General features: G+C 65.7%; 103 protein-coding genes and 1 tRNA gene (1 of these 104 cut by a window edge). 57 read left to right on the top strand and 47 right to left on the bottom strand.

Translation table 11 applies throughout. The features are described from left to right. Both EPL01_RS15210 and EPL01_RS15205 read left to right on the top strand, forming a co-directional pair. Positions 1–75 carry the 3' end of an APC family permease gene (locus tag EPL01_RS15210; RefSeq protein WP_135826136.1) on the top strand. It extends 1,368 nt beyond the left edge of the window, so the window shows 75 of its 1,443 coding nt (coding positions 1,369–1,443); its start codon lies off the left edge, out of view; it ends in the stop codon at positions 73–75. After that, positions 72–881, top strand: a complete 810-nt coding sequence (locus EPL01_RS15205; protein WP_168215926.1) for a universal stress protein — start codon at positions 72–74, stop codon at positions 879–881. Before EPL01_RS15210 ends, EPL01_RS15205 begins: the two co-directional genes overlap by 4 nt. Before the next feature lie 39 nt (positions 882–920). Here EPL01_RS15205 and EPL01_RS15200 read toward each other — a convergent pair whose 3' ends face one another. From EPL01_RS15200 to EPL01_RS15170, 7 genes are all read right to left on the bottom strand, one after another. Then, entirely contained in the window at positions 921–1,265 is a 345-nt protein-coding gene (locus EPL01_RS15200; protein ID WP_135826134.1) for a helix-turn-helix transcriptional regulator, read from the bottom strand. 25 nt (positions 1,266–1,290) lie between these two features. Then, positions 1,291–2,004: an NRDE family protein gene (locus tag EPL01_RS15195; protein WP_135826133.1), complete on the bottom strand. Its 714-nt coding sequence runs from the start codon at positions 2,002–2,004 to the stop codon at positions 1,291–1,293. A gap of 551 nt (positions 2,005–2,555) precedes the next feature. Then, positions 2,556–4,109: an o-succinylbenzoate--CoA ligase gene (menE, locus tag EPL01_RS15190; protein WP_368279572.1), complete on the bottom strand. Its 1,554-nt coding sequence runs from the start codon at positions 4,107–4,109 to the stop codon at positions 2,556–2,558. Continuing rightward, positions 4,102–5,139: a mandelate racemase/muconate lactonizing enzyme family protein gene (locus EPL01_RS15185; protein ID WP_135826132.1), complete on the bottom strand. Its 1,038-nt coding sequence runs from the start codon at positions 5,137–5,139 to the stop codon at positions 4,102–4,104. The genes menE and EPL01_RS15185 overlap by 8 nt, the downstream gene beginning before the upstream one ends. Before the next feature lie 30 nt (positions 5,140–5,169). Then, the gene (locus tag EPL01_RS15180; RefSeq protein ID WP_135826131.1) at positions 5,170–6,111 is read right to left on the bottom strand and encodes a 1,4-dihydroxy-2-naphthoate polyprenyltransferase; all 942 of its coding nucleotides are present in this window, start codon (positions 6,109–6,111) and stop codon (positions 5,170–5,172) included. Between the two features lie 198 nt (positions 6,112–6,309). Beyond that, positions 6,310–7,326, bottom strand: a complete 1,017-nt coding sequence (locus EPL01_RS15175; RefSeq protein ID WP_135826130.1) for an NAD(P)/FAD-dependent oxidoreductase — start codon at positions 7,324–7,326, stop codon at positions 6,310–6,312. Positions 7,327–7,824: 498 nt separating this feature from the next. Continuing rightward, on the bottom strand, positions 7,825–8,718 hold the full coding sequence (locus EPL01_RS15170) for a 1,4-dihydroxy-2-naphthoyl-CoA synthase (RefSeq protein ID WP_135826129.1): 894 nt from the start codon (positions 8,716–8,718) through the stop codon (positions 7,825–7,827). A gap of 426 nt (positions 8,719–9,144) precedes the next feature. Here EPL01_RS15170 and EPL01_RS15165 point away from each other — a divergent pair, with 426 nt between their 5' ends. Continuing rightward, positions 9,145–10,347, top strand: coding sequence for a pyridoxal phosphate-dependent aminotransferase (locus tag EPL01_RS15165; RefSeq protein ID WP_135826128.1), 1,203 nt, complete (start codon positions 9,145–9,147; stop codon positions 10,345–10,347). Between the two features lie 11 nt (positions 10,348–10,358). Here the strand turns inward: EPL01_RS15165 and EPL01_RS15160 are convergent, their stop codons facing one another. The 5 genes from EPL01_RS15160 to EPL01_RS15140 form a co-directional block, all read right to left on the bottom strand. Then, complete coding sequence (locus EPL01_RS15160; RefSeq protein ID WP_135826127.1) at positions 10,359–10,733, bottom strand: DUF7522 family protein; 375 nt, start codon at positions 10,731–10,733, stop codon at positions 10,359–10,361. 254 nt (positions 10,734–10,987) lie between these two features. After that, on the bottom strand, positions 10,988–11,950 hold the full coding sequence (locus EPL01_RS15155) for a hypothetical protein (RefSeq protein WP_135826126.1): 963 nt from the start codon (positions 11,948–11,950) through the stop codon (positions 10,988–10,990). 50 nt (positions 11,951–12,000) lie between these two features. Then, the gene (menD, locus tag EPL01_RS15150) at positions 12,001–13,818 is read right to left on the bottom strand and encodes a 2-succinyl-5-enolpyruvyl-6-hydroxy-3-cyclohexene-1-carboxylic-acid synthase (protein WP_135826125.1); all 1,818 of its coding nucleotides are present in this window, start codon (positions 13,816–13,818) and stop codon (positions 12,001–12,003) included. Further along, positions 13,811–15,181, bottom strand: a complete 1,371-nt coding sequence (locus EPL01_RS15145; protein ID WP_135826124.1) for an isochorismate synthase — start codon at positions 15,179–15,181, stop codon at positions 13,811–13,813. Before EPL01_RS15145 ends, menD begins: the two co-directional genes overlap by 8 nt. Positions 15,182–15,669: 488 nt before the next feature. After that, the gene (locus tag EPL01_RS15140; protein ID WP_135826123.1) at positions 15,670–16,266 is read right to left on the bottom strand and encodes a sulfite oxidase-like oxidoreductase; all 597 of its coding nucleotides are present in this window, start codon (positions 16,264–16,266) and stop codon (positions 15,670–15,672) included. Between the two features lie 219 nt (positions 16,267–16,485). Here EPL01_RS15140 and EPL01_RS15135 point away from each other — a divergent pair, with 219 nt between their 5' ends. The 4 genes from EPL01_RS15135 to EPL01_RS15120 all read left to right on the top strand — a co-directional run bounded on the left by EPL01_RS15135 (position 16,486) and on the right by EPL01_RS15120 (position 20,604). Further along, complete coding sequence (locus EPL01_RS15135) at positions 16,486–16,773, top strand: hypothetical protein (RefSeq protein WP_135826122.1); 288 nt, start codon at positions 16,486–16,488, stop codon at positions 16,771–16,773. A gap of 205 nt (positions 16,774–16,978) precedes the next feature. Next, positions 16,979–17,197, top strand: a complete 219-nt coding sequence (locus EPL01_RS15130) for a ribbon-helix-helix domain-containing protein (RefSeq protein WP_115865556.1) — start codon at positions 16,979–16,981, stop codon at positions 17,195–17,197. 69 nt (positions 17,198–17,266) lie between these two features. Next, positions 17,267–17,545: a UPF0058 family protein gene (locus tag EPL01_RS15125; protein WP_135826121.1), complete on the top strand. Its 279-nt coding sequence runs from the start codon at positions 17,267–17,269 to the stop codon at positions 17,543–17,545. A 605-nt stretch (positions 17,546–18,150) separates the two neighbouring features. Further along, positions 18,151–20,604, top strand: coding sequence for a DUF7527 domain-containing protein (locus EPL01_RS15120; protein WP_135826120.1), 2,454 nt, complete (start codon positions 18,151–18,153; stop codon positions 20,602–20,604). 2 nt (positions 20,605–20,606) lie between these two features. Here EPL01_RS15120 and EPL01_RS15115 read toward each other — a convergent pair whose 3' ends face one another. Next, positions 20,607–20,912, bottom strand: a complete 306-nt coding sequence (locus EPL01_RS15115) for a hypothetical protein (RefSeq protein ID WP_135826119.1) — start codon at positions 20,910–20,912, stop codon at positions 20,607–20,609. A gap of 262 nt (positions 20,913–21,174) precedes the next feature. Here EPL01_RS15115 and EPL01_RS15110 point away from each other — a divergent pair, with 262 nt between their 5' ends. The 12 genes from EPL01_RS15110 to EPL01_RS15060 all read left to right on the top strand — a co-directional run bounded on the left by EPL01_RS15110 (position 21,175) and on the right by EPL01_RS15060 (position 30,207). After that, the gene (locus tag EPL01_RS15110; protein ID WP_135826118.1) at positions 21,175–22,539 is read left to right on the top strand and encodes an adenylosuccinate synthase; all 1,365 of its coding nucleotides are present in this window, start codon (positions 21,175–21,177) and stop codon (positions 22,537–22,539) included. Between the two features lie 180 nt (positions 22,540–22,719). Then, positions 22,720–22,953, top strand: coding sequence for a UPF0058 family protein (locus EPL01_RS15105; protein WP_135826117.1), 234 nt, complete (start codon positions 22,720–22,722; stop codon positions 22,951–22,953). A gap of 54 nt (positions 22,954–23,007) precedes the next feature. Further along, on the top strand, positions 23,008–23,652 hold the full coding sequence (locus EPL01_RS15100) for a Pycsar system effector family protein (RefSeq protein ID WP_135826116.1): 645 nt from the start codon (positions 23,008–23,010) through the stop codon (positions 23,650–23,652). After that, a complete protein-coding gene (locus EPL01_RS15095; RefSeq protein ID WP_135826115.1) occupies positions 23,642–23,824 on the top strand; it encodes a hypothetical protein in 183 nt (60 codons plus the stop codon). Before EPL01_RS15100 ends, EPL01_RS15095 begins: the two co-directional genes overlap by 11 nt. Before the next feature lie 63 nt (positions 23,825–23,887). Further along, positions 23,888–24,079: a methytransferase partner Trm112 gene (locus tag EPL01_RS15090; protein WP_135826114.1), complete on the top strand. Its 192-nt coding sequence runs from the start codon at positions 23,888–23,890 to the stop codon at positions 24,077–24,079. Between the two features lie 33 nt (positions 24,080–24,112). Next, entirely contained in the window at positions 24,113–24,709 is a 597-nt protein-coding gene (locus EPL01_RS15085; RefSeq protein WP_135826113.1) for a DUF7524 family protein, read from the top strand. A gap of 270 nt (positions 24,710–24,979) precedes the next feature. Then, positions 24,980–25,489, top strand: a complete 510-nt coding sequence (locus tag EPL01_RS15080) for a DUF7523 family protein (RefSeq protein ID WP_135826112.1) — start codon at positions 24,980–24,982, stop codon at positions 25,487–25,489. Between the two features lie 262 nt (positions 25,490–25,751). After that, on the top strand, positions 25,752–27,200 hold the full coding sequence (cysS, locus tag EPL01_RS15075; RefSeq protein ID WP_135826111.1) for a cysteine--tRNA ligase: 1,449 nt from the start codon (positions 25,752–25,754) through the stop codon (positions 27,198–27,200). An 80-nt stretch (positions 27,201–27,280) separates the two neighbouring features. Continuing rightward, the gene (locus EPL01_RS15070; protein WP_135826110.1) at positions 27,281–27,919 is read left to right on the top strand and encodes a DUF6517 family protein; all 639 of its coding nucleotides are present in this window, start codon (positions 27,281–27,283) and stop codon (positions 27,917–27,919) included. A gap of 79 nt (positions 27,920–27,998) precedes the next feature. Next, entirely contained in the window at positions 27,999–28,175 is a 177-nt protein-coding gene (locus EPL01_RS21755; protein WP_168215924.1) for a hypothetical protein, read from the top strand. A gap of 25 nt (positions 28,176–28,200) precedes the next feature. Next, entirely contained in the window at positions 28,201–29,181 is a 981-nt protein-coding gene (gene corA / locus EPL01_RS15065) for a magnesium/cobalt transporter CorA (protein WP_135826109.1), read from the top strand. 60 nt (positions 29,182–29,241) lie between these two features. Beyond that, a complete protein-coding gene (locus tag EPL01_RS15060; RefSeq protein ID WP_135826108.1) occupies positions 29,242–30,207 on the top strand; it encodes a hypothetical protein in 966 nt (321 codons plus the stop codon). Between the two features lie 281 nt (positions 30,208–30,488). Here EPL01_RS15060 and EPL01_RS15055 read toward each other — a convergent pair whose 3' ends face one another. After that, positions 30,489–31,349: a DMT family transporter gene (locus tag EPL01_RS15055; protein ID WP_135826107.1), complete on the bottom strand. Its 861-nt coding sequence runs from the start codon at positions 31,347–31,349 to the stop codon at positions 30,489–30,491. Between the two features lie 85 nt (positions 31,350–31,434). Between EPL01_RS15055 and EPL01_RS15050 the strand changes: the two genes are divergently transcribed. The 3 genes from EPL01_RS15050 (at position 31,435) to EPL01_RS15040 (ending at position 37,528) form a co-directional block, all read left to right on the top strand. Beyond that, positions 31,435–32,397 carry a DMT family transporter gene (locus EPL01_RS15050; protein ID WP_135826106.1) on the top strand — a complete coding sequence of 321 codons (963 nt, stop codon included), beginning with the start codon at positions 31,435–31,437 and terminating at the stop codon, positions 32,395–32,397. 479 nt (positions 32,398–32,876) lie between these two features. Then, positions 32,877–37,226, top strand: a complete 4,350-nt coding sequence (locus EPL01_RS15045) for a PKD domain-containing protein (RefSeq protein ID WP_135826105.1) — start codon at positions 32,877–32,879, stop codon at positions 37,224–37,226. Between the two features lie 98 nt (positions 37,227–37,324). After that, complete coding sequence (locus EPL01_RS15040) at positions 37,325–37,528, top strand: hypothetical protein (protein WP_135826104.1); 204 nt, start codon at positions 37,325–37,327, stop codon at positions 37,526–37,528. 46 nt (positions 37,529–37,574) lie between these two features. On the opposite strand, the gene EPL01_RS15035 is transcribed toward EPL01_RS15040, so the two are convergent. Continuing rightward, positions 37,575–38,351, bottom strand: a complete 777-nt coding sequence (locus EPL01_RS15035; RefSeq protein WP_135826103.1) for a nucleoside phosphorylase — start codon at positions 38,349–38,351, stop codon at positions 37,575–37,577. Positions 38,352–38,780: 429 nt separating this feature from the next. Here EPL01_RS15035 and EPL01_RS15030 point away from each other — a divergent pair, with 429 nt between their 5' ends. Both EPL01_RS15030 and EPL01_RS15025 read left to right on the top strand, forming a co-directional pair. Next, the gene (locus tag EPL01_RS15030) at positions 38,781–39,269 is read left to right on the top strand and encodes a cupin domain-containing protein (protein WP_135826102.1); all 489 of its coding nucleotides are present in this window, start codon (positions 38,781–38,783) and stop codon (positions 39,267–39,269) included. A gap of 738 nt (positions 39,270–40,007) precedes the next feature. Next, entirely contained in the window at positions 40,008–43,289 is a 3,282-nt protein-coding gene (locus EPL01_RS15025) for a COG1470 family protein (protein WP_135826101.1), read from the top strand. Positions 43,290–43,416: 127 nt separating this feature from the next. On the opposite strand, the gene queC is transcribed toward EPL01_RS15025, so the two are convergent. Beyond that, positions 43,417–44,118 carry a 7-cyano-7-deazaguanine synthase QueC gene (gene queC / locus EPL01_RS15020; RefSeq protein WP_135826100.1) on the bottom strand — a complete coding sequence of 234 codons (702 nt, stop codon included), beginning with the start codon at positions 44,116–44,118 and terminating at the stop codon, positions 43,417–43,419. Positions 44,119–44,209: 91 nt separating this feature from the next. Between queC and EPL01_RS15015 the strand changes: the two genes are divergently transcribed. Then, positions 44,210–45,067 carry a DUF7847 domain-containing protein gene (locus EPL01_RS15015; RefSeq protein WP_135826099.1) on the top strand — a complete coding sequence of 286 codons (858 nt, stop codon included), beginning with the start codon at positions 44,210–44,212 and terminating at the stop codon, positions 45,065–45,067. Positions 45,068–45,085: 18 nt separating this feature from the next. Here EPL01_RS15015 and EPL01_RS15010 read toward each other — a convergent pair whose 3' ends face one another. The 8 genes from EPL01_RS15010 to EPL01_RS14975 form a co-directional block, all read right to left on the bottom strand. Beyond that, a complete protein-coding gene (locus tag EPL01_RS15010) occupies positions 45,086–45,889 on the bottom strand; it encodes a 7-carboxy-7-deazaguanine synthase QueE (RefSeq protein ID WP_135826098.1) in 804 nt (267 codons plus the stop codon). Between the two features lie 2 nt (positions 45,890–45,891). Then, positions 45,892–46,344 carry a 6-pyruvoyl trahydropterin synthase family protein gene (locus tag EPL01_RS15005; RefSeq protein WP_135826097.1) on the bottom strand — a complete coding sequence of 151 codons (453 nt, stop codon included), beginning with the start codon at positions 46,342–46,344 and terminating at the stop codon, positions 45,892–45,894. 431 nt (positions 46,345–46,775) lie between these two features. Then, on the bottom strand, positions 46,776–47,114 hold the full coding sequence (locus EPL01_RS15000) for a DUF3006 domain-containing protein (RefSeq protein ID WP_135826096.1): 339 nt from the start codon (positions 47,112–47,114) through the stop codon (positions 46,776–46,778). Beyond that, entirely contained in the window at positions 47,104–48,630 is a 1,527-nt protein-coding gene (locus tag EPL01_RS14995) for a lamin tail domain-containing protein (protein ID WP_135826095.1), read from the bottom strand. Before EPL01_RS14995 ends, EPL01_RS15000 begins: the two co-directional genes overlap by 11 nt. A 94-nt stretch (positions 48,631–48,724) precedes the next feature. Next, the gene (gene pglX, locus EPL01_RS14990; RefSeq protein WP_135826094.1) at positions 48,725–52,843 is read right to left on the bottom strand and encodes a BREX-5 system adenine-specific DNA-methyltransferase PglX; all 4,119 of its coding nucleotides are present in this window, start codon (positions 52,841–52,843) and stop codon (positions 48,725–48,727) included. Positions 52,844–52,963: 120 nt separating this feature from the next. Beyond that, a tRNA-Glu gene (locus tag EPL01_RS14985) sits at positions 52,964–53,038 on the bottom strand. A 195-nt stretch (positions 53,039–53,233) separates the two neighbouring features. Then, a complete protein-coding gene (locus EPL01_RS14980) occupies positions 53,234–54,523 on the bottom strand; it encodes a helix-turn-helix transcriptional regulator (protein ID WP_135826093.1) in 1,290 nt (429 codons plus the stop codon). A gap of 51 nt (positions 54,524–54,574) precedes the next feature. Then, complete coding sequence (locus EPL01_RS14975; protein WP_135826092.1) at positions 54,575–55,732, bottom strand: metal-dependent hydrolase family protein; 1,158 nt, start codon at positions 55,730–55,732, stop codon at positions 54,575–54,577. A gap of 204 nt (positions 55,733–55,936) precedes the next feature. Here EPL01_RS14975 and EPL01_RS14970 point away from each other — a divergent pair, with 204 nt between their 5' ends. The 3 genes from EPL01_RS14970 to EPL01_RS14960 all read left to right on the top strand — a co-directional run bounded on the left by EPL01_RS14970 (position 55,937) and on the right by EPL01_RS14960 (position 58,668). Next, entirely contained in the window at positions 55,937–56,431 is a 495-nt protein-coding gene (locus EPL01_RS14970; RefSeq protein ID WP_135826091.1) for an alpha/beta fold hydrolase, read from the top strand. Positions 56,432–56,600: 169 nt separating this feature from the next. Beyond that, entirely contained in the window at positions 56,601–57,341 is a 741-nt protein-coding gene (locus tag EPL01_RS14965) for an SDR family oxidoreductase (protein WP_135826090.1), read from the top strand. Between the two features lie 52 nt (positions 57,342–57,393). Then, positions 57,394–58,668 (top strand): outer membrane protein assembly factor BamB family protein, encoded by a 1,275-nt coding sequence (locus EPL01_RS14960; RefSeq protein WP_135826089.1) that lies wholly within the window; start codon positions 57,394–57,396, stop codon positions 58,666–58,668. Here the strand turns inward: EPL01_RS14960 and EPL01_RS14955 are convergent. After that, a complete protein-coding gene (locus EPL01_RS14955; RefSeq protein WP_135826088.1) occupies positions 58,662–61,739 on the bottom strand; it encodes an FAD-binding and (Fe-S)-binding domain-containing protein in 3,078 nt (1,025 codons plus the stop codon). The genes EPL01_RS14960 and EPL01_RS14955 overlap by 7 nt on opposite strands. Positions 61,740–61,864: 125 nt before the next feature. Here EPL01_RS14955 and EPL01_RS14950 point away from each other — a divergent pair, with 125 nt between their 5' ends. Further along, positions 61,865–63,073: an alpha-hydroxy-acid oxidizing protein gene (locus tag EPL01_RS14950; protein WP_135826087.1), complete on the top strand. Its 1,209-nt coding sequence runs from the start codon at positions 61,865–61,867 to the stop codon at positions 63,071–63,073. Between the two features lie 20 nt (positions 63,074–63,093). Here the strand turns inward: EPL01_RS14950 and EPL01_RS14945 are convergent, their stop codons facing one another. Then, a complete protein-coding gene (locus tag EPL01_RS14945) occupies positions 63,094–64,437 on the bottom strand; it encodes a restriction endonuclease (RefSeq protein WP_135826086.1) in 1,344 nt (447 codons plus the stop codon). Positions 64,438–64,555: 118 nt separating this feature from the next. Here EPL01_RS14945 and EPL01_RS14940 point away from each other — a divergent pair, with 118 nt between their 5' ends. Further along, on the top strand, positions 64,556–65,998 hold the full coding sequence (locus EPL01_RS14940) for a cryptochrome/photolyase family protein (protein ID WP_135826085.1): 1,443 nt from the start codon (positions 64,556–64,558) through the stop codon (positions 65,996–65,998). An 83-nt stretch (positions 65,999–66,081) separates the two neighbouring features. On the opposite strand, the gene EPL01_RS14935 is transcribed toward EPL01_RS14940, so the two are convergent. Further along, complete coding sequence (locus tag EPL01_RS14935) at positions 66,082–66,669, bottom strand: DUF6663 family protein (protein WP_135826084.1); 588 nt, start codon at positions 66,667–66,669, stop codon at positions 66,082–66,084. Between the two features lie 209 nt (positions 66,670–66,878). On the opposite strand from EPL01_RS14935, the gene EPL01_RS14930 reads away from it, so the two are divergent. The 5 genes from EPL01_RS14930 to EPL01_RS14910 all read left to right on the top strand — a co-directional run bounded on the left by EPL01_RS14930 (position 66,879) and on the right by EPL01_RS14910 (position 71,056). Further along, entirely contained in the window at positions 66,879–67,637 is a 759-nt protein-coding gene (locus EPL01_RS14930) for a DsbA family protein (RefSeq protein WP_135826083.1), read from the top strand. Positions 67,638–67,656: 19 nt separating this feature from the next. Beyond that, positions 67,657–68,187 carry a hypothetical protein gene (locus EPL01_RS14925; RefSeq protein WP_135826082.1) on the top strand — a complete coding sequence of 177 codons (531 nt, stop codon included), beginning with the start codon at positions 67,657–67,659 and terminating at the stop codon, positions 68,185–68,187. Positions 68,188–68,285: 98 nt separating this feature from the next. Further along, complete coding sequence (locus EPL01_RS14920) at positions 68,286–68,918, top strand: superoxide dismutase (RefSeq protein WP_135826081.1); 633 nt, start codon at positions 68,286–68,288, stop codon at positions 68,916–68,918. Positions 68,919–69,092: 174 nt separating this feature from the next. Next, positions 69,093–69,704, top strand: a complete 612-nt coding sequence (gene sod / locus EPL01_RS14915; protein ID WP_135826080.1) for a superoxide dismutase — start codon at positions 69,093–69,095, stop codon at positions 69,702–69,704. A 239-nt stretch (positions 69,705–69,943) separates the two neighbouring features. Beyond that, positions 69,944–71,056 carry a PstS family phosphate ABC transporter substrate-binding protein gene (locus tag EPL01_RS14910; protein ID WP_135826079.1) on the top strand — a complete coding sequence of 371 codons (1,113 nt, stop codon included), beginning with the start codon at positions 69,944–69,946 and terminating at the stop codon, positions 71,054–71,056. Positions 71,057–71,125: 69 nt separating this feature from the next. On the opposite strand, the gene EPL01_RS14905 is transcribed toward EPL01_RS14910, so the two are convergent. Then, entirely contained in the window at positions 71,126–71,440 is a 315-nt protein-coding gene (locus EPL01_RS14905; RefSeq protein WP_135826078.1) for a DUF167 family protein, read from the bottom strand. A gap of 415 nt (positions 71,441–71,855) precedes the next feature. Then, positions 71,856–72,287 carry a DUF7522 family protein gene (locus tag EPL01_RS14900; protein WP_135826077.1) on the bottom strand — a complete coding sequence of 144 codons (432 nt, stop codon included), beginning with the start codon at positions 72,285–72,287 and terminating at the stop codon, positions 71,856–71,858. A 285-nt stretch (positions 72,288–72,572) separates the two neighbouring features. Between EPL01_RS14900 and EPL01_RS14895 the strand changes: the two genes are divergently transcribed. Both EPL01_RS14895 and EPL01_RS14890 read left to right on the top strand, forming a co-directional pair. Beyond that, positions 72,573–72,848: a DUF5827 family protein gene (locus EPL01_RS14895; RefSeq protein WP_135826076.1), complete on the top strand. Its 276-nt coding sequence runs from the start codon at positions 72,573–72,575 to the stop codon at positions 72,846–72,848. After that, on the top strand, positions 72,845–73,660 hold the full coding sequence (locus EPL01_RS14890; RefSeq protein ID WP_135826075.1) for an ATPase: 816 nt from the start codon (positions 72,845–72,847) through the stop codon (positions 73,658–73,660). Before EPL01_RS14895 ends, EPL01_RS14890 begins: the two co-directional genes overlap by 4 nt. Here EPL01_RS14890 and EPL01_RS14885 read toward each other — a convergent pair. Further along, positions 73,657–74,220: a Rieske (2Fe-2S) protein gene (locus EPL01_RS14885; RefSeq protein ID WP_135826074.1), complete on the bottom strand. Its 564-nt coding sequence runs from the start codon at positions 74,218–74,220 to the stop codon at positions 73,657–73,659. The genes EPL01_RS14890 and EPL01_RS14885 overlap by 4 nt on opposite strands. Positions 74,221–74,262: 42 nt before the next feature. Then, positions 74,263–74,841: an MBL fold metallo-hydrolase gene (locus EPL01_RS14880; protein WP_135826073.1), complete on the bottom strand. Its 579-nt coding sequence runs from the start codon at positions 74,839–74,841 to the stop codon at positions 74,263–74,265. Positions 74,842–74,979: 138 nt separating this feature from the next. Between EPL01_RS14880 and thyX the strand changes: the two genes are divergently transcribed. Then, the gene (gene thyX / locus EPL01_RS14875) at positions 74,980–75,723 is read left to right on the top strand and encodes an FAD-dependent thymidylate synthase (RefSeq protein ID WP_135826314.1); all 744 of its coding nucleotides are present in this window, start codon (positions 74,980–74,982) and stop codon (positions 75,721–75,723) included. A gap of 15 nt (positions 75,724–75,738) precedes the next feature. On the opposite strand, the gene EPL01_RS14870 is transcribed toward thyX, so the two are convergent. Then, the gene (locus tag EPL01_RS14870; RefSeq protein WP_135826072.1) at positions 75,739–76,224 is read right to left on the bottom strand and encodes an Lrp/AsnC family transcriptional regulator; all 486 of its coding nucleotides are present in this window, start codon (positions 76,222–76,224) and stop codon (positions 75,739–75,741) included. Between the two features lie 227 nt (positions 76,225–76,451). On the opposite strand from EPL01_RS14870, the gene EPL01_RS14865 reads away from it, so the two are divergent. Beyond that, positions 76,452–77,438 (top strand): DMT family transporter, encoded by a 987-nt coding sequence (locus tag EPL01_RS14865; RefSeq protein WP_135826071.1) that lies wholly within the window; start codon positions 76,452–76,454, stop codon positions 77,436–77,438. 61 nt (positions 77,439–77,499) lie between these two features. Here the strand turns inward: EPL01_RS14865 and EPL01_RS14860 are convergent, their stop codons facing one another. Beyond that, positions 77,500–78,606: a putative sulfate/molybdate transporter gene (locus EPL01_RS14860; protein ID WP_135826070.1), complete on the bottom strand. Its 1,107-nt coding sequence runs from the start codon at positions 78,604–78,606 to the stop codon at positions 77,500–77,502. Positions 78,607–78,820: 214 nt separating this feature from the next. On the opposite strand from EPL01_RS14860, the gene EPL01_RS14855 reads away from it, so the two are divergent. Beyond that, entirely contained in the window at positions 78,821–79,627 is an 807-nt protein-coding gene (locus tag EPL01_RS14855) for an SDR family NAD(P)-dependent oxidoreductase (protein WP_246045711.1), read from the top strand. A gap of 20 nt (positions 79,628–79,647) precedes the next feature. On the opposite strand, the gene EPL01_RS14850 is transcribed toward EPL01_RS14855, so the two are convergent. After that, positions 79,648–80,283 carry a S26 family signal peptidase gene (locus tag EPL01_RS14850; RefSeq protein WP_135826069.1) on the bottom strand — a complete coding sequence of 212 codons (636 nt, stop codon included), beginning with the start codon at positions 80,281–80,283 and terminating at the stop codon, positions 79,648–79,650. 126 nt (positions 80,284–80,409) lie between these two features. Between EPL01_RS14850 and EPL01_RS14845 the strand changes: the two genes are divergently transcribed. The 4 genes from EPL01_RS14845 to EPL01_RS14830 all read left to right on the top strand — a co-directional run bounded on the left by EPL01_RS14845 (position 80,410) and on the right by EPL01_RS14830 (position 84,467). Next, positions 80,410–81,432, top strand: coding sequence for a TIGR04024 family LLM class F420-dependent oxidoreductase (locus EPL01_RS14845; protein ID WP_135826068.1), 1,023 nt, complete (start codon positions 80,410–80,412; stop codon positions 81,430–81,432). A 529-nt stretch (positions 81,433–81,961) separates the two neighbouring features. Continuing rightward, entirely contained in the window at positions 81,962–82,447 is a 486-nt protein-coding gene (locus tag EPL01_RS14840; RefSeq protein WP_135826067.1) for a VOC family protein, read from the top strand. Positions 82,448–82,850: 403 nt separating this feature from the next. Next, positions 82,851–83,426, top strand: coding sequence for a metal-dependent hydrolase (locus EPL01_RS14835; RefSeq protein ID WP_135826066.1), 576 nt, complete (start codon positions 82,851–82,853; stop codon positions 83,424–83,426). 69 nt (positions 83,427–83,495) lie between these two features. Then, on the top strand, positions 83,496–84,467 hold the full coding sequence (locus tag EPL01_RS14830; RefSeq protein WP_135826065.1) for a quinone oxidoreductase family protein: 972 nt from the start codon (positions 83,496–83,498) through the stop codon (positions 84,465–84,467). A gap of 8 nt (positions 84,468–84,475) precedes the next feature. Here the strand turns inward: EPL01_RS14830 and EPL01_RS14825 are convergent, their stop codons facing one another. Together EPL01_RS14825 and folP are read right to left on the bottom strand one after the other, a co-directional pair. Next, positions 84,476–85,204 carry a 6-hydroxymethylpterin diphosphokinase MptE-like protein gene (locus EPL01_RS14825; protein ID WP_135826064.1) on the bottom strand — a complete coding sequence of 243 codons (729 nt, stop codon included), beginning with the start codon at positions 85,202–85,204 and terminating at the stop codon, positions 84,476–84,478. A gap of 105 nt (positions 85,205–85,309) precedes the next feature. Then, positions 85,310–86,494: a dihydropteroate synthase gene (gene folP / locus EPL01_RS14820; RefSeq protein ID WP_135826063.1), complete on the bottom strand. Its 1,185-nt coding sequence runs from the start codon at positions 86,492–86,494 to the stop codon at positions 85,310–85,312. 94 nt (positions 86,495–86,588) lie between these two features. On the opposite strand from folP, the gene EPL01_RS14815 reads away from it, so the two are divergent. From EPL01_RS14815 to EPL01_RS14795, 5 genes are all read left to right on the top strand, one after another. Continuing rightward, positions 86,589–88,736 (top strand): DEAD/DEAH box helicase, encoded by a 2,148-nt coding sequence (locus EPL01_RS14815; RefSeq protein WP_210424161.1) that lies wholly within the window; start codon positions 86,589–86,591, stop codon positions 88,734–88,736. Between the two features lie 379 nt (positions 88,737–89,115). Continuing rightward, positions 89,116–89,430, top strand: coding sequence for a hypothetical protein (locus EPL01_RS14810; protein WP_135826062.1), 315 nt, complete (start codon positions 89,116–89,118; stop codon positions 89,428–89,430). A 434-nt stretch (positions 89,431–89,864) separates the two neighbouring features. Continuing rightward, on the top strand, positions 89,865–90,485 hold the full coding sequence (locus EPL01_RS14805) for a DUF8114 family protein (RefSeq protein ID WP_135826061.1): 621 nt from the start codon (positions 89,865–89,867) through the stop codon (positions 90,483–90,485). Further along, positions 90,482–91,204, top strand: coding sequence for an RNA methyltransferase (locus tag EPL01_RS14800; protein ID WP_135826060.1), 723 nt, complete (start codon positions 90,482–90,484; stop codon positions 91,202–91,204). The genes EPL01_RS14805 and EPL01_RS14800 overlap by 4 nt, the downstream gene beginning before the upstream one ends. A 199-nt stretch (positions 91,205–91,403) precedes the next feature. After that, on the top strand, positions 91,404–92,225 hold the full coding sequence (locus EPL01_RS14795) for a phosphatase PAP2 family protein (protein WP_135826059.1): 822 nt from the start codon (positions 91,404–91,406) through the stop codon (positions 92,223–92,225). Between the two features lie 300 nt (positions 92,226–92,525). Here EPL01_RS14795 and sugE read toward each other — a convergent pair whose 3' ends face one another. Continuing rightward, on the bottom strand, positions 92,526–92,849 hold the full coding sequence (gene sugE / locus EPL01_RS14790) for a quaternary ammonium compound efflux SMR transporter SugE (protein WP_135826058.1): 324 nt from the start codon (positions 92,847–92,849) through the stop codon (positions 92,526–92,528). Between the two features lie 143 nt (positions 92,850–92,992). Between sugE and EPL01_RS14785 the strand changes: the two genes are divergently transcribed. Beyond that, on the top strand, positions 92,993–94,489 hold the full coding sequence (locus EPL01_RS14785) for a globin-coupled sensor protein (RefSeq protein WP_135826057.1): 1,497 nt from the start codon (positions 92,993–92,995) through the stop codon (positions 94,487–94,489). Positions 94,490–94,886: 397 nt separating this feature from the next. On the opposite strand, the gene gatE is transcribed toward EPL01_RS14785, so the two are convergent. The 5 genes from gatE to EPL01_RS14760 all read right to left on the bottom strand — a co-directional run bounded on the left by gatE (position 94,887) and on the right by EPL01_RS14760 (position 99,824). Beyond that, complete coding sequence (gene gatE / locus EPL01_RS14780) at positions 94,887–96,755, bottom strand: Glu-tRNA(Gln) amidotransferase subunit GatE (protein WP_135826056.1); 1,869 nt, start codon at positions 96,753–96,755, stop codon at positions 94,887–94,889. A 74-nt stretch (positions 96,756–96,829) separates the two neighbouring features. Then, a complete protein-coding gene (locus tag EPL01_RS14775) occupies positions 96,830–97,090 on the bottom strand; it encodes a hypothetical protein (protein ID WP_135826055.1) in 261 nt (86 codons plus the stop codon). A gap of 129 nt (positions 97,091–97,219) precedes the next feature. Next, positions 97,220–98,701 (bottom strand): PH domain-containing protein, encoded by a 1,482-nt coding sequence (locus EPL01_RS14770; RefSeq protein ID WP_135826054.1) that lies wholly within the window; start codon positions 98,699–98,701, stop codon positions 97,220–97,222. Beyond that, complete coding sequence (locus EPL01_RS14765; protein ID WP_135826053.1) at positions 98,698–99,162, bottom strand: PH domain-containing protein; 465 nt, start codon at positions 99,160–99,162, stop codon at positions 98,698–98,700. The genes EPL01_RS14770 and EPL01_RS14765 overlap by 4 nt, the downstream gene beginning before the upstream one ends. A gap of 116 nt (positions 99,163–99,278) precedes the next feature. Then, on the bottom strand, positions 99,279–99,824 hold the full coding sequence (locus tag EPL01_RS14760; RefSeq protein WP_135826052.1) for a hypothetical protein: 546 nt from the start codon (positions 99,822–99,824) through the stop codon (positions 99,279–99,281). 113 nt (positions 99,825–99,937) lie between these two features. Here EPL01_RS14760 and EPL01_RS14755 point away from each other — a divergent pair, with 113 nt between their 5' ends. Together EPL01_RS14755 and EPL01_RS14750 are read left to right on the top strand one after the other, a co-directional pair. Then, the gene (locus tag EPL01_RS14755; RefSeq protein WP_135826051.1) at positions 99,938–100,795 is read left to right on the top strand and encodes a hypothetical protein; all 858 of its coding nucleotides are present in this window, start codon (positions 99,938–99,940) and stop codon (positions 100,793–100,795) included. Between the two features lie 177 nt (positions 100,796–100,972). Further along, on the top strand, positions 100,973–101,674 hold the full coding sequence (locus EPL01_RS14750; protein ID WP_135826050.1) for a TMEM165/GDT1 family protein: 702 nt from the start codon (positions 100,973–100,975) through the stop codon (positions 101,672–101,674). Here the strand turns inward: EPL01_RS14750 and EPL01_RS14745 are convergent. Both EPL01_RS14745 and EPL01_RS14740 read right to left on the bottom strand, forming a co-directional pair. Continuing rightward, the gene (locus tag EPL01_RS14745) at positions 101,671–102,081 is read right to left on the bottom strand and encodes a hypothetical protein (RefSeq protein WP_135826049.1); all 411 of its coding nucleotides are present in this window, start codon (positions 102,079–102,081) and stop codon (positions 101,671–101,673) included. The genes EPL01_RS14750 and EPL01_RS14745 overlap by 4 nt on opposite strands. 567 nt (positions 102,082–102,648) lie before the next feature. Further along, positions 102,649–104,064, bottom strand: coding sequence for a class II fumarate hydratase (locus tag EPL01_RS14740; protein ID WP_135826048.1), 1,416 nt, complete (start codon positions 104,062–104,064; stop codon positions 102,649–102,651). A gap of 614 nt (positions 104,065–104,678) precedes the next feature. Here EPL01_RS14740 and EPL01_RS14735 point away from each other — a divergent pair. The 5 genes from EPL01_RS14735 to EPL01_RS14715 all read left to right on the top strand — a co-directional run bounded on the left by EPL01_RS14735 (position 104,679) and on the right by EPL01_RS14715 (position 110,412). Beyond that, the gene (locus tag EPL01_RS14735; RefSeq protein WP_135826047.1) at positions 104,679–106,061 is read left to right on the top strand and encodes an ABC transporter substrate-binding protein; all 1,383 of its coding nucleotides are present in this window, start codon (positions 104,679–104,681) and stop codon (positions 106,059–106,061) included. A gap of 26 nt (positions 106,062–106,087) precedes the next feature. Then, positions 106,088–107,158 (top strand): carbohydrate ABC transporter permease, encoded by a 1,071-nt coding sequence (locus EPL01_RS14730; RefSeq protein ID WP_135826046.1) that lies wholly within the window; start codon positions 106,088–106,090, stop codon positions 107,156–107,158. Beyond that, positions 107,155–108,096 (top strand): carbohydrate ABC transporter permease, encoded by a 942-nt coding sequence (locus tag EPL01_RS14725; protein ID WP_135826045.1) that lies wholly within the window; start codon positions 107,155–107,157, stop codon positions 108,094–108,096. Before EPL01_RS14730 ends, EPL01_RS14725 begins: the two co-directional genes overlap by 4 nt. Before the next feature lie 46 nt (positions 108,097–108,142). Further along, positions 108,143–109,306, top strand: coding sequence for an ABC transporter ATP-binding protein (locus EPL01_RS14720; RefSeq protein ID WP_135826044.1), 1,164 nt, complete (start codon positions 108,143–108,145; stop codon positions 109,304–109,306). 104 nt (positions 109,307–109,410) lie between these two features. Next, the gene (locus tag EPL01_RS14715; protein ID WP_135826043.1) at positions 109,411–110,412 is read left to right on the top strand and encodes a WD40/YVTN/BNR-like repeat-containing protein; all 1,002 of its coding nucleotides are present in this window, start codon (positions 109,411–109,413) and stop codon (positions 110,410–110,412) included. A gap of 17 nt (positions 110,413–110,429) precedes the next feature. On the opposite strand, the gene EPL01_RS14710 is transcribed toward EPL01_RS14715, so the two are convergent. From EPL01_RS14710 to EPL01_RS14700, 3 genes are all read right to left on the bottom strand, one after another. Next, positions 110,430–110,987, bottom strand: coding sequence for a hypothetical protein (locus EPL01_RS14710; protein ID WP_135826042.1), 558 nt, complete (start codon positions 110,985–110,987; stop codon positions 110,430–110,432). A gap of 29 nt (positions 110,988–111,016) precedes the next feature. After that, positions 111,017–111,271 (bottom strand): BolA family protein, encoded by a 255-nt coding sequence (locus EPL01_RS14705; protein WP_135826041.1) that lies wholly within the window; start codon positions 111,269–111,271, stop codon positions 111,017–111,019. 510 nt (positions 111,272–111,781) lie between these two features. Further along, positions 111,782–112,081: a hypothetical protein gene (locus EPL01_RS14700; RefSeq protein WP_135826040.1), complete on the bottom strand. Its 300-nt coding sequence runs from the start codon at positions 112,079–112,081 to the stop codon at positions 111,782–111,784. Positions 112,082–112,282 lie beyond the last annotated feature (201 nt).

Genomic DNA, 112,282 nt, shown 5'->3' with positions numbered 1-112,282 from the left:
GTCAGTATCATGATAGGCGGGGGCGTATGGTACCGCGTGTACGCCTCCGACGTGGAACTGCGGGGTGCGCTATGAGCGTCCCCGACGAACCCCGAGTGCTGGTCCCGCTGGCGGTCCTCGACGGCGAGAGCCTCGCGCCGCCGTTAGTCGAGGCGCTCTCGGGCGTCCCGGTCGAGTTGGTCGGCTATCACCGGATACCCGAGCAGACCGCGCCGGGGCAGGCCCGGATGCAGTTCGAGGAGCGCATGGAAGGCGAACTGGCCGACCTCGTGACGGTGTTCGAGGAGGCGGGCGGTCGAGTCGAGACCCGGATGGTGTTCACCCACGAACCCAAGCAGACCTTCGAGCGCGTCGCGGTCGAGGCGTCCTGCGACGCCGTCCTGCTGAACAACCCGGCCACGGAGATTTCGGACGTGCTAGTTCCGCTCCGGGGTGAGGTCAACGTCGAGCGCGTGGTTGCGCTGGTCGCCAGCGTCCTCGAAGCGACCGAGGCCGACGCGACCCTCTACCACGTCGCCGACTCGGAGGACGAGCGCGAGGCGGGGCGAGACCTCGTAAATCGGGCCAGAGAGGCGCTCGTCGAGGGTGGAATCGCCGAGGACCGAGTCCGCGAGGAAATCGTGGTCTCGGAGACGCCCATCAAGACGCTCGTGGCGACGGCGAGCGAGTACGACCTCGTCGTGATGGGCGAGAGCAAGCCCTCGGTCCGTGAACTGTTCTTCGGCGAGGTGTCCGAGCAGGTCTCGACCCAGTCGGTGACGCCCGCGCTGGTGGTCCGGCGACTGCCCGCGGTGGAGAAGAAACCGGACGCTGAAGAAGACGAGTCGGCCGCCGAAAACGACGAGTCCGCCGACGAAGAAGCGACCGAAGAATCCGACTGACCGCGAGACTGGTTTATTCGCTGTACGCCAGCGACCGATTCACTCGCTGTACGCGAGGTTCATGATCCACTGCGAGAAGGCGTCGCTCTCGGCGTCGACCTCTTCCTCGCCGATGAACGGCGAGAGCATGTCCCCGGCCATCAGCAGCGAGAAGTCCAAATCGCGGGCCGCGGGGGTGATGAGATAGGTGTTGTGTCCCTCGTAGACGGTCTCCTCGCGCTGGACGAGACCCTTCTCGTACAGCGATTCCACGATACGACTCCCCTTTCGGGAATCGACGCCCAGTTCCTTCCAGAAGTCGCTCTGGTGGATGCCGCCGGACTCGCGGACGAGTTCGAGACCCGCGCGCTCCGCCTCGGTGAGGTCCTCCTCGGATACTGCCATACCCGGAATACGTACCCCGAGGCGTTTAAAACTGACCGTCCGCGTCGTCGCCGTCGGCGACGACTTCGTACTCGGTCTCGCACGGTCTCCCGTCGGCGAACCAGTAGCGACCCCGGCCCTCGGTCTCGACGGTCACCAGCGACGACGAGCGGGTGCCGTAGTCCTCGCCGTGGACGCAGACCGCTAACTCGTGGTCGCGCAGGACCTCCGCGGCGCGGTCGAGCCACTCCTCGACGGTCATCTCGGGCATCACGCTGACGGCCTGCCGGACGCTCGCGGCCTTCGCGGCGTCTCCGTTGTGGCCCTCGTTGACGACGACGTGGACGCCGGGGTCGAAGTGGGTCGTCCGGAGGATGCCGTCCCACTCCAGCAGTCCGGCCTCCTCGTCGTCGGCGATGACGAGGTTGAACCCGGCGTACTCGCGGTCGGCGAGTTCGTTCCGGACGAACGACGCGGCCTCGGCCGCGCTGGGTCTGGCGAGCGCGTCACGGACGAGCAGTCCCCGCGAGCGCTCGCCTTGCACGTCGGCCCGGCGGTTCGTGACGGCGACGAACACGCCCGCGTCGTTGTAGCCGATCCACGTCCCGCCAGCCTCCTCGTCCTGCGGTGCGACCACGGCCGGGTCGCGGTCGAGGAGGCCCGGCGGGCGCGAGGGCCGGTCGGTGGCTTCGTCGCGGTTCGCCGCGGCGGCTATCGGCGCGCCGTCGAAGACCTGCCACGCGAGGATTAGGGTACACACGACCGGAATTACGCACTTCTCGGGCTAAAATCTCGCGGCTACGGCGGTGTGTGTCGGAGGTGTTCGTCACGTGGGGTGGTTCTCCCGATAGCAATTTATTTGATTGTTTAAGGTTCTGAAGTATTTTCTTAACACGTAAATAGTTGTGTCTGCGGATGCGGCGGCGCGCGCTGGCGCGAGTCCATCTCGCGCCATCGTCGCGCGAGGGACGAGTGAGCGACCGGAGGGAGCGAACGAGGAGGTTGAGGAGGTGTGAGGTTCGCGGTCGCGGTTGCGGTGCGGTCCTCCTAGGCTTCGGCACTAGCTAGCTTCATCTCGACTTTCAGAAGAACAGCAACGACTCAGCATACTGGAGAGCGGTCTTCTGAAGCCCCCGGTCGCTCGCGGTCGCTCGTCGGCATATCCGACGGACGTAGTTGCGACGGATAAGGGCCGACGAGCGACTAAACTGTACGCGAGCGACCGGCCCCTTCATCCCACCCGCGGCGACTGGTCTGCCAGCACGCTACTGGCGGAAAGTCCCACCCAGCGCACCCGGCGGGCCGCGTCACTCAGACCTCGCCCGATTCCCGAAGTCGCTCCCGAACCGCCTCGCGCTCGACGGTCCCCGAGGCAGTCCGCGGAAGTTCCTCGGCGAAAGCAACAGTCCGGGGGCGCTTGTAGCCCGCGAGTCGGTCGTCGCAGAAGTCCTCGATGCCCCCGACCGACAAGTCTCCATCCGCACCCTCCTCCGGAACCACCAGCGCCCCGACGCGCTCGCCCCACTCCTCGTCGTCCAACCCCACGACCGCGGCGTCTCGGACCTCGGGATGCTCCCGAAGCGCCTCGACCACCTCGCCGGGGTGGACGTTCTCGCCGCCGGTGATGATACGGTCCGCGCGCCGGTTCAGCACCCAGATGCGGCCCTCCTCGTCGCGGTAGCCCACGTCGCCGGTGTGGAGGCCGTACTCGCCGAAGGCCGACTTCGTGGCTTCCGAATCACCGTAGTACCCCCGCATGACGGTGGGGCCAGCGACCACGATTTCACCCGTCTCGCCCGCCGGAAGGGGTTTCCCGCTCTCCTCGTCATCACCACCTTCACCGACCACCGTCACGTCGGTCCACAGGAGTGGCCGCCCCACGGTCCCGCGATGCTCGAAGGCCTCGCGGGGCCGAGCGGTCGCAATCTGGGACGCCGTCTCGGTCATGCCGTAAGTCGGGTGAACCGGCACGCCGCGCGATTCGCACCGGGAAAGCAGTTCGTCGCGCGCCGGGGCACCCCCCAGCAGGACGAACCGGAGCGAGTTCCCCAGCGACTCCCGCGCGTCGAGCATCCGCCGGAGCATCGTCGGCACGAGCGAGACGCCCGTGACGCCGTACTCCGCGATGGCGTCGGCGTCCCGCTCGGCGTCGAAGCCCTCCTGCAAAATCACGGTCGTCCCGTAGAGCGCCGACCGCAGAACGACCGAGAGGCCGCCCATGTGGTACATCGAGAGGCACAGCAACCACTTGTCGCCGGGCGTCACCCCGAGCCGGAAGGCCGAGGCGGTCGCGCTCGACAGGAAGCTGCCCATCGAGAGCGCCACGGCCTTCGGGTCGCCGGTCGTGCCCGAGGTGAACAGCATCGCCTGCGGGTCCGACCGAGACCACGACGCCCGTTCGAACTCGGCAGGGGTCTGCTCGCGGAGTGGCGCGACCGCATCCGCCTCGGGCGAATCGACCGACGTGACTGGTACTTCGGAAATCGCCACCGCGTCGGCCTCGGTCGCCTCCTCGCAGACTACCAGATTCAGGTCCGCGACTTCGGCCTGCCGGGCCAACTCGGGTCGCGCCAGTCGGGCGTTCAGCGGCACCAGTACCGCCCCGAGTCGCATCGCGGCGTGGACCAGCCGGACGAACGCGACCCGCGTCTCCATCAGCACGCCGAGGTGGTCGCCAGTCTGCGCCCCGAGTGCGGCGAGTCGCCCGGCGGTCTCCTCGACCGCCGAGTCGAGTTCTCGATACGTCCACTCCGTTCCGTCCTCGGCCTCCACGAGCGCCGTCGCCTCCGGCGAGGTCCGCGCTCGCTCGGCCAGCCAATCCTGCATCGTTCGCTCGGCAGGTTGAGTCGGTTGCGTCTCAGTCATCGTACCTCCACGTGTCCGCGGTGCCGTTGCCCTCGCCCTGCGGGACCACCGCCCGACCGTCCGCGACCGGCGCGATGTCCGGGCCGAGGTCCGATTCCAGCATCTTCGCGGTCGCTAACCCGCAGGCCGGAACGTCCGGAATCGCGGCCGCGACGTGGACCGCGGCGGTCCGTGCCACCGCGCCGTCGATGGTGGTGGTCACGACCGGCGAGACTCCCTCCTCGCGGGCCTCCTCGGCGAGCTCGACCGCCTTCCGAGGCCCGCCGAGCGCCATCGGCTTCAGGACGACTGCCTTGGGATTCGCGTCGAGGGCGTCCTCGAACTCGCCCTCGGCGAGCGTCTCGTCCAGCGCGATGGGGCCGGAGAGGGCGGCGAGACCCCCGAGGTCGGTCGCGGGCAGGGGCTGCTCGACGTAGGCCAGTCTGTCCCCGACCGCGTCCAGAAACTGCTGGGCCTGCTGGCGCGACCACGCCCCGTTGGCGTCGGCCCGGAGTTCGACCGCCGAGAGCGCGTCGGCCACCGCCTCGATTCGCTCGATGTCCGCGGCGAGCGGCCGCGCTCCGACCTTGACTTTCAGGCACTCGAAGCCAGCGTCCGCGGCCCGCTCGGCCTCGGCGACGGTCTCCTCGACGCCCGAGTCGCCGACCGTCGCGTTCACCGGGACGCTCTCGACGCGCTCGGTCGCTCCCAGCCAGCGATAGAGGGGGTCGCCTGCACGCGACGCGCGCAGGTCCGCGAGCGCGAGGTCGAGCGCGTGACGCGCGGCCGGGGTGTATTTTAAATTGTGGTTCGAGAGCGCGGACTGGGGGTCCCCGTCGGCGTCGATGGCGTCCGCGGCGTCTTCGAGGGCTTGCAGGCACTCGTCCTGCGATTCGGTCCAGCCCGCGAGCGGGGTGGCCTCGCCCACGCCGACTGCTTCGGGCTCGGATTCGAGTCGGAACAGGAAGCCCTCGCGGCGCTCGATGGTCCCCCGAGCGGTGTCGAGGGGGTCGGCGAGCGGGAGCGAGAAGGGACGAAGTTCGGCGTTCATGGTTTCAGGTGTAGGTGGTTAGGTGAGTGCTCACGCGAGGAGGCCGAGCGCGAACAGCACCGAGTGCCCGGCCAGCAGTTTTCCGGTCTGTTCCAGCGCGGGGTTGAGCGCCTCGCCCGAGGCGTCGGTCAGGACGGTCCGGGCGACGGCGGCCGCGTAGGGAATCGTGAGCAGGGGAAGGAGGACCGCCGGGGAGTACCCTCGCGCCAGCCAGAACCAAATCGGGACGACGTACGAGAGCGCCAGCAGGCCGACGAACTCGGCGCGGCTGGCCCGGTAGCCGACGAGAACTGCGAGGGTCTTCTTGCCCGCCTCGCGGTCGGTTTCGAGGTCCCGGACGTTGTTCACCACGAGGATGTTGGTCGAGATGGCCGCGACCGGGAGGCTGGCGGCGAACGCCGCGAGCGTGACTGTCCCCTCCGGAATCCCCATCGGGAAGGCTCCGGCGAGTACGCTGGCGGCCTGCACGTAGAAGGTGCCCATGACCGCGACGACGCCGAAGAAGACGAAGACGAACAGGTCGCCGAGGCCGTGCGAGCCGAGGGGGTAGGGACCGCCCGCGTAGGCGATGCCGGAAATCACGCTGGCGAGTCCGATGACCAGAATCGGCAGGCCGCCGACGTACACGAGGTAGACGCCGACCAGTATCGCCAGCGCGAAGGTGGCGTACATCGCTCGCTTGACCGACTCCGGTGCGATGAGTCCCGACTGGGTGACGCGGGTGAACCCCTCGCGCTCGTCGGTGTCCACGCCCTTCACGGCGTCGTAGTAGTCGTTGGCGAAGTTTGTGCCGATCTGGATGAGGGCCGCGCCGACGAAGGCCGCCAGCGCCGGAAGCGGCGCGAACAGACCCTCGTGGACGGCGAGACCCACGCCGACGATGACCGGTGCCGCGGCCGCCGGGAGGGTGTGAGGCCGGGCGGCCATCAGCCACGCCTCGCGGCGGGAGTGTTCGGTAGCCGTGTCGCTCATTATCGGAACTTACGGGAACTGGCCAATAGCCCCTGCGGTTTCGCCAGAGCAAAAGCTGTTAGAATTTGAGTCCCCGGAGAACCGCTTTCGCTCGTATCTACTCCTTGTCGCCAGAACAACTTAAAGTCGGGACGGAAAAATCCGTCTCTTTCAGTTGCGCTCTCTCTCGCAGTCTCAGTCGTCCTCTCCCGCGCAGTCTCAGTCGTCGCCTTCCGCGCGGAACTCGTGGGCCGCCTCCCTGAGGTCGTCGGAGACGCTCGGCACCTGCTCGGCCGAGACCTCGCCCTCGGCTTCGAGCTCCTCGACGGACTTGGGGAACTCCCGAAGCCCGTAGTGGATGTCGATGCCAGCGTTCGCGCCCTCGCCCATGGCGACCGGAATCTGCTTGTGGCCGGGGGTGAGGTCGCCGACCGCGTAGACGCCGTCGGTGGTGGTCTCGAAGGCGTCGTCCACGACGACGGTTCCGTCGTCGTTGCGCTCGCAGTCTAACTGCTCGACCAGTTCGGCGTTGTAGTCCGAGCCGTACATCGGGAAGCCGCCGCGGTACTCGCGGAAGCTCCCGTCCTCGAACTCGAAGCCCGCGAGCCAGCCGTCGTCGTCCTTCTCCATGCCGGAAATCTCCTCGTGGACGATATCGACCGGGTGGGCGCGGAGCTGGCGGTCGGTCTCCTCGCTCCACTCGGGGTCGTCGCCGCGGGTCAGCAGGTCCACGTCGTCGGTGAAGTTGAGCAGAATCATGGCGACGTGGGCCGCGGCCTCGCCGGTCCCCATCACGTAGACCGGCTGGTCCACGAACATGTAGGCGTCGCAGTGCAGACAGTAGTGGAGGCCGCGCCCGGTCGGCGGGAGGGGCGGGCCGGGTTGCACGTCGGTGAACCCGGTCGCCAGCACCACGCGGTCGGCGACGAAGTCGCGCTCGCCGCCGTGGAGGTGGAACCGGCCGTCGTCGCGCCGCTCGGCGTCCTCGATGTAGCCCCGGACGTAGTCGGCCCCGTACTCCTGTATCTGCTCGCGGGCGGTCTGGAGGAACTCCACGCCGGAGACCTCCTCGGTCACGCCGATGACGTTGTGGGTGTCGGCCATCATGGCGGCCCGCCCGCCGCCTCGGTTCACGACCACGGTGTCGTGGCCCAGTCGCGTGGTGTACAGCGCGGCCGTCAGTCCGGCGGGACCCCCGCCGACGACGGCAACCTCGTACTCGTGCGTCTCGCTCATCGGTTGCGGCTTTGGGCCTGAACGCCTTAAATAGGCGGGCAGGAGCGATTTCGGCCGGGATAGCTTTGGCCGAGCGTGCCCAGCGACCGCTGGCGAGCCAGCGGTCGCGGACGGAGCTACGTGACGGTTCAAGCTAACTCGGATTCTAAAAGCAATGAAATAGTGTCTATAAGCAATAATAACATTGTCTAAAGAAACAACAACAATTATATAAACGCTTCTCGCGCTCCGCCGACCACCCGACTCGGTTGCGGTGCGGCGCGGTGCCGTGCGGGACGGGCTAGCGACTGTACCGCGAGCGAACGAACGTGAGCGAGCGGACCAAGGAATCCCTCGAAAGCGCGCCTCCGGCGCGCTTGAGGGGGTGACGTCGTCCGAGAGAGCAAAGCTCTCTCGTGATCACGAAAATCTCCGATTTTCGAACGACCGTGTTTTTGGTCGAGCTTTTTATCGAGCGCAGTCGCCCACGGCGACTGCGCTCGCAATAAAAAGGTCGTCTTAGTAGTGCCAGTCGAACTTATCGAACTCGGGGTCTCGACCCTCGACGAAGGCGTCCCGGCCCTCTTGGGCTTCGTCGGTCATGTAGGCGAGACGGGTCGCTTCCCCGGCGAACACCTGCTGGCCGACCATGCCGTCGTCGGTCATGTTGAAGGCGTACTTGAGCATCCGCATCGCGGTCGGACTCTTCTCGTTCATCTCCTCGGCCCATTCGAGCGCGACTTCTTCGAGGTCCTCGTGGGGGACGACCTCGTTGACCATGCCCATGTCGGCGGCCTCCTCGGCGTCGTAGTTCTTCCCGAGGAAGAAGATTTCGCGGGCCTTCTTCTGGCCGACCTGCTTGGCGAGGTAGGCAGAGCCGAACCCGCCGTCGAAGGAGGCGACGTCCGGGTCGGTCTGCTTGAAGACGGCGTGCTCCTCGCTGGCGATGGTCATGTCGCAGACGACGTGGAGGCTGTGGCCGCCGCCGACCGCCCACCCGGGCACGACGCAGAGGACCGGCTTCGGGATGTGGCGAATCAGGCGCTGGACTTCGAGGATGTGGAGGCGGCCGCCCTTCGCGGCCTTGTCCGTCTGGCCGTCCTCGCCGCGGTACTCGTAGCCCTCGTCGCCGCGGACGGTCTGGTCGCCGCCCGAGCAGAACGCCCACCCGCCGTCCTTCGGCGAGGGACCGTTACCGGTCAGCAGGACGCACCCCACGTCGGTCTGGCGCTTGGCGTGGTCGAGCGCGTCGTAGAGTTCGTCAACGGTCTTCGGCCGGAAGGCGTTGCGGACCTCGGGCCGGTCGAACGCGATGCGCACGGTGCCCGACTCGACCGCACGGTGGTAGGTGATGTCGTCGAAGTCGGGTCCCGCTTGCTCCCACTCCTCGGGGTCGAAAATCTCGGATACCATGTGTCGGCGTGGGGCCGGTGCGAGGAAAAAGATTCCTTGTTGGCTTCTAGGAGATTGAAGTGACGATACTGCCGGAGGTGAGACCGTCGTTTCTTCGTCCTCGAAAGCCCTCGCGCGGTTCGCGGTCGCTCCGCCGGATATCCGCGGGCCTCTCCACACCGCCCGGCCCGCGAATAGGGCCGCCGGAGACGACCACGGCCTCCGGCCGCGAACCGCGCTCGCCCTTTCAGTCCGCCAGGGGAAGTGAACGTCCCACCGGCCGAAACTCGTGGATTGATCCACCGAGCACGTTCCGATGGAAGGTGCCACTGGCCGAAACCGCGTGGAAAGTTCCACCGACCGCGACCCGCGGGTCGCGGTCGGCGTTCGCTGGTCTCCATTTCCGAGGAGCGAACTTACTTCACCCGCGGTTCCGTGACGTAGGCCATGACCGACCCGAGCCAGCGCGAGGCCGCCGCGCGCCTCGCCGACCGGACCCGGAGCCTCGAACGCTCGAAGATTCGCGTGATGTTCGGCCTCGCCGAGCGCGAGCGACAGACGGCCGACAGCGACCTCGTGCGCCTCGAAGTCGGCGAACCCGACTTCGGTACGCCCGAACACGTCATCGACGCCGCGGCCGAGGCGGCCCACGAGGGCGCGACCAGCTACACCGAGAACGCGGGCATCCCGCCGCTCCGCGAGGCCATCTCGGAGACGATGGCGCGCGAGAGCGGCGTCGAGTACGACCCCGAGCAGATTACGGTCAAGAACGGCGCGATGGAGGCGCTTTCGCTGTCGATGATGGCGCTGGCCGGGCCGGGCGACGAGGTCGTGGTTCCCACTCCGGCGTGGCCGAACTACGTGAACCAGGTCCAGTTGGCGGGCGCGACGCCGGTCGAGGTCCCGCTGCCCGCCGACTCCGGATTCGACCTCGACGCCGAGCGCGTGGCGGGCGAAATCGGCGAGGAGACCGCCGCCGTAATTTTGACCTCGCCCTCCAATCCGACCGGGCAGGTCTACGACGAGGAGGCGGTCGCCGAAGTCGCGGACGCCGCGGCGGCCAACGACGCCTACGTCGTCGCCGACGAGGTCTACGGCCGCCTGACCTACGACGACGACTTCCGGGGCGCGGCGTCCTACGTCGATTCGCCCGAGAACGTCCTGACCATCGACTCCTGCTCGAAGACCTACTCCATGACTGGCTGGCGACTCGGCTGGCTCGCCGGGCCGGAGGAGGTGGTGGACGCGGTCACCAGCATCGGCGAGAGTACGACCGCCTGCACCTCGGCCGTGAGCCAGCAGGCCGCGCTGGCCGCGCTGACCGGGCCCCAAGAGCCGGTCGCCGAGATGAAGGCCGCCTTCGAGGAGCGCCGGGACTTCGTGGTCGAGCGCGTCGCCGAGATGCCGGTGGTCTCCTGCCCGCGGCCGGACGGGGCCTTCTACGCCTTCCTCGACGTGAGCGACCTGCCCGGCGGGAGCTTCGAGATAGCGAAACGGCTCCTCTCGGAGTACGGCGTCGTGACCGCGCCGGGCGACGGATTCGGCGACGCTGGCGAGGGCTACCTCCGAATCAGCTTCGCCAACAGCCTCGACCGCATCGAGGAGGGACTCGACCGAATCGAGGCGATGGTTCGGGCAGAGACCGAATAGGAAGTGTCGGCCTACTCCTCCATCGCGTCCAGACAGCGCTCGACGAAGGTGTTGTGCATCGGGAACACTTCGCTGTCGAGCGCGACGGCGGTGCCGCAGGTCTCGTCGTGCGGGAAGTGCAACTCCACGGCGTCGCCGAACGACCGGAGCGTGCATTCGAGCGAACCGTGAGTGTAGAGGCTCTCTTGGTGGGGTTTGTCCACGGCCTCCAGTCGCACGTCGCGGACGACCTCGGCCACGTCCTCGTCGGTGTACTGGTCGGCCACGTCGTCGCGGACGTACACCACTTCGCCGCCCTCGTCGTCGTAGAAGATGACGCTCCGCAGGTGGTCGCCGACGCGAGCTTTCAGGAACTCGGCCAGGGCTTCCGAAGAGTTTTCTGACATTTATATTCGGAAATATAGGCTGGATTCATTTCAATCTTGCAGTTGGTAGCCGATATCGACTCTTTTGACGAAACAACGATATATAACCATCTATGATATAGATAAAAATTTAAAGGCAACTAATTATTTCCGAAGCCCGCTACTCGCCGAGTTCGTCGGCGACGTAGGACGATTCTGCTCGCGGTACTGCCGCCTACTCGCTGTTCAACAAACGAGACATCTCGTTCGGTGGTGGCAGTCTCGACCAACTGTAGTCACAGGAGTTCGGCCTTCTTTCCGGAGAGCGACTCCGGAACGTCGAGCCAAAAAACGGTCTTCGCGTCTTCCGCAGTAAGTATAACTATTTTAACGCTGTTACCCGGTCTGAGGATTGCTCCTCGAATCGCGGTGATGTTTAGCGTGAATGTGGCGCTCTCTTGGGGAGACACGATTTTCGAGTCCGCTGACCGAAGCGCGAATACAGGTTCCGTGGACGTATTCACGTCGTCCGTTCTCGATTCGAAGGTTTTCTCGGTTTCATCACCTACGTATTTAATCTCCACGCCATATATGTTTGTACTCTCACCATTCGGCGAAACCGTGAACGTAAGAGAGCTAATTTGCTTTTCGTGGTCGCCTGTCACCTCGCCGATCACGCTTTCGACTGCAAGACGTTCAGTAACTGGACTCGATTCGACTGTCTTCGAAGGCTGATTCCGAGGAGCATCGAGAGCGACGATACCCGTACTCGACACGCTACATACGACTGCGACGAGTGCAACTATTAGGACGGTGGTCCTCGACAGTCGGCCATCCGGTTGTTCTGGCTTCGACCGTTTGGAGACGTGGAGTACGACCGATAGAAAAATCGGGAGAACAACGGTAGAGAGTAGTTGTCCGAGTAAATCACCGACGTACCACTGCCACGCCGCGACGACGCCGACTGCGACCAAGAGGTATTCGAGTAACGCATACCTCCGGGTCGAGACGCTATAAGCGGCGACGACGCTTATGGTAGCCCCGATAAGACCGAGGAAAAAATAGGAGAGCGTTATCCCAGACAAATCCCCGGCAAGGACATCGACTCCTGATACAGTTTCTGTTACTGCGGCATATCCCGGGACGCCAACTTGGAAATCCCAGAGAAAGAAATACACACTTAACACTGCACTCTGTATCGCTCCGAACATCCCGAACCAGACAGCGAAGTGCCGACGTGTCACTCTATTCCAAATCATGTTCCTGCCCCGTATTATTAGATAATAAACGTGTTTGTACAGGAGGAGTATTAGACTTGCGTCCGTATTCGTTCTGCCACTTCCTCGCGGAACCGGTGGCTCTCCTTGGCGTCGGTCGTGACCTCAATTACCTGCGTCCCCTCGCTGGCGACCGATTCGCGGAAGGCCGACCGGAAGTCCGCCAGTTCCCCGACGCGCTCGAAGTCGAGGCCGTAGAGGTCACCGGTCGGTTCGTAGTCGAGGCCGTGGGGCGTCCGGAACTGCTCGGTGAACGGCGGGTCGAACTCCTCGATGGGGAGCATGTGGAAGATGCCGCCGCCGTCGTTGTTGATTTCCACGATGGTCGCGTCCACGCCGCACCGCGCGACGGCGAGCAGGCCGTTCATGTCGTGGTAGTAGGCCAAGTCGCCGGTCACGATGACGAGCGGGTCGTCGGTTGCGCTCCCCGCGCCGAGTCCCGTGCTGGTGATGCCGTCGATGCCGCTCGCGCCCCGGTTGCCCAGCACCGAGATGTCCGCGGACCGCGGCGCACCGAAGCGGTCCAAATCGCGGACCGGCATGCTGTTCGAGACCATCACGGTGGCCGGGTCGGGGGCGTCTTCCGCGACTGCCGAGAGGACGCCGCCCTCGAAGAGGCGCTCGTCGCGCGCCGACTCGACCAGACTCCAGTAGTCGCGCTCGGCCTCGGCGAAGCGTGCGCGCCACGATTCGCTCTCGGCCGATTCGGCCGCGGCCGAATCGGTCGTTTCGGCCAGTTTCCGGGCGAACCGCGTCGGGTCGGCCGCCAGCAGGTCTGTCGCGGTAAACGTCGCCTCGCGCCACCCGCCCGCGGGGTCCACGAGGAACTGCCGGGCGTCGCTCGCTTCCAGATACCGGCGGAGGACCTTCGAGGTCGGCGACGCGCCGAAGCGAACGACGACCTCGGGGTCGGGCCACGAGTCGGCGACTGCGTCGAGGTAGCCGTCGTAGCCCCCGAGTATCGGAACTTCGCTCTCGTGACCGAATCGGTGTCCCGACAGGGGGTCGGCGAGGACGGGGAACCCGGTCGCCTCGGCGAGGTCGGCGAGTGCCCCGCGGTCGAGCGCCGGGGTTCGGTCCGAGTCCGGGGCGTCCGCCGGACCGGCGACGATGAGGCCCCGGTCGGCGTCTTCGAGAACCTGCCCGACGCGCCGAATCTCGGCGTCGTCCAGTTCGGGGCGGCCCTGCGAAGTGCTGACGAAGGCAGAATTGCGCCCCTCGGCCCCGAGCGGAGCCTCGTCGGCGAACTCCTCGGGCACGTCGCCGGGGACCTCGACCGGTTCGAGGGGCTTGCGGAAGGGGACGTTGAGGTGGACCGGCCCCGGCGGGGTGCCGGTGGACTCGCTCACCGCGCGGGCCGCCGTGGTCCGGAGCGAGCGCAACTTTCGTCCGTCGGCCTCTGGTTCGGGCAGGTCCTTGTACCACCGAACCGCGTCGCCGTAGAGCTTCTGCTGGTCGATAGTCTGGTTCGCGCCCGAGTCGCGCAGTTCCGGCGGCCGGTCGGCCGTCAGGACGAGCATCGGGACGCGGGCCTGATTTGCCTCGATGACCGCGGGGTGGAAGTTCGCCGCCGCGGTGCCCGAGGTGCAGACCAGCGGGGTCGGTTTGCCGGTGCGCTTGGCTCGACCCAAGGCGAAGAACGCCGCGGAACGCTCGTCCAAGTGCGAGAAGACCTCGATTTCGGGATGCTGAGCGAACGCGACCGTCAGGGGCGTCGAGCGACTGCCGGGGGCGATGCAGACGGCGTCGATTCCCGCGGCGTCGAGTTCCGAGACCAGCGCCCGCGCCCAGAGGGTGTTGCGGTTCGGGGCGGCCGAGGGGTCAGAGAAGGGGTCGGCTTCGTCACTCATCTTCCAGTTCGTCCAGAATCGGCAGGTACTTGAGCTGTACCTCCTCGTACTCCTCGTCGGGGTCGCTGTCGCCGACGATGCCGTTCCCGGCGAACAGCGTGGCGGATTTTCCGCTCGTGACCGCCGAGCGAATGCCGACCGCGAAGGTGCCGTCGCCCTCGGCGTCGAACCAGCCGACCGGGGCGGCGTACCAGCCGCGGTCGAAGGCCTCGGTCTCGCGGATGGTCTGGAGAGCTTTCTCGGGCGGGAGGCCGCCGACCGCGGGGGTCGGGTGGAGTGCTTCCACGATAGAGAGGACGTGGCCCGACGACTGGAGGTCGGCCTCGATGGGGGTCCAGAGGTGCTGGATGGTGGCGAGTTTCCGAACGCGGCGGTCCTCGACCCGGACCGCCGCGGAGAGAGGAGCCAACTGCTCGCGGATGGTATCGACCACGAGACCGTGTTCGTGGGCCATCTTCTCGCTTTCCTCGATGCTTTTCTCCAGTTCGGCGTCCTCCTCCGGAGTATCACCGCGGCCGACAGAGCCTGCGAGCGCGTCGGTTTCGACGGTCCGACCCCGGAGCGTGGCGAGTCGCTCGGGCGTCGCGCCGAAGAAGGCGGCCTCGGGGGTCGGCTCGAAGCAGAACCGGAAGCAGTCGGGGTACGACTCGCCGAGGCGGGCCAGCACGTCGGGCATCGAGACCTCGTCGGCCAACTCGACCGCGAGGGCTTGGGCCAGCGTGACCTTCTGGAGGTCGCCAGCGTCGATTCGCTCGACCGCGGCCCTGACCTGCTCGGCCCACTCCTCGCGGGTCGTGGTCGGGTTCGTCGCCACGACGCCGGGCGGGTCAGCTCCGGGCGGGCCAGCGCGGGGCGAGTCGGCGCGCTCTCGCTCGGGGACCTCGGCGAGGGCCTCGCGGACCTCGGAAAGTTCGGCCTCGACGGCCTCGCCGGGCGCGTCGCGGGCCGAGACGGTCAGCCACGTCTCGCCGTCGGCGCGAGTCAACTGGGTCCGGGGCAGGATGAACTCGCCGGTCCCGAAGCTCTGCCACGGCGGGGCCGGGTCGTGGTCGGCGTGGAACGAGAAGCCGCCGAACAGTCGGGGCCGGGCCGCGTCCGGCCCGTCGTAGTCCATCCCGTCGAACAACTCGTCTGCGGCCTCGCCGACCGAGTCGAACCTGTCGGCTCCCTCGGCCGTGATTCTGGCCGCGGTGCCGCCGCCTGCGAACTCGGGACCGTACGGGCTGGTCCAGTAGATTCGGGGCGCGTCCCGCCCGGCGAGGAAGGGTCGGGGGTCGCAGTCGGGTAGCTTGCAAGCCCGGCTCACGAGGGCGGAGCCGGTCGGTTCGGCCGACACCTGTCCGTCGCGGGGCGGAGACTCCATTCAGTCGAACTCAGGAGTGGGGAGCCTTTAGTCTAACTGAATTACTCGTGACGCCTGTCGGGTTCGGGCACCGTCGTCGGACTCCTCAAAACGGCGAAAACTCGTCGGTTCGAATCGCTGTCTCGAACTCGTTTGTCGGCGCGTGCTGGCGCGGCCTCCTGTGGCCGCGCCGAACCGCGCGAGGGACGACCGAACGACCGCAGGGAGTGAGAGGAGGCTGGGGAGGCCCGAGGCCGACGCTCGGTGGCTCCTCTCACCGTCAGAAGCCCGGTAATGCACCCGACTGTCTGGGTGGACTGAAAGGGACCGGTCGCTCGCGGCCGAAGGCCGTGGTCGTCTCAGCCGACCTCTATCTGACGCGCGCAGAACTGCGCGCGTCAGATATGTCGCTGAGCGACCGCGAGCGAACCGGGGGCTTTCTAAAAAGATACTGCGATTCTCCTACTCACGACGCTATCTGCTTCGACTCCCCGAAAGACAGAAATTCACTAACTGTATCGCTCCTCGTTCCACGGATTCGCCGTGTTCGAGTAGCCGCGCTTCTCCCAGTAGCCGCGCTCCTCCTCCGTCAGGAACTCCACGCCGTCAACCCACTTCGCTCCTTTATAAGCGTACTTGTGCGGCGTCACGACCCGCAGGGGGCCGCCGTGTTCCTCCGGAAGGGCCTCGCCGTCGAACTCGTAGGTCAAGAGGACCTCCTCGCGCATGCAATCTTCCAGCGGGAGATTCGTCGTGTAGCCGTCGAGCGCCGAGAACATGACGTGAACCGCGTCGTCTTTCACGCCCGCCATCTCCGCGAGGTCGGGGAAGGTGACGCCCGTGAACTCGCAGTCGAACTTGCTCCAGCCCGTCACGCAGTGGAAGTCCTGATTCTGGGTCTCGCTCGGGAGGTCCTGAAACTCCTCCCACGAGAAGGACAGTTCCTCCTCGACCGCGCCCGAGACCGTGAACTCCCACGTCTCGGGGTTCCAGTCCGGCGTGCCGCTCTTCGAGAGGACCGGGAACTTGCTCGTCTTGCGCTGGCCGGGCGGGAGGCGCTCGCCGTCGAACTCCTCGTGAAGGTCCGTCACGTCGGTGACGCTCATAGGTCCGAGTCGGTGTCGGACGCAAGTAGATTTATCGACTGCGCACGGGCACGAGGAGAGTCGCGGGGCGGTGCGCGGGGAATCGCGGGACGGCGCGACGTCGAGAACTCGGCAACGTTCGATTTCGGTTGCGGTAACGCGGAACGTAGCGGGGGCGTCCGGAACGAGTGGGGGTATCGACTCAATAACAAAGGCGTGTCTGTCCCAAGACGAGTTCGCATGGCAACACAAGAACAACGCACGACCGGTCAGGACAAGACCGTAAAGGCCGCCGAGGAGACGGCGACCGACGTGACGGTCCTCGCCGCGGCGACGTCGGTGGCACTCGCACTGCATCAGTTCTTCGTCCGGGGCAACCGGATGCAGGGCATCTTTATCGGACTGTGGCCGCCGACGATTCTCGCGTTCGCAAGCTACTACAACCAGAAGCGAATCGAGAAGGCCGTCACCGCCCTCGGCCCGAACCGCATCATCAACTCTATCGAGCAGATGCTCGGTAGCCGCTGAGACGGACGGAAAACTCCCATTTTTCGGTCAGATACCGAGTAATCCGGCGTTGCGTATCGCTACTAGCAACCTCGGTTGCCGAATCGTAACTCTGAGTTCGATTTCTCGGAACCGTTCTTTTCGATTGGAATCAAATGATTTGTCGTCCCCTGTAGCTATCCCCGTCAGACTTAAGAACACCCCTCCCGAAGCCAGCAATGTTCCAATGCCGAAGGTAGAGATAACTATTCCGGAACATCTCGAAATGCAGATCGCCCAGATGGTCGAACAGGGCGAGTTCGTCAACCGAGAGGAAGCCATCGAGGACCTCCTCTCGACCGGGCTGAAAGCCTACAAAACCAGCGGTCCCATGGACGACGACGACCGCGAACCCGGTCTGGAAGACGAAGGAATGATGGGTCACGAGGACGAGTACGTCTTCTAAACTTCCATTTTCGGTGCGTGGGAAGTAATCTCAGAAACCCTTAAGCCAGACACATCCTTACCCACGGACATGCACAAAGACGAGCTTCTCGAACTCCACGAGGAGATGGTCCTCATCATGGAGTACTTCCAGGACCAAGAGCGCGTCAGAGACGGCCTGTTCGACCCGTACGAAGAACTCGACGTGGACCCCTCGCACGTCCACAAGTCCAAGAGCGAACACAAGCACGCGGTCTTCGTCCTCGGCAACGCGCTCGCCACCGCGATGAGCGACGACGAGTTCAGCGAAGCGGGCCGCATCGGCAAGCGCATGCAGGAACTCGCCGACGACGCCGAGTCCAAAATCTAAAACGACCTTTTTATTGCGAGCGCAGTCGCCGCTGGCGACTGCGCTCGATAAAAAGCTCGACCAAAACCACGGTCGTTCGAAAATCGGAGATTTTCGTGATCACGAGAGAGCTTTGCTCTCTCGGACGACGTCACCCCCTCACGAGCGCCGAAGGCGCTCGTTCGAGGGATTCCTTGGGCCGCTCAGTCGTCGCTTCGCTCCTCCTTCGCGGTAGAGTTGCTGGTGCTGACTTCTGCTGGTGCGCTCGCTCCCTCCCGGTCGCTCGCTGTTCTTACTCTTGATGACCACGCGCGCGCAGGTTAAGAATTAAAAATATGTCTTTATCAATTCAAAAACCACTCTTAGAAACGAATTTCATTGCTTAGAATTCGACCTGTCCCTCGCGTACTCGACTTTCCACGTCAACCACCCGCAGTTGTACCGCGAGCGAACGAACGTGAGCGAGTGGCCCAAGGAACCCGTCGAAGACCCGCGCCGTCGGCGCGGGCCTGAGGCGGTGACGCAGGGTTTTCATCGAAGTTTTGCAAGGGCGCGCCTCTCGTGGCGCGCCCGCAGCAAAAGTTCGGGCCGCAAGATATTTGAGAGGGCTTTGGTTTCGTCGTAATATGGAAACGCGCACGGTCGAGCAGGTCGAAGGTTGGAAAACTCGTCCCTTCAGCGACGGGTTTGCTGGCCTGCGCGAACTCTCAGACGGGGAGTTCTCGGGGGCAGTCGAGGCCGGTGGCGCGTGGCTGTTTATGCTCAACGGGCGGATAATCGGGGTCTACGAGGGGAGTCTCGACGACTTCGAGGACGCCACGGGCACCGCCTACGCCGCGCCCCATCCGTCGCTGCCGCTGGTCTTCAGCATGCAAGAACAGGGCGGCGAGACGCAGGCAAAGTACTACACGAACGACACGCCGCTGTCGGAGGTCGATTCGACGCTCACGGACGGCAAGTTCACGGGCTACATCGAGCTCAGCGAGAACGTCCTGAGCGGCGACTACTACGTGGCTTACTACGGCGGGCGCTCGATGAGCGTCGCGTTCGTCGGCGCGAGCGAGCAGGTCGTGACCGGCGAGGAGGCCTTCGAGCGCGCCGACGACGAGGTCGGCATCTACGAGGTTCGAGACGTGGACATCGACGTCATCGACGTGCCCGAACCCGACGAACCGGACGAACCCGACGCGCCCAACGAGTCGCCGGGCGGCGCGTCAGGGCCGACCGACACGTCCGATGCGTCGGGACTGTCCGGCGCGGGCGGGACTGGCGGTCCATCCCCCGAGTCCGGAACTGGCGGGACTGGCGGCCCGTCCCCCGACTCCGGCGTCGGCGGGGCCGGACAGAGCGCCGCGACCGATTCGGCGGACTCGCCCGGGCCCGCCGGGCAGTCGTCCGCCCCAAACCGCCAGTCAGCGAGCAAGTCCACCGCCGCGGACGCCGAGACGGGTCGGACGGCCGACGCGGGAGTCGAATCGTCCGCCCCGGCCGAATCGCCCACCCCGGCCGAATCGCCCTCCTCGGAGTCGAACTCCGGCGGTCCGGCCGACTCCGGTCGGTCCACGGCGACTGACTCCGGCGTGGCAACCGAAGCGAGCGCGACCGAAAGGGCCGCGGACGTGGCCGGTACGAACGCCGGGACCGCGGTCGAACCCGCCGAGACCGCCGAACCGGAGGAGTCCGCCGACCCCGCTCGCCCCGAGTCCGGGCAGGCCGACGCGAAGTCGGGCGCGTCCGAGTCTGCCACCGACGCGCCGGCCGACTCCGCGGCCGAGTCAGCGACCGACGAGGACGGAAGCGACGCCTTCGAGGAGGAAGAGCAGTGGCGCGAGGCCACCACGATACCCTCCCTCGACCCCGACCGGAGCGAGGGTCCGGCCGACGAGGAGACCGCCGACTCGGACTCGATTGGGACCGATGCAGATTCGGCGGCCGCGACCGGCGGTTCCGCTGCCGGAGTCTCCTCGCAGACGAGTTCGGGAACTGGTTCGTCGTCCGGTTCGTCGCCGACCGGGTCGCAGTCGGGAAGCAGAGCCCAGTCTGGAACCGGCGGCCAGTCCGCTGACGCGCAGTCCGACGCTGGCGCGCAGTCCGGACCCGGTTCGCGCTCGGGGAGCGCGCCGGGCGGCGCGTCCGGCCAGTCGAGCGCGCCAGACGAGAAGGCGCAGGCCCAGATACAGAAGCTTCGCTCGCAACTCCGCCAGCGAAAACAGCAGGTCGAGCAGTTGAAAGAGCGACTCTCGAACGTCGAGTCCGAGCGCAACGAGTACAAGCGAGAGCGCGACGCCCTCCGCCAAGAGGTCGAGCGACTCGAAGCCAAACTCGAAAGCTCGGGGTCGGATGGGTCCGGCGCGAGCGGGCGGCAACTCAGTCGCTCGCAGGCGTTCGACGGGACCAACCTCTTCGTGCGCTACGAGTCGAAGGGCAAGGCCACGCTGGAGGAGGCCGCCGCGAGCGAGGCCAAACCCGAGGACGTGAACGAGAACCTCCGGCTCGAACACCACACTCAGTTCGAGACCGAGGGCGCGACGGTCGAGGGCGAACCGTTCGAGGAGTTCCTGCACGATTCGTTCGAGTACCAGTTCGTCTCGTGGGTCATCGAGGAACTCCTCTACGAGATTCGGGACACCGGCCACCGGAACGGCCTGAAGGACCTCTACGAGTCGATTCCGAAAATCGACCGCGTGGACCTCCACGGCTCTGTCGGCGCGGGCGACGACACCGAGGACACCCGCCAGGAGTCGTTCGACATCATCATGCGCGACCGGATGGGCAACCCCCTCGTGGTCGCTGACCTCAACGACTCGCGGGACCCGACGACCGGCGACATGATGGGGTCGCTCGTGGACGCCTCCTCGGGCGTCGGGAAAGCCCACGACGAGCTATCGGGTGCCTTTCAGGTCACGGAGAGCTTCTTCCAGCCGAAGGCGCTGGAAACCGCCGAGAACGCGACTGCTGGTGGCTTCCTGAGCCGCGAGAAAAGAGAGAGCTTCGTCAAACTCTCCCGCAAACGCGGATATCACCTCTGTCTGGTGGAGTCACGAAGTGGAGGGTTCCACCTGAACGTGCCGGAACTCTAAGTTCAGTTCTCGGCTTCGGCCGCTTCGCTGATCTTCATCTCGTCGAGTTTGTCCGAAATCTCGTCGATCTTGTCGTCGAGTTCGGCGACGAACTCCTCGGTGCGCTCGGTCGTGATGGCACCCTGACTCGACGGCTCGATGAGGTTCTCCTCTTCGAGGACGCGGAGGGAGTACCGAACTTTGTGGTGCGGGTAGCCCGTCTCGTTGGACATCTTCACGATGCCGATGGGTTCGCTCTCGATGACCATCTTCAGGACCTGCAGATGGCGCTCCAACATATCGACTTCCTTCTCAAGTCTATCTATCATGGCATGTGTTAACTTGTCTTAGAGACTTTTAAAAGTTGCTGTCCGTCGAAGCCGTCACGGACCCACTAACCCGACGCTTTGTGGTGCGAGTAGTTAACAGTTCTGCGATGGACTCACAAAGTGTTATCGGTCCGACCTGCTGGCAATATCCTCGATACTGTAGCTTTCCCGCTCGAAACCGTTCGAGATAACCACGAACGTGTATCGATTCGGGAGAGGGACCGTAATCGGTTTACCGAGCGGCCGAGAATCAATCCGCGTAATGACCGTAACCATCGTCGGTTCGCAACTCGGCGACGAAGGAAAGGGTGGCGTCGTGGACCTCTGGGGCGACGCCGCCGACGTGGTCGCCCGCTATCAAGGCGGAGACAACGCGGGCCACACCGTCGTCGAGGACGGCACCGAGTACAAACTATCGCTCGTTCCGAGCGGCGCGGTCCGGGGCAAGGTCGGCGTCCTCGGCAACGGCTGTGTCGTCAACCCCTCGACGCTGTTCGAGGAGATAGACGACCTGCGCGAGCGAGGTCTCGACCCCGACGTCCGAGTAGCGAAGCGCGCACACGTCATCCTCCCGTACCACCGCGTGCTGGACGGCATCGAAGAAGAGGCCAAGAGCGAGTCCGACCAAGAGGTCGGCACCACCGGCCGGGGCATCGGCCCGACCTACGAGGACAAGGCCGGTCGCCGGGGCCTCCGAATCGCCGACCTGCTGGACCCCGAGGTCCTCCGCGAGAAACTGGAGTACGTCGTCCCGCAGAAACAGCGCCTCGCCGAGGAGGTCTTCGGCGTCGAGACCGGCGAGGAGTTCGACATCGCCAGCCTCTACGAGGAGTACCGGCGCTACGGCGAGCGACTCGCCGAGAACGACATGGCCGTGGACGCGGGCGAGTTCCTCGCAAATCGTCTGGACGACGGCGACGAAGTGATGTTCGAGGGCGCGCAGGGCACGCTCATCGACATCGACCACGGCAACTACCCCTACGTGACCTCCTCGAATCCGACCGCGGGCGGGGCCTCGACGGGCACCGGTCTCAGCCCCGGCATCGTCGGCGGCGGCGAGGTCGTCGGCATCGTTAAGGGGTACCTGACGCGAGTCGGAAGTGGCCCGCTCCCGACAGAACTCGGCGGCGTGGTCGGCGACACGCCCGGCTACGACGAGCAGGGCGAGGGCGACAACGAGGAGCTAGCCACCTACATCCGCGAGGAGGGCGGCGAGTACGGCACCGTCACGGGTCGCCCGCGGCGGGTCGGCTGGCTCGACATGCCGATGCTCCGCCACTCGGCGCGCGCCAACGGCTTCACCGGTCTCGCGGTCAACCACATCGACGTGCTGGCCGGACTGGACGAGGTCAAGGTCGGCCACAGCTACGACCTGAACGGCGAGGAGGTCTTCACCATGCCCGCGACCACCGAGCGCTGGCACGACTGCGAACCCAACTTCAAGACCTTCGAGGGCTGGGACGACGTCGACTGGGCCGAAGTCGCCGACGAGGGCTACGACGCGATTCCTGAGAACGCGCGTGCCTACCTCGAATACATCAGCGACGAACTCGACGCCGACATCTACGCGGTCGGTCTCGGACCGGGCCGCGAGGAGACCGTCGTGGTCGAGAACCCGCTCGAATAGCGACTCAGAGGGCTTCTTTCTCCTGCTAGACAGCTCTGGGCGCGTCGGTGGTGAGCGATTGGCGGTCAGGCTTAAGGCCGTGTGCATGCACACTGCTACCGAGGGGTGGTCGGGGAGCGTGGCGCACGGATTCAACAGCCACGACTACGCCGAACTCCCGGCGACGCCCGTCGCGCAACTATGCGCAAAGTCGAACTCATCTACCTTCACGCGCTGCTCGCAAAGACCCACGAATACCTCGCAGTCCGTCACGACCTGCCGGAGACCTTCGAGGAGTACGAGACCGGCGAAATCGGTCCGTACCAGATTCAGCGCCGCAAAGACGAACACGAATCGGCGGCCAAGCTCCTCGCGGAACGCCTCGCTGACGAAGTTGACGAAGAGAGGCGGGAAGTCGAACTTCAGGAAGCGTGACGGACCGCGCCGCGAAGGTTTAAGTCCGAGAGGGAGACGAATTCGGGGCAGTCCATGTCAGAACCGCCGGAAGAGCCGACGCCGCGACTCGACGCCGCGGACCGGTTGGAGCGCGTCATCGACGCGCAAAGTGCCACGTTAGACAGTATCGACGACAAATCCGGACGAATCGCCCGACTGTTGGGGATTTTGCTCGGCGTAGTGCTGTCGTCGGTGTCGCTGAGTGTACAACTGTCAGCAGTGACACTCGAATCGCTCTCGACGCCGACGCGACTGTCGTTTTTGGCCGGTGTTGCATTTCTCCTACTCTCGCTCGCTACCTCGATTCTGACGCTGCTCAGCAGCCGATTTCGAATCGGTCTCACCCATGCGACGGGCGACCTACTGAGCCACGACGAGTTTGATCCGGAACTGGACGAACACTTGCGTCACGTCGTCGGAACCTACGCCTACAACGTTCGTCAAAATCAGCGAATCATCGAGGCCAACGCGCGGTGGTTCAAGCGTTCTCTGGTCTGCTTCTTGGCAGGTGAGAGCTACCTCGGAGTCTCGGTCGGCCTGTTCTTCGGTGGCGTATCGGAGCCGTACGGTTGGGTGGCTCTCGGATTGAGCGTCCCGGCAATCGTCGGACTCGTCAGATACGTTCTCTCAGATAGATATTTAACACTGAACCTACAAAGCGACTACAATGACTACTGAGGCACCGAGTGAACGAGCCGACGGAGAGAGTGCGCGCCGGGAGAACGAACGAGTCACGAGGGACGACGTTATCGTCCAGACGCCGAACGGCGAACGATACAGGTCCCACCTCATCAACGCGACGGGCCTACCGACCGAACTCGTGGAGAAAATAGACGGAAACCGAGAGTAAGTCGGTCGAGTCTCGTTTCGCCAACCCGTCACGCTTTTGGCCCACCCACGCACATCCAGTAGTATGAAGCAGTCGCTGATGGACATCATCTGTTGTCCGCTGGACAAGCAGGAACTCGAACTCGACGCGACCGAAACCGACGGCGAGGAGGTCCTCTCGGGCACGCTGACCTGCACGGAGTGCGGCGAGACCTTCCCCATCGAGGACGGCATCCCCAACCTCCTGCCGCCGGACATGCGCGACGTGGAGGCGTAGTTTTTTCTCCCCTCGGTCGGAGGTGTCGATAGCGTGCCAGAGAGTCTCCCAGTCCGTCTCAACTCCGACCGGCTCCACGACATAGCGACCGCTACGTCGTTCGAGGCGACCGAGTCGTTCCCGGTACTGCTCCACAACGGCGACGCGCCGGTCCACGTCCACCTGCATCTGGACGACGCGCTCTCGCAGGTCGCGTCCATCCCCGCGAACAACCACTTCGTGGACGCCGACTCGACCCGGCAGGTCAGCGTCGAAATCGGCGACGGGCCGCGCCCGGTCGAGGGCCGACTCAAAATCGTCACCGGCCACGGCGCGGAGACCGACTACGTCTCGGTCTCCATCGTGGAACCCGAGGAGCGCGAGGACGCGGTGGACGTGGACGCCACGCTCGCGGCCCCGCCGAACCGCGCCGACGACTCTGACGGGAGCGACGAGGAAGCGGACGAGGCCGCCGGGTTCGACCTGCCGGAGGTCGCCCTCCGCGAGAACGCCCCGATTGCCGCGCTCGGCCTCCTCGCGCTGGTGGTCGCCGCCGGGTCGGCCACGCTCTCGGACAGCGCGGCCGTGCTGGGCGGCGCGCTCGTCGTCATCGCCACCGTCGCGGCGGCGGGATACATGCTCGTCCGGTAACGATTCCGCCCGGGAACGATTCCGCCCGGGAACGATTCCGCCCGGGAACGATTCCGCCCGGGAACGATTCCGCCCGGGAACGATTCCGCCCGGGAACGATTCCGCCCGGGAACGATTCGCTACCGGACGAGTTCGAAATCGCTTCGGGAACTGTGAGCCGGTTGAAGAAATCTCTTTACTCCCTAAAGAAATATAAAACCATTGTAAGAAAATAATTGTATTGCTCCCGTCACCGCATCGCTTTTGCTCGTCGCCTCCGTCGTCCCGAATATGTCACTCTCCGAGGAGACCCGCGAGGCGGTCCGACGGCGGCCCTTCCTGCTGGTCGCGCTCCGGGCGGGCGTGGTCAACTACACCGCGGCGGCTCGGTCGCTGGCCGACGAGGTCGGGGGCGACCCCGACTCGATTGCGACCGCGCTCCGGCGGTTCGCCGAATCGCTCCCCGACTACGAAACCGAGTCGCGGAGCGCCCGCGTCTCGATGCGGAGCGGTCTCGGCGTCGTGGAAAGTTCGGAGTCCGAAGAGCCGCTCCTGCTGGTCGGCGACACCGCGCTCGCGCCCGGCGAGGGGTCGCTGACCGGCGTGGTTGCCGCGGGCGAGGTAGACGCCGACGCGCTGGCGCACCTCCTCGGCCGACTGCGAGCGGAGGGCGTCGAAGTCGAGACCGCGGCGTTCGCGGACGACTCGCTCGTGGTCGCGGTCGAACGCCGCGATGGTCCTGATGCTGTGCGAATTGCGGAGGACGCGCTAGAGGCCGTTCCTTCTACGGGTGAAAAATGATTTTCCGGCCTCGATTCGGCAGTATTCGTACTGGCGAATGAACCCGGAACTGTGGTTTCGAAAGTCCTCGCGCGGTTCGCGGTCGCCCTTTCAGTCCGCCAGGGAGGTGGTTGACTTGCCGGGCGAAACCAGTCGGCTGGTCCACCGAGCGAAGTGGGTGGTTGGCGGCAGTATCGAAACGAGGTCCCTCGACTCGTGGAGTAATCGGCGCGTAGTGCGCCTATCGACGCTTTAAAACCGACCCTCGGGGAACTAGTCCCCAATGACGCTTCAGGTGACGAACACCCTGACCGGTGAGCGGGAACCGTTCGAACCGCAGGACCCCGAGTCGGTACTGCTCTACTACTGCGGGCTGACGGTCTCGGACTTCGCCCACCTCGGACACGCCCGGTCGTGGGTCCACGTCGACGTGATGCATCGCTGGCTCGAACACCTCGGCTACGACGTGCGCCACGTCGAGAACTTCACCGACGTGAACGAGAAAATCGTCGCGCGCGTCGGCGAGGACGACCTCGGCGAGAGCGAGAGCGAGGTCGCCCGCCACTTCATCACCGAGGTCTTGGAGGACATGCGCTCGCTCAACCTCCTCCGGGCCGAGGTCTACCCCCGCGTCAGCGAACACGTCCCCGAAATCGTGGACCTCGTGGAGACGCTGGTCGAGAAGGGCTACGCCTACGAGTCCAACGGGTCGGTCTACTTCGACGTGACCGAGTTCGAGGACTACGGCAAGCTCTCGAACCAGAAAATCGAGGAGATGGAGGCCCAAGGCGAGGAGGACGAACGCCAAGAGAAGCGCCACCCCGCCGACTTCGCGCTCTGGAAGGCCGGAGAGGCCCACCCGGACGACGCCGACCCCGGCGGCGAGACGTGGAACTCGCCGTGGGGCGAGGGCCGCCCCGGTTGGCACATCGAATGCTCGGCGATGAGCATGACCCACCTCGACGAGACCATCGACATCCACCTCGGCGGTCAGGACCTCGTGTTCCCGCACCACGAGAACGAAATCGCCCAGTCGGAGGCCGCGACCGGCCAGCAGTTCGCCAAGTACTGGATGCACGTCCGCCTGCTGGAGACCGGCGGCGAGAAGATGTCCTCCAGCCTCCAGAACTACTTCACGGTCCGCAACGCCGTAGAGGAGTTCGGTACCGACGCCATCCGGATGTTCCTGCTCTCGACCGCGTACAACAACCGCCAGACCTACAGCGAGGAGACCCTCCAAGAAGCGGTCGAGCGCTGGGAGCGCTTAGAGCGTGGCTACGACCGCGCAGTCGAGGCCGCCGACAGCGTGGACGCCCGCACCAAAGTCGAGGACGAGGACCTCCGGACCGCAGTCGCCGAGACCCGCGAGGAGTTCACCGCGGCGATGAACGACGACTTCAACACCCGCGAGGCCATCACCGCGCTGCTGGATTTGACCTCGGCGGTCAACGTCCACCTCGACGAGCGCGACGAGTACGACTATCAGGCGCTCTGCGACGCCGTCGAGACCTTCGAGGAGTTCGGCGAGGACGTTCTCGGCTTTGCCCTCGCGGGAGACGCCGAGGGCGAGGTCGAGATTCTGGGCGACGTGGTCGAACTCGTGCTGAACGTCCGAGAGCAGGAGCGAGACGCCGGAAACTACGAGCGCGCCGACGAACTCCGCGACGAACTCGAAGCCCTCGGCGTCGAGGTGCAGGACACCGACGACGGGCCGACTTTCCGACTGGAGTGAGTACGGGGTCGCTCTCGAAACATCACCCGCGGTCGGAGCCACGAGGTTCTTAATCCCTGCCTGTCTACCCCGGGAGTAGCATGACACGCAGAGTAGCTGCTGGCATCCTTCTGGCCCTGCTGGTCGTCACCAGCGGGTGTACAGGCGTCCTGTCGGGGCCGGTCACGTTCTCGGCCTCGCAGGCGACGGTCAGCGACGCCGCGCTCGAAGAGACCGGCTACGAACACAACAGCACGAAGGCGATGAACGTCTCGCGGACCTTCTCGGCGGCCGGACAGGAAAAGGAGGTCGAGGTGACCAACTGGGTCTCCGAGTACCACCAGCGGGCCGGACTGCCGGGCGTCGGCGAGCAGAAGGTCGCGGTGTTCGCCACCTTCTCCAGTCCGCAGGTCGAGGTCCTCGGTAAGTCGTTCAACCCCCTCGCAAAGTACAGTAATCGCCAACTCGCCCAGCGGTTCACCAGCCAACTCCAGAGCGTGAACAACGTCCGGAAGGCCGGGAGCCAGAACCGCACGATGCTCGGCAAGACCACCAGGGTCACCACGTTCGAGGCCAGCGTGACGACCGCCGCGGGCATCCAGTTCGACGCCAACGTCCACGTCACGAAGGTCGAACACGAGGGCGACCACGTGGTCGCAATCGCGGTCTACCCCCAGAAGCTCCCCGGACAGGAGGAGAAGGTGTATCGACTCCTCCGGGGCATCGAACACGGCGAGTAGCACCCGGACCTCCGTCTCCGTGTACCGTTCCCCATTTTGCCCGCCAACGTTTTTCTCGGTCGCCCGTGTCACTAACGATATGAATACGCCGCTGGCCCTCGGAAGCGCGCTGACGCTCGCCGGACTAGTGGGCTATCTGGCGGGCGTCGTCGCGCCCTATCCCGGTCGGGCCTTCTCGGTGACGGGCGTGATGGTCGGCATCACGCTGGTCGCAATCGGCCTCGGGAGCGACTCACGAGGAGGCGGTGGGTCGTGACCGCCGATTCGGGAGGCGATTCGGCGTGACCGTCGAATCCGTCGTCTACACCGAGGGGGGAACGACCGAATACACCGACCTCCGGAGCGCCCGCGAGGCCGCCGGAACCACGTGGGTCCGGGCCACGGACGCCTCGGCGGCGGAGATGGAGCGCGTCGCCGAGGTCTTCGGCATCCACCCCCTCTCCGTCGAGGACCTCCGCAACGGCGTCCGGCCCAAGACCGAGGAGTTCGACGACCACACGTTCGTCCTGCTGAAGACCGCGATGCTCCGCCGGGGCGAGACCACCTTCCGCGAGGAGATTCGCAGGCGGTCGGTCGGCTTCTTCGTCGGCGAGGACTGGCTGGTCACGATGTCGAGCGAGCAGGTCGATGCGGTAGAGCGCGTCTGGGACATGGTGGCCCGCGAGGAGGGCCGCCTCCTCCGGCAGGGGCCGGACTTCGCCGCCTATCGCATCACCGACGCCATCGTGGACAGTTACTTCGACGTGTTGGACCGCATCGAGGACCAAATCGAGCAGGTCGAAGAGGACGTGACGACCGCGACAGACATCGAGACGCTGGAGACCATCAACAACGTCCGGCGGGAACTGCTCTCGTTCCGGAAACTGCTGTGGCCCTCGCGGGAGGCGGTGGGCTACCTCGCTCGGGGCGACCCCGAGCAGGTTCGGGAGGCCACCGAGAAGTACTACCGTGACGTGTACGACCACCTCGTCCAACTCGTGGACCTGACCGAGACCTACCGGGACTTGGCCAGCGGCGCGCGAGACATCTACCTCAACTCGCTGTCGCTCTCGACCAACGAGGTCATGAAGAAACTGACCGTCGTGGCGACTATCGTCCTCCCGCTCACCTTCGTCGTGGGCGTCTACGGCATGAACTTCTCGGGCGGGCCGTACAACATGCCGGAACTCGGGTGGACCTACGGCTACCCGGCGATTATGCTCGGGATGCTCGCTGTGACTGTGATACTGGTCGCGTACTTCCGGGAATCGGGATACGTCTGAGGTTTTCTACGTGCCGTTTCGGTCCATAGATTTATCAGTCGAGTTTGCGCACCTGCCGTCATGGTCCTCGAATCGGTCCGCGAGCGCCCCGTCGTCGGCCAGAATCCGGAGGCCGTCGCCATCGGGTCGCTGTTCGTCACGCTGTTCGCGGTGTACGTCTGGATGCGACTGGTCGCGTCGGTCGGCTATCGACAGCTCCGGAACGTCCTCGACCTCGGCGGGACCGGCCCCTTCCACGTCCTCACCGTCCCGTCGTTCGTCATGTACGTCGGCGGGTTCGCGCTCGGGGCCGTCGTCTACGCTCGGGTCAGCGGCATCGAAATCCCGTTCGGCTTCCCGGCGAGCGACGACCTGCTGGTCACGGCCGCGACAGTCCTCTCTGCGCCGCTCCTCGTCGCGGTGGCGGGTATCGCGGCCATCTTCGCTTTCGACACCTCGATGGTTGCGATGGCGCAAGTTCGCTACGCACCCGAGGCCCGACTCTCGTTTCTGGTGTTCTCGTCGTTCGTCCCGTCCCTTTTGAAGGGGCTGGGCTACGGACTCCTCTTCTTCGGCGTGGTCCACGAGCGACTGCGCGAGGAGACCACTCCTCGCCACGCGCTCGTCCTGACGCCCGTCGTGGCTTGGTTCTTCTGGGAGATGCACAGTCTGGCTCTGACCCGTTTCCTCGTCCCGGCGGCGCTGGCCCACTTCGCGCTCTTGGTCCTCGTCGGCGTCGCGTTCGGGTCGTCGCTCGGCCTGCTCTACCGCGGGGCGGTCCGAGATTCGGCGGGCCAACTCGTCCGCGCGGTCTACGTGCCGGTCTTCACGCTCGGCTTGCTGGGGGTCTTCGGCGTCGTCTCGGGCCTCGACCTTCCGGAGGCGCTCCTCGACGCAGCCCGACTCGCCGCGCTCGGCCTCGCGGCCTACGGCTACGAGCGAACGCGGTTGATTTGGGTGCCGGTCCTCGTCGTGGCGCTCTTTCTGGTCTCCGTCGATGCCGCGGCGTTCGCGGAATCGGTCTGGGTCTTCCGCGGGTGGAACTGAGGGGCGCGACGAGGTCGATACATCATAAAACAATTTATACAATTCTTTAAGACAACTAAAGTTGTCTCACCCACGAAGGTTTATGTCCGAAAGCGCGGCCAACTCTCCTCGGACGTTTCGTGCCGTTGCGGGCAGATAGCTGGCGAGTCAGTCAGCACCGTCGCCCGGCGGTGCCGCCGCGCCGCGGCGGCACCGCTTTGCCGGTGGCAAAGCCACCCCATACCCCGTAACTGCCAGTCCGACTAATCCGAAAGGACGGAGCCAATTCACGCCGCGAGACCCTACTCCGCGCCGGTCTGCACGAGGACGACTCCGCCGAGGACGAGCGACCCGCCGACCACCGTCACGGGCGTAATCGGTTCGCCCAGCGCCGCCGCGCCGAGCAACAGCGTCACCACCGGCTCGGCGGTGCTGACGATGCTGGCCTTGCTCGCGCCGATTCGCTGGAGGCCCGCGAAGAACGTGAAGATGGGGAGCGCGGTCGCCACGAGAGCGATAGCGACGACCAGCGCCCACTCGTAGTCGGTCGTCGGGACCGCGAGTCGGCCGGTCGCGGTCCCGAACGCGAGGTACGTCACCGCCGCGCCGGGGAGGACGTGGGCCGTGAGGACCTGCGGGTCCACCGTCGCCAGCGCCGACCGACTCGCGGTGATGTACCCGGCGTACACTACCGCGGCCCCGAGGACGATGGCGATACCCCGCGGGTCCGCTCCGGCGGGGTCCGCCCCCGTCACGAGCGCCACGCCAGCGAGTGCGGCACCCAGCGCGCCGACCGTCCGGCGCGTCACCGGCTCGCCGAGTCGCATCGCCGCCACGCCGACGACGATGACGGGGTACGTGTAGAGGAGGATGCCGACCAGTCCGGCGGTCATGAACTCCAGCCCCCAGAAGAAGAGGCCGCTCATGGCCGCGTATCCCACCGCGCCGAGCGCAATCCCGACCGCGAGCGCCCGACCGCGGAGCGGGTGGAGGCGGCCGCGAGCGCCGAGGACGAGCCACACGACCAGCGTGGCCAGCAAGAACCGGAAGGTCAGCACCGTCGGAATCGACAGGCCCGCGGCCGCCGCGAGTTCGCCGAGGACGCCCAGCGTACCGAATCCCGCGGCCGACACCAACACCAGCGCGGTCCCTACTCGGTCCATAGCTCCGACCCGGCTCATGGGTCGGTTTCGGCGAGCGCGCACAAAACCGGTTCGACTAAACAGTCGCCGTCCGACCTCCGGCACGATGACGTGGTTGGCGTCGCTCGAGGAGCGCACCCCGCCGATGGCGGCCCTCGCAGTCTCCATCGTAGCGGTCAGCACCAGCGCCATCCTCATCAGGTTCAGCGACGCGCCGAGCATCGTCAAGGCGCTCTACCGAGTCGTGTTCACCACCCTGCTCCTCGCGCCGTTCGCTGTGAGCCACTACCGCGACGACCTCCGGGCGCTCTCGGGCCGGGACGCCGTGGTCGCGGTCGTCACGGGCGTCGCCTTGGCGGCCCACTTCGCCACGTGGTTCGAGAGTCTGGAGTGGACCAGCGTGGCCGCCAGCGTCACGCTCGTCCAGTCCCAGCCGCTGTTCGTCGCCATCGGCGCGGCGGTTCTCCTCGACGAGGCCATCAACCGCCGGATGGTCGGCGGCATCTTGGTCGCCGTCGTCGGCGTCGCCGTGATGTCGCTCGGCGGACTCGTTGCGGGGTCGCTCGTCGGACTCTTCACAACGCCGCTTCCGACGCTGGCCGCGCGGGCCGGTTCCGCGGGTTCGACCACCCTGTACGGAAACGCCCTCGCGCTCGTCGGCGCGGTCATGGCCGCCGGGTACGTCCTCGCCGGGCGCTCGCTCCGCCAGCGAGTCGCCCTCGTCCCCTACGTCACCGTGGTCTACTCGGTCTGCGCGGTCGTTCTCCTCGGGGTCGCGCTCGCCGACGGCGTGACGGTCGCGCCGTCGGCCTACCCCGCCGAGGAGTGGCTTCTCTTCCTCGGCATGGCGGTCGGGCCGGGCATCTTCGGCCACACGGTCATCAACTGGGCGCTGAAGTACGTCGAGTCGAGCGTCGTCAGCGTCACCCTGCTCGGCGAACCCGTCGGCTCGACCCTGCTGGCGCTCGTCCTCCTCGGCGAAGCGCCCGACGTGTTCACCGTGGCGGGCGGCGCGGTCGTCCTCGCGGGTATCTACGTCACCGCGACGGGTCGGCCCGGCGAGTCGTAGTCTGAGAGAAAGGGAGAGAGAGCGAGCCGTATCCGCAGGAACCGTATTCGCCAGCGGGCGTCGGGAGTAGAGACCGCTTACGCTCTTTTCGAATCCGGTCAGTCGAGTTCACGCCCCGCCAGAGTCCCATCTCTCGCGGCGTAGGTCTCGTCTCTCGCGGAGTAGGTCCCGTCTTCTGAGACGACAGGTAGCGTCTGCGTCGCTGACAGCCGAAGGATAACAAAGGGCGATTGTGCCGGATGCTCGGGATAACGATGCGCTGACGAACGACTTCGAAGTTACGATGGTCAGAACGAGCGGAAAACCCGAACTTATCCCCGAAAACGCAGACGAATGCTCGAAACGCAAACCCTCCGAAAACGATACGGTCCGCCCCCGACGGGACCGTATCCTCGAACTAGCATCGATAAGCCGACCGAAACAGCCTCTCGCCACGCGCGACTCGGCGTCCTCCTCGACGGCTCCGGAGGTGAAGCGTCGTGAGCGAGCGCGTCCAGAGCCTCGCGTTGGTCCTCATGCTGGTGGTGTCGCCCTTTGCGACTGTCGGCGTCGGCGCGGGCACGGCCACGTCGGCTGGCTCCTCGACCACCTTCCACGTCACGCAGGGCGGCGAGTGTTACGAGGTCCAGCCACTCGGCGACGGCACGACCTCCGTCGAGGAGTTCTACGACTACCGGAACAACGAGACTGACCCGGTGAGTTACAAGTACTCCTCGTACGGGACGACCGACTTGCAGGAGAATCAGGCCAGCAAAATCTTCGTCTACCACGGAGAGCAGGGGTACAGTCTCGTCCTGCTCCACGACAAGTTCGCCAAGAACGGCGGCGACGGCTCGCACGCGAGTACCATCACGTTCAACATGAGCGGGATGGCCGACGGCTCGTGGGCCGTCAAGGACGACACCTACGGAAACGGTACCCAAGACGACAACTGGAACTCCGACGACGGGACCTACAGCATCGACTGGAAGTGGGGCAGCAACCGGACCGACGGTGGCGCGTTCCGCGGCATCGAGGGCGAAAACGTCACCATCGACCCCGGTTTCAACGGCGACGCCGCCTACTGGGGCGACTGGCCCGAATCCGGCTCCCCCGATAACCGCATCGACTCGTGGGACCTCGTGGACGCCGACCGGACCGAGCGGTCGCTCGACATGGACCAGCGAATCTGGGTCGACACCGGTAGCTGTTCGAGCGACGAGACGACGACTACGACGACCACGACGACTACCGCCACCACGACTACGACAACCACTACTACTGCCACGACTACGACAACCACTACTACTGCCACGACTACGACAACCACGACAACAACAACCACGACCACCGAACCCGACCCGACCGTGACGGTGAGCGCGCCCGAGACGGTCAACGAAGGCGAGTCGTTCGAGGTCTCGGCCAGCGCGAGCGACGAGAGTCAGGTCGAGAGCTACGAGTGGGACTTCGGTAGCGAAACCGAGTCCGGCAGTACGGCCACCCACAGCTACGCCGAGGCGGGCGAGAAGACGGTGACCCTGACGTGGACCGAGACCGACGGCGAAACCCACACCGAGACGGCCACCATCGACGTGGTCGCTCGACAGAACATCACCTACCTCAACGCGACCGCGGTGGAGATTACGGGCACCTACGACGCCGTGGACCTCAACTACGGCTTCTACACCGCTGACGGCTACGGTCAGTCCCGGTACGTCGTCGAGGACGTCTCCGGAACCACGGTCGTCACCGTGCCCGAGGACGAGGGCGTCAACGGGACGCTCGTCAACCGCGTGAGCCTCTACCAGCAGTTCCCCGAGGGCGAACCGGTCGACGCGAAGACTCACCCGCGACTCGACTACTACGCCGAGACCATCGAACCGGAACCGGTCACCGTCTCGGTCCAGAACGTCGAGGAGACCGGCGACGGCACCTACGACGTGACGTTCGCGTACACCAACCCCAACGAGGAGGTCCTGAACATGTCCAACAGCACCTTCTCGGCCAACGTTGCCGGGGACGCCCCGACGACCTTCGAGTCGGGCGACCACGCCGTCACCGCGACGTGGACGCCCGAGAGCGGCGACGAGCGGGCGGCGTGGACGCTCAACCGGAGCAAGTTCGACCAGTCAACAGTCACCGCCAGCACTCCGCCCGCCAGCGAAATCGGCGACGGCTCGGACACCACCGACCCTGACGCCGCGCTGACGGCGCTCCCCTCGTTCGGTAGCGTCGATACGACGAAATTCGTCTTCAAGGCCAACGCCTCCGAGGACAACGAGGCAATCGCGGCCTACCACTGGGACCTCGACGCCGACGGCGAGTTCGAGACGACCACCGACGGTCCTCAGACCTCGACGACTTACGCCGAACCGGGTCCCCGCCAAGTCGCGGTGAAAGTCGAAGACGCGGCCGGAAACACCGACACCGCCACGACGCGAATCTCGGTGTCCGAGTTGACCTCGGAGAACATCGAGTTCGTCAACGCGACCGCACTCGAGGTCACGGGCGACTTCGCCGAGGTCACGCTGACGACGACGTACTTCACCCAGCAGGGCGTGCAGACTGAAACGCACACCTTCGACGGGGACATCTCCGGCACGACCCTCCTCTCGGCACCCGACGAGGGCGTCTGGGGTCCGGTCGTCCAGTCGGCCGCGGCCTACGAGAACGCCTCGGATTCCGAGGCCGCCCTGACCGGCGAGAATCCCGACTACGACGCCCAACTCGCGGAGGTACGCCCCGAGACGGTCAGCACCTTCGTCGTGGACGCCCGGAAAGTCTCGAACGGCACCTACGAGGTGACGTTCGGCTACGAGAACCCCAACGGTGCGGCGATGACGGGGGCCAGCGCGTTCACCGCAGGTGACGCCTCGGCGACGCCCCCGACGACGTTCGAGTCGGGCCGCGACACGTTCACCGTCACGTGGATGCCCGACGGCGACGACGCCAACCTCGTCTGGGAGACCGACTTCTCGAACTTCGGCTACGGCGCGTCCACCGCGACGAGTCCGACGCCGACCCAAATCGAGGACGGCGAGATGCCCCCGACCGCCGCGCTGACCGCGGACCCGACCACGGTCGCACCCGGCGAGGAGATTTCCTTCGACGCCTCGGCCTCCTCGGACCCCGACGGTGACGGCCTCACCTACGAGTGGGACCTCGACGACGACGGCGACCCCGAGGAGACCGGAGAGAGCGCGACCCTGACTCACTCGTTCTCGGAGACGGGAACCCAGCAGGTCGCCGTGACGGTCGTGGACGAGTCGGGCCAGACCGACACCGCGACCGAATCGGTGACGGTGCGCGAGCAGTCCGACGACCCGTCCGGCGACGAGCCGCCGACGGCGAGACTGACCGCGCCCGACTCCGGGTCGATGAGCCAGTTGTTCTACCCGTTCGACGCCTCGGCCTCGACCGACGACGGGGACATCGTGGCCTACCGCTGGGACTTCGACAGCGACGGGGAAGTCGAGTGGGCCGAGAGCGACCCGGTCTCCTCGCTCAAGCCCTACACGCTGTTCGACGAACCCGGCACCTACGAGGCGACCGTGACGGTCGTGGACGACTCGGGTCAGACCGACACCGCGACGGTCGAGTACACCCTGAAGAAAGTCGTGCCCGACGCGGCAATCACCGCGTCCGCCACGACGGTCGAAGTCGGCGAGAACGTCACCTTCGAGGCGACCGACTTCAACGAGGCTCCCGGCACGCTGGCCCACATCTGCTGGAAGGCAGGCGACATCTCCGGCCCCGACGGCCAGACGTGGACCACCTCCTTCGAGGAGTCCGGCAAGAAGACGATTACGCTGGTCCTGCGCGACCGAGCAGGGTACGAGAACGTCGTGACGAAGACGATTACCGTCACTGCCGCCGATTCCGGCAATTCCGGCGGCGATGGTGACGGTGACGGTGACTCCGACGACGGCGACAACTCGAACCCCGGTGAAGGTGGCTTCGAAGACGACGACAACGACGAAACCGCGAGCGGCGGCATCCCGGCCGCGAGTCCCGCCGACCCCGGTAACCAGAACGACGGTAACTCCGGCGACGAGACCGACGAGACGATCTCCGCGCCGCTGAACGGGACCGACGGCCGCGTCGGCACCGTGACGCTCCACGCCGCGAGCAGTTCCGACCCCGCGATCGACGTGACCGACGCCGCGCCCGAAAGCGTCGCGGCCCCGACGGTCGAGGAGGACGGCTTCGCCGCGCTCTCGTACCTGACGGTCTCCGGCGCTGACCGCGCGACGTTCACGGTCTCGAAGAGTCGCCTCGGCGCGGCCGACGCGACCGCCGACGACGTGACGCTGTTCCGCAGCGACAACGGGACGTGGACCGCCGTCGAGACCTCGCAGGTCGAAGCGACCGACGACGCCTTCCGGTTCGGCGCGAACGTCTCGGACGGCACCTATGCGGTCGGCCTGAATCGACCCGCCACGAGCGTCGCCGACGTCTCGGTCGGGAGCCAGCGGGTCGAACCCGGCCAGTCGGTGACCGTCACCGTGACCGTCGAGAACACTGGACGTGCCGACGGCACCCACGAGGTCGTCCTCACGGTCGGCGGCGAGGCGGTCGCCACCAAGACGGTCTCGGTCGAAGCGGACGCGACGAAGGAACTCTCCTTCTCGCGCACCTTCGACTCCGGCGGCACCTACGAAGTCGGCGTCGGCGACTCGACGGCCTCGGTCGTCGTCCAGTCCGAGACGACCGCGGCCGACGAGTCCGGAGGCGAAACCAGCACCCAGACCACGACCGCGCCGAGCGACGGCCCCGTCCCCGGATTCGGCGTCGGCGTGACGCTGGTCGCGCTCCTGGCGGCCGCGCTGGTCGCGCTCCGGCGACGCTGACCGACAGCATCGAGCGAATCAGATAGAACCTCTTTTTTGCGGCGTCGGGTCTCGAATTGGGACAATCGTTTTGCCCGTGTCTGAAGTTATTGGGATTCATGCGACCAGACCACCCGATTCGGCGACTCTTTCGGTTCTTCTCGGTGTCCGTTCTCCTGTTCACCGGGGCCGTCCTCTTCCTGTTGCCCGAACCGTTCACGTCGATTCTGGGGATGCTCCTCATCTTCACGGCGGTTCTCTGGGTCGTCTGGAGTCAAGCGAGAATCGAGGAGTTGGAGGAACTGGAGGAGTTAGAGGAGTGAGAAAACTCGGAGGAGTCTGACGAGTCGGACGAGGGGGCGAAGAGGGTCAGTCCACGTAGCTCGCCAGAATCTCCTTGGCGGTGTCGCCGAGCAGTCGCATGTCCTCGGCGGTCAAGTGGAACTTGGGGTCCCAGTCCGAGAGGCCGAGATAGTCGCTGACGACGAACATCGAGGCCGCATCGACGCCGCGGTGGTCGGCGACGGCGAAGACGGCGGCGGCCTCCATCTCGACGGTGAGGACGCCCTCGTCGGCGTAGGCCTCGATTTCGGCTTTCGTCTCCTGATAGATGGCGTCGGTGGTCCACGACGGGCCGACGTGGTACGACTGGTCGCGCGCTCGAAGCTCCTCGGTGGTGTGGTCGGTCAGCGCCTCGCTGGCGTGGGCGTACTTCTCGGACTCGACGTAGTGGTGCGAGACGCCCTCGTCGCGGATGGCCTTCTCGCAGACGATGAACTCGCTCATCTCGATGTCGTCGTCCAAGCACCCCGCGAACCCGATGGAGAGGAAGGCCTCGACGCCGTCGGCGACGAGTTCGTCCATCAGCATCGCGGTGGTGGGCGCACCGATGCCGAAGTGGCCGAGGACGCCGACTTCGTAGTCGGTGTCGGCGAACAGGAAGAGTTCGCCGTAGTAGTGGTCCACGACCTCGCCCTCGTAGGACTCGGTGAGGTAGTCCATCAGCCCGCTGCTGTAGCAGATGACGACCGCCTCCGGAGGTTCCGCTACGTCGCCCTCGGTCTGAGACTGTCGGTACTCGGTGTGCTTCTCGGGCGTGACGAGCGGTTCCGCATCGTGCTTCTCCGGACGGTTCGGGAAGGGCATCGCTCCGAGCGTACAGAGCGACCGGTGAAGTGCTTTTTGCAGGGGTGCGAGCGAGTGACGTGGGACTTTCTTCGGAAGTCGAGTGACAGCGTGGCCTGACCGCCGACCGAACTCGACCGGTGGACCAGCCGACAGATTTCGGCCGGTGGATCAAGTGCGGTCCTGGTGGAATGAAAGGGCGAGCGGGGTTCGCGGGCCGTTCGGCCCGTGGTCGTCTCAGCGACCCCTATCGCGGACCGGGCTGTGCGGAGAGGTCCGCGATATGTCGCTGAGCGACCGCGAACCGCGCGAGGGCTTTCAAAACCTCGACTGTCCTGTTGGTTCCTGCGGTCCCAAGCCCGAGGGCTTTCTATCTCTACCTGCGTAGTCAGGGTCCTTCGAGAAAAACCTCGGCAAACTGTTATTTCCCCGGAGTCCGTGAATCTCGCCATGAGCAAAGTAAACGCCGACGACCTCGACTGGTCCGAACTCGAACGAGGAGAGACCCACTTCAAGCGCAAGCAACTCGGCGAGGCCGCAAACAGCGAGAAACTCGGGTGCAGTCTCTACGAGATTCCGCCGGGAAAGCGCTCGTGGCCCTACCACTACCACGCCGGGAACGAGGAGGCCATCTTCGTGCGCTCGGGGTCCGGGTCGCTCCGACTCGACGGCGAGACGGTCTCGCTGGCGGCGGGCGACTACGTGGCGCTCCCCGCCGACGAGTCGGGCGGCCACCGCGTCGTCAACGACTCGGACGCGCCGCTGTCGTATCTCGCGGTCTCCACGATGGAGGAGCCGGACGTGACGGTCTACCCCGATTCGGGCAAGGTTGGGGTTTTCGCCGGGTCTCCTCCGGGCGGGCGCGAGGAGCGTTCGGTGGAGGGGTACTATCGGCGTGAGGACGACGTTGACTACTGGGACGGCGAGGAGGACGAGTGATTCGCGTGTTTTGGTGAACTGCCAGCGCGGGAAAGCAGAACTACCCCGCGAACAGCAGAATCGGTGTCGTGGTGTCTTTTTGAAGCCCCCCGCCCGGTCGCGGTCGCTGAGGGACATATCCGCTCCTCTCAGCACCGCCCGTCGCGGATAGCGGTCCCTCAGCGACCAAGCGTTGCGCGACCGGGCGGCCCCTTCATCCCACCCGGCGGTTGGTTAGCCGAGCGTTCGCTGTTGGTCTGTTCCGTCGAGCGTTCGCTCGCGGTTGCTCAGTCGAGCGCATCCCGGTGGATTTTCAGCCGAGCGCACCCCGTGGTCTGACCGACCGGCCGTCACCTTTCTCGGCCGCGAGCGTTTCGCCGGTTCCGGCGAGACACTCGCTTTGGAATTGAAAACATTTCCTAAGAATAAAATATCATTTACTTAGAAAAGGTTTTAATTGCTCTTTGACTGGCGATTTCCCGCTTCCCTCCCGCTCGCTCCGGCGACGATTCCGACTGTTTCGTTCTCTCTGCGTCGCCTGCTGCCGCCAACCACCGGCCTAAGCCGGAACTGTCGGCGATTAAGCGGCGACGACGCCGAGCGTCCGGCGCGGACTATCCCCCGACAGACGACGTATAACAAAGGCCGTCTCGCGGAAAATTCCGGGCAAGCCGCCCGCCCGCTGGCGGTCGAACCGCACGAGGAGGCCGGGCGCGGCGTCGAATCGCCCGGTGACCTCGCCCTCTGATAGATTTCAGCATGACTCGGACACCAACACGACTCGCTATCGTCGGTATCGCCCTCTTGGTCGTCGCGTCGGCCGTCCCCCTCTCGCCCTCCGGAGGCACCGCCACGGCCGCCGAACACACCTTCGTCGTGGAGCAAGGCAACCGTTGCTTCGAGGTCTCGCCGCTCTCGGGCGGCGAGGACGCCGCCGCGTTCTACGACTACCGCAACATCGAGAACAGCGACGGGGGCGAGCGCTACACCTACAGCTCGTACATGCCCGGTCACCTCACGCGAGCCGACACCAGCCGACTCTTCCTCTACGACGGCCCGAACGGCGTGAGCCTGATGATAGTCCACAACACGCTCGGCGGCGACGAGGGCGACGGAAGCGCCGCCACCTTCCGATTCAGCGGTCTGCCCGGCGGCGGCGACTGGATAGTGATGGACGACGACTACCCGAACCAGGACGACCGCTTCTCGCGCGACCGCATCGACTGGTCGTGGTACGGCGACCGGACCGACGGGGCGGTCTTCCGCGGTCTCGACCGCGACGGCACCGAACTCACCATCTCGCCCGCGTTCGACGAGCGGGCCGCCCTCTACGATAGCCCCGTGAACCGCGACGGAGACACCCGAGCGTGGCAGTTCCTGACCGGGAGCGTCGGCGACCCGAGCGCGGTCGGCCTCGACATGACCGACCCCGTCACGATTCGGACCGGCTACTGCGGCCCCGACGAGGACCCGCCGAACGCCGGTCTCTCCGCCGGAGACGGCGTCGCGGGCCACTCCGTCTCGTTCGACGCGAGTTCCTCCTCGGACAACCGCGGCATCGCGGAGTACCGCTGGGACTTCGACGGCGACGGGGAGGCCGAGCGCACCACCACCAACGACCCGACTGTCGCTTACGAGTACGCCGAACCGGGGACCTACAACGCCACCGTGACGGTCGTGGACGGGGGTGGGAACGCCGACCGGGCGCGGGCCAGCGTCAGCGTCGAACCCGACGACCCGCCGGAGGCCGCGTTCCGCGTCGGCGACTCGCCCACGCAGGGCTTCCCGGTCACGCTCGACGCGAGTAACTCCTCGGACGACGTGGCAATCTCGGCCTACCGCTGGGACCTCGACGGCGACGGCGAGGCCGAGCGCGAGACCAGCGACCCGACGACCTCCTACACCTTCGAGGAGGCCGGAGAGTACGAAGTCGCGCTGACCGTCGTGGACGACGGCGGGCAGAACGCCACCGCGACCCGGAGCGTCTCGGTCGGCGCGGACGACCCGCCGGAAGCCGCGATTCGGGTCTCCTCGCCCGAGATTCCGGTCGAGGGCCAGCGCGTCGTCTTCGACGCGACGAACTCGACCGACGACACCGGAATCGCGGAGTACCGCTGGTCGTTCGGCGATAACACGACGGCGACTGGCGAGCGCGTGGCCCACACCTTCGGCGACAACCGGACCTACACCGTCACGCTGACCGTCGTGGACGAGGGCGGCAACAACGTCACCGAGACGACCGAGGTCCGGGTCCGAGCGCCCGACACGACCGCACCGGAGGCTGACCTGTCCGCCAGCGTGAACAGAGTCGCCGCGGGCGCGAACGTCACCTTCGACGCGGGCGACTCCGCCGACGAGCGGCGAGTCGCGGAGTACCGCTGGGACTTCGACGGCGACGACCAAATCGAGGACCGGACCGACGACCCGACGACCCGCTACGCCTACGGTTCGACGGGTACCTTCGACGCCACCGTCACAGTCGTCGATACCGGCGGCAACACCGACAGCGCGAACGCGACAGTTCGGGTCTTCCCCGAGGACGAGACCCCGCCGGACGCCGCGCTCTCGGTCGAATCCAACCGGACCGAGGAGGGCGACGAACTCACCTTCGACGCGAGCGACGCCAGCGACGGCCAGAGTACCGTCACGGCGTACCGCTGGGACTTCGACGGCGACGGGACGCCCGAGGAGACCACCGAGAACGCGACGGTCGAACACGCCTTCGACTCGCCGGGCACCTACAACGTCACCGTGACGGTCGTAGACTTCGGAAACAACACCGACAACGCGACGGTGCAGGTGCGGGTCGACCCCGACGAACGCGCCCACTCCGGCGGCGGCAGTAGTGGAGGCGGTGGCGGCGGAGCGAGCGTCGGCCCGCCGCCGGTCGATGCCGACCCCGAGAAGACCGGGCCGAACGCCGGACTCGTGGACGTTCGCAACGGCCGGGCCGACGAGACGATTCAGTCCTCGCTCCCCGCCAGCGCAGTCGCCGAGGAGACGGGCGTCGAGTTCCGGTCGGTCGGCGTGGACCTGAAGCGTGACAACGCTCACTTCGTGGTCGAGACCGCCCGGCCCGCCGGGGCCTCCCTCGACTCGGTCCCGGCAGACGTGACCCTCGGGTCGCTGTCGGTCGCCGGGAAGTACGTCAAACCCCGGCAGGTCTCGGGCGTGACCTACGAGGTCGCAATCGGGAAGTCCCGGCTCGACGAGGCGGGCCTCGCGCCAGCGGACCTGACGGCGTACCAGCGCACCGGCGGCGAGTCCGGCGGGGCGTGGGAACGCACGAATCTCACGGTCGCCTCGCGCGGCGAGACGGTTCTCCTCCGGGTCGAGGCCGACGCGCTCTCGCCCATCGCGGTCGGGGCCGAGCGGTCGGTGACGGTCGCGGACGCCGGGCTCGCCGCGAAGCAGGTCGCGCCCGGCGACCCCGTCTCGGCGACGGCCACGCTCGAAAACGAGGGCGACTCGCCCGCCGGGTTCACCGCGGCGCTCCGCGCGGACGGCGAGGAGGTCGCCGCGAGGAGCGTGACTGTTCCCGCGGGCGAAACGAAGCAGGTTACGGTCAACGCGACGCTCTCGCCGGGGACTCACCGCCTCGAACTCGCGGGCGAGTCGGTCGGCAACGTGACGGTCGCCGAGGAGGCCGGAAAACTCTCGGTCGCCGACGTGGCGCTGAACGAGTCCAGTATCGCGGCGGGCGAGACGGTCGAGATTACCGCGACGGTCGAGAATACGGGGACCGCGGCGGCCGAGCGCGAGGTCGCGCTGACGCTGTTCGGCAAGCAGGTTGCGACGAAGGTGGTCGAGGTGCCCGCTGGCGAGACGAAGCGGGTGCGATTCGTTCGCGCGGTCGATGCGGCGGGGACCTACACCGCGAAAGTCGGGAATCGGTCGGCCACGCTGGAGGTCTCGAAGTCGGGTGACGGCGCGAGCGACGGGCCGAGTGCGCCGGACGTGCCCGGATTCGGCGCGGGGGTTGCCGTGGTCGCGCTGCTGGCGGCGGCGTTGCTGGCCCGTCTGCGGTCCGACTCGACATAGGGTAGTTCGCTGAGCGCATCCTCGACAGAACGGTTCGACGGGCGCACCGGCGGCGCGCCCGCCGAACTCGCGGGGCAGGGTCGAAGCGCCCGCCGAACTCACAAAACGAGGCGTCAGCGCGCGAAACTCAGTCGGTGTAGTCGGGGCGCTGTTCGTACTCGATGGGGTCCTCGACGCCGATGTTCTGGAAGGCCTGCAATCGGAAGGCACAGGCGTCACAGGTTCCGCAGGCCGGAGACTCCTCGCGGTAGCAACTCCACGTGTGTTCGTAGGGCACGCCGAGTTGTGCCCCGCGCCGGGCGATGTCGGTCTTCGACCACTCCACGAAGGGCGCGCGGAGGTCGATTTCGGTCTCGTCTTTGGTTCCGGCGTCGATGACCTGCTGGAAGGCGTAGAAGAAGGAGGGCCGACAGTCGGGATACCCCGAGAAGTCCTCGCTGTGGGCACCGATGAAGACCGCCTCGCAGTCGTTGGCCTCGGCGTAGGAGGTCGCCATCGCCAGCAGGTTGGCGTTCCGGAAGGGGACGTAGGAGGTGGGCACCTCCTCGGAATCCATGTCGGCGTCCTCGACGTCCATCTCGTCGTCGGTCAGACTCGACTCGCCGATGGCCGAGAGGTGGCCGGTCTCGACCCGGAGGAAGTCCTCGGCGTCGATTTCGTCGGCGAGTCGCTCGGCGCACTCGTACTCTTTGCCCTCGGTCTCCTGCCCGTAGGAGGTGTGAAGCAGGTAGAGGTCGTAGCCTTCGTCTGCGGCGACGTAGGCCGCGGTGGCGCTGTCCATCCCGCCGGAGGCGAGGACGACCGCCCGTTTCGATGTTCCCTCGGTCATACTCGACTACTCGTCTGGGAATACTAAGAGCGATGCGGTTTCGACTCTCACCACCGACAGAAATAAAACACTAATCTCTGATACGTCACTCATGGGAGCAATCTCAGCCCTTTCGACTACGGGTCGAACGCTCAAGCGAAACAGCGTGCTGTTCGCCATCGCGTTCGTCGTCTCGCTACTCAGCGTCGCACCGTCCGGACCTTCCGCTATCTTCCCGCCCTCGACGGCGGTACTGGTGTCGCTTCCGCTGTACGCGCTCGTCGTCTTCCTCGGGCCGTTCTTCATGGGCGGACTGCTCTCGATGGCGTCCGAAGGCATCGACGGGACGACTCGAATCGAGACGTTCGTCGAGGGCGGGAAGGAGAACTACCTCTCGCTGTTCGGCGCGCTGGTTCTGGTCGGGATTTGCTTCGGGATACTCGCCAGCGTCGTCACGTTTGGTATCACGGTCGTCGGCGTGTTCGCCGTCGGTATGAGCTCGGCCGGTGCCGGTGGCGCGACGGCTGGCAGTCTCGGAATCGTCGCGCTCCTCGGACTTCTCGGAGCCTTCGTCGTGCTCCTCCCGATGTTCTTCCTCCAGTTCTACGCCCCCGCAATCGTCGTCTCGGACTACGGAATCGTCGGCTCGCTCAAGCACAGCGCGGGCGTCGTCCGCCGAAATATCGTCTCGACGCTCGGCTACTCGGCGGTCATCGGACTCGCCGGACTCGTCGCTGGCGTGGCCGGGTTCGTCCTCTCGATGGCCTCCGGAGCGGGCCGAATCGGCGCGACGAGGATGCTGTCCCCGGAAGTCGGCCTCGGCTTCGCCGTCGCAGGTCTCCTCCTGATGGCTCTCGTCTCGACGGTCGTCTCGGCCTTCGGGTCGGTGTACCAAGTCGCGTTCTACGAGGAGACGCTCCTCGGCGAGGACGAGACCGACGCCGACGACGCGACTCAGGTCGGCGTCTGAAATCCCTTTCTCCTCCGGCTACGTCTCTGGCGCGTCGTTCCAGAGGTTGACGTGCAGTCGAGGCGTGTACCGGAAGCCGAACTCCTGAGCGAGTTCGGCAACGAGAGGACGGGTCTCCTCGATTCGGTCCTTCGTCGCGCCCTCGGGCATCAGCAGGACGGACGAATCCGGAATCGGAACGTCCGCGACCGCTCGAATCCGCTCCACGAGGTCGGTGACTTCGGCCATGTCCTCGCGGTCGCTCACGACGAACTTGAGTTGGAAGTCGAACTCCTCCGCGAGCGCGGCGAGGGCGTCGAAGTCGATGCGGCGCTCCTCGTGGCGCTGTTCCCACTCGTCTGCGCCGGTCGGCGCGTCGTCCGGAGTCGGGTCCGTCTCGGGCGTCGGCGTGCTGGAGGCCAGTTTCGGACTCACGCTGGCGAGGTCGATGGGTGCGTCCCGGTAAATCGTCCCGTTGGTCTCGACGGTGACGTGGTAGCCCCGCGCGTCGAGTGCTTCGAGGAGCGCGACCGTGGCGTCGTGCATCATGGGTTCCCCGCCCGTGACGACCACGTGGTCGGCGTCGTAGGACTCGACCTCCGCGACGATTTCCTCGACGCGCATCGTCGCGTGGGTCGGCTCCCACGAGGTGTGATACGAGTCGCAGAACCAGCACCGGAGGTTGCACCCCGAGGTCCGGACGAAGACGCTCGGGACGCCCGCGAGTCGGCCCTCGCCCTGCAGCGACTCGAAGAGTTCGTTGATGGGGAGCGAATCGGTCCCCGACGCGCTCCCGTCGCCTTCCGCGTCCGCCCTCCCATCTACGTCGCTGGAGACGGGCATCGTCAGAACGTGGCCCCGCCGCAGAGTTCCGAGGTCTCGCTGACCTGCACCGCGACCTCCGAGACGTTGTCGGGCAACTCGTCGGCGAGCTTGCGCTCCAGAATCGCGCTCATGACCTCGGCTGTCGGCGGGGCGTTCAGCACGACCAGCGCGTCGCCGTCGCCCGACTCCTCGAAGGCCTCCACGAGGGGGTCGCCCTCCTCGAGCAGGAAGCGATGGTCCCACTCGGAGATTATCGAGGTAATATCGCCCTTGTCCACGACCCATCCCTCCTCGCGCAGTTCGCCGACGACCTTCACGGTAATCTCGTAGTTGTGACCGTGGGGACGACTGCACTTGCCGTCGTGGTGGAGGATGCGGTGCCCGGACGAGATGCGGATGGGCCGGTCCCGGCCCACGTAGAGCGTGCGCTCGTCGGTGTCCGCGAGAGGAGATTCGGATACTCGCTGAGCCATACTCGGAGATTATTCGGCGCGCACTTAAGTTCACGCAAACGCTCTGCGGGAGGCCTCGGAGAGACAGACCACGATAACAGAACGAACAGGACGAACGTTTCTCGAAGCCCGCGACCGGGCGGCTCTTTTATCGACCCGACGGCGGTGGGTTCACCTGCTATCGCTCGGTGATTTTCTGCCCCGGCGCGCGCCGGTGCGGCGGCTTGTTCGCCGCACCGTTTCGTGCGAGGGACGACTGAGCGTAGCGAAGGAGGAGGTTGGGGAGGACGAGGCGCGGAGCGGTGCGGTAGACGGCTACGTGTCGGCAATAGCTAGCTCTCCGCTGGCAATCCACTTTCCGCGTCGGCGTCACACACCAGCGAATCCAAATGAGATAACAAAACAATCGCTGGAGAAATAAATACAATTTCAAAGGAAACATTCTGATTTCTTTACTCCCCTTCGTCCGACTCCTCGGGCCGCTCGGCCAACCTGTCGAAGCGCGACTGCGCAGACTCCACGCGGCGCTCGGTCGCCGCCGAATCGTACGCCATCGAGGTCACGAACCCGTTCCGCACCGAAAGCTCCAGCACGGCGTCCTGCTGGCGGGCGTCCTCGGGGAGTCGCCACGACGGAATCGCGCGCTCGGCGACCACCTCGTCGCCGGATTCGAGCAGAAGGACGGCGAGTTCTCGGTCGTCCTCGGTCTCCTCGAAGCGGTCGAGGAGGGCGGTGTAGCGTCCGTCCGCGGGTTGCCGCCCGTCGCTCGGCGTTCGGCTCTCACCCGTCATATTCGACCTCCAGCACGAGCGAACCGTCGTCGTCGCGGACGAAAACCGTGTCGCCCGCGTTGTTCCAGACCGGTTGCTCGGAGTTCCAGTAGTAGTCTCCGCCGCCGTCCCGCCCGATGCCGGTGTGGAGCGTCAGCGACTCGCCGGGCGCGAGGGTCGTCTCCTCGGGGAAGGTGTAGCGGTGGTCGGCCTCGTCGGCGACGGTCCACCCCGAGAGGTCGAGGGTCTGGCTCCTCGCGTTCCGGAGGACGACGTACTCGTCGTTCAGGTTCTCGTACTCGTCGCCCCGCGCGTCGGCGTGGACCTCGGCGACTTCGAGCGCGGTAGCGGAAGTCGAGTCCGCGGTCGTCCCGCCGTCCGCCGCGACGGTTTCCGACCCGCCGTCTGTCGCCACGGTCTCCGGCCCGCCGTCTGCCGAATCGGTTCCCGTCGCGGGCGGCGAAACTTCGGACCCGGCCCCCGGCCCGACCGCGAAACTCGCCCGACCTTCGAGCGGGTCGCTCGCGCCCGGTTCGACGCCCGGCGCGCTCTTGAGTTCGAGGGGGTTCGTCGTGGCCGCTCGCTGGGTCCGGACCACCGCGCGCTCGCCGTCGGTCTCGAAGACGATGTCGCCGTGAACGCCGGTCCAGTAGGTCGGAACGCCGCGCTCGGCGAGGCGGGCCAGCATCTCCCGGTGGGGGTGGCCGTAGGGCGAGTCGAACGCGCTCTGGACGGCGACGACCCGCGGCGCGACCTCGCCGAGGAGTCCCGGCCCGGTGCTGGAGTTGCTCCCGTGGTGGCCCGCCCCGAGGAGGGTCGCGTTCAGGCCCGCGCCGTCGGTCTCGGTCAGGTATCGCTCCGCGTCGGCCTCGGCGTCGCCCGGCAGGAGGACGCTGGCGTTCTCGTACCCGATTCGGAGGACGAGGCTGTTCTCGTTGCGCTCGCGCCCGTCGAGGTAGCCCTCGGGCGGCGCGAGAACCCGGACCGAGGCCCCGGCCATCGGAATCTGGTCGCCAGCCTGCGCCCGGTAGAGCGTGACGTTGTGGCGCTCGACCGCGTCGAGGTAGTCCTCGTAGGTCTGAGTGCCCGCCGCGATGCCGGGGTCGTAGATTGCCCCGATTCCGTCGGCCTGCGTCTCGTAGTAGTCGATGACCTCGGCGTGGCCCCCGATGTGGTCGGCGTCGGCGTGCGAGGTCACGAGGTAGTCGATGCGCGTGATGTTCTGCGACCGGAGGTACTCCAGCACGTGCTTCCCGTCGTCGTTCCAGTTGCCCGTGTCGTAGAGCAGCGTCTCGCCGGAGGGCCCGACCACGAGGACGCTGGCTCCCTGCCCGACGTGGATGAAGTGGATCGAGAGGTTGCCAGCGTCCCCGTCAGCGTCGAGTGGGGCGGCCGAACTCTCTCCGGGGTCCGTCGAGGTCGCAGATTCGACCGAACCGCCGGGGTCGCCGCCCAAGCATCCGGCGAATCCCGACAGCAGGACCAGTACGACGACCGAGAGCGCGATTCGACGCGAGGAGACGGCGCGGAGACCCATCGGGCCTATCCACGACGCGACGGGACAACAGTCTTCTGCTGAAATCGCGTTTTCGCCCGGCGAGACTCACGGCACTCGTTTCACGGCACTCGCTTCACAGCACTCGCTCCTCGACGCTCTCGGGCACGATTTTCGCCTCGGCGAGCGGTTCGAGGTTGACCGCCACGCCGTGTTTCCGCTCGGGGCTGTACCCCGCCGTCGTGATTTCGGCGAGCGCGCGGCTCCTCCAGTCGGCGTCGAGTGACTTTCTCAGGGCGTTGCACTCCGATTCTATCTCGTCGGCGAGCGACTCGAACTCGTCCACGCCCGCCGCGAGGTCCGCCAGAATCTCGGCCGTCTCGTCGGGGAGGGTCTCCTTCGGTTCCCCGTCGTCGGTCAGGTACGGACTCCCCTCGCGCTCGAAGTAGTAGGCCGTGAACAGGACGCCGTTGCTCGAATAGTGGTCCGACCCGGCCAAATCGGGGAAGTACGAGAGCAGGTCGTAGTGGCGGGCCGCGACCGGTTCGTCGGCGGGACGAGCGTAGGCCTCGCACGCCGCTTGCAGGTCGTCCAGCGCGCTCGTCCACTCTTCCCGATTCTCCTCGACCGTTTCGAAGAAAGTCGGGCTGAACGTGTCCGCGAACCACTCGCGGTCGTGTCGCTCCGCGAGTCGGTCCAACTTGGCCAACTTCTCCGCGGTCTGCTCGCGGAAAGTCGCCACCTTGCCCCCCAATCGCTCTGCTCGCTCGCGCTCGTCCGGCCCCCAGTCGCGGGGCGAGTCGTCCAACAGCGCCTGCACCCTCGCCTCGAAGGCCTCGATTTGCTCCAGTCCGCTGACGCACCGCTCGCACTCCTCGGCGGCCGCGGCCTGCTCGGACGCCGACAGCGAGTCGTCTCCCCGGCGGCGCTCGGCGGCGGCGCGGCGCTCGCGCAGGTCCGCCTTCCGGGGTTCGAGGTACCGGGTCTGGAGTCGGTCGAACAGCGAGGCGTCGACGGCCCCGTAATCGACCAGACAGCCCAAGCCCTCGCCCGCGGGGTCCGAGACCAACCGCGCCGTCGTCAGCCGCCAGACGACCGGCGCGTTCTCGAACTGCGAGAGGTGCGCGTCGAAGAATTCCTCGCGGACCCACCACTCGACGTTGGGGTACGGCGACGACTCGGCCGACCGAGAGCCCAGCGTCCGGTCGATTTCCGCGAGGACGTCCGCCGGAGGAGACTCGAACAGGTCGTCTATCTCGTCCGCAATCGCGTCGTGAAGCTCCTCGCCGCGCTGGAATCTGGCGCTCACGTCCACGATTCCGTCGTCGCTCCCCCGAACCGCCTTCAGCACGAGGTGCGAGAGGAGTCGCCGACAGACCGACTCCTCGTCGGTCGGCACGTCCGAACTCGCGTAGGGAACCTTCTCGAAGCCGTCGTATCGCAGGTCGGCCTCGCGCTCGATTTCGGCCAGCACGCCGTCGCCGATGCCCAACTCTCGGGCCACCACGGCGTCGATTTCGTCCTTTCGCTCGCGCATCTCGCCGACCAACTCCTCGACGGCGTCGGCGCGTTCGGCGACGAACTCGGCCAGAGTCTCGTACTCGCTCAGGGTCTCGCCGTAGCGCCCCGACCGGAGTCGGAAGGACTCGAACTCGTTGACGAGGGCAGTCAACTCGTCTGCGGCCTCGGTCAGGCGCGCTCTGGCCTCCTCGGAAGCGTCGAAGTACGGCAGGATGGCGATGTCGGACAGATTCCACTGTCTCTCGGGCGTCTGTGCCAACATTAAACCAGCGTAAATCGTACTATTGAGCAGGGCAGTCAGGTACGCGGTCGATTCCTCCTCGGGGTAGAAGCACGGCCCGCCGTTGTCCGAGACGCCGCCGGGTCCGAACTGTGCGAACCGGTGGCCCGAGTCCTTGATGAGCGGCCACGTGACGCCCTCTCTGCCCTGAAAGTCCCGGTTCCGGATGGTCGAACTGTCGCACCTCGAAATTTCGGTTCCTTCCTCGCCCCACAGCACCCGGAGGTCGTCGGGGTAGTGGAACCAACTGCGCTCGCCGCCCTTGGCGTAGGGTCGCCAGCGCGCCTTCGCGGCGTTCTCGTCGTCCTCTTCTGCTCCGCACTCCCACGAGTAGCGCACGAACCGGGCGTTGTCGCCCGTGTCGATGCCCTTCTTGGCCGACCCGATTCCCGCTCGGTCGAGGTCCGCCTGCTCGGCGTCGAAGACGGTGTCGCTGGCGTAGAGTTCACGAAGGCCCGAGGGCGTCCAGTACGTCAGCATCCCGCCGGGGACGGTCCGGAACTCGTCGGTCCCGACAGAGTGGTGTCGCCACGTCGCGTCGGGGTCGTCCCCGAGGACGCGGGCGAAGGTCTCCTCTTTTCGGTCGGCGCTCACGTCCGACAACTGGACGAACTCGCCGACCTCTTGGGAATTTTCGCTCTCGCCCTTCGTCAGGACCGTCCCGACGGTCCGGACCGTCGCGTTGTCGAGGATGCCCTCGCCGAACTCGACGAGGAAGTCGAAGTCGAACTCGCCGTCGGGTTCGACCAGTTCCCGGCGCACGTCCTCGAACGACTCCTTGTACATGAACGACCGCGGAACCAGCATCCCGATTCGACCGCGGGGCTTGAGGAGTCGCCCGGACTGCTCCAGGAAGTTGGCGTAGTACTCGGGCTTGAACTCGTAGTGGTCCTGCACGTACTCTTTGACCTGCTTGGGCATCCGGCGGTGGCCCCCGTAGGGCGGGTTCATCAGCACGGCGTCGTACTCCTCGGTCAGCAGACGCACGACTCGGAGGAGACTCCGGAGGTTCTGGTAGCGGAATCGGTCGCCCGACTCGCGCTCGACTTCCTCGTGGAGTCGGTCTATCCACTCCGAGAGTCGGGACTCCTCGCCTCCGACCGAGGAGGCGCTTCTCTCTAGTGTCCCCTTCACGTCGAGGAGACTCCCGAGGCCCTGCGTCTCCCGGAAGTCTTCGAGGGCGCCCGAAAGCGCCTCGGCGAAGTCGTCGCTGGTCTCGGCCAGCGTCTCGATTATCTCGCGCGCTCTCGTGGTGTCCGAAATCTGGTTGTCCGCGCAGACGACGCCGAGCGTCGGCAGCTCGAAGTCGTCGTCGCCCTCGTCCTCGGCGCGTCCGCGGGCCTTCAGATAGAGGTTGAACGCCGCGAGCTGGCAGGCCCGCATGTCGATGTCGATTCCGTAGAGGTTGTGTTCCAGAATCTTGCCCGGAATCTCTGCCGGGGCCGCGTCGGTCGCGTCGCGCCAGATGCGCTCCAGCACGTCGAAGGCGTACAGCAGGAAGTGGCCGCTCCCCATCGCGGGGTCGAGTACTCGAATCTCGGACGGGTGGCGGTCCGGCGCGGCGTCGGCGGATTCGGAGGGCACGAGGTAGGTACAGAGGTCAGAAATCTCCGGCGAGGCGTCGTATCGCGGGTCGCGCTCGATTCGCTCCTCCGGCGCGAGGTCGCGCTGCGCCTCGACGCAGGCGTCTCGCTCGCCGCTCGCCAGCAGGTGGGGCTTGCCGACCGCGTTGTCGGTGAGCATCCGCGCGACCCAGTGCGGCGTGTAGAACTGGTTGGCGACCGCGACGTCGTCGGCGTCGAACCGACCGGTCCGCATGCGCTCTCGCACCGCCGACAACTGGCTGGCGTTGTAGTACTCGTAGACCCACCCCAGCACGTCGTCTGCCCGCCAGACCTCGTCTGGGACCTCGTCCAACAGTCCGCAGAGGTCCTCGAAGGTGTCGGCGTCGGGGTCCACCTGACTGTAGGGGGTGTCGCGGTCGAACAGGATTTCGATTTCCTCGGCCAACTCGTCGCAGACGTCCCGGTACGCGGTCAGGATGGCCTCGTCTTCGAGCAGGAACTCCTCGTAGACCAGCGTCTCGGCCGCGGGGGTCAGGCCGTCGTCTTTGAAGACGGTGACCTCCTCGTCGAGGAACCCCCGGACCTCCATGCACCGGAGCGCCGCGAGGCGATTGACCACGGTGTAGCCGACGCCCGTGATGTACTCTGCGCGCGCAGCGTCCCATCTCTGGTCGTCCTCGGCTTCCAGTTCGATGGCCTCCACGAGTTGGCGCTCCTCGTCGTCCAGCGCGGCGCTGTCGCCGGGTTCGGCGTCGAGGCCCATCTGCGAGAGCCGAAACTCGACGTTCTCCTCGACGCGCTCGCGCATCTCGGCGACCACGCCTTCGAGGTGTTCGCGCTCGGCCGTGTCCAGTTGTGCCCTCTGCCGGGAGAGAGACTCGCCTGCCATGAGTTCCGTATGCTGTGTGCGATTCAGCAGGAGGGCATTAGGTTTTGTCAAGTGAGCCTGAGCAGTACGTCGTCGTGACTCACCGAGAAGTGACAGTCGTGAGAAACGAGCGGAAAGAAGTGCTCCGTCAGGGATTTGAACCCTGGTCCTTGCCGTGAGAGGGCAAGATGATTGGCCGGACTACACCAACGGAGCGTCCGTCCTGCACTTCTCGTCTGCACTCAATCGTAGTGGCACGGACTGTTTAACAGTTGCGTTTTCTCGACGCTGTGCCCCGGTTCCGCACGGTTTCGAGACTCGTAAACAGTTCACAAGAACGAAATCCCGGGTTTACAGCCGTCCAACTGCCGACATTGCCAGTTACCCGTCAGAATGAACGAAGGTGAACGATTACTCCTCGAGCGGCGACCCGGCGGCGTCGGGTTCGTGGCCTTCGAGGCTGATGATGTTCTCGCGGCCGACGCGGAGCTTGCTGATGTCGCCGTCCTCTTCCATCTCCGAGAGGAGCATGCTGACCTTCGACTTCGACCAGCCGGTCTCCTCGACGATGTTGACCTGCTTCATCCGGCCGCCGTTCTCGTCCAAGAGCTTCTTCACACGGGCCTCGTCGGTGAGTAGCTCCTCGTCGCTGACCGAGGGTTCGTTTTTGGTCGCGCCGTCGTTGCTCGTCGCCGCGGCCCCACCGCCGCCCGCGCCGTCGTCGCCGCCGGGGTTGTCGCCCTCGTTGGCGAACGACCCGAAGTCGCCCTGCCGCCACGCGAACGCGGCGGCGAGGCCCAGCAGGACGACGACCGCGCCGATGAACATCATCAGCGGCGACCAGCCGTCACCCGACGAGGGACCGGTCGCGCCCTTCGGGGTCTCGGTCTGGTTGCCGTTCTCGCCGGAACCCGACTCGTTCGTCGTGGTTGTCGTGGTCGTGGTCGTCGTGCCCGGTACCGGGTCGAACTTCACCCGCGGGCGCTGGTCGATGAAGTCGTGTTCGCCCTGCCACGTCAGCGACTCGCTGGCCGCAAGGGAGTCGCCCGAGGCCTTGGCAGGTTCCATCGGGTCGGCCGACTTGAACTGGAGGCCGGGACCGGAGTGGACGACCAGCGACTGGTTCGGCCCGACGTAGAGGCCGCCCTCGAACACGTCGCCGATGATGATGGTCTCGTCCTGCGAGTAGGTGAACCCAGTCCACTGGAAGGACATCTTGACGATGCCTCGGTTGTCGTTGACCAGACCGCCGACGTAGGCCCGCTTCTTGAAGTTCTGGGCCTTCATCGTTCGACCGGTGGTGTTCTGACCGGCGCTGGCGAGTCGCCGGGCCTGTCCCTTGAACTCCGACCACATCGCGGTCGAGTTGTTGTTGAACTCGTCGGCGAATCGCTGGAACTGCTGGCGCTCGGTCTCGTTGTTGAGCGTGCGCTGGTAGGTGAACGTCCACTCGGCGGTACCGTTCTCGTAGACGGTGATGTGGAACTCGACGCTGTCGAAGTTCTCCGCGACGCCGAGCGTCTGCGGGTTACCGTTGACAACGTTCGGGGACGCGTCGTCGCCGACCGCGTGGGGCGACGAAGCGGACATCTGGGGCGAGGCGGTCGCCTCGTGTGCGGGGCGCAGGCCGAGTACCGGCGCTACGGGGACCGTCCCGACGAGTAGCACGACTACGAGGCCGACAGCCAGCAGCCGTCTCATGTACCTTAATCCTCCATTGCCCGGTATAAAAGACCTTTTGACGTAGGCCTGTCACCGGACCACGGTTCCACCCGACACGACACGTGCTGGCGTTTCCCACGCCGTCACGTCCGAGCGCGGGTCCGAATCCAGCACCACGAGGTCTGCCCGATAGCCCTCCTCGACCAGTCCGACTTCGCCGTCGAGACCGAGCAAATCGGCGGCGTTGACCGTCGCGGCTTCGAGGGCTTCTTCCTCTGAAAGGCCGTGCTCGACCATCAGCGCCAGTTCCTCGGGGATGTCGCCGTGGTGGTTGAACGGCGTCCCGGCGTCGGTGCCCATCGCAATCGGCACTCCGGCGTCGAGGGCGTACTCGAAGGCGTCGGCCCACGCTTCCTTGGCCTCCTCGGCTTTCTCGACGGCGAACTCGGGAATCCCCTCATCGGTCCCGGCGTCCACGATGCCGTAGAGCGCCTTCGCGGTCGGCACCCAGTAGGTGCCCCGGTCGGCCATCAGTTCCGCGGCCTCGCGGTCCATGAACGTGCCGTGTTCGATGCTCGAAATCCCGGCCCGGACCGCGTTCTTCATCCCCGCGGTGCCGTGGGCGTGGGCCGCGGTCGGCACGCGCTTGGCGTTGGCGGCGCTCACGAGGGCCTCGAGTTCCTCCTCGTCCAATTCTGGCGCACCCGTCAGCGCGCCCTCGGTGAGGACGCCGCCGGTCGCCATGCACTTGACCACGTCGGCGCCGCGCTTGAGCTGCTCGCGGGCGGCCCGCTTGGCCTCGGCCACGCCGTCGGCCTCGCGGCCGAACCAGTAGCCGTGCCCGCCGGTCATCGTAATCGCCTCGCCAGCGGCGACGATGCGGGGTCCTTCCAAGACGCCCGCCTCGACCGCCTCGCGGGCGTCGAGCGCGAGCGACCCGGGCGACCCGAGGTCCCTGACGGTGGTGACGCCAGCGTCGAGCGCGTCCCGAAGATTCGCGGTCGCTCGGTAGGCCAGCGTCGCCTCGCTGTCGTCGTGGACCTCGCTGGGGTCGGCCCGCCCGTCCATCATGACGTGGACGTGGGCGTCGATTAGCCCCGGCGCGACGAACTGTCCGCTCGCGTCTATCTCCTCGTCCGGGTCGTCGGGCACATCTCCGACGCCCACGATTTCGCCCTCCTCGACCGCCACGTCGGCCTCGCGCGCCCCGTCGGCGTCCACGACGGTTCCGCCTCGCAGTACGAACATGTCTGTTCGTTCGACCGCTGCCCCCTAAATCTCGGGGTCGCGGCGAACTGTGAGTGAGATACTCAGACGCCCGACGTATCCCCCATCAGCGAGCGTCTAACCGACCACCAGCCGGAAAGCCGACGGTAACGGGACGCATCGAATCGCCCGCGCTTCCGACGGTGGGCAACAGAGCCTATTGACGTACGGAACCTGCTCTTCGAGATGACGAGACACGACGACTGGACGAACGCACAGGAGAGTCAGGAAGTCACGGTCGACGGCCACGACCTCGAAATGACCTACTACGACGAGGGGGAGGGCGACCCGGTGGTTCTGCTCCACGGCATCCCGACGTGGTCGTACCTCTGGCGGGACGTCGCCGACGCGCTGGCCGACGACCCGAGCGAGGAGTTCGTCGAGGGGACGAAGTCCCCGTGGGACTCCGAGGAGGGACTGGTCTCGCTCGTCCGGGACGCGGCCGCGACCAACACCAACCACACGACCGAACTCGACCCGAGCGAGGTGACGGCCGACGCCCTCCTGCTGTGGGGTGCGGACGACGAGTTCCAACCCATCGACTCCGCGCACCGACTGGACGAGGACATCGACTCCTCGGAGGTCGTCGGCATCGACGACGCCAACCACTGGGTGCTACAGGACCGCCCCGACCGATACGCCGACGAACTCCGGTCGTTCCTCGTCGGCGAGTCGGCCTGAGCGCGGCGTGACCGGCGCGACCGTCCGAACGGGGCTAAGAAACCTATACAATTCTTTAGGCAAACAAAGTATTTCTAAAACGATTGTATGTAATTCTCGTTCCTCCTCCGGCCCGGCGCGCACCGGGACCGGCGAAAGAGCCAACCCCCTAGCCGTCGCAGGTCCGGGTATGGATACCGACCCACTCGACGGCAAGGCGGCACTGGTCACGGGCGCGAGTTCCGGCATCGGCGAGGCGACGGCCCACGCGCTGGCCCGCGACGGCGCTCGGGTCGCGCTGGCGGCGCGGCGCGAGAAGGCGCTGGCCGACGCGGCCGAGACAATCGAGAACGAGTGGGACGCCGAGACGCTCACCGTCCAGACCAACGTCCGCAACGAGGACTCGGTCGAGGAGATGGTCGACGAGACCGTCTCGGAGTTCGGGGGCCTCGACGTGCTGGTCAACAACGCCGGGATGGCCTGCGGGGAGTCGGTCGAGAGCATGACGACCGCCGACTACGACCGCATGATGGAGACCAACGTGGACGGGGTGTTCTACGCGACCCGCGCCGCGGTGCCCCACCTCACGGAGAGCGAGGGCAACCTGATTTTCGTCGGGAGTTTCGCCGGGCAGTACCCCCGGCCGTTCAATCCCATCTACGCCGCGAGCAAGTGGTGGGTCCGGGGGTTCGCCCACAGCATCGAGGGCAACGTCGGCGCTGACGGCGTGGCGGTCACGGTGGTCAACCCCTCCGAGGTCCGGACCGAGTTCGGCGGGGCCTACGGCGAGACGTTCGCCGACCGCTTCGAGGAGGGCGAGGTGACCGAACCCGAGGAGGTCGCCGAGGCCATCGCGTTCGCCGCGAAGCAGGAGGGCTCGACCGTGAGCGAGTTGGACATCTACCGACGGGACAAGTTCTCAGGGTTCTGAAGGCGACACGTCGGAACAGTAACGTTTTGGTTCCGACGCTCGTGGTGCGTCCATGGCCGAGGTCCGGACTCGCAGGGCGTTTCTGAGCCTCGTCGGCGCGGCCGCCACGGCCGGCTGCTCGGGAATCCCGTCGTTCGCCAGTCAACCGCCGCCGGTCGCCGCCGACCCGGAGACGGACTGGGTTCAGGCGGGACGCGACGCTGGTCACGCCGCCTACGTTCCGTCCGCCGAGGGCGCTCCGTCAGAAGTTCGCTGGGAGTTCGGCCCTCACGAACACGTCTCCCGGCCCGTCGTCGTCGGGGAGTCGGCGTACGTCGTCGCGGAGGTCCCGGAGCGCGGCCTGTTCGGCCACCGGAAGTCGGACACGAAGGTCGTCCTCTTCAGAATCGACCCGGCCGACGGCACCGCGAGGCGAGTGGCGGCCACGGAAGACCGCCTCGACGGGTGGGGAACCGACGACTTCTCGTTCCACCGGGGCCGGTTCTACCTCGCCGACTACGGGTCGCTGTTCGCGCTCGACGCCCGGACCGGCAGGGAGGCGTGGCGTCGAGACGGCGTCTCGACGACCGCCAGGCCCGCCGCGGCGGACGGACTGGTCGTCCTCGGCTGTTACGACGGCGTGTGCTGTTTCGACGCCGAGACGGGCGACCGGCGCTGGCGCAATCCGATTCCGCCCCGCCGGGCCGTCCTCGACTCGCCAGCGATTGCCGACGGTCGGGTCGTCTACGTCGTAAACGACGGAGACACCACGGAACCGCCGCAGTCGGCGACAGTTCGGGCCGTCGAAGCGGAGACCGGCGAGGCGGTTTGGTCGATGGAGACCGACGCCGTCTCCTTCGGCGGGCCGGTCGTCGCGGGCGACACGGCGTATCTCGCCAACGAGAAGTACGTCTACGCCCTCGACGCGGCGACCGGTGCGCGGCGGTGGCGGACGCCGATTTCGCCCCCCGACTACTTGCTGGGGACGGACCTCTGCGTCGGCCCGGAACGCGTCTTCGTGTCCGAGAATCCGGACGACAGCAGCGGACTCACCGCCCTCTCCAGAGCCGACGGCGAGCGGGAGTGGACGCTGGACACGAGGGACGTCTGCTACCGGGCGACTCGAACGAGCGACGCCCTCTACGTCTGCGTCTCGGGCGAGCGAAACCGGCACGTCGCCGAGGACTTCCACGCCGCGCTCCTCTCGGTCAACCCCGGGAGCGGTGAGCCGTACTGGAAGTACCGGCTACGCCACTACGCGGCCGAACCGCCGGTCGCGGCTGGCGGTTCGCTCTACGTCACGCGCGGCCTCCAGAGCGGAATGTCGCTGCTCGCGTTCGGCTACTGACGCCGGTCGAGCGCCTCGGCCACCTTCTCGATGGGATGAGGAGGCTCGCCCCGAAGCTTCTCCCAGTCGCCGAGTTGCGCTCGGCACGAAGCCCCCGGCGCGACCACCGTCTCGCCGTCGCTCTCCTCGATTTGGCCGAACAGAATCTCCGCAATCGACCGGCTCATCGAGTAGTGTTCGGCCTCGTAGCCGAAGCTCCCGGCCATGCCGCAACAGCCCGAATCGAGGGCGTCCACCTCGTATCCAGCCTCGCGGAGGACGCTGGCGGCGTGGGTGTCCTTCTTGGTCGCCTTCTGGTGGCAGTGGCCGTGGTAGGTCAGCGTCTCGTCGGGCGCGGAGAGCGGCAGGTCGAACTCGAAGGTGTTCAGGTACTCGCAGACGCCGTAGGTGTTGGCGGCGACGCGCTCGGCGGCGGTGGTGAGGTCTGAATCGGAGTCGCTGTTTTCCAACCCCGCTTCCGGGTCGGCGGTCCGGGGTTCGGTGTACTGCTCGCCCGAGCGACTGGCCTCCGGCCCCTCCGCCCCGAGGAGGTCGAGGTAGTCCGACTGGACCATTACGGCGTCGGAGGGTTCGACCACCACCACGTCCCAGCCGTCTCGGACCTTCGGCGCGAGCGCCGAGACGTTGGTCCTCGCGCACTCGCGCGACTCGTCTAGAAAACCCTTCGAGTGGGCGGGCCGCCCGCTGTCGGTCACGTCGGCCGGGATGCGGACGTGAATCCCGGCGGCTTCGAGGACGCGGACCGCGGCCTTGCCCGCCTCGGGGTGGTTGTAGTCGGTGTAGGTGTCGGGGAAGAGCGCGACTTTCCGGGTGGCTTCGGCCGCCGAAACCTGAGGTCCGCCCCGCGCCTCGAACCAGTCGGTCAGGGTCTCGCGGTGGAAGGTCGGCAGGCTTCGCTCGCTGGCGATGCCGAGAGTGCGCTCCATCAGGTCCCGAGCGCCGGGAACCTCGCTCGCCCAGTTCGAGAGGGGCGCGAGCGCGCTCCCGACCTTCGAGAGCGTACCGACGTTGGCGAAGAGTCTCTCGCGGAGGCCCGCGCCGTGGCGCTGGTGGTACTCGTGTTCGATTTCGGCCTTGAGCTTCGCCATGTCCACCTCCGAGGGGCAGTCGCGGGCGCATCCCTTGCAGCCGATGCAGAGGTCCATGACCTCGCTCATGAACTCCACGTCGAACTGCTCGTTTTTCGGCAGGTCGCCGCTCATCGCCTGCCGGAGCATGTTCGCCCGGCCTCTGGTCGAGGTCACCTCCTCGTCGGCCGCGCGGTAAGTCGGGCACATCACGCCCCCGGTGGTCTCCTGACCGCCGCGACAGCCGCCGCAGCCGTGGCAGAGTTCGACCATGCCTTCGAATCCGTTCTCGTTCTCCCAGTTCAACTCGGGGGCGAACCCGGCCGAGAACTCGTAGTCCGGGTCGAACCGGAGGTTCTCGGTCATGTCGTGGTCGCCGCAGACGTTGCCCGGGTTCAGGAGCCAGTCGGGGTCGAAGGCGGTTTTGAGGTCGCGGAAGACTCCCCAGACCTCCTCGCCGTAGAGCTTGCGGTTCCACTGGGTTCGGGCGCGACCGTCGCCGTGTTCGCCCGAGACCGACCCGCCGTACTCGACCACGAGGTCGGTGGCTTGGTCGGCAATCGCCTCCATCTGGTTGACGCCCGCGGGGGACTTGGTGTTCACGAGGGGCCGGATGTGGAGACACCCCGGTCCGGCGTGAGCGTAGAAACTGGCGAAGGTGTCGTTGTCCTCCAAGACCTGCTGGAAGTCGGCGACGTACTCCGGCAGGTTCTCGGGCGGGACCGCGGCGTCCTCGATGAACGAGATGTGCTTGGCGTCCGAGGTTCGAGACAGCAGAATCGGGAGGCCGGACTTCCGGAGCTTCCAGAACCGGGCGCGCTCGGCGTCGTCGTGGGCCTCCATCCCGGCGAAGGCGAGGTCGCCCTCGCGGTCCGCCCGGAGGGCCTGGACTTTCTCCTTGCCCGCCTCGTCGCTCTCGGCGTAGAACTCCACGAGGAGGACCGAGTCGGTCCCCTCGGGGAGCATCTCGACCACGTCGGCGAACTCCTCGGTGTCACGCGCGAGGTCGATGAGAACGTCGTCCAGCACCTCGACCGCGGAGGGGTCGTGTTCCAGAATGGGCGCGACGTCCTCCATCGCGTCGAGCAGGTCCTCGTAGGCGAACAGCGCCATCGACTTGGTCTCGGGGACCGGTTCGAGGCCGACTTCCGCCTCGGTGACGATGGCGAGGGTTCCCTCGCTCCCGGCGAGGAGTCTGGCGAGGTTGACCGTCCCCTGCTCTGCTTCATCGACCAATCTGTCTAGATTGTACCCCGAGACGTTGCGCTTGAGTTGCGGGTAGACCTCGTCGATTTTCTCGGCCTCGTCGTCCACGATGCGGGCGACTTCGGCGTAGATGCGGGACTCTAAATCGCCCTCGGGGTCGCCCTCCTCGCGGAGTTCGGCGAGGTCCATCTCGCCGAAGGTCGTCACGGTCCCGTCGGCGAGGACGACCTCGCACTCCTCGACGTAGGCGTCGGTCTTGCCGTACTTCAGCGAGTGGCTCCCGGTCGAGTTGTTGCCGATAGCCCCGCCCAAGGCCGACTTGTCGCCCCACGCGGGGTCCGGCGCGAACTTCAGGCCGTGGGGCGCGAGTTCCTGATTCAACTCGCCGAGAATCGCGCCGGGTTGGGCGCGAGCGGTGGGATTCTCGCCTTCGGGTTCGACTGCGAGGACCGAATCCATGTACCGCGTGAAGTCCAGAATCACGGCCTCGTTGACCGACTGCCCGGCGAGGCTGGTGCCCCCGCCGCGAGGCAGGACCGGAATCTCGCGGTCGGCGCAGTACTCCATCACCGCCGCCACGTCGTCGGTCGATTCCGGGAAGACGACCCCGATGGGCGTCACCTCGTAGGCGCTGGCGTCGGTCGCATAGAGCTGTCGAGAGTAGCTGTCGAACCGCACGTCGCCGTCAACGAGGTCGCCGAGGTCCGAGACGAGTCCCGAGCGCGCGACCTCCTCCGAGCGGTAGTCGTACTCCGCCTGCGGGTCGCTGGCCGGGTCTCCCGCGTCGTGCGTAGCCATACCGCGGGGGTACGGACGGTAGGCCGAAAAGTGGTGCGTTCGGGGAACCTCTTCGCGCCGCCGCTCGACACCGAACTTCTCCATCCTAGACAAGTTATAACACTCCGCACGACCACCGACCCCGTATGGACGACTCCTCCGAACCCTTCGGGCCGAATCGCCAGCGCGAAATTTACGCTGGCGGGATGCTCGCCGACCAGCGCCCCGAGATGCCGATTTCGCCCGACGAACTCCGCGAGGAGGCCCTCGAAGCCCTCTCCGAGGAGGCCTACGCCTACGTCGCGGGGAGCGCGGGCGGCGAGGACACCGCCGACCGGAACCGCGAGGCCTTCCGGCGGTGGCGCATCGTCCCGCGGATGCTGCAGGACACCGCCGAGCGCGACCTCTCGGTCGAAGTACTCGGCGAGGAGATTCCCGTGCCGGTCCTCCTCGCGCCCATCGGCGTCCAGTCAATCATCCACGAGACGGGAGAGTTCGCCAGCGCCCGGGCCGCCAGCGACGTCGGGGTCCCCTTCGTCTCCAGTTCCGCGGCCTCGGCCACGATGGAGGACGTGGCCGACGAGTTGGGCGACGGCACGGGGTGGTTCCAACTCTACCCGAGCAAGGACCCGGACGTGACCGCGAGTTTCCTCGAACGCGCCCAGCAAGCGGGCTACGAGGCGGTCGTGATGACCCTCGACACGCCGACGATGGGGTGGCGCGAGCGCGACGTGGAGAACGCCTACCTGCCCTTCCTCGACGGCGAGGGGGTGGCGAACTACCTCTCGGACCCGGCCTTCCGCGAAACGCTTTCCGCGCCGCCCGAGGAGGACGAATCGACCGCCCTCTGGGAGTTTATCGAGCAGTTCGGCGACCTCTCGATGGACTGGGAGACGGTCGAGTTCGTCCGAGAGCAGACCGACCTGCCCCTGATTTTGAAGGGCCTCCTCCACCCCGAGGACGCCCGCGAGGCGGTCCGCCGGGGCGCGGACGGCATCGTCGTCTCGAACCACGGCGGTCGGCAGGTAGACGGCGCGATTTCGGCCATCGAGGCGCTCCCCGAAATCGTGGAAGCGGTCGAAGACGAGCGCGCGATGGAGGACGAGGACGACGACTTCGCGCTCCTGTTCGACAGCGGGATTCGCCGCGGGGCAGACGCCATCAAGGCCTTGGCGCTGGGGGCCGACGCGGTCCTCCTCGGGCGACCCTACGTCTACGGCCTCGCAATCGACGGCGAGGACGGAGTTCGGGACGTGGTCCGGAACTTCCTCGCGGACTTGGACCTGACGCTGGCGCTGGCCGGGCAGGACTCTGTGGAGGGGTTGGACCGGTCGGTGCTACAGGAGAAACAATAAGTCGTATTTGGGGAGCGTAATCAGATGAGAAGGAATGCTCCCACGACGACGAGGAGGATTGCAGTCGCCAGTAACGGCTTGTTTTCGAGTGCTTTCTGGTGCAGTCCCATCTCGTCGTACTCTGCGCTGAACTCCTCCAGATTCTCCTCGTCGTAGAAGTACTTTTTCCGGAACGCGAACCGCTCCGTTATCGCGCATCCCGTACAGACTGGTTCCCCTTCTACTCGCTCGGTTTTGACGTGTCGTCGGCAGTTGATACTGCCGCAGTTGTCGCAGTAGGTATGCTCGGTCCACGAATTTCGTCCGCAATGGACACACTCGTTGATATCGTTCTCGATAGTTTCACGAGATGGTCCAGCGGCGTAGTACTCAAGCGAATAGGAGTAATTCTGTAACGTCACTTCTGATTCGATACGAGGGAGATAGACCGGTGAAATCGACTCGACAGATATGTCGGACAGATTCGGTTCACACTCTTTCGTGTACGTGACGTTGTTATCACCAGTATACTCTACAGTCTCGGTGTACCTCGATTGGAGGCGGCGAACTGCCCAGTCTTTGTACTCAGTCTCGGTTTTCCCGAACCGCTCGACGGATACGTCGTCGAACGACTGCTGAATCCGGGGGTTCTCGATTTTGACCGTGTGTCGTTGTCCGTTCGAGATGAGGTTCGCTATCGACGAATCCAACAACGACGACCGACCGCGCTCGGCGCGAACTACGAAGTGGTCGTTTTCGTGTACCCGATTGATAACGCCGACCGTCGTCTCGAAAACAGCGTTTACGCTCGCCTGAATCGAGACGACCGGTTTGAAAGTGACCGACGAGTCCAACTCGGGGAGATTTCGGGTATCGAAGTTCTGAATCGACTGGAACGCTTCTTCCACGGGAGCGTCGAGGCTACTCGACGGGTCGATGGGACGAAGTGTTCGCTCGCAGAGAATCTCGATGCGGCCGTTGTAGAGGTCGAGACCCACCTCGTCCGCTATCTCTCGGAGGTCAGTCCCGTCCATGAGTTCGACGGTGTGTTCGTTCCCGTTCCGCCGGAGTTTGTCGGCGTACTCGATTGCCTGGTCGGTGAACCGCCCCGTCGTCACGATAATTCCGCGTTTCGGACCGTCGTAGTCGTAGGTGGCGACGGCAGAGTGGAGTTTCTGCACGACTGGGCGACCGATTTTTTGTTGGTGTTTGCACTCGACGACGACACCGCGTTTTCGCCCGTCGATGAACTCCTCCATCAGAATATCCCGTCCCTCGTCGCCCGTTTTCTTCGACTGTCTCACATTTTGGTAGCCGAGGTTTCGAAACACGTCCTCCATTACGTCCTCGAACTCGTGACCGGATAGTTCGTCAAGTATTGGCACGGTATAAACATGTGTCCAATACCGAATATATCCTCTGGTAGTAATTATGGTCTGTTGAGGGAAAGATTCGAGTCCGCAGACCCCTCGTTTGACGGTCTACCAGTCCGAAGCTCCCGGCATGAACGTCCATTGGCACCGCCGGGACCTCCGGGTCGCGGACAACCGGGCGCTTGCCGAGGCCGCCGCGGACGGCGAGGTCCTGCCCGTGTTCGTCCTCGACCCCGACGTGCTGGCTCACGCCGGGCCGCCCCGGGTGGCCTTCCTCCTCGGCGCGCTCGAATCGCTCCGGGCGGACTACCGCGAGTTGGGCGGGGACCTGCTGGTCGTCCGAGGAGACCCCCGCGAGGAGTTGCCCCGAATCGCCGACGAGCGCGGGGCCGACGCAATCTACTGGAACCGCGACTACTCGGGGCTGGCGGCCGAGCGCGACAGCGAGGTCCGCCTCGCGCTGGACGACGCAGGAGTTTCGCGGGCGGCCTACCACGACGCGCTCTGCCACGAACCGGGGTCGATTCGGACCAACAAGGGCGAACACTACTCGGTGTTCACCTACTTCTGGAAGAAGTGGCGCGACCGCGAGAAGGACGACCCCTTCGACGCGCCCGAGGCGGGGGAAGTCGTGAGTCCCGAGACGAGTTCGCTGCCGACGCTGGCGGCCCTCGGCTTCGACGACCCCGAGGCCGAGACTCCTCCGGCGGGGACCGAGGCGGCCCGGAATCGTCTTCAGAAATTCTGCGAGGACGCCATCTTCCGGTACGCCGAGGACCGAGACTATCCCGCCAGAGAGGGGACCTCCCGGCTCTCGCCCCACCTCAAGTACGGGACCATCGGGATTCGAGCGGTCTGGCAGGCGACCGAGGAGGCGATGGAGCGCGCCGAGGGGCACCCGAACCGAGGAGGGACGGACGACGATCCCGAACCCGAGGAGGGAACCGAGGCCGCGTCGGTCCGAGCGTACCAGAGCCAACTCGCGTGGCGGGAGTTCTACGCCCACGTCCTCTCGGCCCGGCCCGACGTGGTGAGTCGCAACTACAAGTCCTACGAGAACGACATCGGCTGGCGCGAGGACGCCGAGGCCCTGCAAGCGTGGAAGGACGGCCGGACCGGCTACCCCATCGTGGACGCGGCGATGCGCCAACTCCGCCGGGAGGCGTACATGCACAACCGCCTCCGGATGGTCGTCGCCTCCTTTCTGACGAAGGACCTCCTGCTGGACTGGCGCGAGGGCTACGACTGGTTCCGCGAGAAACTGGTGGACCACGACACCGCCAACGACACCGGGGGCTGGCAGTGGGCGGCCTCGACCGGCACCGACGCCCAACCGTACTTCCGCATCTTCAACCCCATGACGCAGGGCGAACGCTACGACCCCGACGCCGAGTTCATCCGCGAGTACGTGCCGGAACTCCGAGACGCCGCCCCGAAGGAGGTTCACGGCTGGCACGAACTCGCTCCCGACGAGCGCGAGGAAATCGCGCCGGACTACCCCGCGCCAATCGTGGACCACAGCGAGCGCCGCGAGGAGGCGATTGCGATGTTCGAGCGAGCCCGAGGCGAGTGAGGGCGTTCCGATTGGCCTCGATACGGGGTCTTCGTGGACCGTCGCAGGACCCAGAAAACCCACACCGGGATTCTACCCCCAATTCACTCGACCGATTCCGGGGGTCGAGGCCTATCGTAGGTCTCCCGGAGCGTGTCGGCGAACTGCCCGCCCTTCCGGAGCGCAATCGTCACGATGACGAACTCCCGACTCGCGGGTCTGAGGACGAACACCTCCCGAGGAGCCTCGCCCTCCTGCTCGTTGACCCTGTCCACCAGCGGTTCGAGCGGGCGCTCGCCGTCGCGGAAGGACTCGAACGTGGTCCCGTCCTCGGCGAAGACGTAGAGGACGCCGTTGACCTCGTTGTCGGTGTTGCGGGTCACGCGACTGTTCATCGAGTCGCCCGCGAGGCGGGCCTCGGACCACGCGTCTTGGGCCACGTCGAAGACCGGTTCGATGTCGTCGGCGAAGGCGTAAAGCGTCGGCCTACGCACCGACAGCGAGCGAATCGTCGGTTCCGAGGTGGACCAGTCCAGTTCGGCGTCCGCGAGGTAGCCGGGGCGGACCTCCTCGACGCTCACGTCGTGGCCCTCGCTGGCGGTGACGACGGCGTCGTAGGTCTCGCGGTCGAGCAAGCGAAGCCGTCCGGCCTCCGGGGCGGCGAGTACGCGATAGCTCCGGGCGTCCTCCATACGTCCAGTAGGGTCCGACGGCGGGAAAAGCCACTCGCATCGGTGACGGGTGTAGTCGAGATTAGCGACAACTAACTATCTTCTTCCCACTTATTTATATTTCTAAAAGACAACTAAATATTTTCTTGTCGAATCTCGAACGCTGACCGAACGCGACATCCCCGCTACCGAATAAGGTTTAGGTCTTCCAATACCATACAAGGGTATCGATGACGAAGCAGACGACTCGACGTGCCCTCCTGGCTGGAACGACCGCCGCCCTCACCGGACTCGCTGGCTGTTCGAGCATCTCGGGTCTGGGGTCCCAATCCGACTCGAACGCGACGACCACCGAGTCGGAGTCGGCGATTAGCGACTCCCCGATGCACGCCGCCAGCGGCGAGACCGGGTTCGGCATCGACCTGAGCGGAAACCCCGTGATGGGACCGAACGACGCCCCCGTGGACGTCTACTACTGGACCGACTTCCAGTGTCCGTTCTGCAAGCGATTCGAGCAGAACACCCTCCCGAAACTCATCGAGAACCACGTTACTGAGGGGAAAATCCGGTTCGCCTTCCTCGAAATGCCCAACATCGGCGAGGCCTCGCGGCCCGCCGCTCGAATGGGCAAGTGCGTCTGGCGGCAGGTCCGCGAGAGCAACCCCGGCGCGTACCTCGACTGGCACTCGTCGGTCTTCGACGCCCAAGCGAAACCCAACTCGGGATGGGCGAAGCAGGGCAACCTCCTCGACATCACGAAGAACGTCGGCGGTGTCGACGCCGACGCGGTCCAGTCCTGCCTGCAATCCAACCGCTCGTGGGCGCAGTCCGCCGTCGATGACGACGTGAAGGCGGCCCAGCAGAGCGGCATCAGGGCCACGCCCGCGTTCGTCCTCTACAACCCCGAGTCCGACAAGGCGGGCAAAATCGTCGGCGCACAGCCCTACGACCGGTTCGAGAGCGCCATCGAGAAGGTCAAAAACGCATGACTGGGGAGAGTGAGAACGCATGACAGTGACCGACTCGGCCGAGCGATTCGGCGGGCAACTCCAGGGCGCGCTGGCCTACCCCTTCGAGTCGGGGCGGCGGGCGCTCGCTGTCGGCGCAATCGGCGTCGTGACCTACGTCCTGCTCATCTTCTCGACCTTCCCGCAGATGTCGATGCAGATGCTCGGCGCGGGCCTCCACTGGTTCGACGAGACCCTGATTTTGCTGACCCAGAACACCTACGCGACCAACGGCGCGACCGGCCTCGGGATGATAGTCGTCTACGCCGGTCTCACCGGCATCGCAATCGTCAACACCGCCGGACAGGTCCGGACGATGGGTGTCTCCAGCGCCTCGGACTTGGTGGGCGTGCTTCCGGGGTTGGTGGCCTCGGGGTGCGCGAGTTGCGGCGCGGGACTCCTCGGCTTCCTCGGATTCGCCGGGGCGATGGCGGCCTTACCCTTCCACGGCAACTTGCTGCGGATCGGCGGCATCGCGCTCTTACTAGGGTTCCTCGCGCGCTCGGGCGACCCCAGAGAGTGCGCACTGTGAGTTGCGCTCTGCGTGTCCGCGAACCCGCATATCGCCGATTCGACCACTCGCTTAAAGCTTAACCCCGTGGCCGTTGCGCCGAGTGACGGGGGAGAACAATGGCTACTTACGAACTACCGGAGCTACCGTACGACTACGACGCGCTCGAACCGGCGATCGACCAGCGCATCATGGAACTGCACCACGACAAGCACCATCAGGGATACGTAGACGGTGCGAACGCCGCCCTCGACAAGTTGGAGGAGATGCGGGGGTCGGGCGACTGGGGCGACGTGCGCTCGGTCAAACGCAGTCTCGCGTTCAACCTCTCGGGCCACGTCAACCACACCGTCTTCTGGCAGAACATGCACCCGGACGGCGGCGGCGAACCCGGCGGCGAACTCTCCGACGCCCTCGACGAACACTTCGGCGGCTACGACCAGTTCAAGCAGGACTTCTCGCAGGCCGCGAAGGGCGTCGAAGGCTCGGGGTGGGGCATGCTGGTCTACGACCACATCGCCGACAAGCCGATCGTCGCGGCGGCCGAGAACCACCAGAATCAGCACCCGCAGGGCGCGACGCCCCTGCTGGTCTGTGACGTGTGGGAACACGCCTACTATCTCCAGTACGAGAACAATCGCGGGGAGTACGTGGACAACTTCTGGGACGTGGTGAACTGGGACGACGTGGAAGCACGCTTCCAGCAGGCCAAGCAGGCCGACACGATTCCGAAACACACCGGGTCGCACTGAGCGCCACCCGCCGGAAACATAACTCTTCTTACTTTAATCGGTTTCAGGGTCCGGGCGAAGAATCCGGGATTGAGGGCTTCAGATGCTTTATTTGCTCAATCCGAGTGGCGTGTTACCAAACGACTACTCAAAGTTTAAGAGTGAAAAGCGACTATTTAGGAGCGAGGTTCAATTATGTCTGAGCGATCCAATCCCGAACTGCCACCGCTTCCGTACGACTACGACGCGCTCGAACCCCACATCAGCGAACAGGTGCTGACGTGGCATCACGACACCCACCATCAGGGCTACGTGAACGGACTCGACAGCGCCGAGGAGACGCTGGCGGAGAACCGCGAGAGCGGCGACTTCGGCGGCACCGCGGGCGCGCTCGGCGACGTGACCCACAACGGCTCGGGTCACTACCTGCACACGCTCTTCTGGGAGAACATGGACCCCAACGGCGGCGGCGAGCCCGAGGGCGACCTCCGCGACCGCATCGAGGAGGACTTCGGCTCCTACGAGGGCTGGAAGGGCGAGTTCGAGGCCGCAGCGAGCGCCGCCGGTGGCTGGGCGCTGCTGGTCTACGACCCGGTCGCCAAGCAACTGCGCAACCTCGCCGTGGACAAGCACGACCAGGGTGCGCTCTGGGGCGCTCACCCCATCATGGCTCTCGACGTCTGGGAGCACTCCTACTACTACGACTACGGTCCGGACCGCGGCAGCTTCGTAGACGCCTTCTTCGAGGTCGTCGACTGGGACAACGTCGCCGAGCAGTACGAGAAGACCGTCGGCAACCACGAGTAAGCGCCGAACTGCCGATTTTTCTTCGCGCCGATTCACCCGAGTAGCCGCGGGTTCGGCTGTAGTTGCTGTACTTGACTGCTCGCCAACAGGTACTTTTTCGGTTAGCTGTGGGCGTGAATAGTTCGCAAACGCCCCGTTACCCCTGAGAAACACCCTCAATAGAAATCAATATATAGATAACGAGAAAATATATATTATCTTCGGTAGATTTATTTCCCAGTCGCGGCTTCGACTACGTGATGGCAGACAAATCGACTCGTCGGAAGTTCTTGACCGCTGCAGGGGCAAGCGGCACCCTCGCACTCGCTGGTTGTATGGGCGGCACTGGTGGCAACGAAACCGAGAAGAGCGGTGAGCAGGACGGCTCCGACACGGAGTCGAAGGACGACGGACAGTCCTCGTCGTCGCCGTCGAAACTGAAGGCGGGCGGCTCCTCGACCGTCTACCCGATTACGAGTACGGCCGGTTCGGTCTGGTCGTCGAACCCGCCCGCCGACGACAAGGAGTACTGGGGTCCGGGCCAGTACGACATCGACACCGACAAGCGACTGGCCGACTACTGGGCGGGCCTGTACGGCTTCGAGTCGACCGGGAGCGCCTCGCCGCCGTTCGACGTGTCGGTCGGTCTGAGCCACTCCGGCACCGGCCTCGAAAAGGCCAAGAACGGCCTCGTGGACATCGCCGACGCCAGCGCGTCCGCCTCGGCCGAGTTCCCCGACGCCAGCGAGGAGGAACTGAACAAGTTCAAGGACCACGTCGTCGGCGTGGACGCCCAACCCATCGTCGTCAGCAAGGCGATCAAGGAGGCGGGCGTCGATAAGCTGACCGCCGAACAGGTCCGGAAAATCTACACGGGCGAGATTACGAACTGGTCGGAAATCGACGCCTACAGCGGTGAGGAGAAAGAGATTCAGGCCGTCGGCCGCTCGGAGGGTTCGGGTACCGACACCGCCTTCCGCATGAACATGCTCGGCGGTCCCGACGCGAAGATGCCCGGTGTGGACGTCCGCAAGGGCCAGAACCAGCAGGTCAAGACGCTGGTCAGCAAGTCCAACAACGCCATCGCGTACATGGCGCTGGCGTTCGTCTCGGGTGACGTGCCCGCCATCTCGCTGGAGTTCGACGGCACGACCTACGAACCCGGCGAGAATCTCGCCGACGAGAACTACCCCCTCTCGCGCGACCTCCACTGCTACACCTACGAGGGCACCTCGAAGAAGGAGGCCGCGTACCTCCGGATGATAATGAGCGACTTCGGGCAGGAGAACTTCGTGGAGACCCAGGGCTACGCGACGCTCACCGACGAGCGCCAGAAGAACCAGATGAGCAAGCTCCCCGAGCCCGAGAACTAATCGGCTCGGTTGCGCCGTGGCACCTGTCGTCTGACGCCTCTTTCGCTGGCGGCTTTTCGCGGCGGTTTTTCACTCGTCGAGCGCGCTCGTCAGCGCGTCGAGAACTCGCTCGGAAGCGGCCTGTACTGCAATCGTCTTCTTCGAGGAGGACCCGCCCTGCGTGAGTCGCGCTGGAGCGCCGACGAGGTCCGAGACGGCCTCGGTGAGTTCGGCGTTCGCCCGGCCGTCGCTGGCGGGTTCGGACAGTCGCGCCTCGAAGCGATTCCGCCACTCGTTGAACGCGCTCGGGACCTGCCGGTCCGTCGCGCCGGGGGTCACGTCGAACGCGACCAGCGTCTCGTCGCCCGACTCGGAGAGCGCGTCCTCGGGGTCACCGGTAGCCATGCCGGGCGATAGGAGTTCGGTCGGAGTGACATCCTCGCCCGCCCTAAAGGACGGGGCTTCCTGCACAGCAGGAATGCCCTATCGCAGAGGTTTCGGAACCACACGTCTCGGTTCTCAAGCGGGTGGTTCTCACCCTCGAATCCGAGGCGTTCCACGGCCCTGTCACGTGGGCACCCATCTTCGGCCATGTCATCGGCCCACGGTTTCTCGGTGGAACTCTCACCGCCGAAGTCATCCAGCGAGGAACTGGACGAAGCTGGTCCGTGTCGCGCGACACGGTACAACCGTGCCAACTTCCAAATCGTCACCAATGGACTTCAAGATACCGACTCAGACGATAGCACAGATTGTCGAGCGCATTCCTCCCCGCCGTGAACGGCGGGGTTTCCTGCTTACAGCAATATGAGCGCTCCGTTTACCCCGGCTCGAAGGCCTCGATGGGGTAGTCGGCGACGACCTCCGAGACGGTCGCGTCGAGCGCGCCGAAGTCGTAGCCACCGTCTCGACAGTCGAAACTGGCGAACACGCCGACCTTCTCCTCGCCGTCGGCCAGAAACGTCCGGAACTGCTCGAAGCCGTCGAATCCGCGGACGGTGTACTCGTAGTCGGCGTAGTAGAGGTCGCTGTACGTGTCGCGGGTGACGTAGCCGTAGCGTTCGTTGTCCACGAACCGGGGCACGTCGATGTCGGCTATCTTCCGGGCCACGTCGTCCCGGAGGTAGAGTTCCTCGTGGTCGCGCTGGTCGAACAGCCACACGTCGCGGAGGGCGTCGCTCCCGAACGCGGAAAACGCCTCGACTAGTGCCTCTTTGCCGCCTCCTCGGCGTTCCCTGTCGTGGTCTCCCATGGAGAAAAACGTCCGCACGCTGACGATATAAAAATTAGGACCGTTTCAGGCGCGAAACAGTCGATTCGGGCCGACGACGAAGCAGTCGATTCGCGCCGACGGCGACCGCGCGGTCGCCGTCGGCGCAGAGTGATGTCCGGTGAAGCCCTCTGTTCCAAATCACGATAGTTACCTCTGAAATACGGTATTATTTGTTTAAGAAATGGATATATTTAGTAGAGACAACAACACCTGTCTCGGAGCCGAGACGAACGATTTACCCCGCGTTCGGTCGTACACTCGTCCATGCCCCGACCCAAATCGGATTTCGACCAGTTGCACCCCTGCGACTTCTACACCGCCGAGGAGTTGCTCGAAGCCGACCAGATGTACACCGTCTACGAAATCGCCCGCCTCCTGCAAGGGTTGGACCCCGACGCCGAACTGGAGGCCGAGACCGAGGACATCCTGCTCGACTGGGCAATCCCGTGGGTCATGAACAACGCCGCGGACCTCGTCATCGCCGAACCCGAGGCCGACGACGAACCGGGCTACTACGGGCTGAAGACCGACGAGCAATGAGGCTCCTCGTCGCGGGCGGCGACCGGGTGGACGCCGGAAAGACCACGTTCACCACCGGCCTCCTCGACCGCCTCGACGCGGTCGGGTTCAAGCCTCGCGCGGGCAACGACTACTGGTTCGACCACGACGACTACCTGCGGGCGGTCGAGGAGGGCCGCCTCTACGGGAAGGACGCCAAGCGACTCGCCGAGGCGAGCGCGGGCGAGTTCGCTCCCGAGGACCTGAACCCGGTCCACCGACTCTGGCGGCCCTCGCCCGGCCCCGACACCGGCCTCGTCGGCCAGTCCCACCGGGAGTTCGTCCTCGACAGGGTCGGCGAGTCGTTCGTCGTGAACGCCCACGCCGACGTGCCCGAAGAAGCACGCGAGAACCTCCCGCTCTCGGACGCCCCGACCGTCTCGACCGTCGGGCAACTCAACGAGGTCACCCAGAAGCTCCACCTCCCGATGTTCGAGGGGTTCGCCGACAGAATCCGCGCGACCGAGGAGGAGGCCGGGACCGTGGTCGTGGAGTCCTACGGCGACGTGGCAGTCCCGATTCGCGGCGTCGCCTTCGACGCGGTGGCCGTGGTCGAACCCGGCCGCACGCGAGTCTACGACGGCGACCGGTTCCTCAAGGCCTGCGAAGTGGCGGGAGGGAGCGCCCGCGAGGGCGAACTGGAGGTCCACACCCCCGACGTGACGGAACTCGCGGACCCGAAAACGACTGCCCCGCTGTCTGCGCTCCCCGACGCCGACCGCAAGAATCCCGCGGCAGTCGCTCGGGAGTACGCCGACGCTTACGACGAGTTGGTCGCTGTCGCCGAACGTTAAAAGCCGATGTGCGAGGTCGAACTCGGCATGTCGTCATCGTCGTCCTCACCGCTGTCTCTCTCGCCGTCGTCGGCGTCCCCGCTATCGTCGCCACCGCCGTCCTCGACACTCCCCTCGTGGTCGAACTCGTAGCTGTCGTCGGTGAGATAGACCGCGCCCTCCTCGACGCCGACCTCGACCGAGACCAGCGTGGTGTCGGCGGCGTCGCCGTTGTCGCAGTAGCCCGAACAGGCGTCGAACATCGACCCGTGTTTCGGGCAGATAATCTGGCCGTCGCGCATCGCCGCGCCGAACCCCCGGTCGAGCTTCTGGGCCTCGTGCGTGCAGCGATTCACCCACGCCTCGACGCCCGATTCGGCGGCCGAGGGCTCGGCCGCCGAATCGCTGTCGTCGCTGTCGTCGCTGTCGTCGCTGTCGTCGCTGTCGTCGCTGTCTCCGCTGTTCTCGCAGGGCACGAGGAGAATCTCCTCCTGCTCGCCGTACTGGTCCCGCGCGGTGAACAGCCACGACCCCGCGTCGCGGACCTCCTCGACAGTCGTCAGGTGCGTGCGGTCGGTCACGGCGTCACCTGCGAACTCGGCGAAAATAAAGTTAGCTGACTGTCACCGCATCCGGGCCGCGCGCCCCGCCAGTTCGACGTCCTGATACGGGTTCGTCGTGACGCTCGGGCCGTGGCCGACGTACATCTCCGCGAGGTGGTCGTCCGTCCGCTCCTTCACGCGGTCGATGCTCTCGATGAGTCGGTCGCGGTCGCCCTCCTCCAAGTCGGTCCGGCCGAAGCTCCCGTTCTGGAAGATTAAGTCGCCCGCGAAGAGGACGTTCGCGCCCGACGAGTAGAAGCAGAGGTGGTCGTTCTTGTGCCCCGGCGTGTGGAGCGCGACGTACGAGTCGTCGCCGAGTTGGACCGTCTCGCCGTCCTCGATGGCGTGATCCACGCCCGGCTGGTCGGTGTCGAAGCCCCACGCCTCGACGCCGAAGGCCTCCTTGACCGACTGGAGGTTGCCGACGTGGTCCGGGTGGGTGTGGGTGAGGACGACCGCGTCGAGGTCCGCTCCTCGGTCGCGGATGCGTTCGACCGCGTCGAAGTTCGACCCGGTATCTACGAGGACGGTTCGCTCGCCCTCCACGAGGAAGGCGTTGCTGGTGAAGGCCTGTACTCCTCGGGCGACGTTGGTAATCATGCGCGAGGATAGGAGTGGTAGGGGTTTGTGGGTGTCGTTGTCGGCCAGACGGGGATATCAGTACACAGTTACGGGAAAGAAAAAAGGCGAAACACCGAAGGTAGTCGTGTGGGATATGCCGATAACCGAGAGTCTACCATGGAAATCAAACTACTCAAAGCGACGGAGGACCCGGAAGAGGCCATCTGCACCGCGGCGCGCAACGACTACATGAACGAGTGGGTCGGTGAGAAGACCTTCGAAGAAATCATGGAGTCAATCGAAGGTGACGACCTCGAAACAAAACAGCAGACACTCATCGGCCATCTTCTCAGTCACGGCCACTTCGGTCCCTTCGAACACCCGCAAGCAGTCTTCGCAGTGAAGGGAATCAGTCGGTCGTGCATGGCCCAGATAACACGTCATAGACATGTCAGTTTCGACGTTCAGTCGATGCGTTACGTCTCGTTCGACGACATTGACCCCGAGGAGGTCGGTGACGGCGAAATGATAGTGATGCCACCGTCGATTGACGACCCAGACTGGATCGGACGGAACCAGAAGGGCGGGTCAGTTGACGAAGAGACCGTCGAAAAGCGGAAAGAGGTATTCGAGTCCTCGATTACCGAATCAGTCGAAGCGTATCAGGAACTTCTCGACCTCGGTGTTCCGCCGGAAGACGCCCGGTTCGTTCTCCCCATCGGAACGAAAGTCAACATGGTCATGTCGATGAACCCGAGAATGTTGATGCATGTTGCAGATATGCGTGCTGCGGCGGACGCGCAGTGGGAAATACGAGAAATGACTGAACAAGTGTTGGATTTGGCGGAGGAGTGGTGTCCCATCACCTTCGAGTACTACGAGGAGAACATGAAGAACCGGAAGAACCGACTCGCGCCCTAACTTTCGAACGCACTCCTACTCGTCAGCCAGTTCTTCGACCAACGTCTCCAGACTGTAGCTCTCCAGCGGATTATCGGTGTCGCGGAGCGTCGAGATGACGAACGTCGAGTTCGTGCGCTCGACGCCGTCGATGGTCTCGAAGTCGCTGATGAGGCGCTCGACCGCGTCGCTGTCGGGGAGTCGGGCGACCACGATGAAGTCGGTCTCGCCCATGGCGAAGTACGCCTGCGTGACGCCCTCGACTTCGAGTAGTTTCTCGCCGAACTCCTCGTAGGAGTCGCTGTAGTCGGCCAGCACCTCCACGAGGACGGTCACGCCGAGGCCCGCCTTCTCCAAGTCGATGTCGTAGAGGTCGTTCTCGATGACGCCCTCCTCGCGGAGGTTGTTGAGTCGGTAGTGGATGGTCGAGACCGGGATGTCGGTCTCCTCGCTCAGTTTCTCGGGGCTTCCGGTCCCGAGGTCCGCGATGGCCTTCAGGATGGTCACGTCGCGCTCGTCCATTTTCCTCCACGTTGCGCCCCCGGCTACTTAAGGTCGCGTCCCTCGGTGCCACGGCCTCGCGGGAACCCGGTCGAGGACTCAATTTTCTGCCACTACGAAACGAACTCTGAAAAGATTACGATGGTATATCTCGATTCTCAGTCAGATATTCGACTTTGTTTCGAACTCGTTGCAATACCTTGTAGCAGGATTTAAGTAGCCGAGTATCCGATGGTTGTAACAGAATCATGCTTTCGCGCGATATTCAAAATCAGATTCCAATCTCAGGCATATTGTTCGTACTGCTTGCAACGCTCTGGGGCGGGTCGTTCGTCGCCATCGAAATCGGTCTCCACTACTTCCCGCCGCTGGTGTTCGCGGGGGTCCGGTACGCCACCGCAGGTGCGGTCATTCTGGGCTACGCCGTGGTGACGGCCGACCGCTGGCGACCTCGCGCCCGCGAGGAGTACCTCTCTGTGGCCATGGTCGGCGCGTTCGTCATCGCGGGCTACCACGGCCTGCTCTATCTCGGCGAACAGCACGTCTCGGGCGCGATTGCGGCGGTCGTGGTCAGCCTCTCGCCGGTCCTGACCGCCGGGTTCGCCGCGGTCGTGCTGGACGAGCGCCTCACGCTGGCGAAGGCCGTCGGCTTCACCTTCGGCGTCGCTGGCGTGGCCGTCGTGGCGGGCCTGACCCCCGCGAACGCGCTCTCGGCGAACGTCCTCGGCGTCGGTCTGGCCCTCCTCGGCGCGGGGTGCTTCGCGCTCGGCGCGGTCCTGACTCGACCGCTCCGGACCGAACTCCCCATCGCGGCGCTGGAGGGGTGGGCGATGGTCGGCGGGTCGGCCCTGCTGTTCGTCGCGGGCGCGGCCCGGGGCGAGTCGCTCTCGGCGATTCGGCTGACCCCGACTGCGCTGGCGTCGTTCGCGTACCTGACCCTGCTCTCGGGCGTGGTGGCCTTCCTGCTGTACTTCTACCTGCTCGACGACATCGGCCCGACGCGCCTGAATCTGGTGGGCTACCTCGAACCGGTCGTGGCGACCCTCGCCAGTTGGGTCGTGCTGGGCGAGTTGGTGTCCTCCTCGACGCTGGTCGGCTTCGGCGCTATCTTCGCCGGGTTCGCGGTGCTGAACTGGCGGCAGGTTCGCGGATTCGCGGACTCGGTGCGGTCGTCGGTCGAATCCGAGACCGAGGAGTCTGCGTGGTCGGGGTCGGCCGGACCCGCCGACGACTAACTTCTGTCGTCTTTAGCGCGTCTTTCTAATACTTAGATACGTATTCTTGTGGTCGTATCTCTCATCTTTTCCGGACCCACTCCATCGCCACCGAGGCCGCGATACCGACCGCGAACGCGACGCCGACGTTGGTCGCCACGCCGAGCACTCCCACGCCAACCGTCAGGCCGAGCGCGTCCGTGTCGAGGCTCGCCCGGCCCAACTCGACCGCGACCAGCGCCAGAATCACCCCGAGGACCGCCATCGGGAAGGCCGCGACGACTTCGGCCGCGGCGAGCGCCGCGGCCGCGTAGAGACCGCCCAAAATCAGATTCGCGCCCGCGGTCTCCGCGCCGAAGGCGTGCTTGCCCGCGACGCCGCCGCTCCCGTGGCACATCGGAAACGCGCCGAGCGGCACCGCCAGCAGGTTCATCGCGCCCATGCTGGTCGCCAACTCGTCGGGCGAGACCTCGGCGTCGAACAGGTCCCCGAGCAACAGCGAGGTCGCCACCGCGGCGTTGCCCACCGTCATCGCCAACTGCGCCCCGGTCGCCGAGAGCGCGTCCGCGGTCGGCGCGAAGGCCGACGCGCTCCGAATCCCGCCGAACGCCGGGAGCGCCGGGACCGCCACGCCCGGCGCACCGGTCTCGCCGACCGCGAGCGCGGTACCGAACGCCAGCACGACCAGCGCGCTCGCCCGGCGGTACCCCAGCGCGACCACCGCACCGCCGACCGCCGCGGCCGCGAGCGCCGCCTTCGGCGCGCCCGCACCGAGTTCGAGGCCCGTTTTGCCGAGGAGTAGCGCGACCGCTAGCTGGACTCCTCGAATCACCGCGGCGTCGATGCGGGCCGCGAGCGCCCCGAGCGCGCCCGCGGCACCGAGCGCGAGCAGAACTGCGCCCGCGAGCGTCCCCGCGGCCGCGAGTTCGCCGACCGTGAGCGACCCCGCGACGACCAGCGCCGCGAGCGCCTTCATCGGCTCGACCGAGACCGGCGCGCCGTACCGCAGGCCCCAGACCACCTGAAACGCGCCGAACCAGAGCAGGAGGACGGGAAGTCGGAGTTCGGTCAGCGCCGACACCGCGACCACGACCGGCAGGACCGTCACCGAGTCGCCGACCGCGCCGGTCACGTCGCCGGTCGAGAGCGCCCGCGCTCGCTCCGAGAGGCTTCGGGCCGGGAACTCCATCGTCGGAAACGAGGGGTGTAACCGCCTTCAGTTTATCGAGAAACCCGTTGTGGGCACATATTCGAGTTTTGTAACTAGTATCGGTTACCCACTCGTCTCGCCGATTCTTGCCAAACGGTATCGCGGAGTTACCGCGGTTCAGCCCATCCTTATTTGGAATCGTCCTGTATCGGAGTACGATGACAGACGCTACCACCCGACGGGGGTCGTCCCGGTGACCGACTCCGCCAGTCACGCCGACCACATCGACCGCTTCTCTGTCGGGGGCCAGACCGCAATCGTCACGGGTGCGAGTTCCGGCATCGGGCGCGCAATCGCCGAGGAGTTCGCCGCGGACGGCGCGAACGTCGTGGTCTGCTCGCGCGAGCAGGAAAACGTCGAGCCGGTGGCCGAGAACATCCGAGAAGCCACCGCAGACGGGGACGGCGACGCCCTCGCAGTCGAGTGCGACGTGACCGACCGCGAGGCAGTCGAGGCGCTCGTAGAGGCCACCGTCTCCGAGTTCGGCGGCCTCGACGCGCTGGTCAACAACGCCGGAGCCAGCTTCATGGCCAACTTCGAGGACATCAGCCCCAACGGCTGGCGGAAGATTCTCGATATCAACCTCGGGGGCACCTACAACTGCGCGCAGGCCGCCGAGGAGCATCTCAAATCGGGCGGCGGGACCGTCGTCAACGTCGCCAGCGTGGCGGGCCAGCAGGGGTCGCCCTACATGAGCCACTACGGCGCGGCCAAGGCCGCGGTGGTCAATCTGACGCGGTCGCTGGCCTACGAGTGGGCGGGGGATGGCGTCCGAGTCAACTGCATCGCGCCGGGGTTCGTCGCCACGCCGGGCCTCGCCAGCCAGATGGGCATCTCGGCCGACGAGGTGGACCGCGAGGCGGTCGAGCGCCGGGTCGGAACCAGCGAGGAAATCGCCGACGTGGCCCGATTCCTCGCCAGCGACGCCTCCTCGTTCGTCGTCGGCGAGACGATTACGGCCGGAGGCGTGCCCGACGTGCTCGAGTCGCCGGACGTGTAGAGGCTGTTGGGAGTTCGAGACTACTGGAGTGCGAGTCTGACGTGGCCGAGGAAGGGAACTTTTACCTCGGCGGTGCCGCGAATCCACGAGGGCCGGACCGGGCGACTGATTCCGTTCACTTGGTCGTAGTACCGATTGTTGTCGCCCTTGGTGACGAACCCGGCGTTCGGTGCCGGGCAATTCGAAATCTCGGCGCAACTGTCGCCGGGGAGGGAGTCGGGGTTCGCTTTGCCGTACCAGTTCTCCGAGTCGTTGACCCAGAACCGCGCGCGGTGGATGATGGGCGTCGTCCGATTCCTGCCGTCTCGCTGGAAGATAATCACGTCGCCGTAGCCGCCCGACTTCCGGAAGCCCTCGGATTTTCCGATGCGATAGGTGACGATGCCGGTCGAATCCGCGGCGAACTCGGGCGCGAGGCGGTGCTCCTCCATCACGAACACGAGGTCGCCCCGCTCCATGTGGGGTTCCATGCTCGGGCTCTCGACCGCGACCATCGGCGGCCAGACGCCGCTCGCGCCGAACAGGACCAGACCCACGAGGCCGACGACGAGCGCGGTGCTGGCCGTCTCGCGGAGGAACTCGATGGCCGCGTGGTCGGTGCGCCGGAGCCACCTCAGCCACTCGGCCAATCCGTCTGGGGACGTGTCGTCGCTCATCGACTCGGTGGTCCGCCGGAGGTCTAATCAATCTTCTGTCGTTTCCCAACCCCGCGCTCGATAAACCGCGTTTCCCGTCCCGAGAGTTGGCAGGGAACTATGGTCCGGGCGTGCGTCAACTCGGCCATGACAGACCAAACCATCCAGTCCGACCGAACCATCCACCTACCGGTCGCCGCACGACCGAGCATCTCGGACATCGTCGCGCTCGCACAGCAGGCAGAAAATCGGGGTTACCGCCGGGCGTGGCTCCCCGAGACGTGGGGTCGGGACGCCCCGACCGTCCTCTCGGCCATCGCCGAGCGCACCGACGAAATCGGCATCGGTCCCTCGATTCTCAACGTCTACTCGCGGTCTCCCGCGCTGATGGGCCAGACCGCCGCGACCCTGCAGGAGCTTTCAGGTGGCCGGATGCGCCTCGGCCTCGGCCCCTCCGGCCCGGCCGTCATCGAGGGCTGGCACGGCCAGAGCTTCGAGCGACCCCTGCGTCGGACCCGCGAGTACGTCGAAATCGTCCGGCAGGTGCTGTCCGGCGAGACGGTAAATTACGCGGGCGACATCTTCACCGTCGGCGGCTTCCGCCTGCGGTGTGACCCGCCCGAGGAGACCGTCCCCATCGACGCCGCCGGGATGGGACCGAAGTCGGTCGAGTTGGCCGGGCGCTTCGCCGACGGCTGGCACGCCCTGATGCTCACGCCCGACGGGGTTCGGGACCGCCTCGAGGACCTCCGGCGCGGGGCCGAGTTGGGCGACCGCAATCCCGACGACGTGCAGGTCACGCTCTCGCTGACCTGCGCGGTCTCCGAGGACGGCGAGCGCGCCCGGGACCTCGCCCGCCAGCATCTGGCGTTCTACGTCGGCGCGATGGGGACCTTCTACCGGGAGGCGCTCTCCCGGCAGGGCTACGAGGAGACCGCCGAGGAGGTCGCCACCGCGTGGGGAAGCGGCGACCAAGACGCCGCGCTCGCGGCCATCGACGACGAACTCCTGAAGGACCTCGGCGCGGTCGGCACCCCCGAGGAGGCCCGCGAGGACCTCCAGAAGTTCGAGGAAATCGACGGCGTGGACCGCGTGGCGGTTTCGTTCCCCCGCGGCGCACAGCAGGACGAACTGGCGGCGACCATCGACGCGCTCGCCCCCGACCAGTAATTTTCCCGGCGGTTTCGACCGCGAGGGGTTTCAGCCGGGCGGCGGCCGCGGGCCGCCGCCCGGTGTGCGCTCGGTGGGACCGACCACGAGGATGCGCTCGGTGGGACTGACCACGAGGATGCGCTCGGTGGGACTTTCGACAGGGACGCGCTGGGCGAAGCACCCGACAGAACGCGCCCGGTGAATCAGCCGACTGAAAGCGCCCGGCGAATCAACTGACAGGGTGGGATGAAGGGGCCGCCCGGTCGCGGGCCGTCAGGCCCGTGGTCGTCTGGCCGACCCCTATCTGGGCCGCGCGGTGCGGGAAGGCGCAGATATGTCGGCCAGCGACCGCGACCGGGCGGGGGCTTCAAGAAACGTTCACGGCTACGATTCTGCGGTTCGCGCTCGTCACCTAATTCCCAAAAGACTACTATAAACACTCTTAGAAAATAATTACATTGCTTAAGAAAATATAGAGTTATCTAAAATCCAACCACCCCTAGAACCCACCCAAAACCTATCTACTCCGAAATCACACAGCAAACTCATGACGGACTCGACAGAAACCCCCGAAATCCGCGTGGACCACGTCGGCGTCGCCGTCCACTCCGTGGACGAGGCCGAACCCCTGCTGACCCTCCTCGGGGCCGAAAAACTCGTCCACGAGGAGGACCCGACCGGCGCGTTCCGGTGGGCCTACTACCTCCTCGGGGACGCCTCCCGCGTCGAACTCATCGAACCCGTCGAGGGCGAAGACTCCTTCCTGACGGACTTCCTCGCCGAGAACGGGCCGGGGATGCACCACGTCACGCTCGAAGTCGCCGACATGGACGCCGCCATCGCAACCCTCGAAGCCGAGGAGATTCGCGTGGTGGACCGGACCGACTACGACGAGTGGTCCGAGGCGTTCGTCTCGCCGCGCAACCCGACCGGCGTCCTCTGGCAACTGATGGAGTACCGCGAGTCGTTCGCCGACGAGCGACCCGACCCCGAGCGCCTCTACATCGGCGGGAAGCGACTGTCCGAGTCGTGATTTCGCTCGGTGGTGTCGTGGTACTGTTCTGACGAACTACGGAGTCAGCGACGAGACCTCGAAAGCCCTCGCGCGGTTCGCGGTCGCTCAGCGACATATCCTCGGCTCTCCGCGCCGGAAGACAAACCACGTCTTCCGAGCCTCGCCTCACTTCGTTCAGCGAGACACCGCCCGCCTCGGATAGGGGTCGCTGAGCCGACCACGGGCCTCCGGCCACCGGCGGACAAACCGCGTCCGTCGAGCAGTCGTTCACTTCGCTCACGACAACCGCGAACCCCGCTCGCCCTTTCAGTCCGCCAGGGGCCTGGATTGTCGAACCGAGCGATGCGGTGACTGGTTCACCGAGCGACCGATTCTCGACGTTGCCCATCGCGCTTAATTGGCTCTGGGCAGTACCAATCGTATGTTTCCGCTGGGCCACGTCGGCATGGCCCTGCTGTTGGTCGCGCCCGCCGCGGTCCTGCTCGACCGGAAGCGCCGATACCTGCCGGTCGTGGCGCTGGCGCTCGCCACCGCGCTCCTGCCGGACGTAGACGGCAAGATTCCCTTCTCGCACCACCACGGCGGCCCCCACACCGTGCTGTTCGCGCTCTCGGCGACGCTCGTCGTCGGCCTCGCGTTCGCGTTCGTCTCGGTCAACGTCCGCTGGCTCGCGCGCCGAATCGACAGCGTGCCCGCCTTCCGGCCGCGCTCGGCGTTCGCGCTCGGGGCCGGTGGGACGCTCGCCGGACTCGCCAGCCACCTCCTCGCGGACGTGCTGATGATTCCCGTCGCGGACAACCCCGCCGAACCGTTCTGGCCCGTCTCCGAGCGGGCGGTCGCGCTCGGGCTGATGTACCCCGGCGACCCGGCGTGGAACTACGGACTGTTGGGCGCGGGCATCGCGGTGCAAGTCGGTCTCACCGTCCATCTCCTCCGCATCTGCGGCTGCCTGCCCGCAGAGCTGACGGAACCGTGGACGCCGAACCGGAAGAACTGACCACGCCCCGAACCGGAAGAACTGACCACGGGGTGAGAGTTTATCCGCGTTCGGCCCGAAGGCGACTCCATGCAGAGAGTCGAGGCCACCGAGTTCGGCGACAGCAGTGTACTGGAAGTCACGGACGCCGAGATGCCCGACCCCGGTCCGGGCGAGGTCCGAATCGAGGTCGAGGCCGCGGGCGTCAACTTCGCGGACATCATGCAACGCCGGGGCCACTACGTCGGCGGCCCGGAACCGGCCTACGTGCCCGGCATGGAGGCCGCGGGCACCATCGACGCGGTGGGCGAGGGCGTCGAGCGCGAGGAGGGCCAGCGCGTCGTCGCCATGACGGGCCAGAACGCCTACGCCGAGTACGCCGTCGCCGACGCCGACTCGCTGTTCGAGGTGCCCGAGTCGATGTCGTTCGCCGAGGCCGCCGGGTTCCCGGTCCAGTTCCTGACCGCCCACGCGGTCCTCCACGAGTGGGGCGAACTGGAAGCGGGCGAGCGCGTCCTCGTCCACGCCGCGGCGGGCGGGGTCGGCACCGCGGCGGTCCAACTCGCCGCGGCCGCCGACGCCGAGGTCTTCGGCACCGCCAGCACCGACGAGAAGTTGGCCCTCGCCGAGCGACTCGGCTGTGACCACCCCATCAACTACGAACAGGAGGACTTCCGCGAAGTCATCGCGGACGAAACCGGCGGCGAGGGCGTCGATTTGGTCCTCGACGGCGTGGGCGGCGAGACGTTCGCCCGGAGCCTCGACGCCCTCTCGCACTTCGGGCGCGTGGTGGCCTACGGCGCGGCCAGCGGCGAACCCGGGGAAGTCGATACCACCCGCCTCCTGTTCGAGAACAAGTCGGTAATCGGGTTCCACCTCGGCAACGCGCTCCAGCGCGACCCCCAGCGAATCCTCGCGTCGGTGCCCGAACTACAGGAGATGCTGGTCGCGGGCGAGTTGGAGGTCGTCGTGGGCGAGACCTTCCCCCTCGAAGACGCCGCAGAGGCCCACGAGGCCATCGAGAACCGCGAGACGACCGGGAAAGTCGTGCTGGAACCGTAGGACTCCACTCAGTCCGGAAACTCGCCGACGCCGAGTCCGTCCCTGCGACCGTCTAGCACGCCGAACTCCTCGCCGCGCCGGATTTCCAGCCACCTGAGGAGTCGCTCGGCCCACGCCAACTTCCGGGCCTTCATCGGGTCCACGTCGGGGTCCTCGAAGTCCCAGCCGACGAAGACGAGTCGCCCCGCGCCGAGGTGGTCCGCGAGGAAGGCCGCCCGGTCGCCGTCGGTGAACCCGCCGAAGTTCCGGACGTGGGCGACCGGCCGGGCCTGCGTGGTCGGCAGGACGCTCTCGGCGTCGAAGCGCGGTATCCATTTGCGGACCATATTACTATTGTCCCCGTGCGCGTGGGCCGCGACCGGCGTGCCCTCCTCGGTGAGTTCGCGGGCCGTCTCGGGTTTCTTGTCCAAGTCGGTCACCATGCAATCGACGCCGACGCCCTCGGCCCGGAGCGCGTCGGCGGCGGTCGAGGCGGCGAAGACGGCGTCGGCCTCGCGCGCTCGGTCGAGTTGACCCGGGCGCTCGGAGTGGTCGGGGTCCGTCAGCGAGGGGCCAGCGCCCGCGATGGCGACGACCTCGCCGGACACGTCGAGGCGGCGCAGGTCGAACTCGGCGGTCGAGCCCGAGCAGCGAGTCAGGTCGGCCAACTCGTCCCGGGCGCGCTCGTCGCTCTCGCGGTCGAAGCCGAAGTCCGCCAGAATCTGCTCGTAGACGGGTCTCCACGTTTCGTAGTTCATGTCAGAACCGTTCGAGCCGGAAGTGCGCAAGCAAGTACCCCTACCCGCGAGCGCCCTTCCGGCTTCCCAAGCGTGATTTGCTTCTCTCCCGGCATAAGTTTTCTCTTACTCGTTCGTATCGCGGACCGAATCGAGGGCCGCGTCGAGGCGCTCGGCGGTCCCGTGGTTGTCTGCGCCGCGGTTCTCTTCGACGCGGGAGCGCAGGCGGGACAGCGCGGCGGGCGACCCGCCGAGGAGAGTGCCCGCAGGACCCGAGGCGACGACCGCTCCGGTCGAACCGGCGGCGGATTCGAGGAGGTCGCGCTCGCTCGCTTCGAGTCCGGACAACTCGAAGACGCGGGTCGTGACCTCGTCGGCGCGCTCGGGGTCGGCCCCGAGGCGGTCGAGGTGCCGGGCCGCCTCGCGGGCGTTGGTCACGTCTAGCTCCTCGACCGCGATGCCGTCGTCGCCACCGCGTCCGCCGAACTCCGCTCGAACCCGGTCGCGGGCGAACGCCGCGCCGATTTTCGCGGCGTCGGCGGTTTCGGCCACGTCGTGAGTCCGGACGACGTGCGCGCCGCGCTCGACCGCCATCGAGGTCGCGGCCAGCGAGACGGGCAGGGCCTCCTCGGTGCTTCGGTCGGCGAGCTTCCGGAGGAAGTTCTTCCGGTTGATGGAGACGAGGATGGGGCATCCGAGGCCGCGGAACTCCCGCAGGCGTCGGAAGGTCTCGCGGTCGTCTTCGAGGGTCTTGGCCTCGGACCATCCGCCGAACGCGGGGTCCACGATGGTCTTGTCGGTCAGCCCCTCGCGTTCGAGCGCGTCGTAGATGTCGTCCGGCTTCTCGATTGCGCCGGGGCGTTCGAGGTCCGGCGGACTCGCCATCTTGACCACGGCGGCGTCGTGGTCGCGGCACACGTCGGGCATCCTGGGGTCGGCGAACCCGCAGATGTCGTTGACCATGTCGAAGCCCCGCGAGAGCGCCTCGTCGGCGACCTCGGCGTATCTGGTCTCGATGGAGAAGACGGCGTCGCCGGAGACGCTCTCGATGGCCTCGACCGCGGTGTCGAGGCGGTCGAGTTCCTCCTCGGCCGAGAGGACCTCGAAGCGCTTGTTCGCGGATTCCAACCCCACGTCCACGATGTCCGCGCCCTCGGCGATGAGCTGTGAATCGACGTACTCGGCGGCCTCGCCGGGGTCGTCGTAGACGCTCGGGTCGTAGGGCGACTCCTCGCTGACGTTCAGCACGCCCATGATTCTGGGCGGGTAGTCGTCGCCGATTCCCAAGCCCCCGGCGGTGACGTTCTGCATATCGGGTAGGCGGCGCGGGAGGGTTAAAAAGCGGACTATTCGAACGGCCCGATAAATATAAATATTTAAACTATCCTCCCCGCCCTCATTCAGTATGCGATTTATTTCGTCCGAGCGGATCTCGAACCACTCGGGGGCGGCCGCCGAGCGCGAGGTCTGGGAGCGTCTCAAGGCCGCGTTCGGCCCCGAGGACACCGGGGTCGGCTACCGTCGCTATCCTATCGTGGACCGGACCGCGGGAGACTTCGACCGAGAGGCCGACTTCCTGCTGTTTCTGCAATCGGTCGGTCTCGTCGTTATCGAGTGCAAGGGGTATCAGATCGACCACGTCCAGCGTATCGAGGGCGAGAAGTGGATACTGCGAAACACCTCTCAGTCGAGTTCCGCGCCCCACTCGCAGGCGTTCGACCACAGCACTCGCGTTCTGCAACACTTCATGAAGGAGTCGGACCTCTGCGACCGGCGTCGAAACTGCGTGGTCGCCGCGAACTCGCTCGTCGCGCTGCCCAACATCACCCGCGAGGAGTGGGAGGCGCGGGGGTTCCACGAGGGGCCGAACGCGCCGCCGGTCCTGCTGGCCGACGACCTCTCGCCGGTCGCGCTCCGCGAGCGAATCGAGACGCTCCCCCACGCCGAACCGCTGTCGGATTCGGAGTACGAGACCGCTCGCGCGGTCCTCAGCGGCGGCCAGCCCATAAGCGGCGACCGAGGGCCGGAACTCGCGGACGAGACGACCAAGGGCGGCCTCTACGAGACGGTCGAGAAGGGACTGAACAGGCTCGACGAGAAGCAGGAGGAGATCGGCCTCCAGATTCCGAACGGGCCACAGCGAATCCGGGGCATCGCGGGGTCGGGCAAGACGCTCCTGATGGCGAAAAAGGCCGCCCAGATGCACGCCAAGCACCCCGACTGGCGAATCGCGCTCACCTTCCAGACCCAGAGCCTCTACGAGACGGTGACGGAGAACGTCGAGCGCTACTACGCGTTCTTCTCGCCCGACGACCCCGAACCCGACTGGGACAAACTGGAGATTCTCCACGGGTGGGGCGGGCGGACCAAGCACGGTCTCTACTACAAAATCGCCAAGGAGTCGGGCGTCCGGCCGCTGAGCTACGGGCAAGCCAAGCGGGAGTTCGGCGACGAGGACGGCGACCTGTTCGACCGCTGTTGCGAGCAGGCGCTCGAGGAGGGCCGGATACAGGAGTCCTACGACGCGATTCTGATAGACGAGGCCCAAGACTTCAATCCCGGCTTCTACAAGCTCTGCTACGCGGCGCTCGAGCCACCGAAGCGCCTCGTCTGGGCCTACGACGAGGCCCAAAACCTCCAGACGCTCACGGTACCGACCGCCGAGGAGATATTCGGCACCGACGCGGCGGGCGACCCGATGGTGGACCTGAGCGGGAGTTACGAGGGCGGTATCCAGAAGAGCCAGATTATGCGCAAGGCCTACCGGACCCCGCGCTCGGTGCTGATGCTGGCCCACACCCTCGGGATGGGCCTCCGCCGCGAGGAGGGCGCGGTGCAGGCGATAACCAACCAAGAGGGCTGGGAGGACATCGGCTACGAGGTGCTGAGCGGCGACTTCCGGAAGCACGGCGAGCCGATCGAACTGACTCGGCCCGCCGAACACTCCCCGCACCCGCTTCACGACGAGGCGGACGCCAGCCCGTTCGTGCGCTTCCAGCGGTTCGGCCGGAAGCGCGAGGAGGTCGAGTACGTCGCCGACCGCATCGCCGAGGACGTGTCCGAGGGCGGCCTCGCGCCCGAGGACGTGCTGGTCGTCACGCTCGGCGAAGTCAGAGCGTCCCGACGCACGGGCGAAGATCTCGCCGCGGCACTCGACTCCCGCGGCGTGGACGCCAACCTCGTCTGGGACGGCGACCGCGACGTGTTCGCCGAGGAGGATTCGGTCACCGTCTCCCGAATCAACCGCGCGAAGGGGAATCAGGCCGCGATGGTCTACGTCATCGGCGTCGAACACGTCGAGGACGACGCTCGACGGCAGGACCTCATCCAGCGCAGAAACGAGGTGTTCGTCGGCGTCACCCGAACCGAGGCGTGGTGTACCATCACCGGCACGGGCCGAGACGCGGCCATCTTCGAGGAAATCGAGACGCTCCGCGAGCAGGTGTCGGGACCTGACCCGGTCGTGACCTTCCCCGCGCCCCACCCCGACGACCTCGAACGCGAGATGGAGGACGACACGACCGCGACGACCATCGACCAGTTCGCTGACTAGGGTTCGAGATAGGTTATTCGTTGTTTAAGAATTGTTTCTATTTTCTAAAGACTCCCAAACATTTGTCTCGGCGCGCGCTGGCGCGAGTTCATCTCGCGCCGTCGTCGCGCGAGGGACGAGCGAACGACCGCAGGGAGTGAGCGAGGAGGTTGGGGAGGACGAGGTGCGGTGTCGTGACGAGCGAAGCGAGTCACGGTTCGTCAGAGCTTCGCTCTGACGGCGCTGTGCGGTCGCGGTGCGGTAGGCTCCTGTGTTCAAGCCTGAAGCTAGCTTCCCCGGCTTTCCTGTCTTTTTGTTCTCTGCGGCGGTCAAAAGTCGAGTGAGTACTATAACTCAATAACATGATAAGAAATAAAAGTAGACAACGAAAGGACTCTATATGGAGTATAATTATCAAGACTACGACTGGGAGAAAATCCTGTCAAGTGGTACAGGAATAAAAGTTCAAGACGGTGGCCGACTTACTGCGAATTTCGTCCATAAGACCCCTCAAACTATTAATGTAATCGACAGTAGTGAGACTGAAATCCCTAAAGGTGATCCTCATCTTCCAGAAGCGTTCGCAGGTCTTCCTGCTTCTGTAACAATCCGAGGAGTCAGAAAAGGAAATGAAGAACCAACAGAGTCAGAACTGGACATTATCCATATTGTAGAGTCACTTCACCGTGGGGACTCAGAAGTCGTGAACAAATAGAGTAAATTACGGATAGGAAGTGGTCTAAGACGATAAAACCCCCATGCATATTATAAATGCGAGACTGGAGTGAGCTTCTTCGGCCTTCCTATCGTTTCCGAGAAAAGCAGTCGTCACGTCCTTGACTTCTGTTCGGAGAAGCTAGCTACTTCCGACTCCTATGAGTTACCGCACAGCACCGCAACCGCACCTCGTCCTCCCCAACCTCCTGCGTTGCTCAGTCGTCGCTCCCTTCGGTCGCTCCTCCCTGCGCTACTCGTCCCTCGCGCGACGATGGCGTGGCGACAAGACGCCACGCCAGCGCGCGCCGGAGTGGAAAAGCCGAATCAGCGCATGCCGGAGCAAAGAAACCGAACCAGCGTGCCCGAACAGAAAATCACGGACGCGAGGAGAACGCGCTCTTTTTCACCACCGAGTGCCAACTCTCCGAGCAAATGGGCAAAGTGAACATCGGGCTACGCGGCTGGCGCTTCGACGAGGACGAGGTCTTCACCGAGGACGACAACTTCCGGCCGGTGGACCAGATGCCGGACGACACCCGCAAGCGACTGGTCAGGCTACAGGCGCTCGTCGGGTCGCCCTGCGACGCCTGCTGGCTGATTCACGGCGACGAGAACCTGCCGGAGTGCAACGTCGCGGAAGTCGTCTACGGCGAACCCCTCTCGGAGGTCGTCCTCTGTCGGGAACACGAGAACGACTTCCTCTACTGGTTCGGCGAGGCCGGGGGCAGTCAGTTCAAGGGGGAGGACCGATTGCAGGACGAGTTCCACGAGTGGTTCCTCGACGGCGGGCGCGCGCCCGACCACTACGAGGGAATCGAACACGTCGAGACCGACCCCGACGACATTCCCGAGCCGCCGGAGCCGGACCAAGAGGCGCTGAACGTCGAGATTCCCGAGGAGGAACAGGAGCGCATCAACCTCCGCGACATGGACTTCGAGGGCGAAGACGGCGAAAGCACCGAGGACGCCGAAGAAGACGACAGCGAACCCCTCGAACCCGGCGAGGAGTTGGACGACGACCTCGACTTGGATCAGGACTACCCCTCCTCATGACCCCGCCCGCAGTCGCCGTCGTGGAACCGAAGACGCCCGGCAACATCGGGACCATCGCGCGAGCGATGAAGAACTTCGGAATGCACGACCTGAAACTCGTCGATCCGCCTGAGTTCGGCCGCGACAGCGAGGCCTACGGCTTCGCCGGGCAGGCCCGCGAGGACGTACTGCCGAACTACGACGAGGTCACCTTCGACCACCTCGTGGAGAACTACCACACCGTCGGCCTGACCGCGACGACCAACGAGGACGCCCGCAAGCACCGCCGGTTCCCCTTCGAGACGGTGGACGAGTTGGCCGACAGCCTCCGCGACGTGGCGGCCGACACCTGCCTCGTCTTCGGCCGCGAGGACAACGGCCTGACCAACGACGAGATGGCCCGCGTGGACGAGGTCTGTTCGATTCCCGCCAGCGCCGAGTACTCGTCGCTGAATCTTGGGCAGGCCGCGACCGTCACGCTCTACGAACTCCGAGAGTTGACGCTCGAGGAGACCCAACTCCCCGACGTGGAGCGCGAGCGCGCCGACGAGGCCGAAATCGAGGGCTTCTACGACCACTTCGGCCGGTTTCTCGACGCCATCGACCACCCCGAGGAGAAGCGCGCCAAGACCGTCCGCCTCGCCCGGCGACTCCTCGGTCGCGCCCACCCGACCGGTCGGGAGATTCGGACCCTGCGCGGGGTCCTCCGGCGGGCGATGTACCACGCCGACGACGAGTGAGGGACACGTTCGCCCGAACGGCTTTTCCCCGTCGCCGGAGATACGTTTTAAAGAACACGTCACCGGAGCGTCTACCGTGCCAGAGACCACTACGCAGTCGTCTCGACGGGCGACTACGACCCAGTCGGTTCGACGCGCGAGCGGGGCGAGCACAGATAGTCAAATCTTTTATCGAATTGCCGCGTAGCTACCTACGAGTATGTTTGCCTCCCTCCCGCTCGGCACGCAGTTCACCCTCCTCGTCGCGGTCCCGAGCATCGCGGCCATGCTCGTGGGCAAGCGACTCTTCCTCCCCGACCAGCGGTTCCGGACCTTGCTGGCGGACTTCCTCCGGACCGACTGGAAGTACCTCGGCGTCGCGTGGGTCGTCACCGAAATCGTGAACAAACTCGCGCTCAACTTCCACGTCGCCCGGACGTTCACCGACGCCATCTACGCCGTCGAGGGCGCGACCGTCGCGGTGTTTCAGGCTTTCGTAGTCACGCCGCTGACGGTGCTGGCGACCGGCGTCTACCTCGTCGGGTTCCCGTTCGTCGTGCTGTTCACGTATTTCAAGCTGAAGGCCCACGACGAGGAGGAGGCCCACCGCTACGCGCTGGCGTACATCATCGTCGTCGTCTGCGCGGTGCCCTTTTTCCTCCTGTTCCCGGTGAAGGTGTCGTCGCTGTACCTCTCGACGGTCGAGCCCCTGATGTACGAACTCACGCCCGCAATCCAGCACGGCATCTACAGCACGGACACGCTGGTCAAGGCCTTCCCGAGCCTCCACACCGGCCTGTCGGTGCTGGCGGCCCTCTACGCCCAGAAGGCCGACGCCCGGTACGCCTACACCGCGACAATTCTCGCGGTCGCCATCGTCTTCTCGACGCTCTATCTCGGGGTCCACTGGGTGACCGACGCCGCGTTCGCCATCCTGCTGGTCTACGTGGCCTACCGGCTCTCACAGCGCGTCAGCGACCCACGCTGGTCGGTGATTTCCCGCGAGTTCCTGTCGGGCGTTCGGCGGTACGCGTGGCCCTGAGAGGACGAGTGGTGTTCGCAGTTCCTTGCTGAGATTTTGTGGCTCGTTCGCCGGGACTTACGGGACGAGTCGGAAACTCGGGGAGTTCAGTAGAGCTAGCTACAGGCTTGAACACAGGAGTCTGCCGCACCGCTACCGCGGGCCTCACGCCTCCCCAACCTCCTCCCTCGCTCCTTACAGTCGCTCAGTCGTCCCTCGCGCGGCGGGCGCGCAGAACTACGCGCCCGCTCGCGCGCCGACGCAGAGAAAATAAAGTAGCGCACGCTTCGTCAGAAAATCACCTTTGGCTTCGTCTCCGCCTCAGTGTCCGCCCGAGGCCACGTGCAGGCCGACGATACCCACGACGATGACGCCGATGAAGGCGACGCGGGTCAGCGAGGCCGGTTCGTCGAAGAGAAAGATACCGAGCGTCGCGGTGCCGACCGCGCCGATGCCGGTCCAGACTGCGTAGGCCGTGCCGACCGGCAGGTCCTCGAGTGCGATGGCCAGCAGGCCCATGCTGACGACGAGCGCGACGACGGTCCCCGCGGTGGGTATCGGTTTCGTGAGTCCGTCGGAGTATTCGAGACCGATTGCCCACCCGACCTCGAACAACCCGGCGAGTATCAGGACGTACCACGACATCTGGTCCGAGTAGGCGATTCGCGCGGCTATGTCTTGCGCTTTCGCTGTCCCAGGGCACGATATCGGCAAATATATCTCCTTCTCCGTTTTCGTAGTCGATAATTTTAAGAATCATTAAGTAACGGGAGTCCGCCCACGGGAACATGGAAACTGCGGGCCCGGATGGCCGATTAGCAGAGCGGATAGACGGCGATGCGTTACTCGAAGATTTAGATATCGACGACGCGGAAGTCAGTTGGCGCAAGGATTTCACCGGTTTCGACGGCGACGACGCCGAGCGACTCTCCGAGCAGTCCGACCTGTTCGAGGCGGTGGCCGACGACGCGGTCGAGCAGTTCTACGACCACCTGACGAGTTACGACGAGACCACCGAGGTCCTCGACCGTTCGACGCGGACCATCGACCAACTCAAGCAGACCCAAGCCGAGTATCTCCTCTCGCTGGCCGACGGCGAGTACGACCGCGAGTACTTCGCCGACCGCGCTCGTATCGGCAAGATTCACGATATGCTGGATATGCCGCTGAAGCACTACCTCGGCGCGTACGCCCTCTACTTCAATTTCCTCGTCCCGGAAATCGGCGACCGGGTGGTAGAGCGCACCGCCGAGCGCGTGGACGACGAGGCCGCGGAGGTCGTCCGCGAGGAGTTCACCGAGGGTATCGAGGACATCCTCTCGCTGTTCCGCATCGTGAACCTCGACATGCAGATGGTGTGTGACACCTACATGCAGTCGTACAACGAGCAGATACGCGAGACCAACGACCAGCTCAAGGACCTTCAGGAGGCTATCTCGGAGGACGTGGAGGCCTCGCTGGTGGACCTCTCGGACTCCGCCGAGGACGTGGCCCACAGCGCCGACGAGATTCACGACGTGATCCGCGAGCAGGCCAGCGACGTGGACGACATCGCCGAGGAGACCGAGAACATGAGCGCGACGGTCGAGGAAATCGCGGCCAGCGCGGAGCAGGTCGAGCAGACCAGCCGCGAGGCCAAGAAACTCGCCACCGAGGGTCAGGCCGCCGCCAGCGACGCCATGACCGCGATGGAGGACATCGACGACGCGCGCGCCGACGTGACCGGCGACATGGCCGACCTGCAGGAGACCGTCGCCGAGATAGACGAGGTGGTGGACGTCATCGACGACATCGCCGAGCAGACCAACCTGCTGGCGCTCAACGCCTCCATCGAGGCGGCCCGCGCGGGCGAGGCGGGAGACGGCTTCGCGGTCGTCGCGGAAGAGGTCAAGAGCCTCGCCGAGCAGTCCAAGGAGCAGGCCAGCGAAATCGAGGGCATGGTCAGCGAGATTCAGTCCAAGACCGACGACACGGTCGAGAGCTTAGACCGGACCGAGCGCCGCATCCAGTCGGGCGTCGAGAACGTCGAGGACTCGCTGGAGACCCTGCAGGACATCGTGGAAGCGGTCGAGGAGACCGTCCACGGCATCGGCGAGGTCGCGGAGGCCACCGACGAGCAGGCGGTCGCCGCCGAGCAGGTCTCGGCGATGGTCGATGAGGTCTCGCACCACGCCGGAGACATCGCCGACGAGGTGGCCGACGTCGCGGCGGCCACCGAGGAGCAAGCCGAGCGCATCGAGAACATCGAGGACTCGGTCGCGCGACTGCACGACGAGACGGCCTGACGCGCCGGATTCGATTTTCTGACCGATTTCGCGGGCCGCAGGCCGCGGTCTGCGGGTCGCGCTCGGTGTGACAACCGCCGAGGGTGCGCTCGGTGAACCAACCACCGGAATGCGCTCGACTCGGCAACTGCTGGCAAACGCTCGACTGACCAACCGATAGGGCGGGATGAAGGGGCCGCCCGGTCGCGGGCCTCCGGCCCGTGGTCGTCTCCGGCGGCTCTATTCTCAGGCCGGGCGGTGCTGAGAGGCCTGAGAATATCCGCCGGAGCGACCGCGAGCGGGCGGGGGCTTCAAGAGACGTTCACGACTACGATTACAGTCGTTCCGGTACGACCAAGGACAGCTAGAGCATCCCTTAAGAAAGGGAATAGAATGTAAAAGAAACAATTACCGTTCTCTAAGCCCGCTTCTGAATCTCCTCACGGAGCAACTGACTCACGGTGTCCCCATCTGCTTTCCCACCCAAGGCACCCATCGCTTCGCCCATCAGGCCCGAGAACGCCTGCATGCCCTCGTCGGCGACCTGCTCCTCGTTGCGCTCCACGACTTCGACCACGGCCTCGCGGACCTCGTCCTCGCCCGCGCTCCCGAGGCCCTCCCGCTCGATGGCCTCGCTGGCGGTCAACTCGGGGTTCTCCGCGAGCGCGGTCAGCACCTCGCCGACGTTGCCCTTCGCGGTCTCGCCGTCGGCGACCGCGTCGAGGACCTGCAGGAAGTGGTCGTCGTCCAGATTCTCGACCGGCACGCCGTCGCGCCGGAGTTCCGTGACCGTGCTTTCGACGGCTTGGGCCGCGAGGGTGGCGTCCGCGCCGGACTCGACCGCGCGTTCGAAGACCGGCATGCGCTCGCCGTAGGCGACCTGCTCGGCGAGGCCCGCGTCGAGGTCGTACTCGTCCTGATAGCGCTCGACCTTCTCGGTGAGGAGTTCGGGCGTCTCGACCTCGCTCGGGTCGGGTTCGACCGGGGGCACGTCGGTCTCGGGGTACATCCGAGCCGCGCCGGGGAGCGGGCGGAGGTAGCGCGTCGTGCCGTCCTCGTTCGCGCCGCGGGTCTCCTCGGGCACGCCCTCCAGCGCGGTCTCGGCGCGCTCGGCGGCGGCCTCGATGGCCAAATCCGCCGTCTCGGGGTCGGCGGCGACGATGGCGACCGCGTCCTCGTCACCGGCACCCACAGCGTCGCGGAGCGCCGCCACCTCGTCCTCGGTCACGCCGTAGGCCGGGAGTTCGTCGGTGTGGAAGATACCGCCCGCGCCGTGGCGCTTGGCGTGGTCCGAGAGTTCGGTCCCGAGGCGGCGGTCGGGCTGGATTTCGGCACCCACGAGACCGTCGAAGCCGTAGAGGGGGACCGCCGTGACCTTCCCGCCCGATTCGAGCGCCGACTTGATGACGCCCGACTCGGTGTCGGCGAAGGTGTCGGTCACGTCGATGACCTCGCCCACTTCGGCGTCGCGCTCGCGGAGTTCGTCCCGAATCTCCAGCAGGCGGACCTGCCGGTGGACCTCGTTCGCCACGAGGTCGTCGATGTCGTCCAGACTCTGGACGCCCTTGACCTCGACGCGCGCGCCCTCCTCGATGGAGATGTTCACGTCTTGGCGGATGGTGCCCAGTCCGCGCTTGACCCGCCCCGTCGAGCGCAGGAGCATGCCGATCTGCTCGGCGGCCTCGCGGGCCTGCTCCGGCGAGCGAATGTCGGGCTTGGTGCCGATTTCCACCAGCGGAATGCCGAGGCGGTCGAGGCTGTAGAGGACGCCGTCCTCGCGCTCCTCGACGCGCTGGGCGGACTCCTCTTCGAGCATCAGGTCCTCGATGCCGACCGACCCCTCGGAAGTCGAAATCTCGCCGTCGGTCGCCATCAGCGTCGAGCGCTGGAACCCGGAGGTGTTGGACCCGTCCACGACGATTTTCCGCATGACGTGGGCCTGGTCGATTACGTCCATATCGAGCAGTTGCGCGATTTCGAGGACGACCTCTTGGGCCTCCGCGTCGAGGCGGTGGGGCGGTTCGTCGTCCTCCTCGACCAGACACGTCGTGTCGTAGGCCAGATACTCGAACTCGCGCTCGACGCGGCTCTCTTCGAGCGCGGCCTCGTCGATCTCGCCCAGTTCGCTCTTGGTCGGGTGCAGGAAGCGCGTGAACTCGCGCTCGGCCTCCTCCGGTTCGCGGAGGTCGGTCGGACATCCGCAGAACAGTTTCGACTCGGTGTCGAGTTGCTGGTGAATCTCCAACCCCGCGACGAGGCCGAGGTCCTCGTAGTCGTGTTCAGTCATTACTCGGCAATGAGTCGGCGAAGGGTAAAAAACCGTCCAGTTGCGATTCCTGGTCGGGTCCGGAGGACGGCGTCCTACCGCTCCAGACAGCAACCGCCGTCGTCGTTATCGTCGCCACCGCCAGCGTCAAAGTTGAGCACGAATCCGCTGTCGAGACTGCGTTTCAGTTCACCGTTCCCACCGCCACCGTCGTCGCTGCCGCCGCCGCTGTCAAGACAGCTACAGGCGGTTCCGATGTCGGAAGTCACCTCTTGGGCGGTGACGCCGCTGGCCGCGAAGCCGACTGCGAGTAGCGCGAACGATACCGTGACGAGGAGTTTCGTAGTCCGTCTCATGATGGAGTCCCATCGCTCGGCTTGCCGAGCATGGGGTGTACTATCATACCAAAACAAGCCATATAAATTTTTCCTAGATTATACTATTTTTTCTAATGTCTGGAAGGGGTGGAGTATAGCCCTCGACGGTCAGTCTGGGGACGCGTCCTCGCTCTGTCGTTCTCGAAGACTCTCCTGCAACTTCTCCCCCACTAACTCCCGAAACTCAGCCGCCTTCTCCGCGTCCAAGTCCACCGCCGCCGCGGCCCCGCCAGCCGAACTCGCGGTATCGACCACCACGCTCGCCAGGTTCCGGCGGCGCTGGAAGATGGTCTTCGTCTGGATGACGGTCTGGACGCGGTAGTAGGGCACCACCTTGGTCGTCCGGTCCCAGAACCCGTTCCGGGTGAAGGCGTGGTTCCGGCCCACCGCGTAGCCCCGGTTGCGCCACTTGAGGTGGGCCGCGACGGGCGCGAACAGGACGAACGCGAGCGGAATCGCCGCGAGCGGAACCGGGAGGGGCGAGGAGGGGCCGACGACGACTTCGAGCGCGCCCAGCGCCGCCGCGAGGCCCACCAGCGCGAGGCCGTACCGGAAGGCGTAGCGAGTCCGGGCGCGCTTCGGCGGGCGAGAGAACTCCGGCACGTCGAACGGTTCCACGTCCTGCGCGAGTCGGGCGACGCGGTCGCTGGTCGCCAGCGGAATCGCGGCCTCAGAGCCGCCGGAGGGCGTCTGGCCCGGCCCGTAGCCAGCGGTCTCGACCGCGAGGGTGGCGTAGCCGAACTGCCGCATCAGGACGTTCTCGGTCATGGTGAGCGTCTGGACCTTCGAGAGGGGGATGGACCCGTCGTATCGCTGGAGCAGGCCGCGCTCGTACCGGAGTTCGTCGCCGACCTGCGTGAGGCGGAAGCCGTAGTAGCGCGCGAAGGTGACGGCGGCGCTGATGACCCAGAGCGCGACCACGAGGAAGGCGACCAGGACCACCCCGCCGACGAACGCGACCTCGGTGAGACCGGGCACGAAGGGGAAGGCCGCCGGGCCGAACGCCAGCAGGGAGAGGTACCGGAAGTCGAACGAGAGCGCGCTCAGGAGGGCCAGCTCCGCGGTGGCGAGTTCGAAGAGGAGCTCCTCGCGGTCGTCGCGCACCTCGCGGTCTGCTGATTCACCCGTCTCCGATTCCTCTGCGCCGCGCTTGAGTCGCTGGATTTCCCGCTGGAGGCGCTTGGCCTCGTCGTAGCCGACGAACCGGAGGCTGGCCTCGGTCGCTCCTCCCCCGGCGGTTTCGAGGTCGAGGACCGCGATGCCGAGCGCCCGCTGAATCAGGTTGCGCGAGATGTCCACGTTCTGGATTCTCCGGAGGGGAATCTCGCGGTTGCGCCGGGAGACGACACCCGACGCGATTTCGAGGCCGTCGTCGGTGAGTCGGTACTCGAAGCGCCGGTAGTAGGCGACCTGCCAGAGCGCGACCGCCACGACGCCGACTGCCGCGAGCGCGAACAGGCCGGGTCTCGTCAGTCGGACGGGCAGGGCGTCGGTCCCCACCAGCGACTGGCCGAGGAAAAACAGCATCAGGCCGATGCTCATCCCCCGCGAGAGCGCCCGGTAGGGGACCGAGAACGGGTGGAGTCTCATACGGCGTCGGACTCGCGCTCGCTCTCGATGGCGAGGCGACGGAGCTGTTCCTGCAAGTCGTCGGCCCGCTCGGGCGTCAGACCCGGAATCGTCACGTCCGCGCCCCGCGACCCGGCGGTGTAGACCACGACGCTCGCCAGTCCGAGCGCGCGCTCGACCGGCCCGCGCTGGGTATCGACGTGCTGGACGCGGACGAACGGGACCACCGTGTTCACCCGCGTCAGTACTCCTCGCTCCAGATAGAGGTCGGCGTCGCGGACCTCGAAGCGCCAGATGCGATACCGGAGGAGGGCGAAGACGACCCCGAGCGCGAGCGCCAGACCGGCCACGACGAGGGCGACCCAGAGTCCCACGCCGAGCGCGAACCGATCTACGAGCGCCGCGAGGAGGCCCAGCACGATTGCGGTCGTGACCGCGCCGACGCTCCAGACGAGGCGGACGCGCGGATTCAGCACTTCCATGCGTCGATGAACTACCTCGCGTCCGATAAGTCTCCCCGTCTTTGCTCGACGTGAGGAATATGTAATTCTTTACTTAGAGATTCTATATATCTCTTTGCCAATCGTTTAGTTGTCTCTCACAAGACGAGGCCATCGAGAACGGCCAAGAGGAGCCACGGCACGACGAACGCGGCCGCGGCGGTCAGTCCGGCGACGAGGACGAGAAATAACGTCCACTCGCCGACGGCCCGGAGTCGCACGTTCGCCACTACCGGGCGGACGACGAGCAGGGCCGCGACGACAGCGAGCGCGACGGCCGCGAGTTCGACGACGGCAAACGTCGAGTTCATCCCGACTCCTCCTGCGGAGAGAAGTCGTCCCGTCGCCGGAAGCGACTCCGCGAACCACGCCGACCCGAGGAGGAGCGATAGCCCGTAGGCGTAGACGAAAACGAAGTAGGCCCCGAGGAAGCGCCAGTCGGTGAGCGAGTCGGGTCGCACCCCGGTCACGTTCTCGGTGAGCGCGAGGAGGTGGCACCGAACCGTCGGCAGGACCAGCGTGACGGGAAGCGAGACGGCCGCGACGAGCGCGCCGCCGACGAAGATGACGCCGAAGACGATGGCAACGACGGCCAGCCAGACCAGGACGAGTTCGAGGAGAACGAGCAAACTCTCCAGCGACATGACCTATCGGTACGACGCTCTCTCGTATGAAATTGGTCGTCGGAGCGTCGGACTGTCGAAACCCCGCTACCGCCTCCCCGAGATTTATATCAGCGGTTTGTGAACCTGAGCGCATGGGCAGTCAGCGCGAGGACAGCGCCGAAACCGACCGCGACACCCCTGCAGACCGCGACGCGCCGACGGACCGAAACCCGCCGACGGACCGAAATCCGCCGACGGTCCGAGGCCCGTCGGCGGCCCGACGGGCCTCGGCGAGGGGCGACGACTCGCCGCCCCGAGGAGTCCCGACCGAGCGGGTCCACGTCCGGCGACTCGACGTGGTCGATACTCTCCGGTGGTCCAAGGAGGTCCTGACCGATAGCCTCGAACTCGTCGGCCTCGCGTTCGCCGTCTCGCTCCTCTCGGTCGTCGCGCTGGCGGGCGTCTCGCCGACCGCGCCCGCGGAACCGCCGCGAGTCGCCGACTGGGTGTGGCCGGTGTATCTCGCGCTCTTCGTCGGGTTTGCGCTGGCTTGGAGCGTGGTCTACGCGACCGCAGACGCCGCCGTCGAGGAGCGCGCGCCCTCGCTCGCCGACCGGCTCAAGCAGTCCGCGGCCCGCCTCCCGTCGCTGGTCGTCACGGGGACGCTCGCGTGGCTCCTCACCGCGGTCGGCCTCTTCCTGCTGGTCCTCCCGGGCGTCTACCTCTTCTGCCGACTCGTGCTGGCGTACCCGGCCTGCGTCATCGACGGGACGGGACCGCTCGGAAGCCTCAGAGCGGGCTGGCGGGCCAGTCGCGGCAACGTGACGAAGGTCTTCGGCGTCAGTTTCGGCTACGTCGCGCTCTCGGCGGCGTCGAACTACGCGGCGAGCGCGTTCGGCCCGCTCTCGCTCGCCGGGGAGTTCGTCTCCGCCGGACTGACCGCGGGCCTGCTCCCCCTGTTCGGCCTCGCGTTCGGCCACCTCTACCTCGAAAGCAGTCGGAATCAGTAGTCGCCGGGCTTACTCCTGCGGACTCTCACCCGAGTAGTCACCTGTCTGGGCCGAGACTGCTTTGAGAGGAAAGGACTTTTACTTTAGACGCATCTAATTTGTAGCAACTATGCTATCCGAGTTCACGGTTGCACCGCTCTCACGCCTCCACCTACCGACCCCGGAGGTGCGGTCCTGATGGCGGGATTTCTCGAAATCGTAATTGTGGCCTTCACGGCCCAACTGCTCGTCCTCCCCGGCGAGAAGGTCCAGTTCATCATCGCCGGACTCTCGACGCGCTACAACCCGTGGGTCGTGGTGACGGCGGCGGGGAGCGCGTTCGCCGGGTGGACCGCGCTCGAAATCTGGTTCGGCAGTCAACTCAAGGGCGCGCTCCCGGCGGTCTATCTGGACGCTTTCACCGCCGTTCTCTTTCTGGCCTTCGCGGTCCTGCTCGTGCGGTCCGCGCCGAAGTCGAGCGAGGTGCCCGCCGAGACCGACGGCGGCGTGATGAGCCCCGGTGACATCGACATGACGGTGTTCGGCAGAGAAGTCCCCGACGCTTTCGGCGGATTCCTCCCCATCTTCGCCATGATGGCGGCGGGCGAGTTCGGCGACAAGACCCAACTGGTCACCATCGGGCTGGCGGTCCAGTACGGCGCGACCCCGGCGATCTGGGTGGGCGAGATGCTGGCCATCATCCCGGTCAGCATGGCCAACGCCTTCTTCTTCCACAAGTTCTCCCACGCGTTCGACGTGCGGAAGGCCCACTTCGCCGGCGCGGCGCTGTTCCTGTTCTTCGGCCTCGACACGATACTGGCCATCCTCACCGGCTTCTCGGTGTGGGAGGCCATCGTCGGGACGCTGTCCGGCGCGATTTCGGCCGCGATTCCGATTTAGCGATTCTCGAAGGCGTCCGAAATCCGCTCGCGCACGTTCTCGGCGGTCCCGGCGTTCTCGTGGCCCTCGTCCAACTCGAAGTCGGCGAGCGCGTCGGTCACGACGTTGGCTTCCGGCCGGGAGAGTTCGACCGTCTCGGTGTCGTCGGGGTCGTTTCCGCCGAAGATGGAGTCGTTGTCGAGCCACCCGGTGTCGTCCTCGGTCGCCATCTCGCCCTTCTCGACTCCCCGGTGCTCGTCGAAGTCGAACTCCGCAGAGAGGTGGTCTTGGATGTTCTGGATGCGCATCCCTCGGTCGTCCGAGGCGGTCATCTCCTCGTCGGAGAGCGCTGCGATGACGACCCGGGCCTCGTTTCGCGTCATCTCGAAGGTCGCGGTGTCGCTGTCGCCGTGTCGGTCGTCGGACATGGAACTAGAGGACGACGGCCTGTCTGAAACGGTTGACGGGCGTTTCTGGAAAGTGGATTTCTGAATCTGTAGCGATGCGGCCGTGAACGAAATTGAGCCGAAAGCGAACGCCGAGAGTACCGAGGAGAAGGTTTAGAAAGCCCCCGGCCGCTCGCGGTCGCTGTGCAGGATATTCGCGGCTCTCCGCACAACCCGCCGCGAATAGGGCCTGCACAGGCGACTGAACTGTACGCGAGCGACCGGCCCCTTTCAGTCCACCCAGACTGTGGTTCGACTGGTCAAGCGTATGCTTGTAGAGTCTACCACCGAGCGTTCGCTCAGTGAGACAACTGCTGTCCTTGGCGGACTGAAAGGGCGAGCGGGGCTTGCGTTCAGTTTAGTCGCCTCAGCGCGGCCCTATTCGGCGCGCGCAGTTCTGCGCGCGCCGAATATCCCGCTGAGCGACCGCAAGCCGCGCGAGGGCTTTCGAGGCAGATGTTCTCTCGAGTATCGTAGTAACTCCCACAGTTCTGCGGAAACCGCGTCACTCGTCAAAAGAAGAAAAACGAAGAAACGGTCCGTTCGTTCCTAGTCGTCGCTACCCAGAATCCCGCGGTGGGTCATCTTCTCGGGGTCGATGACCTCGTCGGCCTCCTCCTCGCTGAGGTAGCCCTTCTCCACGACGACCTCTTTCACAGTCTTGCCCTCCTTCAGGGCGGTCTTGGCGGCGTCGCTGGCCTTGTCGTAGCCGATGTGGGGGTTGAGCGCCGTGGCCAGCGCCATGCTCTGTTCGACCTGCTGTTCGCAGTGTTCCTCGTTGGCTTCCAGCTTGCGGACGAACTTCTCGCCGAAGACTTCGCTCGCGTTGGCGAGCATCTCGGCGGACTGGAGGAAGTTGTGCGCCAGCACCGGCTTGTAGAGGTTGAGGTCGATTTGGCCCTCGGCGGCACCCGCGCTCACGGCGGCGTCGTTGCCCACGACCTGCTTGTGGACCTGATTGACCGCCTCGGCGACGACGGGGTTGATTTTGCCGGGCATGATGGAGCTACCGGGCTGGTTCTCCGGCTGTTCGAGTTCGCCGAGACCGTTCCGCGGCCCGGAGGCCAGCAGGCGCAGGTCGTTGGCGATTTTGTTGAGCGAGCCAGCGATGGTCCGGAGCGCGCCGTGGGCCTCGGACATCGCGTCGTGGGCGGCCTGGGCTTCGAAGTGGTTGTCGGCCTCGCGGAACTCGACGCCGGTCTCCTCGGAGATGTACTCGGCGGCCTTCTCGGGGAATTCGGGGTGGGTGTTCAGACCCGTTCCGACTGCGGTCCCGCCGAGCGCCAACTCCGAGAGGTGGTCCCGAACTTGGTCGAGGCGCGCGAGGCCCTTCTCGACCTGCGTGCGGTAGCCGCCGAACTCCTGTCCGAGGCGGACCGGCGTGGCGTCCTGCAGGTGGGTGCGACCGGTCTTGACGACGCCGTCGAACTCGTCTTCTTTGGCTTCCAGCGCCTCGCGGAGCTGGTCCAAGGCGGGCAGGAGGTCCTTCTCGACGGCTTCGAGGCTGGCGACGTGCATCGCGGTCGGAATCACGTCGTTACTCGACTGGCCGAAGTTGACGTGGTCGTTGGGATGGATTTCCCGGCTTCCGATTTCGCCGCCGTAAATCTCGGTCGCGCGGTTGGCGATGACCTCGTTGGCGTTCATGTTCGAGGAGGTCCCGCTCCCGGTCTGGAACACGTCCACGGGGAACTGGTCGTCGTGGCGACCCTCGATGACCTCGTCTGCGGCCGCCACGATGGCGTCGGCCTTGTCCTCGGGAATCATCTCGAGGTCCCGGTTGGCCTCCGCGGCGGCCTTCTTGACGACGCCGAGCGCGCGGACGAACCGCCGTCCGAACGTGATGCCCGAGATGGGGAAGTTAGCGAGTGCGCGCTGGGTCTGTGCGCCCCAGTAGGCGTCGGTCGGTACCTGCATCTCTCCGAGGCTGTCCTCCTCTGTCCGGTAGTCCTCGTCGTCGCTCATGCGAATCGACCTCCGGAGATTCGCGTGAGGTCGGGAAGCGCAGTCTCGTGAGCGGAGCGAGCGAGGAAGCGATTGCCGGAAGTCATACGTTCGAAGGTCCATCCCCCGCAGATAAATATCGTGCGCACTCGGTCTCGGCGGTCGGTTGGGGCGAACGCCCGAGAGGGACGGATTCCGCCCGAATCGGACATCTAATTATTGCTTAAAACATTATTTAGTTATGGTGGTATGCGGGCGCGAGCGCAGTCCAACGCTCGCGCCCGCATGAGTCGACTAGAATCGGTTCTCCCTCAGAACCGATTCTCCCTCGACCACCCGCGCCGTCGACTCGGATATCCGCGCGCCCGACTGACGGCACACCGTCACCGACCACACAGGCGGAGAAACGAGTCACACGGGTAACAGAAACCCGCCGATTTAGTGATGGTAGAACGACACAACTCCCAACGCAATAGATGTTGTCCGACTAACTGCTCTCGAAAAACCCAGAGACGGCAGTCTGATTCTGGGTCGACCGTCCTAGTGTGTTACTGACTCACAGTTTACTCGGTCTTGCATTAATTTCAACAACGTTTAAGTGGCTGGTGTGTGATGAACCCGCTTAGGCCTAACGTATGACAGATGCCAACGAAGGTTCCGACGTTTCTCGGCGCGACTATCTCAAAGTAGCTGGTGCGGGTACTATCGGCGTCACCGGACTGGCCGGTTGTATGGGCGGCGGCGGTGACTCCGAAGGGACGACGACCGACTCCGGTTCGGACGAGACCACCGAGTCCAGCGATGGCGACAGCGACAGCACGACCGAGGAGGACTCGAATTACGAGACCCTAGAGGTCCAGCACTGGTGGACCGGCGGCGACGGTGCGAAGGCCGCAGAGGCGCTGTTCGCGGGCTTCGAGGAGGCACACCCCGACATCGAGGTCAACCAGAACCCCGTAGCGGGCGGCGGCGGCCAGAATCTCAAGACCGTCATCAAGAAGCGCGTCCTGAACAACAACCCGCCCAGCACGTGGCAGGCGTGGCCGGGCGCACACCTCCAGCCGTTCGTGGAGGCCGACAAGCTGAAAGACATCGGCGATTCGGTCTGGTCGAAAAACGGCATGAAGGACGCCTACCTCGAAGGGCCGAAGGACGCCGCCAAGCCCGACGGGAAGTTCGTCACGGTCCCCATCAACATCCACCGGCTCAACAACCTCTTCTACAACAAGAAGGTCGTCGAGGAGGCGGGCGTGGACCCCTCGTCCATCGAGAAGCCCAGCGACCTCACCGCGGCGATGAAGAAAGTCGAGGAGAACACCGACGCGGTCGGCATGGCCAACCAGACCAAATCCGCGTGGTCCACGGCCCAGCTCTGGGCGCAGGTCCTCCTCGGCGAACACGGCACGGAGACCTACCGCGCCTTCACCGAGGGCAAAGTCGAGGCCAACAAGGAGGCCGTCAAGAACTCCCTCAGCATCGTCAAGGAGTACACCGAGTACTTCAACGACGACGCGGGGTCCATCTCGTGGACCGAGGCGAACAAGAAGGTCATCAACGGCGAGGCCGCCTTCTTCCATCAGGGCGACTGGGCCGCGGGCATGTACCGCGGACAGGACGGCTTCGAGTTCGAGTCCGAGTGGGGGCAGGTGCCGTTCCCCGGCACGCAGGGCGTCTACGCGCTCAACATGGACTCGTTCCCCATGCCGAAGAACAACCCCTCGCCCGAGGCGGCCAAGAAGTTCCTCCAGTACGTCGGGAGCGTGGACGCTCAGGAGCGGTTCAACCCCAAGAAGGGGTCGATTCCGCCCCGTACCGACGTGCCCAAGGATAAGTTCGGGCCGTTCCTCAGCCGCCAGATGGACGACTTCGCCAACTCCGACGTGCAGGTCAAGTCCATCCAGCACGGGCTGGCCATCCCGCCGGGAGCCAAGAGCAACTTCGGCGACGCGATGTCGACGTTCACCTCAGGCTGGAACGTCGATAAGACCTACAAGCAGCTGAAACAGGCGTTCAACTGAAGGCAGCTCCCACGTTTCCTTTTCACATGCAACGACTCAGAGACGTACTCCGACGGCTCTCTCCGAGACGCGGGGCCGACAGCGGGGACCGGGAGCTTCGCGCGGATGGTAGCGAGCAGACCGACCGTCTGCGAGGTTCGTCAGAGCTTCGCTCTGACGGTGGGGTAGCCACCGCCGAGGAGACCCCGACCGAGACCGGCCGGTGGCAGTCGCTACTGTCGAGCGACTTCGTCCAGTCGATTCCGTTCTGGCTCCCGCCCTTCCTGCTGATGGGCTTTTTCGTCTACGGGGCAATCGGGTGGAACCTCGTCATCTCGCTGACGGACTTCGAGGGCCTGCTCCTGCCGGAGTACACGGTTTCGGAGTTCGACCTGGAGATGTACCGCCGGGCGCTCTCGGACCCGTCGTTCTGGACCGCGGCCCAGAACACGCTCGTCCTGCTGGTGGCGTTCACCGCGGTCTGCCTGCTCTTTGGCCTGCTGTTGGCCATTCTGGTGGACCAAGAGATTCGGTTCGAGAACACCCTCAGAACTATCTACCTCCTGCCGATGAGCCTCTCGTTCGTCGTGACCGCGAAGTTCTGGGCGTGGATGTACAACCCCCAAATCGGGATGATAAACGTCACGCTCCGCCAGTTGGGACTCGACTTCCTGACCTTGCAGTGGATTTCGAACCCCGACACCAAGCTGGCGGCGGTCATCTTCGCGCTCATCTGGCAGTTCTCGGGCTACGCGATGGTGGTGTACCTCGCGGGGCTTCGAGCGATTCCGACCGCTCACTACGAGGCCGCGAAGGTAGACGGCGCGAGTACCGCGAAGATGTACTGGCGGGTCATCCTGCCCCAGCTTCGCGCCTCGACCATGAGCGCCGCGGTGGTGCTGATGGTGTTCGCGCTGAAGGCCTTCGACTTCCTCTACGTGATGTTCGGCAACAACCCCGGCCCGGCCGCCGACATCCTCGCCACGATGATGTTCCGCGAGGCGTTCGGGTCGAACAACTGGGCCTACGGGTCGGCCATCGCCATCGTGCTATTCGGCATGGCGCTGGCGGTGGTCGCGCCGTACCTCTACAGCGAATACCGACGAGGTGAACTATGAGCAGTCCGCCAGCCAGTCCGAACCCGGACGACCACACCAGACGAGAGCGAATCGAACAGACGATTAGAGACGCCGACCGAACGAGGGTCGCGCTCTACGCGATTCTCCTCGGTCTGGTGGGCTTCTACCTCGCGCCGCTGGAAGCGGGGCTGATGACCGCGTTCAAGACGACCGACGCGTTCAACCGGACCGTGCCGTTCCTCCCGCCGGTTGCAGACGGATTCACCTTCGAACCGTGGGAAATCGCGTTCAGCGAGATGAGCAACGCGCTCGTCAACAGCCTCCTGCTGGCGGTTCCGGCGACCGTCCTGTCGGCGGGACTGGGGTCCATCGCGGCCTACGGGCTGACGACCATCGACTGGAAGTACCAGACGGCGCTGGTCGCGCTGTTCGTGGCGGGCATCTTCATCCCGTATCAGGCGGTGCTGGTGCCCCTCTCGCGGCTCTACGCCATCGTGAACACGCAGGAACTGCTGAGCTTCCTGTGGGGTCTCCCGATGATGCACGAGCATTACGCCAGCATCATCAACCTCATCGTGACTCACGTCGCGTACGGGATTCCCATCACCTTCCTGCTGTTCCGGTCGTACTACCAGACGCTCTCGGACGAGATGATAGAGGCCGCCCGACTCGACGGTGCGAGCGTGTTCAGCATCTACCGCAACATCGTCCTGCCGCTCTCGCGGCCGATTTTCGCGGTCACGCTCATCTATCAGTTCACTCAAATCTGGAACGACCTGCTGTTCGCGCTGGTCATCCTCCCGTCCGGAGGAGGCGCGGCGGCACCGGTCACGATTGCGCTCAACAGTCTGACTGGCGGTATCGTGGAATCGTTCAACACCCAGATGGCGGGCGCGTTCGTCGCGGCCCTGCCGACCCTGCTGGTGTACGTCCTGTTCGGCGAACAGTTCGCAAAGGGAGTTGCCGGGGAGACTTGAAGACCATGACAAAGCTTTACACCACTCTACGACGGAGGACAGAACGATGGCCGAACTGACCCTCGACGGGGTAACCAAGTGGTTCGAGGACGACGGCGGGCGAATCGTCGCGGTGGACGACGCCCGCGTCGAAATCGAAGACGGCGAGTTCCTCGTGCTGGTCGGTCCCTCGGGGTGTGGCAAGTCCACGACCCTGCGGATGATTGCGGGCCTCGAAACCGTCTCGGACGGCGACATCCGACTCGGCGGTCGCACCATCACCGACGAACCGCCGACGACGCGGGACATCGCCATGGTGTTCCAGTCCTACGCGCTCTACCCCCACATGACGGTGCGGGAGAACATGAGCTTCGGACTGGAGGAGTCCACCGACATGCCCGACGACGAGATTCGCTCGCGGGTCGAGGAGACCGCCGCGATGATGGGCATCGAGGACCTGCTCGACCGAAAACCGGGCGAACTCTCGGGCGGTCAGCAACAGCGCGTCGCCCTCGGTCGCGCAATCGTCCGCGACCCGGAGGTCTTCCTGATGGACGAACCGCTGTCGAACCTCGACGCCAAGCTGCGCTCGCAGATGCGGACCGAACTCCAGCGATTGCAGGAGGACTTGGGCGTCACCACGGTCTACGTCACCCACGACCAGACCGAGGCGATGACGATGGGCGACCGCATCGCCATCCTGAACGACGGAAAGCTCCAGCAGGTCGGCACGCCGCTGGAGTGCTACCACGAGCCCCGGAACGTCTTCGTCGCGGGGTTCATCGGGGAACCCTCGATGAACTTCTTCGACGTGGACCTCCGCAACGGGAGCCTCGTGGCCGAGGAGTTCGAGTACCTCCTCTCCGACGAGACGCTGGCCGACGTGGAGGGCCACGACCGACTCGTCCTCGGGATTCGCCCGGAGGACATCGAACTGGTCGGCGAGGGCGAGGGTCGCCACGACTTCCGGACCGCGGTGGACGTGGTCGAACCGATGGGCGACGAGAACAACGTCTACCTGACGTTCGCCGACGCCGACCGCGCCGTGGCGACAGACGAGGAGACCGAGACCTTCGTCGCCACCGTCTCGGGTCTCCGGAGCGTCGAGAGCGGGCAGAAAGTCGTCGCGCGCATCCCCGAGGAGGCGATTCACGTCTTCGACCGCGAGACCGGCGAGGCGCTCCACAACCGGAAGCTGGACCGGACCGAAGTCCCGCAACCGAACATCTGAGCCGTCCCCGGAACTCGGCTTTCTCGGGACTCCTCTCTTATCTACCAGACAACACAAACTGGTTTCAGCGAACACTTTAGTCTATCCTGTCGGATAGTGTACGTATGTTGCTCGTAGGTAGCGACGACGGCGTGTATCGCGCGGCGAGTCCGGTCGGGTCCGGCGCGGCCGAGGGGCCGGAGGAGACCGACGCCGAGCGCGTCCTCCGGTCGGGCCGGGTGCTTCGCGTCGAGACCTTCGATGGCGTCTCCGGCGCGTTCGCGGCCACGAAGACCGGACTCTATCACTCTCACGACGGCGAGGAGTGGACGAATCTCGACGTGCCGCGGGAAGAAGTCTACGCGGTCGGCGCGAGCGAAGGGCGAATCTACGCCGGGACGCGGCCCGCACACGTCTACGTCGCCGAAATCGACGGTTCGGGCGAGATTTCGAACGTGGCGTGGCGCGACCTCGACGGCTTCCGAGAACTCGCCGAGCGCGACGACTGGGGCATCGACCGCCACGAGAACGTCGCGCAGGTTCGGGACGTGCGCGTCCACCCCGAGTCGCCCGAGCGCGTCGTCGCCGGAGTCGAGGTCGGCGGGGTCTACGCCAGCGACGACGGCGGCGAGACGTGGCGAGACGGGCGAATCGAGGGCTTCGACGCGCCCCACACCGACGACATCCACCACCTCGCGCTGGCGGACGGCGGCACAATCGTCGCGGCGACCGGGAGCGGCCTCTACCGGACGACCGACACCGGCCGGTCGTGGGCGCGACTGGACGACGAGCATCGCCAGAGCTACTTCCGCGAGTCGCTGGTCCGCGACGGGGAGACTTTCGTCGGCGGGTCGCCGACGCCGCCCTCGTCGTGGGAGGAGGACCGCGACCACGCGCTGTTCGAGTACCGGACCGACCGCGAGGAGTCGGCCCTCGAATCGGTCCCGTCGCCGACCCCGGAGGAGGTCGCGGTCGGGTGGTGCGAGTACGACGGCGACGCGATTGGAGTGACCCACCGGGGAACCCTGCTTCGCCGCGGCGCGGACGAGTGGGGGGCAACCGGCTCGGTCCCCGCCCCCGAGAGCGTCCACGGCCGGTGCATCCCGCTGGCGCAGTTCGAAGTCTGACCGACTGCTGGCGAGTGCTACTCCTCTTCGACCGCCGATTCCAGTAGCACGTCCGCGGCGGTCTGGTTCGCCGGGCCGAGGTCCTGCTCTCTGGCGAGTCGCGCAATCTGCTGTTGGGCGTCACGGACCGACACCGCGCCGCGGTCGAGCGCGGGCAGGAGGTCGCCGTACAGTTCAAGTTCGGTGTCGAGCGCGCGGGCCAACTCGGTGCGGGCCTCGCCGTAGGCGCTCTCCTCGTCCAGATAGACGTAGAGCTTGGTGCTGTACTCGGCGAGTCGCTGTTTCGTGCGCTCGCTGACCGCGGGGTGGTCGAGCAGGTCCTCGGTCGGGATGTCGCCGGGGTCTCGGTCCTCGGGGTCGGGAGCGTCGTGGTCCCGAATCTCGTCCCGGGCGAGGTCCTTGGCCGACTCGTACTTCGAGGCCAGTTCGGTCCGGGTCTCGCGGCTCTCCTCGGTCCAGTCTTCGAGGAGCGAGAGGGCCTCCCCGAGGGTCTCGACTCGGTCGCCGAGGCGGCGAGAGAGTTCTGCGGCGTTGTCGCTGGCTATCAGTTGGACTTCCTCAACGAAAGTGGGCATGAGTTGTGAGTAGTCGTAGTTCCGCCGGTCTACTCGGCGCGTTCGGCGTACTCGTCGGGCGTGTAGGTGGTGACTTCGAGCGCGTGAATCTCCTCGGTCATGTGGTCGCCGAGGGCGTCGTAGACCATCTCGTGCTGGTCGACCAGCGACTCGCCCTCGAAGGCGGGCGAGACCACGGTGGCCGCGAGGTGGTCCTCGTCGTCCACGCCGCGGGGGTGGCTGACTGTCGCGTCGGCGTCTTCGAGGTTCTCCTCGATGAGTGCTTCCACGTCTTCGGCGTTCATGTTCCGGGGTACGAGACGGGCGGTGAAATGCGTGTGGATACTCCCTGCTTCGACCTACTCTGAGACTCTCCTGTCCGGCGCGCGCTGGCGTGACCTCCGTGTCACGCCGAACCGCGCGAGGGATGAGGACCGCAGGCCCGTGGCCGAGGACCGCAATCGGTTGGGGAGGACGTGGCCTGCGGTTGTGGTACTGGGCAGTAGACGGCTATGCTCAAGCCTGAAGCTAGCTTCTTTCTGCTTTCAGTTTGTGAGTAGTATTCAGATACTCCGTGACGACAGCGACAATGGTTTCGAAAGCCCTCGCGCGGTTCGCGGTCTCTCAGCGACATATCCTCCGCTCACTTCGTTCGCTCCGGATAGGGGTCGCTGAGGCGACCACGTAAACGCGAACCGCGCTCGCCCTTTCAGTCCGCCAAGGGGTTCGGTTGGTCCACCGAACGAAGCACGTGGAGAGTGGCGGGTCCTGAACACTACTCGCACAATAGACGCAAAAAACCGGAAGCCCGTGATTCAGGTCTCGCCCGACGCCACAATCCGGTCCAGACGCCCGACCGTCTGGGTGTCTGGCTCCTCGCCGTCCAGACCGCCCTCGACGCGCTCGACCACCGGGTTGCGGTAGTCGGTGTAGACGTTGATGGCGTCGTCGTCCTGTTCGACGGTGAACTCCTGCACGTCGTCGTCCGGCCGCCAGACGCCGGTCACCTCGCCCTCCGCGGCGCTTGCGGCCCCGCGACCGCCGCGCGGCGACCATTCGAGTCGAACGCGAGTTCCCTCTTCGAGGTCGTTCGGCTGGAGTTCGTCGCTGGACATGGTCGAACCTTGGACCTCGTGCCCCTCAAGAGTTCGGTCGAAACACCGCAAAGCAATTTACAAATTTGTTTAAAAGGCACTGTCTAGTTAGCGCAGTTTAAGAAGTGAGCAGGTTGTAGCGGTTGTGTCCATGCAAGCCGCAAACCTGCTCAAAAGGACGTTAGACACCGCGACTCTTGAATGTTGGCAGCGGGAGCGGAC

It is taken from the genome of Halorussus ruber, from assembly GCF_004765785.1.
Lineage (GTDB): Archaea > Halobacteriota > Halobacteria > Halobacteriales > Haladaptataceae > Halorussus > Halorussus ruber.
The sequence above is the reverse complement of the archived record's forward strand: the minus strand, read 5'-3'. Positions and strand labels throughout refer to the sequence as shown.

What these genes read in the sequence shown, in the direction of transcription:
- EPL01_RS15205 (WP_168215926.1), top strand. Translation starts at nt 72, where the DNA reads ATGAGCGTCCCCGACGAACCCCGAGTGCTGGTCCCGCTGGCGGTCCTC.
- EPL01_RS15200 (WP_135826134.1), bottom strand. Translation starts at nt 1,265, where the DNA reads ATGGCAGTATCCGAGGAGGACCTCACCGAGGCGGAGCGCGCGGGTCTC.
- menE (WP_368279572.1), bottom strand. Translation starts at nt 4,109, where the DNA reads ATGACTGAGACGCAACCGACTCAACCTGCCGAGCGAACGATGCAGGAT.
- EPL01_RS15185 (WP_135826132.1), bottom strand. Translation starts at nt 5,139, where the DNA reads ATGAACGCCGAACTTCGTCCCTTCTCGCTCCCGCTCGCCGACCCCCTC.
- EPL01_RS15180 (WP_135826131.1), bottom strand. Translation starts at nt 6,111, where the DNA reads ATGAGCGACACGGCTACCGAACACTCCCGCCGCGAGGCGTGGCTGATG.
- EPL01_RS15175 (WP_135826130.1), bottom strand. Translation starts at nt 7,326, where the DNA reads ATGAGCGAGACGCACGAGTACGAGGTTGCCGTCGTCGGCGGGGGTCCC.
- EPL01_RS15170 (WP_135826129.1), bottom strand. Translation starts at nt 8,718, where the DNA reads ATGGTATCCGAGATTTTCGACCCCGAGGAGTGGGAGCAAGCGGGACCC.
- EPL01_RS15165 (WP_135826128.1), top strand. Translation starts at nt 9,145, where the DNA reads ATGACCGACCCGAGCCAGCGCGAGGCCGCCGCGCGCCTCGCCGACCGG.
- EPL01_RS15160 (WP_135826127.1), bottom strand. Translation starts at nt 10,733, where the DNA reads ATGTCAGAAAACTCTTCGGAAGCCCTGGCCGAGTTCCTGAAAGCTCGC.
- EPL01_RS15155 (WP_135826126.1), bottom strand. Translation starts at nt 11,950, where the DNA reads ATGATTTGGAATAGAGTGACACGTCGGCACTTCGCTGTCTGGTTCGGG.
- menD (WP_135826125.1), bottom strand. Translation starts at nt 13,818, where the DNA reads ATGAGTGACGAAGCCGACCCCTTCTCTGACCCCTCGGCCGCCCCGAAC.
- EPL01_RS15145 (WP_135826124.1), bottom strand. Translation starts at nt 15,181, where the DNA reads ATGGAGTCTCCGCCCCGCGACGGACAGGTGTCGGCCGAACCGACCGGC.
- EPL01_RS15140 (WP_135826123.1), bottom strand. Translation starts at nt 16,266, where the DNA reads ATGAGCGTCACCGACGTGACGGACCTTCACGAGGAGTTCGACGGCGAG.
- EPL01_RS15135 (WP_135826122.1), top strand. Translation starts at nt 16,486, where the DNA reads ATGGCAACACAAGAACAACGCACGACCGGTCAGGACAAGACCGTAAAG.
- EPL01_RS15130 (WP_115865556.1), top strand. Translation starts at nt 16,979, where the DNA reads ATGCCGAAGGTAGAGATAACTATTCCGGAACATCTCGAAATGCAGATC.
- EPL01_RS15125 (WP_135826121.1), top strand. Translation starts at nt 17,267, where the DNA reads ATGCACAAAGACGAGCTTCTCGAACTCCACGAGGAGATGGTCCTCATC.
- EPL01_RS15120 (WP_135826120.1), top strand. Translation starts at nt 18,151, where the DNA reads ATGGAAACGCGCACGGTCGAGCAGGTCGAAGGTTGGAAAACTCGTCCC.
- EPL01_RS15115 (WP_135826119.1), bottom strand. Translation starts at nt 20,912, where the DNA reads ATGATAGATAGACTTGAGAAGGAAGTCGATATGTTGGAGCGCCATCTG.
- EPL01_RS15110 (WP_135826118.1), top strand. Translation starts at nt 21,175, where the DNA reads ATGACCGTAACCATCGTCGGTTCGCAACTCGGCGACGAAGGAAAGGGT.
- EPL01_RS15105 (WP_135826117.1), top strand. Translation starts at nt 22,720, where the DNA reads ATGCGCAAAGTCGAACTCATCTACCTTCACGCGCTGCTCGCAAAGACC.
- EPL01_RS15100 (WP_135826116.1), top strand. Translation starts at nt 23,008, where the DNA reads ATGTCAGAACCGCCGGAAGAGCCGACGCCGCGACTCGACGCCGCGGAC.
- EPL01_RS15095 (WP_135826115.1), top strand. Translation starts at nt 23,642, where the DNA reads ATGACTACTGAGGCACCGAGTGAACGAGCCGACGGAGAGAGTGCGCGC.
- EPL01_RS15090 (WP_135826114.1), top strand. Translation starts at nt 23,888, where the DNA reads ATGAAGCAGTCGCTGATGGACATCATCTGTTGTCCGCTGGACAAGCAG.
- EPL01_RS15080 (WP_135826112.1), top strand. Translation starts at nt 24,980, where the DNA reads ATGTCACTCTCCGAGGAGACCCGCGAGGCGGTCCGACGGCGGCCCTTC.
- cysS (WP_135826111.1), top strand. Translation starts at nt 25,752, where the DNA reads ATGACGCTTCAGGTGACGAACACCCTGACCGGTGAGCGGGAACCGTTC.
- EPL01_RS15070 (WP_135826110.1), top strand. Translation starts at nt 27,281, where the DNA reads ATGACACGCAGAGTAGCTGCTGGCATCCTTCTGGCCCTGCTGGTCGTC.
- EPL01_RS21755 (WP_168215924.1), top strand. Translation starts at nt 27,999, where the DNA reads ATGAATACGCCGCTGGCCCTCGGAAGCGCGCTGACGCTCGCCGGACTA.
- EPL01_RS15060 (WP_135826108.1), top strand. Translation starts at nt 29,242, where the DNA reads ATGGTCCTCGAATCGGTCCGCGAGCGCCCCGTCGTCGGCCAGAATCCG.
- EPL01_RS15055 (WP_135826107.1), bottom strand. Translation starts at nt 31,349, where the DNA reads ATGGACCGAGTAGGGACCGCGCTGGTGTTGGTGTCGGCCGCGGGATTC.
- EPL01_RS15050 (WP_135826106.1), top strand. Translation starts at nt 31,435, where the DNA reads ATGACGTGGTTGGCGTCGCTCGAGGAGCGCACCCCGCCGATGGCGGCC.
- EPL01_RS15040 (WP_135826104.1), top strand. Translation starts at nt 37,325, where the DNA reads ATGCGACCAGACCACCCGATTCGGCGACTCTTTCGGTTCTTCTCGGTG.
- EPL01_RS15035 (WP_135826103.1), bottom strand. Translation starts at nt 38,351, where the DNA reads ATGCCCTTCCCGAACCGTCCGGAGAAGCACGATGCGGAACCGCTCGTC.
- EPL01_RS15030 (WP_135826102.1), top strand. Translation starts at nt 38,781, where the DNA reads ATGAGCAAAGTAAACGCCGACGACCTCGACTGGTCCGAACTCGAACGA.
- EPL01_RS15025 (WP_135826101.1), top strand. Translation starts at nt 40,008, where the DNA reads ATGACTCGGACACCAACACGACTCGCTATCGTCGGTATCGCCCTCTTG.
- queC (WP_135826100.1), bottom strand. Translation starts at nt 44,118, where the DNA reads ATGACCGAGGGAACATCGAAACGGGCGGTCGTCCTCGCCTCCGGCGGG.
- EPL01_RS15015 (WP_135826099.1), top strand. Translation starts at nt 44,210, where the DNA reads ATGGGAGCAATCTCAGCCCTTTCGACTACGGGTCGAACGCTCAAGCGA.
- EPL01_RS15010 (WP_135826098.1), bottom strand. Translation starts at nt 45,889, where the DNA reads ATGCCCGTCTCCAGCGACGTAGATGGGAGGGCGGACGCGGAAGGCGAC.
- EPL01_RS15005 (WP_135826097.1), bottom strand. Translation starts at nt 46,344, where the DNA reads ATGGCTCAGCGAGTATCCGAATCTCCTCTCGCGGACACCGACGAGCGC.
- EPL01_RS15000 (WP_135826096.1), bottom strand. Translation starts at nt 47,114, where the DNA reads ATGACGGGTGAGAGCCGAACGCCGAGCGACGGGCGGCAACCCGCGGAC.
- EPL01_RS14995 (WP_135826095.1), bottom strand. Translation starts at nt 48,630, where the DNA reads ATGGGTCTCCGCGCCGTCTCCTCGCGTCGAATCGCGCTCTCGGTCGTC.
- pglX (WP_135826094.1), bottom strand. Translation starts at nt 52,843, where the DNA reads ATGGCAGGCGAGTCTCTCTCCCGGCAGAGGGCACAACTGGACACGGCC.
- EPL01_RS14980 (WP_135826093.1), bottom strand. Translation starts at nt 54,523, where the DNA reads ATGAGACGGCTGCTGGCTGTCGGCCTCGTAGTCGTGCTACTCGTCGGG.
- EPL01_RS14975 (WP_135826092.1), bottom strand. Translation starts at nt 55,732, where the DNA reads ATGTTCGTACTGCGAGGCGGAACCGTCGTGGACGCCGACGGGGCGCGC.
- EPL01_RS14970 (WP_135826091.1), top strand. Translation starts at nt 55,937, where the DNA reads ATGACGAGACACGACGACTGGACGAACGCACAGGAGAGTCAGGAAGTC.
- EPL01_RS14965 (WP_135826090.1), top strand. Translation starts at nt 56,601, where the DNA reads ATGGATACCGACCCACTCGACGGCAAGGCGGCACTGGTCACGGGCGCG.
- EPL01_RS14960 (WP_135826089.1), top strand. Translation starts at nt 57,394, where the DNA reads ATGGCCGAGGTCCGGACTCGCAGGGCGTTTCTGAGCCTCGTCGGCGCG.
- EPL01_RS14955 (WP_135826088.1), bottom strand. Translation starts at nt 61,739, where the DNA reads ATGGCTACGCACGACGCGGGAGACCCGGCCAGCGACCCGCAGGCGGAG.
- EPL01_RS14950 (WP_135826087.1), top strand. Translation starts at nt 61,865, where the DNA reads ATGGACGACTCCTCCGAACCCTTCGGGCCGAATCGCCAGCGCGAAATT.
- EPL01_RS14940 (WP_135826085.1), top strand. Translation starts at nt 64,556, where the DNA reads ATGAACGTCCATTGGCACCGCCGGGACCTCCGGGTCGCGGACAACCGG.
- EPL01_RS14935 (WP_135826084.1), bottom strand. Translation starts at nt 66,669, where the DNA reads ATGGAGGACGCCCGGAGCTATCGCGTACTCGCCGCCCCGGAGGCCGGA.
- EPL01_RS14930 (WP_135826083.1), top strand. Translation starts at nt 66,879, where the DNA reads ATGACGAAGCAGACGACTCGACGTGCCCTCCTGGCTGGAACGACCGCC.
- EPL01_RS14925 (WP_135826082.1), top strand. Translation starts at nt 67,657, where the DNA reads ATGACAGTGACCGACTCGGCCGAGCGATTCGGCGGGCAACTCCAGGGC.
- EPL01_RS14920 (WP_135826081.1), top strand. Translation starts at nt 68,286, where the DNA reads ATGGCTACTTACGAACTACCGGAGCTACCGTACGACTACGACGCGCTC.
- sod (WP_135826080.1), top strand. Translation starts at nt 69,093, where the DNA reads ATGTCTGAGCGATCCAATCCCGAACTGCCACCGCTTCCGTACGACTAC.
- EPL01_RS14910 (WP_135826079.1), top strand. Translation starts at nt 69,944, where the DNA reads ATGGCAGACAAATCGACTCGTCGGAAGTTCTTGACCGCTGCAGGGGCA.
- EPL01_RS14905 (WP_135826078.1), bottom strand. Translation starts at nt 71,440, where the DNA reads ATGGCTACCGGTGACCCCGAGGACGCGCTCTCCGAGTCGGGCGACGAG.
- EPL01_RS14900 (WP_135826077.1), bottom strand. Translation starts at nt 72,287, where the DNA reads ATGGGAGACCACGACAGGGAACGCCGAGGAGGCGGCAAAGAGGCACTA.
- EPL01_RS14895 (WP_135826076.1), top strand. Translation starts at nt 72,573, where the DNA reads ATGCCCCGACCCAAATCGGATTTCGACCAGTTGCACCCCTGCGACTTC.
- EPL01_RS14890 (WP_135826075.1), top strand. Translation starts at nt 72,845, where the DNA reads ATGAGGCTCCTCGTCGCGGGCGGCGACCGGGTGGACGCCGGAAAGACC.
- EPL01_RS14880 (WP_135826073.1), bottom strand. Translation starts at nt 74,841, where the DNA reads ATGATTACCAACGTCGCCCGAGGAGTACAGGCCTTCACCAGCAACGCC.
- thyX (WP_135826314.1), top strand. Translation starts at nt 74,980, where the DNA reads ATGGAAATCAAACTACTCAAAGCGACGGAGGACCCGGAAGAGGCCATC.
- EPL01_RS14870 (WP_135826072.1), bottom strand. Translation starts at nt 76,224, where the DNA reads ATGGACGAGCGCGACGTGACCATCCTGAAGGCCATCGCGGACCTCGGG.
- EPL01_RS14865 (WP_135826071.1), top strand. Translation starts at nt 76,452, where the DNA reads ATGCTTTCGCGCGATATTCAAAATCAGATTCCAATCTCAGGCATATTG.
- EPL01_RS14860 (WP_135826070.1), bottom strand. Translation starts at nt 78,606, where the DNA reads ATGGAGTTCCCGGCCCGAAGCCTCTCGGAGCGAGCGCGGGCGCTCTCG.
- EPL01_RS14850 (WP_135826069.1), bottom strand. Translation starts at nt 80,283, where the DNA reads ATGAGCGACGACACGTCCCCAGACGGATTGGCCGAGTGGCTGAGGTGG.
- EPL01_RS14845 (WP_135826068.1), top strand. Translation starts at nt 80,410, where the DNA reads ATGACAGACCAAACCATCCAGTCCGACCGAACCATCCACCTACCGGTC.
- EPL01_RS14840 (WP_135826067.1), top strand. Translation starts at nt 81,962, where the DNA reads ATGACGGACTCGACAGAAACCCCCGAAATCCGCGTGGACCACGTCGGC.
- EPL01_RS14835 (WP_135826066.1), top strand. Translation starts at nt 82,851, where the DNA reads ATGTTTCCGCTGGGCCACGTCGGCATGGCCCTGCTGTTGGTCGCGCCC.
- EPL01_RS14830 (WP_135826065.1), top strand. Translation starts at nt 83,496, where the DNA reads ATGCAGAGAGTCGAGGCCACCGAGTTCGGCGACAGCAGTGTACTGGAA.
- EPL01_RS14825 (WP_135826064.1), bottom strand. Translation starts at nt 85,204, where the DNA reads ATGAACTACGAAACGTGGAGACCCGTCTACGAGCAGATTCTGGCGGAC.
- folP (WP_135826063.1), bottom strand. Translation starts at nt 86,494, where the DNA reads ATGCAGAACGTCACCGCCGGGGGCTTGGGAATCGGCGACGACTACCCG.
- EPL01_RS14815 (WP_210424161.1), top strand. Translation starts at nt 86,589, where the DNA reads ATGCGATTTATTTCGTCCGAGCGGATCTCGAACCACTCGGGGGCGGCC.
- EPL01_RS14810 (WP_135826062.1), top strand. Translation starts at nt 89,116, where the DNA reads ATGGAGTATAATTATCAAGACTACGACTGGGAGAAAATCCTGTCAAGT.
- EPL01_RS14805 (WP_135826061.1), top strand. Translation starts at nt 89,865, where the DNA reads ATGGGCAAAGTGAACATCGGGCTACGCGGCTGGCGCTTCGACGAGGAC.
- EPL01_RS14800 (WP_135826060.1), top strand. Translation starts at nt 90,482, where the DNA reads ATGACCCCGCCCGCAGTCGCCGTCGTGGAACCGAAGACGCCCGGCAAC.
- EPL01_RS14795 (WP_135826059.1), top strand. Translation starts at nt 91,404, where the DNA reads ATGTTTGCCTCCCTCCCGCTCGGCACGCAGTTCACCCTCCTCGTCGCG.
- sugE (WP_135826058.1), bottom strand. Translation starts at nt 92,849, where the DNA reads ATGTCGTGGTACGTCCTGATACTCGCCGGGTTGTTCGAGGTCGGGTGG.
- EPL01_RS14785 (WP_135826057.1), top strand. Translation starts at nt 92,993, where the DNA reads ATGGAAACTGCGGGCCCGGATGGCCGATTAGCAGAGCGGATAGACGGC.
- gatE (WP_135826056.1), bottom strand. Translation starts at nt 96,755, where the DNA reads ATGACTGAACACGACTACGAGGACCTCGGCCTCGTCGCGGGGTTGGAG.
- EPL01_RS14775 (WP_135826055.1), bottom strand. Translation starts at nt 97,090, where the DNA reads ATGAGACGGACTACGAAACTCCTCGTCACGGTATCGTTCGCGCTACTC.
- EPL01_RS14770 (WP_135826054.1), bottom strand. Translation starts at nt 98,701, where the DNA reads ATGAGACTCCACCCGTTCTCGGTCCCCTACCGGGCGCTCTCGCGGGGG.
- EPL01_RS14765 (WP_135826053.1), bottom strand. Translation starts at nt 99,162, where the DNA reads ATGGAAGTGCTGAATCCGCGCGTCCGCCTCGTCTGGAGCGTCGGCGCG.
- EPL01_RS14760 (WP_135826052.1), bottom strand. Translation starts at nt 99,824, where the DNA reads ATGTCGCTGGAGAGTTTGCTCGTTCTCCTCGAACTCGTCCTGGTCTGG.
- EPL01_RS14755 (WP_135826051.1), top strand. Translation starts at nt 99,938, where the DNA reads ATGGGCAGTCAGCGCGAGGACAGCGCCGAAACCGACCGCGACACCCCT.
- EPL01_RS14750 (WP_135826050.1), top strand. Translation starts at nt 100,973, where the DNA reads ATGGCGGGATTTCTCGAAATCGTAATTGTGGCCTTCACGGCCCAACTG.
- EPL01_RS14745 (WP_135826049.1), bottom strand. Translation starts at nt 102,081, where the DNA reads ATGTCCGACGACCGACACGGCGACAGCGACACCGCGACCTTCGAGATG.
- EPL01_RS14740 (WP_135826048.1), bottom strand. Translation starts at nt 104,064, where the DNA reads ATGAGCGACGACGAGGACTACCGGACAGAGGAGGACAGCCTCGGAGAG.
- EPL01_RS14735 (WP_135826047.1), top strand. Translation starts at nt 104,679, where the DNA reads ATGACAGATGCCAACGAAGGTTCCGACGTTTCTCGGCGCGACTATCTC.
- EPL01_RS14730 (WP_135826046.1), top strand. Translation starts at nt 106,088, where the DNA reads ATGCAACGACTCAGAGACGTACTCCGACGGCTCTCTCCGAGACGCGGG.
- EPL01_RS14725 (WP_135826045.1), top strand. Translation starts at nt 107,155, where the DNA reads ATGAGCAGTCCGCCAGCCAGTCCGAACCCGGACGACCACACCAGACGA.
- EPL01_RS14720 (WP_135826044.1), top strand. Translation starts at nt 108,143, where the DNA reads ATGGCCGAACTGACCCTCGACGGGGTAACCAAGTGGTTCGAGGACGAC.
- EPL01_RS14715 (WP_135826043.1), top strand. Translation starts at nt 109,411, where the DNA reads ATGTTGCTCGTAGGTAGCGACGACGGCGTGTATCGCGCGGCGAGTCCG.
- EPL01_RS14710 (WP_135826042.1), bottom strand. Translation starts at nt 110,987, where the DNA reads ATGCCCACTTTCGTTGAGGAAGTCCAACTGATAGCCAGCGACAACGCC.
- EPL01_RS14705 (WP_135826041.1), bottom strand. Translation starts at nt 111,271, where the DNA reads ATGAACGCCGAAGACGTGGAAGCACTCATCGAGGAGAACCTCGAAGAC.
- EPL01_RS14700 (WP_135826040.1), bottom strand. Translation starts at nt 112,081, where the DNA reads ATGTCCAGCGACGAACTCCAGCCGAACGACCTCGAAGAGGGAACTCGC.